This is a genomic window from Peribacillus sp. FSL H8-0477 (genome assembly GCF_038002765.1).
Lineage (GTDB): Bacteria > Bacillota > Bacilli > Bacillales > DSM-1321 > Peribacillus.
In genome coordinates, this window is sequence record NZ_JBBODE010000002.1 from 1727813 (window position 1) to 1843155 (window position 115343).

The 115343-nt window shown below is 38.1% G+C and carries 101 protein-coding genes and 3 riboswitches (2 of these 104 running past the window's edge); of the genes, 71 read left to right on the top strand and 30 right to left on the bottom strand.

The window, feature by feature from the left end; all coding sequences use genetic code 11:
- The 4 genes from MHI18_RS20170 to MHI18_RS20185 form a co-directional block, all read left to right on the top strand.
- Nucleotides 1-409, top strand: the 3' portion of a protein-coding gene (locus MHI18_RS20170; RefSeq protein WP_340850081.1) for a 3-oxoacyl-ACP reductase. 356 nt of this gene lie to the left of the window's left edge; 409 of the gene's 765 nt are visible here — the last part of the coding sequence; the start codon falls outside the window, past its left edge; the stop codon is at nucleotides 407-409.
- Nucleotides 410-605: 196 nt separating this feature from the next.
- Nucleotides 606-1058, top strand: coding sequence for a MarR family winged helix-turn-helix transcriptional regulator (locus tag MHI18_RS20175; protein ID WP_340850082.1), 453 nt, complete (start codon nucleotides 606-608; stop codon nucleotides 1056-1058).
- Nucleotides 1059-1083: 25 nt separating this feature from the next.
- Entirely contained in the window at nucleotides 1084-1602 is a 519-nt protein-coding gene (locus MHI18_RS20180) for a GNAT family N-acetyltransferase (protein WP_340850083.1), read from the top strand.
- Nucleotides 1603-1918: 316 nt separating this feature from the next.
- Nucleotides 1919-2128: a hypothetical protein gene (locus tag MHI18_RS20185; protein WP_340850085.1), complete on the top strand. Its 210-nt coding sequence runs from the start codon at nucleotides 1919-1921 to the stop codon at nucleotides 2126-2128.
- Nucleotides 2129-2237: 109 nt separating this feature from the next.
- On the opposite strand, the gene MHI18_RS20190 is transcribed toward MHI18_RS20185, so the two are convergent.
- Nucleotides 2238-3032 (bottom strand): histidinol-phosphatase HisJ family protein, encoded by a 795-nt coding sequence (locus tag MHI18_RS20190; RefSeq protein ID WP_340850087.1) that lies wholly within the window; start codon nucleotides 3030-3032, stop codon nucleotides 2238-2240.
- A gap of 262 nt (nucleotides 3033-3294) precedes the next feature.
- Between MHI18_RS20190 and MHI18_RS20195 the strand changes: the two genes are divergently transcribed.
- From MHI18_RS20195 to MHI18_RS20205, 3 genes are all read left to right on the top strand, one after another.
- Entirely contained in the window at nucleotides 3295-4113 is an 819-nt protein-coding gene (locus MHI18_RS20195; protein ID WP_340850089.1) for a Cof-type HAD-IIB family hydrolase, read from the top strand.
- Between the two features lie 143 nt (nucleotides 4114-4256).
- Entirely contained in the window at nucleotides 4257-4787 is a 531-nt protein-coding gene (locus MHI18_RS20200; RefSeq protein ID WP_340850090.1) for a thioredoxin domain-containing protein, read from the top strand.
- 46 nt (nucleotides 4788-4833) lie between these two features.
- Nucleotides 4834-5904 carry a DmpA family aminopeptidase gene (locus tag MHI18_RS20205; RefSeq protein ID WP_340850092.1) on the top strand — a complete coding sequence of 357 codons (1071 nt, stop codon included), beginning with the start codon at nucleotides 4834-4836 and terminating at the stop codon, nucleotides 5902-5904.
- Between the two features lie 51 nt (nucleotides 5905-5955).
- Here MHI18_RS20205 and MHI18_RS20210 read toward each other — a convergent pair whose 3' ends face one another.
- The 3 genes from MHI18_RS20210 to MHI18_RS20220 form a co-directional block, all read right to left on the bottom strand.
- On the bottom strand, nucleotides 5956-6909 hold the full coding sequence (locus MHI18_RS20210; RefSeq protein ID WP_340850093.1) for a bile acid:sodium symporter family protein: 954 nt from the start codon (nucleotides 6907-6909) through the stop codon (nucleotides 5956-5958).
- 321 nt (nucleotides 6910-7230) lie between these two features.
- A complete protein-coding gene (locus tag MHI18_RS20215; protein WP_340850094.1) occupies nucleotides 7231-8046 on the bottom strand; it encodes an endonuclease/exonuclease/phosphatase family protein in 816 nt (271 codons plus the stop codon).
- 4 nt (nucleotides 8047-8050) lie between these two features.
- Nucleotides 8051-9709, bottom strand: a complete 1659-nt coding sequence (locus tag MHI18_RS20220) for a PTS transporter subunit IIBC (RefSeq protein ID WP_340850096.1) — start codon at nucleotides 9707-9709, stop codon at nucleotides 8051-8053.
- A gap of 283 nt (nucleotides 9710-9992) precedes the next feature.
- On the opposite strand from MHI18_RS20220, the gene MHI18_RS20225 reads away from it, so the two are divergent.
- From MHI18_RS20225 to MHI18_RS20250, 6 genes are all read left to right on the top strand, one after another.
- Nucleotides 9993-12275, top strand: a complete 2283-nt coding sequence (locus MHI18_RS20225) for a glycoside hydrolase family 65 protein (protein WP_340850097.1) — start codon at nucleotides 9993-9995, stop codon at nucleotides 12273-12275.
- A gap of 20 nt (nucleotides 12276-12295) precedes the next feature.
- Nucleotides 12296-12976, top strand: a complete 681-nt coding sequence (pgmB, locus tag MHI18_RS20230; protein WP_340850098.1) for a beta-phosphoglucomutase — start codon at nucleotides 12296-12298, stop codon at nucleotides 12974-12976.
- A complete protein-coding gene (locus tag MHI18_RS20235) occupies nucleotides 12963-13979 on the top strand; it encodes an aldose epimerase family protein (RefSeq protein ID WP_340850099.1) in 1017 nt (338 codons plus the stop codon). The genes pgmB and MHI18_RS20235 overlap by 14 nt, the downstream gene beginning before the upstream one ends.
- Before the next feature lie 56 nt (nucleotides 13980-14035).
- A complete protein-coding gene (locus MHI18_RS20240; protein WP_340850100.1) occupies nucleotides 14036-15055 on the top strand; it encodes a LacI family DNA-binding transcriptional regulator in 1020 nt (339 codons plus the stop codon).
- Between the two features lie 374 nt (nucleotides 15056-15429).
- Nucleotides 15430-16518: an FAD-dependent oxidoreductase gene (locus MHI18_RS20245; RefSeq protein WP_340850102.1), complete on the top strand. Its 1089-nt coding sequence runs from the start codon at nucleotides 15430-15432 to the stop codon at nucleotides 16516-16518.
- A 54-nt stretch (nucleotides 16519-16572) separates the two neighbouring features.
- Entirely contained in the window at nucleotides 16573-17502 is a 930-nt protein-coding gene (locus MHI18_RS20250; RefSeq protein WP_340850103.1) for an alpha/beta hydrolase, read from the top strand.
- 73 nt (nucleotides 17503-17575) lie between these two features.
- Here the strand turns inward: MHI18_RS20250 and hpaB are convergent, their stop codons facing one another.
- Nucleotides 17576-19012 (bottom strand): 4-hydroxyphenylacetate 3-monooxygenase, oxygenase component, encoded by a 1437-nt coding sequence (gene hpaB, locus MHI18_RS20255; RefSeq protein ID WP_340850105.1) that lies wholly within the window; start codon nucleotides 19010-19012, stop codon nucleotides 17576-17578.
- A gap of 191 nt (nucleotides 19013-19203) precedes the next feature.
- Nucleotides 19204-20217, bottom strand: a complete 1014-nt coding sequence (locus MHI18_RS20260; RefSeq protein WP_340850107.1) for a fatty acid desaturase — start codon at nucleotides 20215-20217, stop codon at nucleotides 19204-19206.
- A 303-nt stretch (nucleotides 20218-20520) separates the two neighbouring features.
- Here MHI18_RS20260 and MHI18_RS20265 point away from each other — a divergent pair, with 303 nt between their 5' ends.
- The 5 genes from MHI18_RS20265 (at nucleotide 20521) to MHI18_RS20285 (ending at nucleotide 23996) form a co-directional block, all read left to right on the top strand.
- Complete coding sequence (locus MHI18_RS20265; RefSeq protein ID WP_340850108.1) at nucleotides 20521-21024, top strand: flavin reductase family protein; 504 nt, start codon at nucleotides 20521-20523, stop codon at nucleotides 21022-21024.
- 161 nt (nucleotides 21025-21185) lie between these two features.
- The gene (locus MHI18_RS20270) at nucleotides 21186-21500 is read left to right on the top strand and encodes a thioredoxin family protein (protein ID WP_340850109.1); all 315 of its coding nucleotides are present in this window, start codon (nucleotides 21186-21188) and stop codon (nucleotides 21498-21500) included.
- Between the two features lie 151 nt (nucleotides 21501-21651).
- On the top strand, nucleotides 21652-22479 hold the full coding sequence (locus MHI18_RS20275) for an MBL fold metallo-hydrolase (RefSeq protein ID WP_340850342.1): 828 nt from the start codon (nucleotides 21652-21654) through the stop codon (nucleotides 22477-22479).
- 151 nt (nucleotides 22480-22630) lie between these two features.
- Nucleotides 22631-23470, top strand: coding sequence for an STAS domain-containing protein (locus MHI18_RS20280; RefSeq protein WP_340850111.1), 840 nt, complete (start codon nucleotides 22631-22633; stop codon nucleotides 23468-23470).
- Nucleotides 23471-23567: 97 nt separating this feature from the next.
- The gene (locus MHI18_RS20285) at nucleotides 23568-23996 is read left to right on the top strand and encodes a cell wall hydrolase (protein ID WP_340850113.1); all 429 of its coding nucleotides are present in this window, start codon (nucleotides 23568-23570) and stop codon (nucleotides 23994-23996) included.
- Between the two features lie 52 nt (nucleotides 23997-24048).
- Here the strand turns inward: MHI18_RS20285 and MHI18_RS20290 are convergent, their stop codons facing one another.
- Nucleotides 24049-24309 (bottom strand): hypothetical protein, encoded by a 261-nt coding sequence (locus MHI18_RS20290; protein WP_340850114.1) that lies wholly within the window; start codon nucleotides 24307-24309, stop codon nucleotides 24049-24051.
- Between the two features lie 185 nt (nucleotides 24310-24494).
- Here MHI18_RS20290 and MHI18_RS20295 point away from each other — a divergent pair, with 185 nt between their 5' ends.
- From MHI18_RS20295 to MHI18_RS20330, 8 genes are all read left to right on the top strand, one after another.
- On the top strand, nucleotides 24495-25274 hold the full coding sequence (locus MHI18_RS20295) for an ABC transporter substrate-binding protein (RefSeq protein ID WP_445670028.1): 780 nt from the start codon (nucleotides 24495-24497) through the stop codon (nucleotides 25272-25274).
- A 29-nt stretch (nucleotides 25275-25303) separates the two neighbouring features.
- Nucleotides 25304-25984, top strand: a complete 681-nt coding sequence (locus MHI18_RS20300; protein ID WP_340850115.1) for an amino acid ABC transporter permease — start codon at nucleotides 25304-25306, stop codon at nucleotides 25982-25984.
- Between the two features lie 213 nt (nucleotides 25985-26197).
- Nucleotides 26198-26686, top strand: a complete 489-nt coding sequence (locus MHI18_RS20305) for an S-Ena type endospore appendage (protein WP_340850116.1) — start codon at nucleotides 26198-26200, stop codon at nucleotides 26684-26686.
- A gap of 95 nt (nucleotides 26687-26781) precedes the next feature.
- Nucleotides 26782-27132 carry a DUF3992 domain-containing protein gene (locus tag MHI18_RS20310; RefSeq protein WP_340850117.1) on the top strand — a complete coding sequence of 117 codons (351 nt, stop codon included), beginning with the start codon at nucleotides 26782-26784 and terminating at the stop codon, nucleotides 27130-27132.
- 112 nt (nucleotides 27133-27244) lie between these two features.
- Nucleotides 27245-29098 (top strand): BclA C-terminal domain-containing protein, encoded by a 1854-nt coding sequence (locus MHI18_RS20315; protein ID WP_445670030.1) that lies wholly within the window; start codon nucleotides 27245-27247, stop codon nucleotides 29096-29098.
- A gap of 179 nt (nucleotides 29099-29277) precedes the next feature.
- Complete coding sequence (locus MHI18_RS20320) at nucleotides 29278-29730, top strand: GNAT family N-acetyltransferase (RefSeq protein ID WP_340850343.1); 453 nt, start codon at nucleotides 29278-29280, stop codon at nucleotides 29728-29730.
- 43 nt (nucleotides 29731-29773) lie between these two features.
- Complete coding sequence (locus MHI18_RS20325) at nucleotides 29774-30220, top strand: hypothetical protein (RefSeq protein ID WP_340850118.1); 447 nt, start codon at nucleotides 29774-29776, stop codon at nucleotides 30218-30220.
- Nucleotides 30221-31126, top strand: a complete 906-nt coding sequence (locus MHI18_RS20330) for a phosphotransferase family protein (RefSeq protein ID WP_340850120.1) — start codon at nucleotides 30221-30223, stop codon at nucleotides 31124-31126. It abuts the gene before it with no gap.
- Between the two features lie 72 nt (nucleotides 31127-31198).
- Here MHI18_RS20330 and MHI18_RS20335 read toward each other — a convergent pair whose 3' ends face one another.
- Nucleotides 31199-32218: a tyrosinase family protein gene (locus MHI18_RS20335; protein WP_340850121.1), complete on the bottom strand. Its 1020-nt coding sequence runs from the start codon at nucleotides 32216-32218 to the stop codon at nucleotides 31199-31201.
- Between the two features lie 183 nt (nucleotides 32219-32401).
- Nucleotides 32402-32557 (bottom strand): hypothetical protein, encoded by a 156-nt coding sequence (locus MHI18_RS20340; protein ID WP_161629103.1) that lies wholly within the window; start codon nucleotides 32555-32557, stop codon nucleotides 32402-32404.
- Nucleotides 32558-32896: 339 nt separating this feature from the next.
- Between MHI18_RS20340 and mgrA the strand changes: the two genes are divergently transcribed.
- Nucleotides 32897-33889 (top strand): L-glyceraldehyde 3-phosphate reductase, encoded by a 993-nt coding sequence (gene mgrA / locus MHI18_RS20345; RefSeq protein ID WP_340850123.1) that lies wholly within the window; start codon nucleotides 32897-32899, stop codon nucleotides 33887-33889.
- Between the two features lie 105 nt (nucleotides 33890-33994).
- Here mgrA and MHI18_RS20350 read toward each other — a convergent pair whose 3' ends face one another.
- Both MHI18_RS20350 and MHI18_RS20355 read right to left on the bottom strand, forming a co-directional pair.
- Entirely contained in the window at nucleotides 33995-34147 is a 153-nt protein-coding gene (locus MHI18_RS20350) for a DUF3934 family protein (protein WP_340850125.1), read from the bottom strand.
- A gap of 190 nt (nucleotides 34148-34337) precedes the next feature.
- Nucleotides 34338-35666, bottom strand: coding sequence for a polysaccharide biosynthesis protein (locus MHI18_RS20355; protein ID WP_340850127.1), 1329 nt, complete (start codon nucleotides 35664-35666; stop codon nucleotides 34338-34340).
- 474 nt (nucleotides 35667-36140) lie between these two features.
- Between MHI18_RS20355 and MHI18_RS20360 the strand changes: the two genes are divergently transcribed.
- The 3 genes from MHI18_RS20360 (at nucleotide 36141) to asnA (ending at nucleotide 39038) form a co-directional block, all read left to right on the top strand.
- The gene (locus tag MHI18_RS20360; protein ID WP_340850128.1) at nucleotides 36141-37364 is read left to right on the top strand and encodes a cation:proton antiporter; all 1224 of its coding nucleotides are present in this window, start codon (nucleotides 36141-36143) and stop codon (nucleotides 37362-37364) included.
- A 154-nt stretch (nucleotides 37365-37518) separates the two neighbouring features.
- On the top strand, nucleotides 37519-37800 hold the full coding sequence (locus tag MHI18_RS20365) for a hypothetical protein (protein ID WP_340850129.1): 282 nt from the start codon (nucleotides 37519-37521) through the stop codon (nucleotides 37798-37800).
- Between the two features lie 224 nt (nucleotides 37801-38024).
- Entirely contained in the window at nucleotides 38025-39038 is a 1014-nt protein-coding gene (gene asnA, locus MHI18_RS20370; RefSeq protein WP_340850130.1) for an aspartate--ammonia ligase, read from the top strand.
- Between the two features lie 90 nt (nucleotides 39039-39128).
- Here asnA and MHI18_RS20375 read toward each other — a convergent pair whose 3' ends face one another.
- Nucleotides 39129-39866, bottom strand: coding sequence for a MurR/RpiR family transcriptional regulator (locus MHI18_RS20375; protein ID WP_340850131.1), 738 nt, complete (start codon nucleotides 39864-39866; stop codon nucleotides 39129-39131).
- Nucleotides 39867-40165: 299 nt separating this feature from the next.
- Between MHI18_RS20375 and MHI18_RS20380 the strand changes: the two genes are divergently transcribed.
- Nucleotides 40166-41494: a 6-phospho-beta-glucosidase gene (locus MHI18_RS20380; RefSeq protein ID WP_340850132.1), complete on the top strand. Its 1329-nt coding sequence runs from the start codon at nucleotides 40166-40168 to the stop codon at nucleotides 41492-41494.
- Nucleotides 41495-41727: 233 nt separating this feature from the next.
- Here MHI18_RS20380 and MHI18_RS20385 read toward each other — a convergent pair whose 3' ends face one another.
- Nucleotides 41728-43524 carry a M3 family oligoendopeptidase gene (locus tag MHI18_RS20385; RefSeq protein ID WP_340850133.1) on the bottom strand — a complete coding sequence of 599 codons (1797 nt, stop codon included), beginning with the start codon at nucleotides 43522-43524 and terminating at the stop codon, nucleotides 41728-41730.
- A gap of 142 nt (nucleotides 43525-43666) precedes the next feature.
- Between MHI18_RS20385 and MHI18_RS20390 the strand changes: the two genes are divergently transcribed.
- Together MHI18_RS20390 and MHI18_RS20395 are read left to right on the top strand one after the other, a co-directional pair.
- On the top strand, nucleotides 43667-44509 hold the full coding sequence (locus MHI18_RS20390; protein ID WP_340850134.1) for an aldo/keto reductase: 843 nt from the start codon (nucleotides 43667-43669) through the stop codon (nucleotides 44507-44509).
- Between the two features lie 55 nt (nucleotides 44510-44564).
- Entirely contained in the window at nucleotides 44565-45032 is a 468-nt protein-coding gene (locus tag MHI18_RS20395; protein ID WP_340850135.1) for an NUDIX hydrolase, read from the top strand.
- A 279-nt stretch (nucleotides 45033-45311) separates the two neighbouring features.
- Here MHI18_RS20395 and MHI18_RS20400 read toward each other — a convergent pair whose 3' ends face one another.
- A complete protein-coding gene (locus MHI18_RS20400) occupies nucleotides 45312-46559 on the bottom strand; it encodes an MFS transporter (protein ID WP_340850136.1) in 1248 nt (415 codons plus the stop codon).
- A gap of 88 nt (nucleotides 46560-46647) precedes the next feature.
- Nucleotides 46648-47385 (bottom strand): SDR family NAD(P)-dependent oxidoreductase, encoded by a 738-nt coding sequence (locus MHI18_RS20405; protein ID WP_340850137.1) that lies wholly within the window; start codon nucleotides 47383-47385, stop codon nucleotides 46648-46650.
- A gap of 145 nt (nucleotides 47386-47530) precedes the next feature.
- Here MHI18_RS20405 and MHI18_RS20410 point away from each other — a divergent pair, with 145 nt between their 5' ends.
- The 4 genes from MHI18_RS20410 (at nucleotide 47531) to MHI18_RS20425 (ending at nucleotide 51605) form a co-directional block, all read left to right on the top strand.
- Nucleotides 47531-48418, top strand: a complete 888-nt coding sequence (locus MHI18_RS20410; protein WP_340850138.1) for a LysR family transcriptional regulator — start codon at nucleotides 47531-47533, stop codon at nucleotides 48416-48418.
- 279 nt (nucleotides 48419-48697) lie between these two features.
- Nucleotides 48698-49141, top strand: a complete 444-nt coding sequence (locus MHI18_RS20415; protein ID WP_340850139.1) for a hypothetical protein — start codon at nucleotides 48698-48700, stop codon at nucleotides 49139-49141.
- A complete protein-coding gene (locus tag MHI18_RS20420; protein ID WP_340850140.1) occupies nucleotides 49129-49419 on the top strand; it encodes a YxcD family protein in 291 nt (96 codons plus the stop codon). The genes MHI18_RS20415 and MHI18_RS20420 overlap by 13 nt, the downstream gene beginning before the upstream one ends.
- Nucleotides 49420-49676: 257 nt before the next feature.
- Nucleotides 49677-51605, top strand: a complete 1929-nt coding sequence (locus tag MHI18_RS20425; RefSeq protein WP_340850141.1) for a fructose-1,6-bisphosphatase — start codon at nucleotides 49677-49679, stop codon at nucleotides 51603-51605.
- A gap of 471 nt (nucleotides 51606-52076) precedes the next feature.
- On the opposite strand, the gene thiW is transcribed toward MHI18_RS20425, so the two are convergent.
- Entirely contained in the window at nucleotides 52077-52610 is a 534-nt protein-coding gene (gene thiW, locus MHI18_RS20430) for an energy coupling factor transporter S component ThiW (protein ID WP_340850344.1), read from the bottom strand.
- On the bottom strand, nucleotides 52607-53299 hold the full coding sequence (gene tenA, locus MHI18_RS20435) for a thiaminase II (RefSeq protein WP_340850142.1): 693 nt from the start codon (nucleotides 53297-53299) through the stop codon (nucleotides 52607-52609). Before tenA ends, thiW begins: the two co-directional genes overlap by 4 nt.
- A 107-nt stretch (nucleotides 53300-53406) precedes the next feature.
- Nucleotides 53407-53496: riboswitch (TPP riboswitch) on the bottom strand.
- 60 nt (nucleotides 53497-53556) lie between these two features.
- A riboswitch (TPP riboswitch) is annotated at nucleotides 53557-53661 on the bottom strand.
- A gap of 165 nt (nucleotides 53662-53826) precedes the next feature.
- On the opposite strand from tenA, the gene MHI18_RS20440 reads away from it, so the two are divergent.
- From MHI18_RS20440 to MHI18_RS20455, 4 genes are all read left to right on the top strand, one after another.
- The gene (locus MHI18_RS20440) at nucleotides 53827-54483 is read left to right on the top strand and encodes a class I SAM-dependent methyltransferase (RefSeq protein ID WP_340850143.1); all 657 of its coding nucleotides are present in this window, start codon (nucleotides 53827-53829) and stop codon (nucleotides 54481-54483) included.
- Between the two features lie 280 nt (nucleotides 54484-54763).
- Nucleotides 54764-55186 carry a GNAT family N-acetyltransferase gene (locus tag MHI18_RS20445; RefSeq protein WP_340850144.1) on the top strand — a complete coding sequence of 141 codons (423 nt, stop codon included), beginning with the start codon at nucleotides 54764-54766 and terminating at the stop codon, nucleotides 55184-55186.
- A 532-nt stretch (nucleotides 55187-55718) separates the two neighbouring features.
- Nucleotides 55719-56993, top strand: a complete 1275-nt coding sequence (gene ltrA, locus MHI18_RS20450; protein WP_340850145.1) for a group II intron reverse transcriptase/maturase — start codon at nucleotides 55719-55721, stop codon at nucleotides 56991-56993.
- 174 nt (nucleotides 56994-57167) lie between these two features.
- A complete protein-coding gene (locus tag MHI18_RS20455) occupies nucleotides 57168-57914 on the top strand; it encodes a hypothetical protein (RefSeq protein ID WP_340850147.1) in 747 nt (248 codons plus the stop codon).
- 156 nt (nucleotides 57915-58070) lie between these two features.
- Here MHI18_RS20455 and MHI18_RS20460 read toward each other — a convergent pair whose 3' ends face one another.
- Nucleotides 58071-59174 (bottom strand): sulfite oxidase, encoded by a 1104-nt coding sequence (locus tag MHI18_RS20460; RefSeq protein WP_340850148.1) that lies wholly within the window; start codon nucleotides 59172-59174, stop codon nucleotides 58071-58073.
- 102 nt (nucleotides 59175-59276) lie between these two features.
- Nucleotides 59277-60140 carry an AraC family transcriptional regulator gene (locus tag MHI18_RS20465; RefSeq protein ID WP_340850149.1) on the bottom strand — a complete coding sequence of 288 codons (864 nt, stop codon included), beginning with the start codon at nucleotides 60138-60140 and terminating at the stop codon, nucleotides 59277-59279.
- 167 nt (nucleotides 60141-60307) lie between these two features.
- On the opposite strand from MHI18_RS20465, the gene MHI18_RS20470 reads away from it, so the two are divergent.
- From MHI18_RS20470 to MHI18_RS20530, 14 genes are all read left to right on the top strand, one after another.
- The gene (locus tag MHI18_RS20470; protein ID WP_340850150.1) at nucleotides 60308-61645 is read left to right on the top strand and encodes a carbohydrate ABC transporter substrate-binding protein; all 1338 of its coding nucleotides are present in this window, start codon (nucleotides 60308-60310) and stop codon (nucleotides 61643-61645) included.
- A gap of 74 nt (nucleotides 61646-61719) precedes the next feature.
- The gene (locus MHI18_RS20475; RefSeq protein WP_340850151.1) at nucleotides 61720-62610 is read left to right on the top strand and encodes a carbohydrate ABC transporter permease; all 891 of its coding nucleotides are present in this window, start codon (nucleotides 61720-61722) and stop codon (nucleotides 62608-62610) included.
- 15 nt (nucleotides 62611-62625) lie between these two features.
- Nucleotides 62626-63507 (top strand): carbohydrate ABC transporter permease, encoded by an 882-nt coding sequence (locus MHI18_RS20480; RefSeq protein ID WP_340850153.1) that lies wholly within the window; start codon nucleotides 62626-62628, stop codon nucleotides 63505-63507.
- Nucleotides 63508-63544: 37 nt separating this feature from the next.
- Complete coding sequence (locus MHI18_RS20485) at nucleotides 63545-63712, top strand: DUF6903 family protein (protein ID WP_340850154.1); 168 nt, start codon at nucleotides 63545-63547, stop codon at nucleotides 63710-63712.
- A gap of 43 nt (nucleotides 63713-63755) precedes the next feature.
- Entirely contained in the window at nucleotides 63756-66323 is a 2568-nt protein-coding gene (locus MHI18_RS20490; RefSeq protein WP_340850156.1) for a beta-galactosidase, read from the top strand.
- 49 nt (nucleotides 66324-66372) lie between these two features.
- Nucleotides 66373-67245, top strand: coding sequence for an ROK family protein (locus tag MHI18_RS20495; protein ID WP_340850158.1), 873 nt, complete (start codon nucleotides 66373-66375; stop codon nucleotides 67243-67245).
- Nucleotides 67246-67261: 16 nt separating this feature from the next.
- On the top strand, nucleotides 67262-68428 hold the full coding sequence (locus MHI18_RS20500; protein ID WP_340850160.1) for an SIS domain-containing protein: 1167 nt from the start codon (nucleotides 67262-67264) through the stop codon (nucleotides 68426-68428).
- Nucleotides 68415-69602 (top strand): N-acetylglucosamine-6-phosphate deacetylase, encoded by a 1188-nt coding sequence (gene nagA, locus MHI18_RS20505; protein WP_340850162.1) that lies wholly within the window; start codon nucleotides 68415-68417, stop codon nucleotides 69600-69602. Before MHI18_RS20500 ends, nagA begins: the two co-directional genes overlap by 14 nt.
- A 179-nt stretch (nucleotides 69603-69781) precedes the next feature.
- Nucleotides 69782-70792: a tagatose-bisphosphate aldolase gene (gene lacD / locus MHI18_RS20510; RefSeq protein ID WP_340850164.1), complete on the top strand. Its 1011-nt coding sequence runs from the start codon at nucleotides 69782-69784 to the stop codon at nucleotides 70790-70792.
- Nucleotides 70793-71171: 379 nt separating this feature from the next.
- A complete protein-coding gene (locus MHI18_RS20515) occupies nucleotides 71172-71969 on the top strand; it encodes a phosphotransferase (RefSeq protein ID WP_340850167.1) in 798 nt (265 codons plus the stop codon).
- Nucleotides 71970-72538: 569 nt separating this feature from the next.
- A complete protein-coding gene (gene ltrA / locus MHI18_RS20520; protein WP_340850145.1) occupies nucleotides 72539-73813 on the top strand; it encodes a group II intron reverse transcriptase/maturase in 1275 nt (424 codons plus the stop codon).
- Nucleotides 73814-73955: 142 nt separating this feature from the next.
- Nucleotides 73956-74078: a hypothetical protein gene (locus MHI18_RS22170; protein WP_445670031.1), complete on the top strand. Its 123-nt coding sequence runs from the start codon at nucleotides 73956-73958 to the stop codon at nucleotides 74076-74078.
- A gap of 81 nt (nucleotides 74079-74159) precedes the next feature.
- Entirely contained in the window at nucleotides 74160-74300 is a 141-nt protein-coding gene (locus MHI18_RS22175) for a hypothetical protein (RefSeq protein WP_445670032.1), read from the top strand.
- A 277-nt stretch (nucleotides 74301-74577) separates the two neighbouring features.
- Nucleotides 74578-83481: a hypothetical protein gene (locus tag MHI18_RS20530; RefSeq protein ID WP_340850168.1), complete on the top strand. Its 8904-nt coding sequence runs from the start codon at nucleotides 74578-74580 to the stop codon at nucleotides 83479-83481.
- A 498-nt stretch (nucleotides 83482-83979) separates the two neighbouring features.
- Here the strand turns inward: MHI18_RS20530 and MHI18_RS20535 are convergent, their stop codons facing one another.
- From MHI18_RS20535 to MHI18_RS20555, 5 genes are all read right to left on the bottom strand, one after another.
- Nucleotides 83980-84276, bottom strand: a complete 297-nt coding sequence (locus MHI18_RS20535; RefSeq protein ID WP_340850169.1) for a hypothetical protein — start codon at nucleotides 84274-84276, stop codon at nucleotides 83980-83982.
- A gap of 167 nt (nucleotides 84277-84443) precedes the next feature.
- Nucleotides 84444-84674, bottom strand: a complete 231-nt coding sequence (locus MHI18_RS20540) for a hypothetical protein (protein WP_340850170.1) — start codon at nucleotides 84672-84674, stop codon at nucleotides 84444-84446.
- Entirely contained in the window at nucleotides 84671-85828 is a 1158-nt protein-coding gene (locus tag MHI18_RS20545; protein WP_340850171.1) for a GerAB/ArcD/ProY family transporter, read from the bottom strand. Before MHI18_RS20545 ends, MHI18_RS20540 begins: the two co-directional genes overlap by 4 nt.
- Before the next feature lie 26 nt (nucleotides 85829-85854).
- Nucleotides 85855-87069 (bottom strand): Ger(x)C family spore germination protein, encoded by a 1215-nt coding sequence (locus MHI18_RS20550; RefSeq protein WP_340850172.1) that lies wholly within the window; start codon nucleotides 87067-87069, stop codon nucleotides 85855-85857.
- Nucleotides 87059-88696, bottom strand: coding sequence for a spore germination protein (locus MHI18_RS20555; protein WP_340850173.1), 1638 nt, complete (start codon nucleotides 88694-88696; stop codon nucleotides 87059-87061). The genes MHI18_RS20550 and MHI18_RS20555 overlap by 11 nt, the downstream gene beginning before the upstream one ends.
- 421 nt (nucleotides 88697-89117) lie before the next feature.
- Between MHI18_RS20555 and MHI18_RS20560 the strand changes: the two genes are divergently transcribed.
- The 4 genes from MHI18_RS20560 (at nucleotide 89118) to MHI18_RS20575 (ending at nucleotide 91469) form a co-directional block, all read left to right on the top strand.
- Nucleotides 89118-90215 (top strand): L-dopachrome tautomerase-related protein, encoded by a 1098-nt coding sequence (locus MHI18_RS20560; protein WP_340850174.1) that lies wholly within the window; start codon nucleotides 89118-89120, stop codon nucleotides 90213-90215.
- Nucleotides 90216-90703: 488 nt separating this feature from the next.
- Nucleotides 90704-90832: a hypothetical protein gene (locus MHI18_RS20565; RefSeq protein WP_340850175.1), complete on the top strand. Its 129-nt coding sequence runs from the start codon at nucleotides 90704-90706 to the stop codon at nucleotides 90830-90832.
- Nucleotides 90829-91014 (top strand): lytic murein transglycosylase, encoded by a 186-nt coding sequence (locus MHI18_RS20570; RefSeq protein ID WP_340850176.1) that lies wholly within the window; start codon nucleotides 90829-90831, stop codon nucleotides 91012-91014. The genes MHI18_RS20565 and MHI18_RS20570 overlap by 4 nt, the downstream gene beginning before the upstream one ends.
- 17 nt (nucleotides 91015-91031) lie before the next feature.
- Nucleotides 91032-91469: a C40 family peptidase gene (locus MHI18_RS20575; RefSeq protein ID WP_340850177.1), complete on the top strand. Its 438-nt coding sequence runs from the start codon at nucleotides 91032-91034 to the stop codon at nucleotides 91467-91469.
- Nucleotides 91470-92013: 544 nt separating this feature from the next.
- Here the strand turns inward: MHI18_RS20575 and MHI18_RS20580 are convergent.
- Nucleotides 92014-93177, bottom strand: coding sequence for a pyridoxal phosphate-dependent aminotransferase (locus MHI18_RS20580; RefSeq protein ID WP_340850178.1), 1164 nt, complete (start codon nucleotides 93175-93177; stop codon nucleotides 92014-92016).
- Nucleotides 93178-93263: 86 nt separating this feature from the next.
- Here MHI18_RS20580 and MHI18_RS20585 point away from each other — a divergent pair, with 86 nt between their 5' ends.
- From MHI18_RS20585 to MHI18_RS20615, 7 genes are all read left to right on the top strand, one after another.
- The gene (locus tag MHI18_RS20585; RefSeq protein WP_340850179.1) at nucleotides 93264-94058 is read left to right on the top strand and encodes a carbon-nitrogen family hydrolase; all 795 of its coding nucleotides are present in this window, start codon (nucleotides 93264-93266) and stop codon (nucleotides 94056-94058) included.
- 76 nt (nucleotides 94059-94134) lie between these two features.
- Nucleotides 94135-94244, top strand: a riboswitch (SAM riboswitch).
- 142 nt (nucleotides 94245-94386) lie between these two features.
- Nucleotides 94387-95400, top strand: coding sequence for a methionine ABC transporter ATP-binding protein (locus tag MHI18_RS20590; RefSeq protein ID WP_340850180.1), 1014 nt, complete (start codon nucleotides 94387-94389; stop codon nucleotides 95398-95400).
- Nucleotides 95390-96061 carry a methionine ABC transporter permease gene (locus tag MHI18_RS20595; protein WP_340850181.1) on the top strand — a complete coding sequence of 224 codons (672 nt, stop codon included), beginning with the start codon at nucleotides 95390-95392 and terminating at the stop codon, nucleotides 96059-96061. Before MHI18_RS20590 ends, MHI18_RS20595 begins: the two co-directional genes overlap by 11 nt.
- 17 nt (nucleotides 96062-96078) lie before the next feature.
- A complete protein-coding gene (locus MHI18_RS20600; RefSeq protein ID WP_340850182.1) occupies nucleotides 96079-96912 on the top strand; it encodes a MetQ/NlpA family ABC transporter substrate-binding protein in 834 nt (277 codons plus the stop codon).
- A gap of 15 nt (nucleotides 96913-96927) precedes the next feature.
- A complete protein-coding gene (locus tag MHI18_RS20605; protein ID WP_340850183.1) occupies nucleotides 96928-98016 on the top strand; it encodes an iron-containing alcohol dehydrogenase family protein in 1089 nt (362 codons plus the stop codon).
- Between the two features lie 682 nt (nucleotides 98017-98698).
- Entirely contained in the window at nucleotides 98699-100213 is a 1515-nt protein-coding gene (locus MHI18_RS20610) for a PIN-like domain-containing protein (protein WP_340850184.1), read from the top strand.
- Nucleotides 100214-100354: 141 nt separating this feature from the next.
- Nucleotides 100355-104104 carry an SIR2 family NAD-dependent protein deacylase gene (locus MHI18_RS20615; RefSeq protein WP_340850185.1) on the top strand — a complete coding sequence of 1250 codons (3750 nt, stop codon included), beginning with the start codon at nucleotides 100355-100357 and terminating at the stop codon, nucleotides 104102-104104.
- 441 nt (nucleotides 104105-104545) lie between these two features.
- On the opposite strand, the gene MHI18_RS20620 is transcribed toward MHI18_RS20615, so the two are convergent.
- Nucleotides 104546-106462, bottom strand: coding sequence for an AAA family ATPase (locus tag MHI18_RS20620; RefSeq protein ID WP_340850186.1), 1917 nt, complete (start codon nucleotides 106460-106462; stop codon nucleotides 104546-104548).
- 764 nt (nucleotides 106463-107226) lie between these two features.
- Here MHI18_RS20620 and MHI18_RS20625 point away from each other — a divergent pair.
- Together MHI18_RS20625 and MHI18_RS20630 are read left to right on the top strand one after the other, a co-directional pair.
- Nucleotides 107227-108687 (top strand): PGAP1-like alpha/beta domain-containing protein, encoded by a 1461-nt coding sequence (locus MHI18_RS20625; protein WP_340850187.1) that lies wholly within the window; start codon nucleotides 107227-107229, stop codon nucleotides 108685-108687.
- Nucleotides 108688-109299: 612 nt separating this feature from the next.
- A complete protein-coding gene (locus MHI18_RS20630; RefSeq protein ID WP_340850188.1) occupies nucleotides 109300-109572 on the top strand; it encodes an HU family DNA-binding protein in 273 nt (90 codons plus the stop codon).
- Nucleotides 109573-109863: 291 nt separating this feature from the next.
- Here MHI18_RS20630 and MHI18_RS20635 read toward each other — a convergent pair whose 3' ends face one another.
- The gene (locus MHI18_RS20635; RefSeq protein WP_340850189.1) at nucleotides 109864-110694 is read right to left on the bottom strand and encodes an SDR family oxidoreductase; all 831 of its coding nucleotides are present in this window, start codon (nucleotides 110692-110694) and stop codon (nucleotides 109864-109866) included.
- Nucleotides 110695-110740: 46 nt separating this feature from the next.
- Complete coding sequence (locus MHI18_RS20640) at nucleotides 110741-111472, bottom strand: SDR family NAD(P)-dependent oxidoreductase (protein ID WP_340850190.1); 732 nt, start codon at nucleotides 111470-111472, stop codon at nucleotides 110741-110743.
- A 161-nt stretch (nucleotides 111473-111633) separates the two neighbouring features.
- On the opposite strand from MHI18_RS20640, the gene MHI18_RS20645 reads away from it, so the two are divergent.
- From MHI18_RS20645 to MHI18_RS20655, 3 genes are all read left to right on the top strand, one after another.
- Complete coding sequence (locus MHI18_RS20645) at nucleotides 111634-112302, top strand: TetR/AcrR family transcriptional regulator (protein ID WP_340850191.1); 669 nt, start codon at nucleotides 111634-111636, stop codon at nucleotides 112300-112302.
- Nucleotides 112303-112749: 447 nt separating this feature from the next.
- Complete coding sequence (locus MHI18_RS20650; RefSeq protein WP_340850192.1) at nucleotides 112750-112917, top strand: hypothetical protein; 168 nt, start codon at nucleotides 112750-112752, stop codon at nucleotides 112915-112917.
- A gap of 309 nt (nucleotides 112918-113226) precedes the next feature.
- Nucleotides 113227-114075, top strand: a complete 849-nt coding sequence (locus MHI18_RS20655) for a CPBP family intramembrane glutamic endopeptidase (RefSeq protein ID WP_340850345.1) — start codon at nucleotides 113227-113229, stop codon at nucleotides 114073-114075.
- Nucleotides 114076-114476: 401 nt separating this feature from the next.
- Here the strand turns inward: MHI18_RS20655 and MHI18_RS20660 are convergent, their stop codons facing one another.
- Together MHI18_RS20660 and MHI18_RS20665 are read right to left on the bottom strand one after the other, a co-directional pair.
- Entirely contained in the window at nucleotides 114477-115013 is a 537-nt protein-coding gene (locus tag MHI18_RS20660; protein ID WP_340850193.1) for a TetR/AcrR family transcriptional regulator, read from the bottom strand.
- A 152-nt stretch (nucleotides 115014-115165) separates the two neighbouring features.
- Nucleotides 115166-115343: the final stretch of an FMN-dependent NADH-azoreductase gene (locus MHI18_RS20665; protein WP_340850194.1), read on the bottom strand. 458 nt of this gene lie beyond the right edge of the window; only the last 178 of its 636 coding nucleotides appear in the window; the start codon falls outside the window, past its right edge — the gene reads right to left on this strand; its stop codon occupies nucleotides 115166-115168.

Here is a 115343-nt window from a genome sequence, read left to right on the forward strand (position 1 = left end):
TGTAAAAGCTTCACTACATACTGTACAAGCTGCGATCAATGATATGGAGCAAAGAAAATTTGGCCGTGTTATCAATATTGGCACAAATCTTTTTCAAAATCCTGTGGTGGCTTATCATGACTACAATACAAGCAAGGCGGCTTTACTCGGTTTTACACGCAGCATGGCCAAAGAATTAGGAGAAAAAGGTATTACTGTAAACATGGTCTCTGGAGGACTTTTAAAAGAAACCGATGCTAGTTCAAAAACATCTGCGGAAGTCTTTACCATAATCCGAGATAGTACACCATTACAAAAGGTCACAAGTCCAGAAGATGTGGCAGATGCAGTCTTGTTTTTTGCATCCCCTTGGAGCCGTGCCGTTACTGGTCAAAATTTAGTAGTGGATGGCGGATTAGTGATGGATTGAATGGATTTAAAACCATATAGGTTTCATAGGGGAGTTATAAGGGCAGTCAAGGAAATACCAAAGGTTACTAGTCAAATTATAAAAATTTGACTTAACTCAACTTCTATTTTTGTTGCAAATGCAATAAATTCTAGTTAAACAAAATGCATACTACTCATGTTGTATTTGCAACAAAAAAATATTCAAAGGAGTAAATATGAAGGAAATTTTACGTGAGATTGGAATGATAGCGAGGTCATTAGATTCTATAAGTAATATAGAGTTTAAAGAATTTGACCTTACAAAAGGGCAGTATTTGTACCTAGTTCGAATATGTGAAAACCGCGGAATCATTCAAGAAAAGTTAGCTGAAATGATAAAAGTAGATCGAACAACGGCAGCTCGTGCAGTACAAAAACTCGAAATTAATGGCTTTATTGAAAAGAAGGGAGATGCACATAACAAAAAAATTAAAAAACTCTTTCCTACAGAAAAGGGAGAAAGTGTTTATCCTTTCATAAAAAGAGAAAATGATTATTCTAATATCAGGGCATTAGAGGGGTTTTCCGAGAAAGAAGCAGAAACCACTTTCAATCTTCTCCAAAGAATAAGAGAAAATGTAGAAAAAGAATGGGTATTTGTAAAAAAAGGAAATAAGAGAAATTACTGATTATATAGAGGAGCGACTTATCCAAATGACTATTAATATAAAAAAGTGTACCCTTGAAGATTCCTATGAACTTCAAGAAATTAGTCATGAAACGTTTAATGATACATTTAAGCATCAAAATTCACCCGAAAACATGGATGCCTATTTGGAAAAGGCGTTTAACTTAAAACAATTAGAAATAGAATTATCCAATCCTTCTTCGCAATTCTATTTTGTTTATGTTAATGATGATGTCGCAGGATATTTGAAGGTCAACATCGATGATGCTCAGTCTGAAGAAATAGGTGAGGAATCACTTGAAATTGAAAGGATTTATATTCGAAACAAGTTTCAAAAACATGGCCTTGGGAAGTGCCTCCTAAATAAAGCAATGGAAATTGCAGCGGAGTCTAAAAAAAATAAAATCTGGCTAGGTGTATGGGAAAAAAACGAAAATGCTATTGCTTTTTATAAGAAAAAGGGGTTTGTTCAGACGGGTGCCCACTCTTTTTATATGGGTGATGAAGTACAAGTCGACTATATAATGATTAAAACACTCATTTAATTTTTTCGGATGAAAAGTCAAAGATGTTTTTTTCGTGGTGCCCTATGGGGTATTTTGAAGCTAAAAATCATGACCAGACGGAAATATGGTGCCACTAGACGGGAATAAGCAAGATCCAGACGGGATTATGGCCATCTCAGAAGGGAATACGTGGAGCCCAGACGGGATTAATGGCGGGAAGAGCTGAAAAACAGATAAAATACCCCCATGGAAACTTAGTCAGCAGGTCTTCCTATAAAGTGTATCTATTGAAATAGACTAAAGATTAGCGACCCATTTTCAATAACCCAAGCCTGGCGAAAACATAGCTATCTTCATGGACTACAAACCAAAACCGAATGAATACACACTTACACTACTTAATGGAGACCTTGAAAAGGAAATCTCGCTCAAGGAAAATGGGTTTTCCGCCCCGACACAAAAAGGAGTATTTGTTTATTATTATAGTGTATGGTGGATGGATGAAAAGGAAGAACATGTATCAAACGGAGATGCTTACTATGCATTCGCTTTGGAAGTAAAGTAGGGATTCTGTATGCCACGTTTCTCTTTACAGTTCCTTCTAATCTCTAAATTACACCACAATTTAAAAAGCGTGCTCAAAGCCATCTCAGACTTTTAAACACACTTTTATGTTATGTCAGCTCTATTTTCATTGGAATTCTATTTTCAAATTTATATACGTGTGTAAACCCGCATTGTTTCGCCATAGCAGCAGCGTCCTCTAAATTCGCACCGACATCTTTTACAAAATGAGAATCGGAACCGAGCGTCAGAATTTCGCCGCCTAGTTGATGATAAAGTGAGAGAACATCCATAGATGGAAGGGACTGCTGCAAATGCCCTCTAAGACCTGAGGTGTTAATTTCGATACCGATATTCCGATCGATTGCTTTTTTTAGTATAGCTTCTATTACGTCTTTGTGCTCCTCAAACGTATACATCCCAATAGTTTTGACCGCATAGCGTTTTAATAAGTCTAGGTGTGCAATGACATCTATATCAGCCGTACATACCATTTTATATACTTCTTCAAAATACCCTTGATAAGCAATGCCTGCCGGTACCTGTTTTAGATAGGCACTTAATTTTAGATTATCTATATTATGAACGGATCCTAAAATGAAATCTAAGTTTAATGGTGTCAGTATGCTTTCGTATTTTTCTTTAAGTAAGTGCGGTTCGCACAGTTCAATGCCAGCTTTTATGATTAATTGACTACCAAACTGTTCTTGGCACTCATTAATTTCGGTGAAATAACGATTGAAATCCATATGGCCAAAAGTGGGGGCGAGTGGATTCACTGAAAAGTGTTCTGTGAAGCAAATCTCTTTAATCCCTTTTTCTATGGCAGCCATACAGACATCTTTCATTGAAGCTTTAGAATCGAATGAATGGTTTGTATGATGATGATAATCCATTATGTGCATAAGCTTTGATATCCTCTCGGTGATGACGTTTAACAAATCTTTATATAAATAAGTCTAGCAAATGATATGGAATGTGGCAATGAAGGGGTATTTGCTAGTGGGCACACATAATGAGTCATGAGATAAAAACTTGAAAAAAACACATTATTAAACGTCTTCTAAACCAATCAGTGGTAAAATTGAAGAAGTATTGAGTTATATGTACAACCATAGTATGATGGGTCCTATCAATTATCTTAACAAAAGTGGAGGCACGCATATAATGAAATGTTTTTCGATAGATTTAGACGGAACATTATTAAACTCAAAACATCAAGTATCTAAAGAAAACGTAGAAGCTATATATGAGTTGAAAGCAAGAGGACATGAAGTCATTTTAAACACTGGCCGCGCCTATTCGGATGTCGTTAAAATTGAAGATTTACAAAAACTTGAACTGCCGATTTTCTGTATAAATGGTGCAGTTTTATATACCAAAGACAGAGAACTTTTATACGAAACCACATTGCCTGCCTCAACGTATCAAGAGGTGTTCACAGCATTAAATACACTAGACGTCGGCATACTGGTTTATACCAATTATGGTGGTTTTCCATCCACGCTTCCACCGCTGCACCAAAAAACTGAAGAAGAGTTGAACCAGCTTTTCTTAGAAACAGATTACACGGAGCTCCTTGCAAAAGACGATTTAAAAGTATATAAACTTATTGCCTTGGTACATCCTAGTCAGGTTCATAAAATAGAAAGTGTCAAAATGGCATTAAAAGATGTTATGGGTCTATCAACGGCTTCGTCTTTTCCTAATAATGTTGAAATCACTTCAGATGAAGCACATAAAGGGAAGGCCTTGTTACGCTATCAGCAATTAATGAATGTTTCCTTTGAAGAAATTATTGCATTTGGTGACGGAGGAAACGATCTTGGGCAGTTCGAGGTAGCGACTACTTCAGTCGCAATGGCTAATGCACCTATAGCTATTCAAGCAGCAGCGGACATGGTAACCAAATCAAATGACGAAAACGGATTTGCTTATGCAGTGAATCAGCTTTTAAAGAATGATCCAAAACCAATTTTAATTTGAGATCTAAGAAAATGTCCTCGTGACATTTTCTTTTTTATTTAAATATCTGAACAATCAAACAGTTAAAGTTGACACTTTTAGTAGGGATTACTATAATTTATGGAAATACAAAATAGTGTTTTAGAAGAAAGTGAGTGGGATAAATGGGAAACCAAATTGAAAATAGTGAACTAAGTTATGGTTATAGAGAAGCACCTGTGAAGGTTGAAGTGTTTTTAAATTTAGCATGTCCGTATTGTGCAACATTTTTTAGTTTGGCGGAAGAGTCTTTAAAAGACTACATAGATAATGATCAAGTCACTTACATTGTTAAACACTATGATAAGCCAAGGGAAATGCTGTTAAATGGGACATTAGTTAATTTATTTCTAGATTACGAGGATTCGTCCCGTGTAAGAGAAACTATGAAGGAATTATTTGAAACACAAGAACAATGGGACCAATTGAATAATCAAGAAATAAAAAAGCTATTGACAGATAACTATCAATTAAAGGAAGAACCAAAGAACACGGATATCAGTCTGAAGGTAACGGCTGAGGCAATTCAAAGAAAAGTAAAAATGGTGCCTACGGTTTTTATTAATAATAAGGAATACCAATATCCAACTGAAATCTCAGCAGCTGAATTAACCGCTGAGATTGAGTCGGCATTAACTAGTAAAATTACGTACTAGAACAGAAGGAGTATAGTCTCCTGTCTGTTTTGTCTTGGAGGACTTCATGGAAAAAGTAAAAGCCCTTAAAATAGGTAAGCTGCCAACAGGAAAGAAGAATTGTATTACGGATGTTGCAGATGTAAGAGTAGGGCATGTTACACTGGATTTTCCGTTAGATGCAGATGGAGAGGAAGCGGCTTGCACGGGTGTGACCGCCATTCTGCCGCATGGAGGAAATCTATTTAAGGAAAAACTAACAGCAGCTAGTTATGTACTTAATGGTTTTGGCAAGTCGACTGGACTTGTCCAAGTTAATGAACTTGGTGTTCTTGAGTCACCCATTATGCTGACTAATACATTTGGAGTGCCTGCGGTTACTCAGGGGACGCTGGAATATATGCTGAAACAAAATCCTGAAATCGGGGAGACAACCGGGACAATAAATATTGTTGTAGGGGAATGTAATGATAGTTATCTCAATTCTATTCGGCATTTCCCAGTTCATTCTAAGCATGCAGTGGAAGCGATTCAAAAGGCCGCTGCAGATAAGGCTGAAGAAGGAGCGGTTGGAGCAGGGAAAGGAATGATTTGTTTCGGATTTAAAGGAGGGATAGGGACCTCTTCTAGAGTGGTTAAACTAGAAGAATTGGAGATACAGTATACAATTGGCTGTTTAGTTTTAAGTAACTTTGGCAAGGAAGAGGAATTTCTAACAGATACATATACGGGGCTGACAGAGACTCTTCAACAGGGGCTAGCCGAGACATCTGACGGATCCATTATTATTATTCTGGCAACGGATGCCCCATTAAGTGACAGACAGTTGTTAAGAGTAATAAAGCGTTGTGGAATCGGGCTTGGCAGAACGGGGAGTAATGTGAGTCATGGAAGCGGTGATATTGTTATCGGTTTTTCAACAGCTCAAAGTATCCCGCATGACTCTGAAAGTCCCTATGAAACATATAAACTGTTACGAGAGGACCACTTCATATTTAACCAATTATTTGTTGCTGCCGCTGAAGCTACAGAAGAAGCAATCTTACATTCACTTTTACAAGCTGAAACAACCAAAGGCAGAAAAGGGCGTATTGTTCATCAATATTCTAACCGAAAAGAAGGAAGCTTAAAGGCGTAATCACTTACGCCAGAGTATATGAATCTTCTATATGTTTTTCCTGCATTCTAATTAAACTAGTTCTAATTTCTTTTTATAATAACGATCAACGAAATGCCCGAAATTGGAAGCGAGAATTTGTTGGAAAAGCATCCCCACTACCACAGGAACAGCGACCTGAGCTGGGAAGTAGGACACAGCAAGAACTGCGCCAGCACTAATGTTGCGCATCCCGCCTAAGAATGTCAACGCGACGACATTTTCTCGGTCCATCTTCATGCGAATTCCCATAAGAAAAGAAAATAAATACCCAGTGAATGCAATGATAAACACAACAATAATAATGGAGAATAGTTTCCAATCAATCGTACGTAAATAGGGTGCAATAATAGAGCTATTTAACAAAACGACGATTCCAAGGAATAGTTTTGAAAAAGGTGAAAGATAGGGGGCAAGCGTTACTTTTGCCTTTCCTTTGGTTACCTGGTTACATACCATTCCAGCAATGGAAGGGATAACAACCATCCATAACAAACCACTCATCATGCCAAAAACATCCATTTCAATTTTTTCACCAACTAAAATGGCCATGGAATATGGAACAATAAAAGGAGATAAAAACGTATCAATTAAAATAAGTGTAAGAGTAAGCGCAATATTTCCCCGATAAATGGTCACCCAGATAACACTTGTAATACCTGTTGGGATAATCATACCAAGAATTAGGCCGGTAATCGTATGAATATCACCACTGAACACTACATGTCCAACCCCCCACGCCCAAAGCGGCATAATCACATGGAGAATACACAAGGTAAGTAGAATAGGCTTAGGATGAGCAACTACATGTTTAAATGATTTGAAAGTCGATCCCAAACTGCCTGTAAAGGTTATATATGCAAATAACCCAGGTACCAAGAACTTATAACTCTCTACATACGAAGCTAAAATCACGCCAAGGATAACACTAATTGGTGTGATATAGGCCATTTTCCCTTCTAAAAAAATATTCATTTTTTGCAGCATTACCTGTACACTCCTTCAAGATGAAACTCCGTTCATTATATCGTGAATATTCCGGCAAAGGAAAATAAATAGTGAAAGAAGATAGGAAGCGAATGATTCCAAAAAGGAGAATATGAAGCAGCTATTTTAGCAGCTATCTAAAAAGAGGTACGGAAAGTTTCATCCCGAACCTCTATTGCCTTTTGAACACGTTGATTGGAACGGAAATCAACAGCCCCATTTTAAAACTAAAAAAAGAAGCCTGTAGACAAACTTGAGTAAAACCCGAGTTTGTCTACAGGCTGAGATCCACACACAATGTACGGATCTGTTTACTTTCTCTTAGCTTCCCCATTCTACACTAATACCAAAATGATCAGAAATAATCGGATAGTTTTTCCCATTAAAGATGACCTCAGAGTAGTGAACTTGAATCGGTGTATTCGTAAAAATAAAATCAATTCGTAGTGGTTCGTGATTGTCAGACCAACCATCTATTTGCTTCTGGATGGTGTATCCATTATCACGTTTAGAAGCTAGGTGATAGGTGTCTAACCAGTTTTTCGTTACTAAGGAATATCCTTCGTCTAACGATTGGGCTGGATTGTTTAAATCACCTAGTAGAAAAATAGGACCAGCTAGTACTGAAAAATGAGCTTCACAGGTTGTCCATTGATCTGCGAAGGCTTCGCGTTCGTCATTCCACCATCCGAGATGAAGGTTAAAGTACCAAGTATCTTGAACTTGAATTCCAAGAACTTTACGAGATTTATAATCCGTATAATCGGTTGATTGTGAGGCATAAAAGGTCAGGATGTTTTGAATAGGGAAGCGGCTTAAGAAGGCCAAGCCCTCATCATACATACCGTACCCAATATGTGACGGCTCCCAGGTCCAGTTGTAATGAAACCCTTTTGCAGCAAGTTTCTGCTGCAAAAGCCATGCGAAATTATCTTTTTTGATTTGATTATCTAACGTTGAAGCTTGATAGTTTTGGAGATGACTAGCATCAATTGATTCTTCCTTAATGGTTTGGTTGACTTCCTGCAGGGAAATGAGATCATAGCCTTCAGTAATAATAGCATCACACAGGATATCTAGTTTTTCTACCTGTTTTTCTTCCAGCCAACTATGTGTATTTAAGGTTAGTAGTTTCACCTTGTTACGCTCCTAGACGATCATTAATGTCGGATTTTAAAACATCTGCTTTGGGACCGTAGACAGCTTGTATGCCATTATCTTTTTTAATCAATCCTAATGCGCCTAGTTTTTTCCAGTCTTGTTCGTTCCCAACTAAAGCGGGATCTTTAACGGTTACACGAAGTCTTGTCATACATGCATCTACATCCATAATGTTAGCTGGACCACCTAGGATCGAAATGATTCCATCAACTTGTTTGTCAGCAGGAGCTGATTCTGCAGTTTCCGATGATGGTGCATTTTCTTCATCTGTACTGCTCTCATCAATGTAATTACCTAAACGGCCAGGGGTAGCAATCTTGAAACGGCCAATCATGTAATAGGATACAAAGTAGGCGATGCAGAAGAAGACGATACTACTAATGACAAAGTTAATGATATCCCCAGTTAATCCTGCATTGACTGACATGGGAATACGTGTGAGAAATTCTAGGTTACCAAATGAATGTACACGTAAGTTAATCAAATCTGCCAGTGCAAAGGAAGCTCCTTGTATCACTGCATAGACTACATAGAGTACGGGTGCTGCAAACATGAACATGAATTCAAGTGGTTCAGTTACACCTGTTAAGAAGACGGCAAGTGCTGCTGATAAGAAAATCGTTTTATATTTTTTGCGTTTGTCTGCATCCGTTCTGCGATACATAGCGAAAGCTACACCAAGTAATGTACCGGTTGCACCAATCATTTGTCCAACTTTGAAACGAGCGGGAGTAACTTCATTTAATAATGCAGTATAAGCTGCTGTATCTCCTGCGTTTTTCATGTTCACTAAATCACTAACCCATGCCAGCCACAGTGGGTCTTGTCCAAAAACTTGTGTGCCAATGTTTGCACCTGTCATAATTTCGTATGTACCACCAAGGGCTGTATAATTTACTGGGATGGTTAACATATGATGTAATCCGAATGGCAAGAGAAGACGTTCTAACGTTCCATAAACGAATGGTGCTAAAATAGGTGCGGTATCACCTGAAGTGGCAATCCACTGGCCAAAATTATTAATCCCAGTTTGAACAAATGGCCATACGACAGCCAATATAATAGATACAATTACTGACCAAAGGATAACGACAAAAGGTACGAATCGTTTACCATTAAAGAATGCAAGTGCATTCGGCAATTTACGGTAGTTATAATATTTATTGTAGACAATGGCTCCGACAAATCCGGAAATTATGCCAACGAAAACGCCCATGTTCAATGCTGCTGAACCTAGAATGGATGTGAAGTACCCGTTAACAAGGATTTCTGATCCAAAAAGTGTTTCTGTTGTTGCGCCTTCAGTTGTCAGCATAGTAGCATTGACACCGAAAATGGCACCGGTTGTAACATTGATCAGTATAAAGGCTAAAAGGGCTGCAAATGCTCCACCGGCACGCTCTTTAGCCCACGAACCACCAATTGCAACAGCGAAGAGCAAATGTAGATTTCCAATTACTCCCCAGCCGAGACTCTCCATTACACCGCCTATGGTAGCGACGAAATGAATTTCTCCTCCAAACATGACAATCATTTTACCGATACTTATCATTAATCCAGCTGCCGGCATGACAGCGATTACAACCATTAGTGCTTTACCGAGTTTTTGCCAGAAATCAAATGAAAATAACTTTTTCATCTTTTGTACATCTCCCTTGATGATTTATCTATGCAAACGATTGCTTTGATTTGATTATACTCTCGACTGTTTAAAATATGCAAGCGCTTTTTTAAACTAATATTTTGAAAGTACAGTTGTTCATTCATTTAAGCAATAGCAAGGTAATATGCGTATTTTTCTTTTTAAAAATGAAAGTTTTGTTAATGAGATTGACAACGCAATCGTTTGCGTTTAAACTTGCACTATAAAAGAAAAGTCAGTAATTATAACCAGGTATTTACAGTATGAGGAGGAAATAAAAATGGCTATAAACCGCTTATTTGAGGTAGATGAATGGAAGATTCGGACAAATCATTTAGATAAACAAAATAGAAGATTACAAGAAAGCTTAACGAGTATTGGAAACGGATACATGGGAATGCGAGGGAACTTCGAGGAGCAGTATTCTGGAGATCATCATCAGGGCAGTTATTTAGCAGGTGTATGGTATCCGGACAAAACAAGAGTAGGATGGTGGAAAAATGGCTATCCTGAATATTTTGGTAAAGTCATTAATGCCATGAATTTTATTAAAGTAGATTTATTCATAGATGGGGAAGTTGTTGACTTATTTACGGATACCATCACGGAATTTAATCTTGAACTCGATATGAAGCACGGAATATTGACCAAGAGCTATTTAGTAGAAAAGAATAAAAAGCAAGTACGTGTTGAAGTGGAGCGTTTTGTTAGTTTGGATCAAAAAGAACTGTGTGTTATCAATATGAAGGTTACTAGTTTGACAGATTCAGTACAATTACGTTTTGTGCCCACATTAGATAGTCAAGTGAAAAATGAAGATGCAAACTACGAAGAAATGTTTTGGCTTCCAGTTGCGGCATACTCGAATCAGTTAGTCGTGGAGACCAAACCAAATGATTTTGATATAGAGCAATTCAGAGTTGCTGCAACGATGACTAACCGTGTGACTAATTTAGAAAACACTGGAAGTTTGGTCACTCCAATGCAAGTGAATGAAGTTTTTGAAGGGACTATACTTGCTGGTGAAACAGCGACAATTGAAAAATTGATTGTTTTAACTACATCGCGTGACAGTGAAGTAGATACAGTCAGTGAACGAAGCAAAGAGATCAGTGAAAAAGTCAGTGAACGAAGTGCTGACAAACTGCGTGAACAGCATGAATCATTGTGGATTGAACGTTGGGAAAAAGCTGATGTAGTAATTGGCGGAGATGCTGCTGCACAACAGGGAATTCGTTTCAACTTATTCCAATTGTTTTCTACTTATTACGGGGAAGATGAACGTTTGAATATTGGACCAAAAGGATTTACCGGGGAAAAATATGGGGGAGCAACTTATTGGGATACTGAGGCCTATGCAGTGCCGTTGTATTTAGCTTTAACTGACCAATCGGTAACGAAAAATTTATTAAGTTATCGGCATAATCAGCTGCCGGGAGCAGAACATAATGCTCGTCAGCAAGGATTAGCTGGTGCGCTGTTTCCAATGGTGACCTTTACTGGGGTGGAATGCCACAATGAGTGGGAAATCACCTTTGAAGAAATCCATCGTAATGGAGCCATTGCTTACGCAATCTATAACTATACGAATTATACGGGAGACAAAGAGTATCTTATCGATAAAGGATTGGATGTATTGACGGGGATTAGTCGTTTTTGGGCGAGCCGTGTACATTATAATCGTCAAAAAGATCAATACATGATGCACGGTGTAACCGGGCCTAATGAATATGAAAATAACGTTAACAACAATTGGTACACGAATAAAATGGCTATCTGGACATTGAAATACACACTTGCTTCATTAGAGTTAGCTCCTGAGAAGAAACTTATGTTAAATCTAACCGATGAAGAATTACGAAAATGGGAAGAAATTATTGAAAAAATGTATTTCCCATATGATGAAGAACGGGGTATTTTCATTCAACATGATACGTTCCTCGATAAGGAGCTGCGTCCTGTTACAGATTTGGATCCATCAGATTTACCGCTCAACCAAAAATGGTCATGGGACAAGATTTTACGGTCACCGTTTATCAAGCAAGCAGATGTACTCCAGGGGATTTATTTCTTCCAAGATGAATTTACAATAGAAGAAAAAGAACGGAATTTCGATTTCTATGAACCAATGACTGTCCATGAATCTAGTCTATCTCCAAGTATTCATGCCATATTAGCTGCAGAGTTAAATAAGATGGATAAAGCGGTGGAATTGTATGAACGGACTGCACGATTAGATCTGGATAATTACAATAACGATACAGAGGATGGTCTTCATATCACCTCTATGACCGGGAGCTGGTTAACGATTATTGAAGGGTTTGCAGGAATGCGGACAACGAATGATACATTGGCATTTTCACCTAAATTACCGCGAAATTGGAGCCATTATGGTTTCCATATCAATTACCGCGGCCGTTTACTGAAGGTAATGGTTGAGCAGGAAGCAACGATTGAATTAGTTTCAGGAGAACCATTGGAAATGAAGGTATACAATCAATCAATCCTGCTCTCAAGCTCGTATACTTGCCAAATTACTCATACTGAATCAGCGGGTGCATAACAAAATAGGGGGAAAGTGACATGAAAGCAGTATTATTTGATTTGGATGGTGTGATTACGGATACAGCCATTTACCACTACCAAGCGTGGAAAGAAATGGCCGGTAAACTTGGAATTGAAATAGATGAAGTGTTTAATGAACAACTAAAGGGTGTAAGCAGAATGGATTCACTGCAGCTTATTTTAGAAAAAGGCGGCCTTGGGAACCGTTATTCGGAAAGTGAAAAAGTGAAAATGGCTGACGATAAAAATATCGTCTATAAACAAATGATTGAAAAAGTATCTCCAAAGGATCTTCTGCCAGGAATTAAAGAGTTATTGAAAGATCTAAAGGCTAAGGGGATTTTAATTGGATTAGCATCTGCAAGCCAAAATGGTCCTGTTATTTTGGATCGGCTAGAAGTTACCCAGTATTTTAATACGATCGTCAATCCGGCCGAATTACGTGCAGGAAAACCAGACCCTGAAATTTTTGTGAAAGGTGCACAGCAGTTGGGCGTAAATCCGAAAGATTGTGTTGGAGTAGAAGATGCTGCAGCGGGTGTTCAAGCGATCAATGGTGCAGGAATGGTTTCAGTCGCTATTGGCAATCAAACAACATTAGCAGCAGCAAACATTGTGGTTCCTGCTACCGAAGATGTAAGTGCTGATTTGCTAGAAAAAGTCTGGTCTGTATCCGTAAACTGTAATGAAGTATTCTAATACAGTTTACGGATACAAAGATGGAAAAGAAGTTATTGAATATCGATTAGTGAATAACCAGGGAAATGTATTTCGCTGCCTGAACTATGGGGCAGTGGTCACAGCTATAGAAATCCCGGATAGATCAGGACAGGTAGAAAATGTTGTTTTAGGATTTGATCATCTAAAAGACTACATCAAGGACTCCCCCTATTTTGGGGCAATTGTTGGCCGTGTTGCAGGTCGAATAAAAGACGGACGGTGGGGGGAACTCCAACTGACCAAGAATGAAGGACAGAACCATATACACGGTGGGAACCAGAACTTTAGTCAAGTAGTCTGGGATAGCGAAATGATTACAGGGGCGGATTATACCGGAGTCCTATTTACACATACAAGCCCCGCTGACGACAATGGGTACCCAGGTAATCTTAAGGTTCAAGTGACGTATTATTGGACAAATGATAATTGCTGGAAGATGAAGATTAAAGCCGTTACAGATGAAACAACTTTGTTCAATCCCACCAATCATACGTATTTTAACTTGAGTGGAAATGTGAAGCGGACAATATTAGATCACACACTACAGGTTTCAAGCGATACATTTGCAGAAACGGATAGGGAAAAATGCCCGACTGGAAGACTGCTTTCTGTTGAAGGAACACCGTTTGATTTTAGAAAACCAGTCCGAATAGGTCATGCCATTCATAAGCAACCTTCAGGGTATGATACCCCATTTAAGTTAACGTCAGGTTTCATTCAGTTGTTCGATGACAGCAGTGGAAGAAAACTAACCATTCAAACCGACCGAGAAGCGGTAGTCGTGTTTTCAACCACGGGCATGAATGAAGACTATTTGGTGGCAGGTGAAAAGATGAGCAGTCACCGTGGGATTGCATTAGAAACACAGGAATTACCTGATGCAGTTCATCACCCACAATTTCAATCGATCGTTATTCATCCTGGTCATACGTATACCTGCCAGACGGAATACCAGTTTTCTGTTGAGGATACCTTGTCATAACGTTGAATTTAACCTATGATGAATAAATGAAAAAAACAAGTGGAGGAGAGGTTTGAATGGCTGTGACGATTAAGGATGTAGCCAAGAAGGCTGGAGTAGCCACATCAACTGTATCGCGGACCATTCAGGACCACGCTAGTATTAGTGAGAAAACGAAGAAAAAAGTGCGATTGGTTATGGAGGAATTAGGCTATCGGCCCAATTTAACAGCCCGGGGGTTAGTCAAGCAAAACAGTCGAACAATCGGGGTAATCTTACCTGTATCAAATGGTGAGGTTTTTCAAAATCCGTTTTTTCTTGAAATGATCCGTGGGATCAGTAAAGCCTGTAATGAGAAAAAATATATGGTAGCATTAGCTTCCGGAACAACTGAAGATGAGTTGCTTTCCAGCATCGAAACAATGGCAAAAGGCGGACGAGCAGATGGGTTTATTGTGCTTTATTCCAAAAAAGATGATGCAATTATAGAGTATCTTCATGCGGAAAAACTGCATTATGCCATGATTGGGAAACCGTATAAGTATGAAAATGATATGCTTTTTGTGGATAACGATAATCAGCTGGCGGGAAAAGATGCAGCCAATTATCTTATTCACTTAAATCATACAAAAATCGCTTATATTGGCGGCGATTATAACCAAATGGTGACCACGGAGCGTTTAATTGGTTATCGTCAGGCATTAACCGAGGCGCAGCTGGAAGTCAACACAGACTATATATTAAGTGATAGTATTGATGAAAAAGAGTATCGTCAAATGGTCACTGCCTTATTTTTGGCGGAGAAGCGGCCGACTGCTATCGTAGCGAGTGATGATCTCGTTGCGATGAGCGTTAGTTATTTGTTAAAAACGATTGGGTTAACTGTTCCAGATGATGTCTCCATTATCAGTTTCAATAATTCGATTTTTGCTGAGAAAACGCAGCCTGCATTAACATCGATTGATGTTCATATCGATTATTTAAGCAGTCAAGTTGTACTCAAGCTGATTGAGTTGATTGAGGAAACCCTAGCATTGGCTATGAAGTTAATCTTACCGCATAAAATAGTTGAACGTGATTCTTGTAGACCCTTATAAAGAAAACCTGTCGAGTATCCGCTTGACAGGTTTTTTTTGCTGTTTTCAGCTAAGAGTCAGTCCATAGTAGTGTTTTCTTAGAAAAAAGAACTGGGTTTTCCTGCCTGTTTTACTGTATATAGAGAGTAGCTTTGTGCCTATAAATAGTTTCGAGACGGTAAATGAAACATCAAGATATCGGTTAATTAGCCTTATCTTCTAATTTGGTTCTTTAGAATGAACTTTGCTTTTATTAAAAAAATCGTTAGAAATCTTAACTTTTATATTAGTAAGATGTAATGGAGGTTTTCAAGTGTACGAGTTGTATACATAACCTAAACTTTAACAAATGGGTGAAGGGATGTTGGTTATTCATGGGTTTTAAAAACAAAAAAATGACTGATAGTAAAGTGGTTATTATCGGAGGAGGGATCGGTGGGGCCGCTGCTGCAGTTGCATTGAAGGCAAAGGGAATTCGAGCTGATGTGTATGAGCAAGCACCCGTATTAAAAGAGGTTGGGGCCGGTATCGGTGTCCGTCCGCCTACTGTAAACTTCTTTAAAAAATGGGGCATGTATGAAGATATTGAAAAAGTGAGTGCAAGAAGTGACCATATGGAAATTATAGCAGGAGATAATCAAGTACTGGTTAAAGAAGCATGGCCTGTCCTAACAGAAGACAAATCAGACGCATATGCTCGTTTAATACACCGTGCTGATTTATTAGATACGTTAATCGCTCATATTCCGGAGGATCAACTACACTTAAATCACCGGTTAACAGAAGTAATCGATCACGGCGTTTATGCTGAAGTAAAATTTGCCAATGGAAAGACGATTGAAGCTGATCTTGTCATTGCAGCTGACGGAATCCGTTCACCGATACGTGACCAAACATTGAATCAACATGAACCGGTCTATTCTGGATATCTTGCCCATCGTGCATTAATTTCTACAAAATCTGCTTTGGGGATGGCTTCACAGGATAATGTCCTGCGTATTTACGTAGACGGCGATAATTCAGTCTATTTCATGCCACTAGAAGGCAGAGATCAAGTATCTGTAGATGTTACCGTTCCTGGGAAGTTTGCACGCCGTCCCGAAGTTACAAAAGAAGAACTTTTGGAGAGTATAACAGGTTTCGGTCCTACTATCCAAAAAGTGGTCGAAAGTATTGATATGAAAGAGGTTGTTACACGTCCATTGTGTGACCTTGAACATGTGAAAACATGGAGTACTAAATGTCTAACATTGATTGGTGATGCTGCTCACGCTATGCTGCACAACCAAGGTCAAGGTGCGAATATGGCTATACAAGATAGTGGGGAATTAGCAGAAGCAATTGCTGAGTCCATCACCATAGAAGAAGCCTTGCAAAAATATGAAGAAAAACGTAAACCAATTACGAGACTTTACCAAGACTTATCTCGTCTATTCCCCACTGATAAAGCTAAGACTGCTTTCCCTGAAAAAGCACACTTCTAAAAGGTTGTTGGTCGAGAGCAAAAGTTATTGCAATAGAAATAAGGAGGTTTTAAGATGCCTGTCCATCCTGAAATAAAAAAGATATTGGATACGATACCGGAATCTGATCCATACAAAAGAATCATACCGGAAGAACATAGAAAAATGTTTGATAAACCCATTTTACCTATTGAAAAACGTGTACACGTTTATTCGGTGGAAGAAAAAACCATACTTACTTCAACTACTGAGATAAAAATCAGAATTTACACTCCAGAGGAGGGGGAAGAGTTTCCACTGCTCATGTATTTCCATGGCGGTGCCTTTTTCTCAGGGAATTTAGAAAGTCATGATGAAATTGTTCGGCCGATTTGCAAGGAATCAGGCTATAAAGTAATTGCTGTTGAGTATCGCCTTGCGCCTGAACACCCTTTTCCAATACCCTTAGATGATTGTTATCAGGTGACAAAATGGGCTGTGGAGCACGGGAAAGAATTAAAATGGGACGGGAAGAATCTTGCCCTTGCAGGTGATAGTTCTGGCGGGAATTTAGCAGCCGCTGTTTCTCTGATGGCTCGTGAAAAACAAGAATTCACGGTCACTAAGCAAGTGTTATATTATCCTTCTCTAGATCTTGATTTCAGTGAGTTTCGGTATCCTTCATTAATAGAAAATAGAAAAGGGTATTTCGTGGAGAGTGATACATTAGCTGAACATAATTCCTTCTATTTAAAAGGAAAGGTAGATACAGATCATCCACTTGTTTCACCAATTAGAGAAGAAAATCTAGAGAATCTTCCAGCTGCACTTGTCATTACTGCAGAATATGATCCGATGCGGGATGAAGGGGAACTATTTGCGGAGAAGTTAAAAAATGCAGGTGTACGAACTGAAACAATCCGTTATGAAGGAGTTACACACGGCTTCTTAGGTAAATTTACTCATTTGGCTGAATATAGGGATGTGTACCAACGTACAGGTTCTTTTTTAAAAAAAGAAATGTAACCATCTAATTTAGTACTGAATTGTAGAGAAAAGTAAGATTTTCTCTACAATTTTTATGTGACGAGGCTGTATTTCACTCTTGTTTCTCCAAAAAATGTTGAACACGCTTAACATAAGGGGTTTTATCGTATGATAAATAGACCTGACTTGATAGTTTGATTGGGTCACCGAAGAAAAACCTTTCATACAGGGTTTCACGCGTACCAAATGAACTCATCGTTAAATCCCAGGCTAATCGAAAAACTTTAATGCGGTCTTCCGCATTTTTTGACTTGGCTTGTAAATAATGATCCAAATCCGTTCTTAAAATCTGAAAAGTATTTTCTGTAGGAATCGCCATTAGTCCACTTGCACCTAATAAATGAATGATTTCAGTAAACCTTGGATAAATTTTTGGAAATAAACTGATCGCAATTTGAAGAGATGTTTGATCTGGCCGCATAAATCCTAATTCATCCATTTCTGCTTCCATTTCAGATTTAAGAAGCAACGCTTTCATTGTTTCTAAGGCAACAATAATTTCAGAAGCTTTCTCTTGCACGTGTTGATATTCAATAATATTGATTGTTTCAATAATGGATTGTACAACACCTAACACAAATTCTAGTTTTATAATTCGTCTACAAACAACTTGATGAATGGTAAATGCTGAAAAGGAGTTTATATTCATAAAAATATTAGATACTTCTCTGTTATTATAATAAAAAACTCGGTCCCAAGGGACTAGTACATTGTCGAAAATTACGATAGAATCCATTTCCTCATATCTAGAGCTTAGTGGATAGTCAAAAGTAGACTCCCCTCCAACAAATGAATCTCGGCATACAAACTTCAGGTTTTTCGTATTACTAGGAATGGTAAAGGCAAATCCGTTTTCATCTGCTTCAAGTCCTGCCGTTGATACCACTAATAACTCATCCGTTATTCCTCCTTGTGTTGCTAGTAACTTAGCACCCTTTATGACAATTCCTTCTTCCGTTTCAGCTATTACTTTGGCTGAGATCGGTTCATCCGCAGTTTCAAAGTAAAATTGTGATCGATTTACCTGAGGATTAATAAAGGTATGGGTGAGAGATAAGTCTTGTTCTCGTGCATACTCGTAAAACTTTGTAACATTTTCCGGAAAACAATTTCGTTGTCCTCTTAATAAATCTGCAGAACAAGCTAAGGCCATTAATACTGTATTCATATAGTCTGGGCTTCTCCCCATCATACCGTTACTGGATTTCGCCCAATTTTGAATCATTTTTCTTCTTTTAATTAAATCATCTCGTGTCTTTGGTTGTAAGTAAGACATACCTACAGGTTCGCTGGTTAACGGAGAGGTGTAAGTCATTGGTATTGATTCTTCCGAGAATTGTAAATCATATAACGCTGCCTGGCTTTTCATTACTCCTTTGAAAGCTGGGTGTTCAGAGATTTTTCCTTCCACAGGTTTTCCATCAATCCATACATTGGGTCTCAGTTGGTTAATCCGATGAATATAGTCGGTACCGTTTATAGCCGGCATAAGTACACCCCTAATAGTTAGTCACTTTTTGTAGAAGGGGATATCACATTAAAATATCTCCTTTGAACTCATTTTTAATTTATGTAAAGTACCCAGATTGGTGAAAACAATATTCTATAGGGTAGAGTGAACAAAGAAAAAAGCTTTCACCCTGATTGTTCAGAGTAAAAGCTTTTATAGTCTTTTATTAATTATGCGACAGCATTTTTAAGTAATAAATGCTTGACCTCACCGAAAGTAACGAATCGTTTATTTTTTTCATCATATAATTTGTAGCGTAATGACTTAAGACTTAATTTGATATCAACCGTTGTCGCCATTTGAATGGGTGGAGTTGAATCATGTGCTTTTTCCAAGTTGTAATTAGGGACTCTAGGGCTTAAATGATGTACATGGTGGAATCCGATATTACCGGTTACCCATTGCAGTACTTTAGGAAGCTTATAGTAAGAACTGCCTTCGATAGCTGCCTTCACGTAATCCCATTCACTTTCATCTTCAAAATAAGAATCTTCGAAGGTATGTTGAATATAAAATAACCAAATACCAAGTGCTCCAGCAATAAACATGGTAGTTCCTTGTACAATCACAAATGACTGCCATCCGATCGCCCAAATTAAGAGAGAGTAAAGAACTACAATACAAACATTCGTTAAATACGTATTGTTACGTTCTTTCTTACGTGCGTCTTTTCTATTGAAACGGCTTGATATTAGAATTAAGAAGATAGGACCTAAACCAAACATGACTAAAGGATTGCGGTACATCCGATATTTAAAACGTTCCCATTTCGTTGCTTCTACATATTCTTCAATAGTCATTACCCAAATATCGCCCACACCGCGTTTATCTAGATTTCCACTAGAAGCATGGTGAATGGAGTGCTCGCGTTTCCATTTTTCAAAGGCGAAGAGAGTCATGATGCCTGTAAAGGTTCCGACTATCGCGTTTGCTTTTTTATTTTTGAAGAATGAACCGTGTGTACAGTCATGGAAGATTATGAACATACGTATAATGAAACCACTAGTTACTGCTGATAACGCGATCGTAAGCAAAATTGATATGTCTAAAGCTTGATAGGCTAAGAACCAAAACAAAATTGCTGGCGGAATCGTATTCACCAATTGTCTAACGCTCGCTTTTACATCTGCTTTTTCAAAGGGTGCAACAAATTTTCGTAGTTGTGCTGTTTTTTCTTTGCTCATGTTTTCCTCCTTTAACAGGCTCTTTAGCCTGGAAACCTTATTAAATTTAGTATAAAGCAAAATGGACTTAACTATTAGTCATACTTGTCAGTTGTTACACATGACATATGTCATGTTTTTAAATGGAAATACGGGTTGACAGTTTGTTTTCGATTTAATAGGTACCGCTGGAGGTAGAAGAATTGAACTGGATAGGGAGAACCGATTAGGATTTTAAAAAATGAATTCTAAACGTTTTATTAGGTAATCGATCGTCATACTTGGTATGATTATATTATCTTAATTTAAAGGGGAATGTTAGGAATGAATTCTACTACTGAACAAGTCGCACGTTTTAAAGAAGTGTTGGGAAACTATCCGACAGGAGTCACCGTAGTAACAGCTGCTGATGAGAATGGAACTCCTGTTGGGTTAACGGTCAATTCATTTGCTTCTGTTTCGATTGATCCATTGCTTGTCTTGTGGTCAATCGATCGTAAGGTTTCGTCTTTTGATATATTCCAAAATACCGATAAATTTGCTATTCATACATTAGCTGACGATCAAGCTGAAATTTGTACCTTGTTTGCCAGCAGGGATATCGATCGTTTTGCAAATTGCGAATGGAATCTTTCAGAGCATGCTCTGCCAATAATCTCAGGATCTTACGGTGTTTTACAATGTAAAACATTCAAAAAAGTGGATGCTGGAGATCATTTGATTTTAATTGGTGAAGTAATCGATATAGAAGTTGAAAAGAAAGAGCCATTACTTTATCATAAAAGAAAATTCGGGAAAATTCCTGAAGAATTTTATGCAACAAAATAATATACCTGGTTGAACCTTCATTTAAAGGTTCAACTTTTTTAGTTGTCCATTTGGAAAATCATTATTTCAGTGTAGATGGATTAAGAAGAAACAGATACAATGATAAGGGTATAATTAGAATAAGATGTTATAGTAAGAATGCAAAATTGGAGGAGTAGAATATGAAAAAAATTAATACAGTTCAGGAATTTAACGAACAAATTGGACAAGATGAGCTGACAGTTGGGATTTTTACTACGACTTGGTGCCCGGACTGCAAACGGTTAGATTTGTTTATTGATGAAGTAACAGAAGAACATCAAGATAAACAATGGTTCACAATTGATAAAGATGAATTCCCAGAAATATCTGATCAACAAACTGTTATGGGTATTCCATCTTTGTTGGTTTATAAAAATGGTGAAAAAATCGCTCATCTGCATAGTGCAAATGCTAAATCGCCTGAACAGATTAAAGAATTTCTAAGCAATATATAAAATGATTTAGGGATACCAAGGACTGCCAAGATTAATCCGGCAGTCCTTTTTTTGAGTCGTTTAAAAATGGTCTTGAGGAAGTTACTGAATAGCCATTCATTTTATGGTAGACTAGTTGTATATAAATGAATCGTTAAAGGAGTGAAAGGCCATTATTTTTCAAAAAAAATTTGAAGAATCAGTGAAAAATGGTGTTCACATTGGCAATGGAATCGCGTCCTTTCAAAACATCCGCTTAAATGTTCACTGTTTTGTGGTAGATGGGATATTAATTGATACAGGCGCCCAATCACTTGCCAAAGAATTCAGACCCTATATCGAAAGACAAGATTTTGATCAAGTGATGATTACTCATTATCATGAGGACCATACAGGGTGTGCAGCGTATGTTCAGAGCAAAGGAAAACCAATATTTATGAATGAATTATCCATTCCATATTGTCGAACCAAGGCGGATTATCCACTGTATCGTAAGATGTTTTGGGGCAAGCGCCGGCCTTTTGCGGCTGAATCGATTGGTGAAACAATCACATCCCGAACGGCTGTATGGGATGTAATTGATACACCAGGACATGCAAAAGATCATAAAGCCTTTTTGAACCGGGAAACTGGACAGCTGTTCACTGGTGACCTGTATTGCCAAGAGCGTACGAAGGTTATACTGCGAGAAGAAAGCATTCCAACACTGATTGATTCGTTGAACCGCGTTCTTACTTTTGACTTTGATGACGTGTTTTGCTGTCATGCAGGGCTGCTGGCGGATGGAAAAGGTGCGTTGAGACGGAAGCTCGATTACTTACTTCATATACAAGATAAGATTCTAAATTTGCACGATGAAGGAAATACTGTGAAACAAATCAATGATGTGCTGTTCCCTAAAAAATATCCAATTACTCGATTTTCGTCAGGTGAATGGGACTCTCAGCATATTGTAAACTCGGTCATAAATGAGCATGCGGGAAATAAATCAAATGCATAAGCTGGAAAACGTTAAAGGAGGACATTCCTTTGACGTTTTTTTGATGAGAATTGCTTTTGTTCTGAACTAGATAAAGATAAACTTGTGGTATATTATAAAACAACGACTCAATACTAAACATTGTTTTCAAAGTTAGGAAGAGGTTATGAACTTGTCCATTAATCATCAACTTTATGAATACATTATTAGTCATTCAAGAACGATTACAGAAGAGTGGTTTCGGGAGAAAAGGAATTTTTCTGGACCTTTTTATTCAAATAGCCAAAATCCTGAAATCAATCAGGTTTTACGGGAACAACACGCTTTGACGATTAAGACGATTGCCCATACCTTTTTAGAAGAGAGGAGTCTTTTCAATGGACAGCTAATCATTTGGGCCGAATCGGTTGCACAAAGCAGAATTGATCATAAAGCACCCATTCATCATGTTTTAGAGGCTTTGAGTAAAACTAGAGAGGTTATTTGGAAATATGTAGAGCAGTTTAGCAATCTGCATACCGAGTCTGTAACTCTTAGGGATATTCTTAACTGGAGTTCATTATATAATGCTAGTTTTGATCAGTTAATCCATCATTTTACTAAAAGGTATTATGTACTGTCTACCCATCAATTAGCCGCTCAGCAATTATTGATTACTGAATTGAGTACACCTGTTATTCCACTTGTCGATGGGATAGCTGTCTTACCAATTGTAGGAGATATAGATGCATACCGCGCCAAATCCTTTTTGGAAGTTGTACCGCAAAAATGTTCCGATATGGAAATAAATAAACTGTTCATTGACGTATCTGGTGTTTCCATCATGGATACAAGGGTAGCCAATGAAATGTTTAAATTAATTCAAATACTTAGTCTGCTTGGAATAGAAACCTACATATCAGGTATTTCCCCTGAAGTTGCACAAACGTCGATTCAATTAGGATATGATTGGAGTCATGTTCCGACATACAGTACATTAAAACAAGCATTAGCGAAAATTAGACATAGTTAATTGAATTCCTAGTTTAGTGAGTTTTTTCTCCCTTATGATTTGTCATCTCCCAGGCATCGTGGAATAGGATAAAGGAAGATTCATCGGGGGTGAGCTGATGGCTGTAGTAAAAGCAAGAGATTCTGATATTGATTTAATGGCGAGGTTACTGAGGGCTGAAGCTGAGGGTGAAGGCGACCAAGGAATGCTGATGGTTGGAAATGTGGGAATTAATCGAATCCGAGGAGATTGTTCTGATTTTAAAAACATCAGGACAATTCCTCAAATGGTTTATCAAGAACATGCCTTTGAAGCTGTTCAAAAAGGCTATTTTTATCAACGACCAAGAGAAAGAGAAAAACGGCTTGCTCGTCGTGTAATCAATGGAGAAAGGTTATGGCCCTCTAAATATAGTATGTGGTATTTCAGACCACAGGGTGACTGTCCACCAACATGGTATGGTCAGCCGCTGGTCGGACGATACAAACTGCATTGCTTCTACGAACCGACAGGGGAAGAATGTGAGGCTATTTACAATACATTTTAAAAAGAACGATCAAAAGCTTGTAAATCAGCTTTTGATCGTTCTTTTTTTTTGTTTATTTAACTAGTTTTAATCTTGGCAGAATGGGTTCTAGTATCTCGACCGCAATATATTCCATCTCCAGGCCAAAACAGTGTTGTGCTTCGAACTCTATGGATCTTGCTTTTTCTGGGTCATTGCAAAAAAGGAAAGAAATAATCCCGTTTTCTTCACGTAAATCGATATGTTTAAACATAATATCATGTTCGATTAAAAATGCTTCAAAGATATCGCATAATTCGTAAAGACTCTCTTTATTGACTGTTGTAAAAATCATTAAGAACAACTCCTAAAAATTTAGAATAGTAGTTATAAATAGTTTTTCAAATTGTTCAGCTTCGGTATATTCTAACATTTATTTTAATAGAATTAGGTATGTATCTACTAATAAATTTCAATCTAGTTGATTCGGGGTGGATCTGAACATTAAGATCAGTGAAAAAATCTGAGAGGAGAGAAAATATGAAAAAGAATTGGATATCTACCTTGTTCGTTATCATGTCGTGCATATTCTTACTAGCTGGATGTGGGGATTCCGAAGAAACGGCTACGAAAAACCCAAAGAAAGAATTTCACTATGCGATGAGCGGTGTCTATAAACCATTTAATTATAAAGAAAATGGAAAGCTTTCAGGTTTTGATGTAGAGATTGGACAAGCATTAGCAAAAAAAATGGGAATGAAAGCTGTTCCAGTAACAAATCCATGGGAAACCATTATTCAAGGCCTGCAAGCCAAAAAATATGATGCCATTATTGGTAGTATGACGATTACAGAAGAACGTGCTAAAGCAGTGAATTTTACAGATACGTACTACCGTTCTGGAGCTCAAATCTTTGTTACTAATGACAATACGGAGATAAAATCTGCAGAAAAATTAAAGGGTAAAAAAATTGGTGTTGTTAAGTCCAGTATTTACAGTGAACATGCTCAAACCTTAACAGATAAAGATAAAATAGTTGAATATGATAGTGATATTACCGCTCTTATGGATTTACCCACAGGACGACTGGATGCAGTGATCACAGATCAAATGGTCGGATTCCGAGTTATTAAGGAAGATGCGATTAAGATAAAAGATATAGGCGAACCACTTTCTCAAGATGACCAAGCCGTTGCTGTCCGGAAAGAGGATAAAGAGCTGCTCGAAAAAATTAATGGGGCTCTCGCTGAAATAATTGAAGATGGTACGTATGAAAAAATCAGTGCCAAATGGTTCGGTCGCAATATTCTTGAAGAATAAAACAGCACATAAGCAGGGAGGTAATCGCTATGATACAAATTTTTCTTAACACATACGAAGTATTTCTCCAAGCTGCTTTTCTAACATTTAAATTAACGCTTACCTCCTTGTTATTAGGGTCGATTATTGGTTTAGTATTTGCTTTTTTTCGAATTTCGTCGAGTAAATGGTTGAACGCTCTAGCATCCATCTATATAGGAGTTATCCGGGGTACACCCTTAATTGTTCAAATCGCCATTTTATATTTTGGCATTGCTTCTATTATTACACTTTCTCAATTCTGGGCAGGAGCTTTAGCATTAGCGGTTCATAATGGTGCGTATATCGCAGAAGTTTTCCGAGGATCGATTCAATCTGTTGATCGGGGACAGATGGAGGCAGGACGTTCGCTGGGCATGAGTTATGCTCAGACTATGAAAGAAATCATTTTACCGCAAGCATTTAAACGGTCAATTCCGCCGCTTGGCAACCAATTTATCATTGGGTTAAAAGATTCATCCTTGGTTGCCTATGTAGGAATGGCTGAATTATGGGGATCTGGATTAAGTGAAGCAGCAGCTAATTATCGACAATTAGAGACGTATATTGTAATTGGATTATATTACTTAGTGATGGTACTGTTCATTTCTTTTATCTTACGTAAAGTAGAATCCAGGCTGGATGTTGATTCAGTACCTAAGGAACGGTTTATAAAGGAGAAAAATGTCTAAGCATAATGATCTCATAGTGTAAAAAACGTGTAATGTGTTGGGATTTCTCAACAGGTTTACACGTTTTTTTGTTCTTTTTAAAAAAGCCACTTAATATAGGTTTTCAAAAATGAAGGTTTAAAAAAAGATTGATATATGGGGGAATGGCCAATCATTCCTAAGAGTTTTTCATACTATAAAACAACTGAGGCTCAGGCGCGGGAGGTGGATGAGATGCCAGATAAGGATGAAATAGATTTAATAATTAATCTAGATCACCTGCCTTTTCCTGAAAGAGAAATATATAGTTCAAGTTCATGTGTTCTGAATGAAAAGCAAAATTCGAGAACAAGAGGGAAGAAAAAAAGGAGAAAAAAACAGAAAAAAACACAGGAAATCAAGGATGATATTTGTGGACACATAAGGCAAAAATGTGATGGGAATGCAGAAGAATACTGGCGTTCTATTGATATAGATCCTCTTCCGTCTGGGTCTGTCACTGTTTTAAATTCTAGTGGATATAAGATGACAGTGAAGGCAGATTTAACTGGAGATGGGAATGCAGATATAGTCTTATTTAGTTTAACAGAAAGGGACCAGTCTAAATCTGTCTCGTTAGGTTCGATTGCTAAAATTGAGGTCATTTGTGAAGGAGACAGTAGTCAAATTTGCAACGGGATGTATAGCGTTCTTATTGCCTACCCAAAAGATGTTTGTAAATGAGGGCTGTCCGGAACTAAAAATCCGCAACTGTCCAAACAAATTTAATAAGAAAGACATAGCATTATAGAGAAACCACAATCCAGGAGGGAAAACACATGGCTCAAATAGGAAGCTGTAATGGTGAACAATTAGTCGGAGTAAATGATTCGGTATGTCTCACACTTGAATTAGATGATGCAGTCGCCCCGACAGTAGTATGGACAGATATAACGCCTTATATAATTAACGGAACAATTATGGTCGAGAATAATGGGATCGTAGGAGTCGGTCAAAGCGCAGCATTATCAGTAAATGGAGCCGCGGTACCAGATTTTGTAGTTGTACCAGGGGAAGCTCGTTCTGTAACATTAAATGATATAAATACTATTTCACTTTTAGGCTCAGGTGGAACTGCAGGCGCATTTTCAAGTGTAAATGTTGCTTTTTCTCTAAATTACAAATTCTAAATTTAAAGAGGATGAATAAATCATCCTCTTTAAATTTACCCATTATAAGTAACTCTTGAGTGGGAATTTTCGAAAATAATATAAAGGAAAAATACTAAAGGTAGTGATTTATATGTGCGCGCGTATTAAATCATCTTGCTGCGATCCGTTGGGACCAACAGGGCCAACCGGAGAAACGGGGGCCACGGGAGTAACTGGAACAACTGGAGCAACTGGGGTAACAGGAGTAACTGGAGCGACTGGGGTAACGGGAATAACTGGGGCAACCGGAGCGACGGGAATAACTGGGGTAACCGGAGCAACCGGATTAACAGGAGTAACTGGGGCAACGGGAATAACTGGAGCAACCGGAGCGACGGGAATAACTGGGGTAACCGGAGCAACCGGAATAACCGGAGCAACCGGAGTAACTGGGGTAACAGGAATAACTGGAGCAACAGGAATAACCGGAGTAACTGGGGTAACAGGAATAACTGGAGCAACAGGAATAACCGGAGTTACTGGGGTAACTGGAATTACTGGAGCAACCGGAATAACCGGGGCAACTGGAGTAACGGGAGTAACCGGGGCAACCGGAGTAACGGGAGTAACCGGAGCGACTGGTGTAACGGGAATAACAGGGGCAACCGGAGCAACAGGAGTGACCGGAGTAACAGGAGTTACTGGAGCAACCGGAGTTACTGGAGCAACCGGAGCGACGGGAATAACTGGGGTAACGGGAGCAACCGGAATAACGGGAGTAACTGGGGCAACCGGAGTAACCGGAGCAACCGGAGTAACAGGAGCAACCGGGGTAACCGGGGCAACCGGAGTAACGGGAGTTACTGGGGTAACAGGAATAACTGGAGCAACCGGAATAACCGGAGTTACTGGAGCAACCGGAGTAACGGGAGTAACCGGAGCGACTGGGGTAACGGGAATAACAGGGGCAACCGGAGTAACAGGAGCAACCGGAGTAACAGGAGTAACGGGAATAACCGGAGCAACCGGAGTAACAGGGGCAACCGGAATAACGGGAGTAACAGGGGTAACCGGAGTAATGGGAATAACCGGAATAACAGGAGCAACGGGAATAACCGGAGTAACAGGAGCAACCGGAGCAACCGGAGTAACAGGAGCAACAGGGGTAACCGGAGTAACGGGAATAACAGGAGCAACCGGAGTAACCGGAGCAACGGGAATAACCGGAGTAACCGGAGTAACAGGAGCAACAGGAATAACGGGAGCAACCGGAGTAACGGGTGTCACCGGAGTTACCGGAGTAACAGGAATAACTGGGGCAACCGGAGTAACAGGAGTTACTGGGGTAACAGGAGTAACGGGTGCAACCGGAGTAACCGGGGCAACCGGAGTAACAGGATCAACCGGAATAACCGGAGTAACCGGAGTAACAGGGGTAACGGGAATAACCGGAGTAACAGGAGCAACCGGAATAACCGGAGTAACAGGAGCAACCGGAATAACCGGAGTAACAGGGGCAACCGGAGTAACAGGAGAAACCGGAGCAACGGGAGCAACAGGAGTAACCGGTGCAACCGGAACAACAGGTCCAATTGTTACAGCGGATTCTATGTATGCATCTAATACGATAGGTTCAACCATTTTAGTTTTACTCGGAGGCACACCAATTCCTCTTCCTAGTAATCAAAGTTTAGGTACTTTTACAGTTAATGGTGGTAACAATATGTTTACTGTTCCTGCGACAGGTCGTTATTACTTGACCTATCAAATAAATCCAACAGCTTCGCTTCTTGGAGGGGCTAGATTGATATTAAATGGTTCTACTCCAATACCTAGTTCCATTATAAACCCGGGAGTCTCTGTACCAAGTTTTAATAATGATGTGTTTGCTAATTTAATAGCTGGTGATAGGATTACACTTCAACTTTTTGGACTAGTAGCAACGGTAATCTTGGCAGGTGGAGGATCCTTAGGTGCTGCTTTATCAATCATTCGCCTAAATTAACTGAGGTACTAACGATTAGGCCTCAGTTTAAAAGAATTAGTTCCCTATATGTGCCACCTGCATTTTGCAGGTGTTATTCTTATAAAGAGTAATGTCCGAAGGGTAGTAGGTAACGTTTAGTAAAAAATCTTGTTTAATTGTATGAATTTGGTAAAATTTAAATAAGAAAGGGGATTATAATTTTGATTAGAAAGTTAAGAGTTGGTGAGATGCCTCCAATACATTTATTATTATTAGCGGATCCATCCCCAAAAATAGTGAGGGACTATATCTCTAGGGGAGAGTGTTTTATTGCTGAAGATGGAAATCACATCATTGGTATATATGTACTTCTGCCTACAAGACCTGAAACGGTAGAGTTAGTAAATGTAGCTGTTGAGGAAGTTCATCAGGGCAAAGGGGTAGGAAAACGATTAGTACTAGATGCAATTAAAACTGCCAAGAATAATGGCTATAAAACAATTGAAATAGGGACGGGAAATTCTAGTATAGGTCAACTAGCTCTCTACCAAAAATGCGGTTTCAGAATAACGGGTGTTGATTTTGATTTTTTTACAAAACACTACGCAGAAGAAATCATAGAAAACGGTATTTTATGCAGAGATATGATTCGACTCTCACAAACGATATAAAGGAAACCAATACATATTTCGAATAACATAGGAGGGGAGTAAATTGACCTTCAGTGCAAAAACCCATAGAGGAAAATTGATTTTTTTGCTGTTTATTAACGTCTTGTCTATGGTTTTGTATTTTCCCTCTGGAATACTAGCGTATCTTCAACTTTCACTAGTCTTTCTTATGCTTCTATTAGTGTTTATTCATTTCACATTAAGAATAGAGGATGGTCTGATTACCTATCAGGTACTGTTTCTTTCACTAGTTATTTGGAAAAAAGAACTTAATCCTCATCAGATGATACATCTAACGTTTAAACGGGTTGGGTGGTCCACTCAATGTGCGGTTATAGAAAATAAACAAATGCTCAATCTTCGAATTATTCATTTTACTCCTGAAAACGTGTTTCAAGAATTGGCTTTGTTTGCGCAACGAAATGGTATACCAATAATTAAAAGCAAAGATTATTCACTTTTAGAGAAAGTAGGAAAAGGGAGTGGGTAAATGAAATTTCCGGATCAATTACTGCAATGGATTACCTCCTCTGTAGATTCTCGAGTAAATATAGAAGAGATCCATCGCTTACCTGGAAGTACTTCTTCGGATGTCTATAGTCTTTCACTAAGTAATCAAGGAAATATACAAGAATATGTACTGCGTCAATTTACGAATCGTAGTTGGCTTGAAGAGGAGCCTGACCTTGCAAAACACGAAGCAGAAAGTCTTCGAATGGCTTCGAAAACTAGGACGAATTCTCCTGCGATCATTGCCTATGATGAAACAGGGAGTGAGTGTGGAATCCCTTCTGTCTTAATGACAAAGGTTGAAGGGGAGGTTGATTTAATGCCTGGAATTAAGGTGGGTGGATGGATAGATGACTTGGCAAAAACCTTAGCGGCTATTCATACTGTGGAAGCAGCCGAGTTTGCTTGGAACTATTTCTCTTATAATGATATAAAGACCATAAGTATCCCAAAGTGGACGAGTCAACCGGAACGATGGAAAAAGCTGTTGGAAATTTTGAGAGGACAGCAGCCAGAAACTAAGATTTGTTTTATCCATCGGGATTATCATCCAACGAATGTTTTATGGGAAAATGGGAAAATCAGCGGTGTCGTAGATTGGGTTAATGCTTGCAGGGGGCCAGCGGGTATTGATGTTGGACACTGCCGCCTTAATCTTGCCAGGCTGTATGGTATTGCTTTTGCGGATGCGTTCTTAACTGCTTACCAGACTTATGGTGGTTCGGAGTTTACATATGATCCATATTGGGATTTGGTTTCCCTAGTAGATGGCGGCCCGCCAGAAGTATATCCAGGATGGCCGGTATTTGGTGTTAATGATTTAACTAATGACGTAATCGTTGAACGAACTGACCAGTACGTAATAAGCCTTATGAATCGACTTTAGGATAAGTAACGAGAACAGCTGATAAAAAACACAAGCTGTTCGTTTACAGCTTGTGTTTTTATCAAAATCAAATCAACGTTTTTTTCTTCGCGCTCTTTCAATTTCTACATCATAGACGTAGCCTAACCTTCGGTGATTAATTACGTGTTTCGGCGTAGTATCCCAGGGAAACATTCGGTCCGTATAGTTTTGTCCATAGGGACCGCCTTTTCTTGGTACGTAGCTTTTCTCGGGGTGTATAATCTGCCACATAGCCCATAATCGATCCACATTAGCATGATGTAAAAAGAATACAGGGTCATTTGGTGCGGTTGGAACATAGCCCATGTGCCCGCCAACCCAAACGTGGACTAGATTATGAAGCTGAGGGCCGTTTATAAACCCTTCTAGTTGATTTCGAAAACTGGGATTACTGGTCATATCCCAGGATGGAGCATCATAAGGAGTGACGCGTAACACCTTACGAACATCTTCACGAGTTGGCAACGTTATGGTGTGATCAGTACCACCAAAATTGCGTTTTAAGCCTCCTGCAAGACTTCCTTCTTCATCTAATACTTCCCATTTTCCTGCTGCAAAAGGACCGTCTTCAACAATGAAGTCGTTTGCAGGATTTCCGTTTCCTCCCATAAAATCGTTTCTCCATATCGGTGACTTAGTAGGATCTTTTAACGCTGCATCTGTAGCCCAATCCCAGTACGGAAGAACAATATTTGGATAAATTTTCTGAAGATCTGATTCAAAACGTAATAGAAATTCTCTATGCCATGGTAAAAAGGCTGGACCCATATGAGCAGCATTGCGGTGACTACTATCGCGAATAGGTGAATCCTCTTGATTCGATTGAGTTCTACTCGAGCTGCCGTGCCCCATCGAATGTGGGTTAGTAGTGGTGGGCGAAATTTGTCCTTCTGTCATTACGTTTTCATTTTTTCTTGGGGGAGTCTGGAATTTCCCACCTGCTGTATGCCATGCTACATAACGATCATAGACACCTATTTCTTTCAGTTTCAAAACGGCAGATACATACTCTTTTTTCTCCTTATCGGTAAGGTTAATAATATTTTTTCTAACTTTATATTTAGCTGACATGTAAGGTATCTCCTTTAAAGTCTGTCTAGTTCCTAAACGGCGTTAAGATATACTAAGCAACAAGACGTTAAATGAACTAGTACATCAGCGGAAATAAGGAAAAATAGGCATTAAGCATACCGGAGAAAATATATAGAAAATAACCACCTCATTAAGGAAATGAGGTGGTTGTTGATTTATGGATTATACGGATAAGATCCTGATATCTGTGAAAGATTGGTTAAATAATTCACTGCTGAGAAGAAGTGTACCTAAAACATCTCGTTCATCTTCCGCTTTAATTACCTCTACCAAAATAGTGGAGGAGCCATTCTTTACCGTTACTTTGTATTCGTTCATTGAATCACCGCCTAAAAGGATTATTGTTGTATTATAAACGATATTCAGTATTCGTTACATCCATTTAGGAAGAATTTCTGAGTAATTACCTCTTATAAAGAAAAAATCACTCATTTTTTCTCGCTGCCAGTATTCCGAGGCACGATTGGCCTAGTCTTCGGCAAACGCGATACCTACGTTTATTGATTCGTCTCTAAAGTGAACCGTGCCTAATTCCTTTATCTCGTAAAGTTTATCGAGGTTTAACCCTCAGAAACGAAATAGTAGATTTACAGATCAAAAAACAGTACACTAGTGTAAGGGTTTACAATAAAACATACATAGAGAAGAGGAAAGAACATGGTCTATCAAGCGGCGGAGAATCGTTATGAAACGATGAAATATAATCGGTGTGGACAATCAGGTCTAAAATTGCCAGCGATATCATTAGGATTATGGCATAATTTTGGTGGGGTCGATACGTTTGAAAATGGTCGAGATATGTTGAGAAAAGCATTCGATTTAGGAATCACTCATTTTGATTTAGCCAATAATTACGGACCGCCTGCTGGTTCAGCCGAAGAAATGTTCGGAAAAATCTTACAGACCGATTTTGCTCCTTATCGAGACGAGATGATTATATCATCCAAAGCTGGCTATTATATGTGGCCAGGCCCTTATGGAGAATGGGGATCTAAAAAATATTTAACAGCGAGTATTGATCAAAGCTTAAAGCGTATGGGCCTTGATTATGTTGATATTTTTTACTCTCACCGCCCAGATCCAAATACCCCGATGGAAGAGACCATGGGTGCGTTGGATTCAATTGTTCGCCAAGGTAAGGCATTGTATGTAGGAATTTCGAGTTATGATGCGGACCAAACAAAAGAAGCCGTAGAGATTTTGACTAACTTAGGCACACCGTTAGTCATTCATCAGCCAAACTACTCTATGTTAAACAGATGGATAGAGGATGGCCTGCAAGATGTCTTGCATGAAAGCGGAACAGGCTCGATAGCATTTTGTCCATTGGCACAGGGTTTATTAACGAACAAATATTTATCAGGAGTTCCTGCCGATTCAAGAGCATCAAAACCGTCTGGTGCATTAGCTGAAGAAGCGATCACAGATGATGTGATTATGAAAATTTCTGAATTAAATACTATAGCACGAGAACGAAATCAAAGCTTGGCACAAATGGCCCTTGCTTGGGTCCTGCGTGAAGGACGTGTAACCTCCGCTTTAATTGGAGCAAGTAAAGTTAGTCAGATTGAAGAAAATGTAGCCGCACTAAATCATTTGAGTTTTACCTCAGACGAACTTGAGGGAATTGAAAGAATCCTATCAAGGTAACAAAAATAACCCGTATGTATGGCCTTGTGTCTGTTGTTTAACAGACACAAAACCTGCTACGGGTTTTTTATGAGTTGCAGGATGTCACTGACGAATCAACTTATATTACTCAGTTTTGTCAGTATCCTTATTCGCTTTACTCGTATAAGGTTTAGCACTTTTTGCTTTGTTAGCTCCAGCTTTCCATCTATTCCAACCTTTACTCCCTGTTCCACGACCAGTTCCGCCAGTTGGTTTCTTTGCTTTAGCTTTTCCCATAAAATCACTCCATTTGTGTTGTTACTCTGTATATTGTTGGTTAGCTTTATCTCTTTATGGCGTGCTTACATGTTCTAAGCATGTTGAAATATACGGCAGCTTATTCAATATGTACAGAATTTTATTCTTAAGGTTTCATTATATCACTGTTTACGCACAGTCCCAATAAAACGATAAAAAGGAATGTTGATTAATAAACATTTTGCTTCGATTTTGTCAGCCAAAGGTTGATGCCGATTTTATGGCATATTGTTACGTAATGCATAAGGGTTATTAAAACAGCACCAGTATTCATGCCGATTATAATTCCTTCCATGTTGAATGCAGGCTGTGAACCTAGAATGTACATAATAATAAATGCAACAATATGTGACCATACAGTGTGTACAAATGCATCTTTTACTAAACCTAATCCGATTAAATAGGCTTGCATCGGAATGATAAAAAAATGGAAGAGAAAATAGGGACATAACAATTTTAAGTAAAGAGAAGCGGAGGTCGATGAAAAAAAGAGTGACGTTAAAGGTTCCGCAAAAAAATAAATAATAAAAACGGCTGGTACGCCATAAAGGATGGTAACCGATATGGATTTCTGTAAAAGGTCGCGAAGTTTCTCTTTATCTCTCTTATTATAGGCCTCAGAGACGTTAGGAATTAGCATGATCATTAAGGAATGTGCAATAAAAGCAGGGAAAAAACCAATCGTCATCGCCACACCCGTCAACATTCCGAAATGCTCAGTGGCTAAAACGGCTCCAAAACCGGCGGAGAGTAAGGCCGCATGAATCAGAAAAGGCTGGATGGCATTAGTAATGGCATGGAAAATTCTCAAACCCATTGTGGGTAACGATACCTCAAGTAGTTTTTTTCGTGCTTCTTTTCCTGACGAAAGGGTGTGTGAGCTTCTTTTCATGATTCGTAAATGAACCATAAATAGGCTGAATAAGTAGATAAATACTAAGAATTCACTTCCAATTAATACATAGAAAGCCATGAGTAAAGAGTCTTTTTGGTTATACTGAAATAATGTAAAAATCAGAAGCAACAAACCAAATTGAAATATTTTTTTAAAAAAGTTTGAAAGTGCAATCTTACTCATTTGCTGAACACCCATAAAATACCCTCTCGCGATAGATGAGAAAGCCACGATAGGAATTAAACCAACAAACAGCCATTTTATATGTGGGTGATACCGGTCCATTAATGGCAAAAAGGTTAGGATAATCGGCATTATTGCACAGATAACCAAGCCCACTACGGCAGCCATTTTTAATGCATGAATAAGTAAATTGAAATGCAGGGCAGGTTTGTTTTCTGCAACAAATTTAGAAACGGAAATATGTAATTCCAGGCTTGCGAGCACATAGATTAAGAAGAATATTGGCAAAAGTGACATGTATTGCCCCATTCCTTCTTCATGTAATTCTCGGGCAAGAATCATATTTATTAAAAATTCGACACATTCTCCGAAAAAAGCGGCAATAACCAAAATAATCGTTCCTTTGTAGAACCCCCGCATTGGCAACTCTCCTCCTCGGTGTTTATATAAGGTATGAGACAGGCCGTGGAATATTCATTGTTATCTCAAACCTTTTTATGTATATAAAAAGATTACTAAAAAAAATAATACCCCATTTCGCGTTCCTAAAAAGTAACTATATAACAATAAAGTGAAATATTTGTACGTTACATAAATATACTATATACTAGGAATAAGTAACATAACGCAATACCCTCAATTTACTTTACTCTTCGATATTCTAATCTCTCCAAATCTACTTTTACACGACTGCAACTCAAGTATTTGAAAGGAAAAGGTCTATTTTAAATGAATAGTAGAGAAGCTGAACCACCTTGAGTAAGTTTATCTAAACGTCTTACTGGTAGATCTATGATTTGACGAGCTTCTTAGAACGAACAAATTCCTCACATGCAAGATTTGATACAAAACCTAATCCAAAGAAGGTGACATAAAAGAGAGGCAGGGATATACATGGATACAATTATATTAGATGTCGGTACAGCACTCGTTCTTATTGCCATTGGTTCAATCATTGCAAATAAGTTTAGGTTTTCCATCATTCCATTTCTGATTATTCTAGGTATGTTGGTCGGACCACATGCACCTAAAATAGGGATTATTGATCTAACCTTTATTGAAAGTTATGATATCATTCAATTTTTAGGGAGGATCGGGGTACTATTTTTACTATTCTATTTAGGACTTGAATTTTCAGTTGGTAAGTTAATAAAATCAGGACGTAACATTGTAGTGGGCGGAAGTGTCTACGTTGCAATTAATTTTGTATTAGGTCTTGTCTATGGATGGATTGTAGGAATGCCTTTGATGGAAATGTTGATTATAGCAGGTTTACTGAGCGTATCCTCTAGTGCTATTGTGGCTAAGGTGCTTGTTGATTTAAAGAGAACGGCAAACCCGGAAACAGAGTTAATTCTAGGCATCATTTTATTTGACGACATCTTTCTAGCCATATTTTTAACAACCATGTCGGGTATATTACTCGGAGGTTCAACCTCCGCCTTTGGTATTATCACATCGGTTCTCATATCCATAGGGTATATGTTGTTGTTTTTTGTCATTGCGCGGAAAGGTGCGCCTATACTAAATAAACTGTTTAAGATCAAATCTAATCTAAACTTTATTATTGTAATCTTTGCCCTATTATTCTTTGTTGCTGGCTTTTCGGAAAAACTTCATGTTGCAGAAGCCATCGGCGCTTTATTATTGGGGTTAGTTTTTTCAGAAACGATTCATCGTGATCGAATCGAAAAGTTGGTTGTTCCATTTAGAGACTTTTTCGGAGCTATTTTCTTCTTCAGCTTCGGATTAAGTATTGATCCGTCAACTTTATCCGATGCAATCTGGTTGGCTTTAGGGGCTGCAATTATTACGATTTTTGCTAATATCTCAGCAGGTATAATTGCTGGAAGAAAAGCAGGGCTGTCACATAAAATGTCTAGCAATATCGGCTTAACCATTATGGCAAGAGGAGAATTTTCAATTATTGTAGCTAACTTAGGCATAACAGCAGGGTTAAGCCCAATATTAACACCATTTACGGCTCTTTATGTTCTTATTTTGGCTATATTAGGGCCGCTTTTGACAAAAGAAAGTAAAAACGTGTATAAGGTTCTTAATAAGGTGTTTAGATGGAGCGATAAAGAAGAGAAGAAAAAAATAGAAATTTCAAGTTGATAAAGCATCCTAAAATTCGTTGGGAACTAACCGAATTTTGGGATGCTTATCTTTTGTTTAAGTTTGGGTAAACTAGTTATTGTATATAAGACACATCTAACAAGAAAATCAGCATAATTTATCTTGTAGATGGGGATAAATAGGAGGCTTTGAAATGGATTTAACAAAAAAACTACTTTGTGATAATTGTAATGAGTATTTTATGAAAATAGATGAGTTTTGGAAATGTCCTAATTGTTTTAATAAATTATCTGAGGAGCGGCTAGAAAGGTTTATTAATATGAGTGCACAAATGGATAATGAATCCTTTGAGAACTCTGGCTATGAAAGTGGTTCACCAATCGACAATAAGTTTGCAGTGATTCATAATGAAAGCGGAAAATATAATAGTATTTGGTTTGTTGAAGAAGATGGAACAGGTGACGGTTTGAGTTGAAACCACCGCAGTATAAATCATAACGTTCTGCCATCGCTCGACCTGCCTCGTATTCCCTATCTTTCTCTTGCGAAAAATTCTGAAATGAATCCTTCATACCAAATCCACCTCTTTTGTCACAAATAACAGAATATTTCATAAAGTAATTTTAGTTATTTACCCAGGTAAAAAATGAAAAGGTCTTTTTTATTTGGAGAAAAGAAAAAGGTATGGAGGATTTTTACATGACTAAAACGTTGACACTACCGAATGCATATCAGCCTTTATTAGATGTAAAGCATACAGAAATTTGCATAAAGGTGATTAAAGAACTTTTTGAAGAAGAATTTTCAGAAGCGCTTAATTTAATGGAAGTTTCGGCTCCGTTGTTGTTATTGGAAGGGACGGGATTAAATGATAATTTAAATGGAGTTGAACGTTTTATTACATTTGATGCTTTAGATATTGAGCCTTCACACATTCAATTGGTTCAATCTTTAGCAAAGTGGAAAAGAATGGCGCTGCATACCTATAATTTTATGATAGGTGAGGGGCTTTACACGAATATGAAGGCGATCAGAAGAGATGAGGTATTAGATAATCTTCATTCCATCTACGTCGATCAGTGGGATTGGGAAAAAGTCATTACAAAAGAACAACGTAATTTAACTACACTCCGAACTGAAGTCCTAAAAATTTATGAAGCAATGAAAGCAGTCGAAAACTATTTATATAAATTCAATCCGTTACTTATACCGATATTACCAGAACACATTCATTTTGTAACAACGTTTGAACTCGAGGAAATGTATCCGGCTCTTTCCCCTAAGCAAAGGGAAGATGCCATTACAAAAAAACATGGAGCCGTGTTTGTCATGCAAATTGGGGGTGAATTGAAATCAGGAGAAAAGCATGATGGACGTTCACCGGATTACGATGACTGGAACTTAAATGGAGACATCGTTTTTTGGAATCCCCTCTTACAAAGCTCGTTTGAAGTATCATCAATGGGGATTAGAGTAGACGAAAAAACCATGTTGGAACAATTAAAGGTTGCAAACAATGAGGATCGTAAAGAGCTGCACTATCATAAGTCCTTACTGAATGGAGAACTGCCCTATACCATCGGAGGAGGAATCGGTCAGTCAAGATTATGCATGTTTCTCTTAAAGAAAGCTCATATTGGTGAAGTTCAAGCGTCGGTATGGAACGAGAAAGTGTTAAAAGAATGTAAAGATAATAACATACAACTATTATAGAGTTCTTTAACAGGCCTAGAAGTAAATCTACTTCTAGGTCTGTTTTTCCATATTTTACGATACAGAAAGATCCGAGCGGGACCATAAGTCCTAAAAAGTCTTTTGTTGGCTGTTTTTACGGATGACGTGTGCAGTTTCTTCTATTATATAGATGACGGGGATTTGTGTAGTGATATTGGTTTCATTTAATTGTACTTCTGTTACATAATAAGCAATATTTATATCTGACATGTTTGCTATTGTACAATTTTTGGAGTTTGTAATACTTACAATATGGCTGCCTCTATCTTTAAATAACTTAGCCAATTTTATCGTGTTTTCAGTTTCACCCGACACAGATAAAATTATTACGGTGGTGTCGTTCAGTTCAGTACTGTTTATTGGGTAGTAAGGATCTTTAATAAATGAAGAAAATTTCCCTAAACCAGAGAAGTATCGAGCCCCAAATTCAGCTAATATTCCAGAACTTCCTGTACCGATAAAGACGACTTTATTAGACTTTCCAATTAATTCAGCTGTTTCTTCTATGTAAGACTCAAAATTTCCTTTCATTGTTCGTTCCATAAACTCTGAGAGGTAATGTTTAGTTGATTTTAAGGTGGTATTTTCTAAACGATTTAGATGGAGTTTTAACATTACTTTAAATTCCGAAAACCCTTCACAATTTAATTTTCGACAAAAACGTAAAATAGAGGAGGTTGAAACATGCGTGTTATCTGCAAGTTCCCGAATCCGCATGTAGATTACCTTTTCACTATTCTTCGTAACGTAGTTATATAAGGAAAATTCTAAATCATTAAATGAAGCAATCTCTTCGTTAGAAAACATCTTAGGTTCCTCCTTACACAAGTTTAGTAATAATGGATATAAATAAATCTTATCATAACTACTAAATAAAAACAGGGTGTTCCAAAAATGTAACAAATTCCTTTACATGATAAAACGTCCTAAACCCTCACTTTTGCGTACACGTTTACTGAAAGCGCGTACAATTGGTATTAAGACGAGAGAAAGGTGTTGTATATTTCTTTCTATGGATGCAGCTTATCAAGTAACAGGGTAGATGCATTACCTAAAAAGAGCCTTTCAATCAGTAACTAAGCATGATAAAACTTGGAGGTGCAAACATGTCAAAAGGAATTAAAATTGTAACCATTGGTGGAGGATCGAGCTATACCCCCGAATTAATTGAAGGATTTATAAAAAGATATGATGAGCTTCCAATATCGGAACTTTGGTTAGTAGATATTGAGGCTGGTAAGGAGAAATTAGAGATTATTGGAAACCTTGCAAAGAGGATGATCCAAAAAGCAGGTGTTCCCATCGCTGTACATCTAACACTAGATAGAAGAGAAGCGCTAAAGGATGCGGATTTTGTTACCACGCAATTCCGTGTTGGTTTATTGGACGCACGTGCAAAAGATGAGAGAATACCCATTAAATATGGAGTAATCGGACAGGAAACGAATGGTCCAGGTGGATTATTTAAAGGATTACGGACAATCCCGGTTATCTTAGAAATATGTAAAGATATTGAAGAATTATGTCCTAATGCATGGCTTGTAAACTTTACGAATCCAGCTGGTATGGTAACGGAGGCTGTATTACGATATAGCAACATCAAGAAGGTCGTCGGTTTATGTAATGTCCCAATCGGAATGAAAATGGGGATTGCGAGTGCCATGGATGTTGAGCCAAGTCGAATACATGTTGATTTTGCTGGCCTTAATCATATGGTGTTCGGTTTAAATGTATACTTAGATGGAGTCAGTATTCTTGATTCTGTTATCGAAAGAATGACGGACCCTAGTAATGAAATGACGATGAAAAATATTTCTGGTTTAGCATGGGAACCAGATTTCATAAAAGCATTAGGTGTCATTCCTTGTGGTTACCATCGCTATTATTATAAGACTAGTGAGATGCTTACCGAGGAAATGGAAGCAGCCGAAACTGTCGGCACAAGAGCCGAAGTAGTACAAAAATTAGAACATGAACTTTTCGAGATTTATAAGAATCCAGAACTAGATATCAAACCGCCGCAACTAGAAAAACGTGGAGGCGCCTTTTACAGTGATGCAGCTTGTAGTCTGATAAACTCAATATATAATGATAAACGTGATATCCAACCAGTTAATACAAGAAATAACGGGGCCATTGCTAGTATTTCAAACGATTCTGCAGTTGAAGTGAATTGTGTGATTACTAAAGAAGGACCGGTACCTATTGCAGTAGGTGACATACCAGTTGCGGCTAGAGGACTGGTCCAGCAAATTAAGAGTTTCGAACGAGTCGCATCAGAAGCAGCGGTGACAGGTGATTATCAAACAGCCTTACTTGCCATGACTATCAACCCGCTTGTCCATTCTGATAAAGTTGCTAAACAGATATTAGATGAAATGTTAGCAGCTCATAAAGAATATCTTCCCCAATTCGCACAGACAGTGAAAGTATAACTAGTATATATTAACATGAGTAGAGTCTTCATTGACTCTACTTTTTTGTCGCACTTAGCGGTTTACCTATTCTAAAGGAGATGTCTAGCTTTACCTTGTCCTACGACTCAAAGAATAACTTAGGCTTCTCAAAAACATTAAAATAGTAAAACCCACAAATTGCATTTGTGGGCTGATGATTATAGTAGTTTGATAGGTAGGAATTCAGAGTCTATACGCTAACATTTGATTGTTCATTTATTTATTTTAATATCTTCCGTTAAGTATAAATACTCTTCAATCGCGTCCTTTAAAGGCTGCAGGGATGAATCCCAGAACGTAGCTTTTGTTGCATCTTCTCCTAAATATCTTTCAGCGAGCTGTTCTACTGTCATTCTGCCTGAGCTTCGCAATAATTCGTCTAATTGCTCGAGGCCATTGTCACTTTTTTTCAATTTTTCATATATGCCGTTACTAAACAGATAGCCTATGGTGTAAGGAATATTATAAAAAGCCTTTTCTGCGTTATAAAAGTGAGAAATGTACATCCATTTATGAACTGCCAAATCTTCAATTAAACCATCATATAGTTCATTTTCTACTTTAGAGATTAAAGTGTTGATTTCTTCAGTTGTCACTATATTCGTTTTTCGCTTTTCATAGAATTCTTGCTCGAACTTAAACATATTCGGAATCGTACCAACATATTTAAGACCATTGGAGATTTTCATCTCAAGTAAAGCCAATTTTTCTTCCTTTGAAGTGGATTGTTTAATCACCGCATCCACTACCAAGTTTTCCATAAAGGTTGATGCAGTTTCTGCCAAACTTGTCCCTTTTTGCTGCGCAAAAGCTGGTTCATTATGCAAGATATAATTATGGTAAGCATGTCCCAATTCATGAGCTATCGTTATAACATCTTGGTAATTCTGTCGATAGGTTAAAAAAATCCTGCTTTGTTTGGACAGTGGTAACGATGCACAGAAGCCACCCTCCGCTTTGCCTGGACGGTTTTCCGTTTCAATCCAGTTCGCTTCAAAAGCTTCTTCTGCAAATTTCCCTAATGAATCACTAAACGTTTGAAATTGCTCAATAATAAGGGATACTGCATCAGAATAGGGAACCTTTACTGCAACGGTAAAATACGGCGATTCTAAATCATACCAGCTGGGATTTTTTATTTCACTGAGTTCGATTTTTCGTTGTATGTAAGATTGTATAAGTTCCTTATGTTGTTTGATGGAAGTAATCATAGTGTGAAGTGTTTCGTCCATAATCCGATTTTGAAGACATAATTCTTTTAAAAGGTTATCCCAGCCGCGTTGTTCATAAATAGTAAGACGGAAACCAGCTATTCTGTTTAATACAGAAGCGAATAAATCGGCATTTTTTTCACAGATTTGTTTAATTGCCAGTGCAGCGTCGTGGTTTTTGGAATAAATGGCTTCATTTAATGCTTGTCCAATCGAAACATCTTTTGTCTCTCCATCCATCTTTAGTGGGATTCTCAATTGTGTCAGCATTTGTTCGTGTTGTTGTTCCCATCCTTTGATACCATTAATAGAAAGAGAGTTAATTAATCTTTCCATTTTCAAAGGCAGCTGATTTTTTCCTTTATTCCTACATTCTAGTAGAAAAAATGATATTGGTTCAATTTCTGTTAAACATAAAAGTTCAGCCCATAGGTCATCTGAGAGATTGCCCAATGTGAGATTTAACTCGAGTTGGAAGGATTGAAGCTTTGTTTTAATAACCGTACTATGATCTAATAATCCGATAACCTCGGTATTGTTGGTATTTTGAGCATATATACATATTAGTAAATCATCAAATTCTTCCGAACCATTCTGAACATATTGTGTACGTTGAATAATTTCCACTAACTTTGACAGGGTTATTATTCCAGATGAACGATTCAAGTGTTTAAGATCTTCAGACAAGGTTTCAACTTTCATATCCAGTTCGTTTCTAAATTCTATTAGTTTGTTTGACATGGTTTCATCAGGATAAAGCGATGCTAAATCCCAATTTTGATTCATTATTTGTTCCATTTAGGTCTCCTTATCTTTCATTCTTTTCTTATCTATTAATTCGTCTAGTATATGGGAAATTCCTTTATACTCGAAAGTCGCAATTATGAAATTATTTAAAATTTATGATACTCTTATCTATTATGGAAGGGAGTGGTTAGTTATGAATAAATCAATTCCAGAGGTTACATTAAATGATGGAATGACATTACCAGTCATAGGTTTTGGTACATATCCACTTAAGGGAATTAGTGGTGTGAACGCTATCCAAAGTGCAATTGAAACAGGTTATCGCTTAATTGATTCTGCTTATAATTATGAAAATGAAGGAACTGTAGGGGAAGCGGTTAAACGTAGTTCTGTTCCAAGACATGAATTAAAAATAACTACTAAGCTGCCAGGCCGTTTTCAAACCTATGATAAAGCGGTAGCTACTATCCAAGAATCTTTATTTAGGGCTGATTTAGATTACTATGATTTATATCTCATTCACTGGCCTAATCCAAAACAGGATCACTATGTAGAAGCTTGGCAGGCATTGATTGATGCGAAAAAATGGGGACTTATTCGTTCTATTGGTGTTTGTAATTTCTTACCTGAACATCTTGACCGTTTAGAAAAAGAAACAGGTGTAAAGCCAAGTATTAACCAAATTGAATTGCATCCATTCTTCAATCAGGCAGAGCAAAGAAACTACCATGAAGAACATAATATCGCTACAGAATCATGGAGCCCATTTACACGAGGATATAAAGATTTAGAGATTGATACGCTTCAAACGATTGCCGAACATCATCATAAAACCATCCCGCAAATTGTATTGCGCTGGCATTATCAGCTAGGAGCCATATCCATACCAAAATCAGCTTCACCCGTACATCAGCTTGAAAATATTTCAATTTTCGACTTTAATTTAGATGAAACAGAAATGAATATGATATCAAAATTAACACGTCCTGATGGCAGAATTGCTAATCAAGATCCAGCCGTTTATGAAGAATTTTAATAAATATATGAGAGAAAGGAAGGTATTTTGTACCTTCTTTTTTTAGAGGTGTTATATGGGTTATATAAAGGAATTAAGAAAAATAGTGGGAAGCCGTCCTCTTATCATGGCTGGGGCTGCTGTTCTTTTAATTAATGAGAAGAACGAATTATTATTGCAGCTTCGTAAGGATAATAACTGTTGGGGGTTAGCTGGCGGCGCACTTGAGCTGGGGGAAACATTAGAACAAACGGCCATGAGAGAATTATTTGAGGAAACCGGATTGATTGCAAATAAGCTAAAGTTATTCAATGTTTACTCAGGAGAAAACTTTCGCTATACATATCCTCATGGTGATGTGGTATATAATGTGATATCTGCCTACATATGCAGTCATTACGAGGGCGTAATGAAAAGGGATGTTAAGGAAGTTGAAGACTTAAAGTTTTTTAAGTTTGCAGAACTTCCTAACAACATTAATCCACCAGATTTCCCAATAATAAATGAATACAGTAAAGGCATTTCTATTTTAGCAACACTTTAAAATAAAATAGCATAGGAGATTACGGTGTATACATCGATCAATGCGATATCTGAGAATAGTGAATTAGCAGCTATCATCATCTACTAAAAATATAACAATTAGGTTCTTTTCTTCTTTAGGATTTTTTTTACATAGTTACTCTGGATGGTGTTTTCGAATTTTTGTTATTTAAAATGAGAATGTAAACGAGTCTATAGTCTTGTTCTCGGAAGAAACGTAAAGAAAAGCACCTCTTAGAATGTTTACATTCCAATAAGTGCTTTTCTTTATTGATATGGATTAAACATTTAATTTTTTCTTCCAATTTAAAGAGATAAGACTTGAAGAAATAACAATAATAAATAAGATGATTACGGTAATAAATACTGTGTAGTATGAACCTGTTGAATCGAAAATGTAACTGAATAAAGTGGTACCAACAGCTACACCTAATGTAGAAGCAGACATAATGGTTGTATAAATGGATGCATAATCTCGTCCACCGAATACTTCACGGATAACTACTGGAGGTAGTAGAGTTGAACCAGAGAAACCAATACCAAACAGTAAGGCACCAGCATAAAGAATACCAATACCGAATGAGTCAGAAATTAATAAGGCAACTACTCCGAGCATACCACCGCCTATACCTACGAATAAAGCCGATTTAATACCGAATTTATCGTTGATTGCGCCAAGCATGAATTTACCGCCAGTTTGACCAATCGTTACACATGTTACGCCTGTAGCTGCCATCGCTGCCGTGAAACCGACAGACTGTACGAAGTTTGGTACATGAAAGCTTACTGTTGAAGCAAGACCGAATAATCCTGTAAATACTAGAACTAAGTAAAATGCTGGAGATTTCAACGCAGCACTTTTTAAAACACCTGTTTCAAGCAGTTTTGATGAAGCAGGTGCATTTGCGGCCACTTCATCTTCCCCGTAAGCTGTCATGTTTAATTCTTCAGGTTTAGAACGGATAACGAAAATAGAGAATGGCAAAATTAAGATTGCAACCGCAATACCTAAGACCATATATGTGGATCGCCAGCCGATTGATTCAATTAACCCACCTGTGATTTGTGCGAAGATTGCGCCGCCAATCCCCATGAACGCCATCGCAATACCTAGAGAGGTACCAGCTTTTACTTTGAACCAGTTGTTCATGATTAATGGAATGGAACCGTAAATTAAAAATGTACTACCGATCCCTAGAGCAATTCCAGAAATGTAGAATGGGATAACCGAGTTGTACGTACCCATTAAACCGAATGCAAGTGCGTTAATAATACCTGCAATGGTTAAAATATACCGGATATCGAATTTATTTAATACTTTCCCAGCGAAGGGGAGTAAAATTGTAACTGTCAAATACATGAGTGATGTATATAAACTAATTTCAGAAACACCAACATTCAAATCTTCAGCTACTGCACGATATAGTAAACCTGCGCAGCTAACGATAATACCAACACTTGCGGCATATATGGCAGCACTTGCAACCATGATCCACCAAGCGTAGTGGATTTTACCTTGCTTTTTCATCTTTCCCACCTCGTAAGAATGGAGAAGATAGCTAGTCGCTTCTCCTCCATAAAATTTATGCTACAAAACACCCCTTAGGGTTTCACCATTATTGAATGGTAAATCCACCGTCTATCGTTACTGCGGTACCACTCATGAATTTAGCTTCTTCAGATGCGAGGAACACTGCTAAATCAGCTACTTCTTCTACTTGTCCAAAGCGGCGAGCTGGGACTGGCTCTTTTGAGATACCAGCCAGAACATCCTTAACTAGAGGGGTTTCGATAGTACCTGGACAAATTGCGTTTATTTTAATGCCATATTGAGCGTATTCCGAAGATAAATGTTTAGTGTAGCCAATTACACCGTGTTTTGTTGCAGTGTAAGCGGCGCCGCCTTTACCTGCAACAAGACCTGCAACAGAAGCGATGTTTACAATTGCACCTGTTCTGCGTTCAATCATGCTTGGTAATACAGTATTTGAAAATTCAAATACACTTGTTAAATTGATATTCACTAGGAAGTTCCATTGATCTAATGTAGTATCTAGTGACTTTTGATATTTGTCGAAGACACCAGCATTGTTTACCAATATATCAACTGGACCAAACGCTTCTTCTGTTTCTTTTACACAATTCAAAATATCTTCAGTTTTCATGACATTTACTGAAACAGCAATTGCTTGTCCGCCAAATGCATTAATTTCTGCAGCTACAGATTGTGCACCTTCTAAATTTAAGTCAGCTACAACAACTTTTGCGCCTTCTTTAGCGAAGCGGATTGCTTCACCTTGACCCATACCAGATGCTGCACCGGTAATAATGGCAACTTTGTTTTTTAATCTCATGTTTGACATCTCCCATATGTTGTTATTTTCGTTCACAATTTGTTCAAATTCTCAGTGCCTATTCACATAATATAAAGATTTGTATATAATTAAAAATACCTATTTGTAATGTGTTTATAACTTTTAGTTATAAAGGGAGGATGAAATGAATTTACTTAAGCTTCGCTATTTTTATACAATAGCGAAATTGGAAAACATGTCACTTGCCGCAAAAGAGCTTTTTATTTCACAACCAGCACTTAGTAAAGCATTAACCAATTTTGAAGCAGAACTTGAAATGGACTTGTTTTTTAGAAGAGGGAAACGCATTTCTTTGAATGAAAATGGGGAGTTTTTATATAAGCGCGCAGAGCGGATCTTTGCGGAAATACATGACTTAGAACGTGGTTTAGAAGAGAGGCGTGGTGAAGGAAGTGGAAAACTTTCCATCGTCACAACGCTGCCTTATACGTTTACTAATATTATTGATTTGTTCTTTAACGACTATCCCCAAATTAAATATACACAAGTGCCCTTATCGAAAGAAAACTTAATTCAGTTCATTGAATATGGCAAATATGATGTGTGTATTACTACAGAGAAAATTGATCATCCAAATGTCGAATGGGTACCTTTATTTGAGGAAGAAATATTTTTAACAGTACCTAAATCGTATCCAGAAGCGAATCTAGAAGTAATTGATATGAAGAATTTGAGAGAGTTACCATTTATCGGTTTAACCAATCAATATAGTTTTCGACAATTTACTGATGAATTTTGTTCATCTGTTGGTTATTCCCCTGTTTATCAAGTAGAAGTAGAAGAAGCAACAATTATATTACAACTTGTAAAGAATGGACGTGGTGCTGCTTTTACACCGGAGACATCTGTTAATTTATATGAGGATAAAATCAAACATATCAAAATTATTAATGGCCAATTCACACGAACAATTGGGTTACTAAAGCATCGCTATTTTTATCCTACACAGATTTCAAAGGCATTTATTGAACACTGTCATAATTATTTTGAGAAGATAAAGGGAAATATATAATATAGGGGGATATAGAGAAGGTCTTTGTTGTCGTATATTAACCGTTGGCTATTGTTAGTTACTAAAATGTTTTCTGAAGTAAAAACGTTTAACTACTAAGACCAAACTCAAATTATTTGTACTCATTTATATGATTCAAATTAAAGTTTTTTAGGATATTAAAAATGTCATAGAAAAAATGTAACTTTTTGAAACTTCTTTATCCTTGATTCGTAAATATAAATATGGGAAACTTAGTTTAACAAAAAACTATACTAGAATATCACAGGAGGAATTATTTTGTTAAAGAAATTGTTAACTGCTTTTATGTTGGTTACCTTTGTGTTTGCACCTATTGCGGAGCATACCTTTGTAGAGCCTACACATGAAGTGAGTGCAAAATCATATCGTTCAGGGAAAAAATCTTTTAATTCCAATAACAATCGTTCGAATTTCAACCAAAATAAATCAACGGTCAATAAACAAAAATCATCAACAAACAGCAATGCTAAAACGACAAAAACAAATTCGTTTAACAAGGGCTCATTTATGAAAAGCATGATGCTGGGCGGTATCGCCGGATTATTATTCGGGAGTATGCTGGCTAATATGGGCGCTATGGGATCCGTTCTTGGATTATTATTGAATGTACTTGTGATTGTGCTTATTATCGGGTTACTTAAAAAGATTTTCACGCGTAATAACCGCCCGAGAAACGAGGGAGACGGAACGTGGAGAAGATAAAGATATCAGAACAAGAAATCATTAACTCACTCTGTGTGTATATAGCAGATAAAAGACGAGTAAGCCCAGAACAAGTGGAAATGGAATTAATGTATGATGATGACTACGGGTTCTCAGCGGAAGCACACGTTAATGGAAGATCTCAAATATTAATTACTGCTAATATAATTGAAGCATTGCGTTTTTATATTGAACATGAGCTGAACAGGGATCCATTTGCTGCCAAGCTTGAACTTAAATTGGATGATGACGAAGGGATTATTGCATACGTTCAATAAAAGGATAAAAAGAGGCTATGCCTCTTTTTTTTGTACTTCACTCTTTACCATACCTTTCTTTGGGAATTAGGAGTCACGGTTTATATTAAAAAAAATATTATTTCTATCGTTTCCCTATATGGTATAAAATAGAATGTAAGTAAGGTTACTATACTCTCAAAAATAGGGAGTTCTCGTTTGCATTTGATGCTTAGTCTTTTTATTAATTTGACCTAGTCTATTAGATTAAATATATATTGTAAAGGAGATACATATAGTTGAATTCAAAATACCTAGACTTACTTGTCCAAAAATATGATTGTGAAGAAAAAGTAGCAACAGAAATTATTAATCTGGAATCAATCCTTAACCTACCAAAGGGTACTGAACATTTTGTTAGTGATTTACATGGGGAGTTTCAGGCGTTTCAACATGTGTTGAGAAATGGCTCTGGAAATGTAAAAGAAAAAATTAAAGACTTGTTTCAAGATGTCCTATTAGAAAAAGAAATCAATGAATTTGCGACGTTAGTTTATTATCCTGAAGAAAAAATAAAGTTAATTAAGAATCAATTTGATAAGAAACAAGAATTAAACCAATGGTATACCGTTACCATTGAGCGAATGATCAGGCTTATTTCTCATGCTTCTTCAAAATATACACGGTCAAAATTGCGTAAAGCGCTGCCGGGTCAATTTGTTTTTATTATTGAAGAACTGCTATACAAAACGAATCAAGTAAATAAGGAAAAATATTATAAAGAAATTGTTGAGCAAATTATCTCCTTAGGTCAAGCTGATAAACTCTTAACGGGGCTCGCGTATACCACTCAAAGATTAGTTGTCGATCATCTACATGTAGTTGGCGATATTTATGATCGTGGACCTGAACCTGATAAGATTATGGATACACTCATTAATTATCATTCGGTTGATATTCAGTGGGGAAACCATGATGTGCTTTGGCTGGGTGCTTATTCTGGTTCAATGGTCTGTCTAGCTAATATTATTCGTATCTGTGCAAGATATGACAATCTGGATATTATCGAAGATGTATATGGTATCAACCTGAGACCTTTGTTAACGCTTGCCGAGAAGTACTATGAAGACAATCCAGCTTTTCGAACTAAGGTAGACTCAGAACAGAAACGATCGAAACATGAAAAATTACAGATAACAAAAATTCATCAAGCAATCGCAATCATCCAGTTTAAACTCGAAATGCCTATTATAAAGAGGCGTCCATATTTTAATATGTCAGAAAGACTGTTGCTTGAAAAAATTGATTATGATAAGAAAGAAATAACGATTTATGGGAGCACTTACAAACTTGAAAATACTTGCTTTGCTACCGTGAATCCAGAGCAGCCTGAACAGCTGATTGAGGAAGAAAAGCAAGTTATGGAAAGATTATTGTTCTCTGTACAACATTCTGAAAAGCTGGCCAGACATATGAACTTCCTTATGAAAAAAGGGAGCCTCTATCTAAAATATAATGGAAACCTTTTAATACATGGTTGTATTCCTTTAGACGAAGAAGGTAATATGGAGAAAATGTCCATTGACAGCAACACGTATTCAGGCCGAGAATTACTTGATGTTTTCGAACGTTATTTACGACATTCTTTTGCCCATCCTGAAGAGACAGATGATTTAGCGACAGATATGGTCTGGTATTTATGGTCAGGAGAATATTCATCCCTTTTTGGTAAAAGAGAAATGACAACTTTTGAGAGATACTTTATTAAAGACAAAGTAACTCATAAAGAGAGAAAGAATCCATACTATCATTTACGTGAAAAGGAAGAAATTTGCCGCAAAATTTTAGCTGAATTTGATTTGGATCCTGATACAGGTCATATTATAAATGGCCATACACCAGTGAAAGAAATAGAGGGAGAAAATCCCATTAAGGCAAACGGAAAAATGATGGTGATTGATGGAGGTTTCTCAAAGGCCTATCAGTCAACCACAGGCATAGCAGGATATACATTATTGTATAATTCCTTCGGTATGCAGCTAGTAGCCCATAAGCACTTTAATTCAAAAGAAGATGTTTTATTGAACTGGACAGATGTTTTATCCATAAAAAGAGTTGTAGATAAAGAATTAAAAAGAAAAAAGGTTAGAGAAACCAATATTGGAGAGAAAATAATACAGGAAATTTCTATTTTAAATAGTTTAAGAGAATACCGCTATATGGATTGACGTAAGGAAATCTAAAAGGGTGTCGGGCCGAATGATTGAGAGTTAGGGCCGAATAAACTCCAGAAAGGGCCGAATGATTTGAAGTTTGGGCCGAATCATGCTGAGTTCAGGCCGAATGAACGAGGATTTAGCGGATCCGATGCCAATAGGGCTGCTTCAAATAAAGGGTTCATGAGAAAGCCTGGTTATCTAGATAGAAAAAGAGAAAGATACACTTTTTGAAGGCGTTTTTGCGCGAAAGGGCCATTAGGATGAATCATTCCTACTTACCGCCGAATAATTTCTGCTCAAGCAAATCTGTGCTGATCTTTTAAAAAAAGCCAAAGAAGGGGCTGTCCCAAAAGTCAGGAATATGACTTTTAGGGGTAACCCCTTCTTTGTTTTTGCCAAAACGTCGACCTTTTAGGGGACAGTGCTGATTCATGAGGAAATAACATCTAAACCAATGCAAATGTCCGTACTTGCTGCCAGTTAGATTCGTTGATCCTTTGTGGTGTTTTTATGAAGAACTTCATTGAAATAATGATTCTTCAAAAGTATTTTTAATATAAGAAAAGCAAAAAGGGAACCCATTAAAGAACTAAGGAAAAAAGCTGGTAAAAAACCAAAAAGTGCAGCTTTTTCTCCCAATATTACAAGCGCTATCGGATAACAAGTTATGGATCCAAGAATGCCAGTCCCAACTACTTCTCCGAAGCATGCGTACTGAATCTTTTTCATTTTCTTGTATAGGAGTGCTGCAAATAATGCACCAATCATGCTTCCAGGAAACGCAAAAATAGAACCAGTACCTGCCATATTTCTGATAAGGGATACCAAAAAGGCTTGTATAACAGCAAAAAAAGGTCCTAATATAACGGCAGTCATGACATTGGTTACATGCTGAATAGGAAAAATCTTTGCAAATCCAACGGGAATGAAAAAGAACGAACTAGTTAGGGTAGTGATGGCCGTGAACATGCAAGTCAGCGTCATTTTCCTCAATAAGTTCCCTTTTTCTATCATTCCATAGGCCAATCATGCTCATTGTAAACCATGTCCCAAAATAAATATTCATATCGTGAGGTCGCTATAAAGTGCTTCTCTAATCTGTTTAGGTCTCTTTCAGGCAGCCCTTCCGTCAATTCATCTAACAGTTTAGACAACCATTTGTGCACTTCAGCGAATTCGACGGATGAATAGGATTGAATCCAGCTGGCATAACGATTTGTCTCCAAGGCTGCACCATTTTGTTTCTTTAATAACAAACCAATCTCATAATAGTCCCAAGCACATGGAAGCAAACAGGCAATGATATCAGCTAATGTTCCATGATGTGCGGCATTTAGCATGTAACCGGTATAGGCAAGGGTAGTTGGTGTAGGCTCAGTATGTTCTAATTCCTTCGAGCTGACTCCAAACTCTTTGCAGTAGTTCCGATGTAAATCCATTTCTACTTGAAGAGTTTTATGAAATATACCAGCAAATTTGGTCATGGTTTCAAGATTATTAGCCTTGATGGCCCCTAAAGCAAAAAGTTTAGAGTACTCAATAAGATAGATATAGTCCTGTTTAAGGTAATAAGCAAATTTATTTTCTAAAAGCGTCCCATCACCTATTGCTTGAACAAAGGGATGTGTGTGGTTCTTCGTCCAAATTTCTTTCGAACGTTCGTGAAGTTTATCACTGAAAGATTTCAATGTGGTACTCGTCATGATAGTTCCTCCTTTTCATTTATTCACATACTTTGGAAGGAGAGTACTTCTCAATGAAAAAACAGCCGCTTTCAATTAGAAAGCGGCTGTTTTTGGAATGGACGAATCCCTTTTACAACCTGCTTTCCTCCGCTGGTATTCCCAGATCAGGTACAAAGGGTTTAATTCTCAGCCCATCGGCTCCCCTAGCAGTTTATTATTTAGTTAAACAAAAAAACCGTTCTGAAAACGGAACGGGTAGATGGATACAGTAAAAATGACCATATCATCCACTTTCCTCCGCCGGTATCATCCGGATCAGGTTCAAAGGGTCCAGAATACTATTCCATCTCAGTCTGAAGAAGACTCCCCTAGTGGTACTTCGTATGTGATTAGTGTCATCATATCAGATAAAATGGAAAATGCAACCTTTACACATTTAATATGTACAGGTGACTGGATTAATCGAAGCTGTTCTTTTTTGTAGATAAGCTCATTTAAATATTTTGCACATAGCATAAGAAAAACTGTATGAAAGGAAGGGAATAGTGGGTAAATTACAAGACTATTTTGAATCCAATAACGGACGGTTAATTCATAAGTGGATGCATTATTTTGATATATATGAACGTCATTTTGAGAAGTTTATCGGCAAAGAAATTAATATTTTAGAAATTGGAGTTTCTCATGGCGGGTCACTTCAAATGTGGAAAGACTATTTTGGGGACAAAGCTACGATATTTGGACTAGATATTGACCCTGTCTGTAAATCATTTGAGGAGGAACAAATTAATATAATCATCGGTGATCAAGGGGATAGGGAGTTTTGGAAAACAATCAAACCTACTTTACCGAAATTCGACATAATTATCGACGACGGCGGTCATCACATGACTCAGTTAAAGACTACGTTCCAGGAGATGTTTCCTGAACTTTCTTCCCACGGGGTTTATTTTATAGAGGATTTGCACACGTGCTATTGGGAGGAATACGGAGGTGGACTTGGTAACCCTGATAACTTTATTGAATACTCAAAAAAAATGATTGATAATCTAAATGCTTGGCATTCGAGGGATCCTCATTTGTCAATAAATCAGTTCACCACATCCGTTTTTTCAATGAGTTATTATGATAGTGTTTTAGTAATCGAAAAGAAACCAATAGAATATCCATCTACTCAAATAACAGGGACTCTATCTTGGTAAGTTAGATGAGGCGTTAGGTTTTAGCAAATATTGAAGGAGTAGAACGTATTACAAAAGCAAAAGATATAAAAGATACATGATGAGAAGGTCGCCAATTGGCGGCCTTCTTCACGTTCTTCACAAATTCTAGATGGTTGTTATAAACACTAGTTAGGAACTTTAAAATGATAGGATGGAATTTACACCTTAAAAAGATAAGATATATGTTAGCAGATTAAGAGGATTAAATAAAAAAATGTCGAATATACTATCATGAAATTGAAGTAATGGAGGCGTCATTTTGAATACATACGAAATTAAAAATATTAATCCGACAGTGGAAGAATTCAAATATTTGTGTGAGTCTGTCGGTTGGAGTGACTTTATAAATTTTGAAGTGGTGGAAACATCACTAAAAAATTCGATTTACTGTGTCACGGTCAAAGAGGATGATCAAATAGTGGGCATGGGGAGAATTGTTGGAGATGGGGCTATCTATTTCTATATACAAGATATAGTGGTCCATCCAACCTATCAAAAAAATGGTATTGGAAAAGAAATAATGAATAAGTTGGTTGAGTATTTACATACTAATGCACCCGATAAAGCGTTTATCGGATTATTTGCCTCCCAAGGGAATGAGTCTTTTTATGAGAAATTTGACTTTAAAGATTATTCTCCTAATATGACGGGGATGTTTACAGTAATTTCAAAAAACAGCTAGATTTTAAGGGTTGCTGCGGCAGCCTTTTTCTTAGTGTGCCAGGCATGGCAACTATCTAGGTGGTGAAAGTCCACTGTGGGGGTAAACATCGACCAACCACTAAGGAAGCGCAAGGTACTTACCGTGAGGTAAGGGCTGGAGGAAGCGTGGAATAAAATCTTGGCTCGACGAACAGAAATCTGATACTAAGGCTCTACAAAGGGATAAGGCTCCTAAGCAAGTCAAAGTCCAAAAGATGTGCGTAACTTTGTAGAGTAAATCAGACGAGTGAAAGAGGAAAGATAGTTGTCTTACCCTGGGAGATCTTGCGGGTGTACAACTAGTACAGTCGAAAAAGGTTAGCCGCAAGAAGTCAGCAGAAGCCATAGTAATGAAGTCATTCATGAAGGGCTGAACAATTTATAGTGTTTCAACGCCACGAATGCATAAGTGACCTACTCCGAATGTGTTAATGGGGAAAGTATGAGCGTATCTCAAAGGATAACCAAAATGGAGCTATCACTTATTACGTGAGAGGAAAGGAGAAACGAGTGTGGAACTTTTAGAACAGATTCTAAGTAATCAAAATATGAATGAAGCCTACTTGCGTGTCTATAAAAATAAAGGTGCTAGTGGGGTCGATGGAATAACGGTCGATGAACTGAAGCAATATCTGAAAGAGAACAAAGATGAGCTACGTCAGCGCATCAGAACAAGAAAATACCAACCACAAGCTGCCTTAAGAGTGGAAATCCCAAAAGAAAATGGCAAGATGCGCAAGTTGGGAATACCAACAGTAGTGGATAGGGTAGTTCAACAAGCCATTCATCAAGTTCTCAGTCCGATATTTGAAAAGCAATTTAGTGAATACAGTTACGGCTTTAGACCGAAAAGAAGTTGTGAGATGGCAATTATTAAAAGCTTGGAATTTCTAAATGATGGACACGATTGGGTAGTTGACATTGACCTTGAAAGATTCTTCGATACCGTTCATCACGATAAACTGATGCGATTTATATCCAACACAATAAAAGACGGAGATGTCATCTCGTTAATCAGGAAATACTTAATCAGTGGAGTCATGATAAATGGAAAATATGAAGACACACCTGTCGGTACTCCGCAAGGAGGAAACCTCAGCCCATTATTGAGTAACATTATGTTAAACGAACTCGATAAGGAACTAGATAAAAGAGGACTAAGGTTCGTGAGGTACGCAGATGATGCCCTCATCTTTGTGAAAAGTGAAAAAGCAGCGACTCGAGTAATGAGTTCAATCGTGAGATTTATAGAAGAGAAATTAGGTCTTATAGTCAACGCAGAGAAGAGTAGAATTTCACGTCCAAAAGAACTAAAATTCTTAGGATTTGGGTATTATTACGACTCTAAAAACGAGATATACCGAGTGAAACCTCATTCAACCTCCATACAGAAATTCCAAAGGAAGCTTCGACAATTAACAAAGCGGAACTGGAGTATTTCGCTAGACTATCGAATATTGAAACTTAAACAAGTCATATTCGGGTGGGTAAACTACTTCAGAATCTCAAGTATGAAAGAAGCTATAAAGCGAATTGATATGAAGCTTCGCTCCAGAATTAGAGTCATCATCTGGAAGCAATGGAAAATCACAAGGAAACAAATCAAATCGTTAATTCAACTAGGGATACCCGAAGAAGAAGCGAAAGGACTAACGTTCTGTCGGAAAGGTTTCCGGTATATCGGATTATCGAAAGTTGTTCAAAGAGCAATTTCAAACAAAAGACTAAAGCAGAGGGGACTACCCTCTGCTTTAGAACATTATCTAAAAGTACACACTGTAATATAAATTGAACCGCCGTATACGGAACCGTATGTACGGTGGTGTGAGAGGGGCGAAAATAATTAAAATATTTTCCCTCTACTCGATTTTACCTAATAGAATATTAGCTCAATAGGGTTATGGTAAAATTAAGGTATTTAAATAAATAAAAATGAAGGAGGAAATACGCTGAAGAAGCTAATGATCCTAACATGTATTATTGTGGGGATGACTGCTTGTGGAAATGAAGATACAAAAGAGCAAAATCCAGAAAATAATGTTGAAACGAAAGAGTCAGATACAGTGAAAAATGAACCTGTTAATCCGAGTTCAAATGCGGCAAGTGGCAGTAAGACTGAAAAAGTGGATTTTCAAAGTATCATTCCAACAGATTGGGATATTAAGTTACCAGAGGGGGTTCCCGTAACCGAAGGAAAATATTTAACTGCAATCGCGGATTCTAAAAAAAATCTAGTAACCTTCAAATTTTATACAACAGACAAACAATTAGAGATAAACGATTCAAACATAAAAAAAATTGGCGATTTTGTCGGCCAATTAGTCATTACGAATTATCCAACGGTAAAATCAGCTAGTGAAGAAATAGATCAAACTGTATTTAGTGAGGGGAAAGCTGTAGATTTAGGGTTTGGTATAACTGGGTATCAAGATGCAGGAGCAGGCTCATTATTTACAAGTTGGAATGAAGGACGCTGGGCCATTATAGCACGTTCCGCAACAGAAAAGTCAGAAGAAAGTGCAGCGATAGCGAAAGAAACTGTGGAGTTTTTGGAATCCTATATGCTCCCGATTCCAAAACAATATGGATTTTTGCATATTGATGCAACACATAAAGGCAGCCTGGCAAAATGGCAAAAAGAAAACTATGTTTATACGCTTACGGATTTTGGTGACAACACCCTTAATTGGCTTGTAACTTTTGAATGAAATAACCTAAGACCGTCCAATCGACGGTCTTTATTATATGACGTCTCTAAATAGGGAGAAACAGAGTTTCGCTAGTGAAATAGTTTACAGGATTGGTCGAACTTGATTTTCTTCATATTCGACAGATACAAAGTGTAATAGCAGCTGGAATTTTAGTTATTCGACTTTAACGGTAATCTTATCTATAGCATTGTAACCATAGCCTTTTCTATTCCATAGGGGTTTCCCTGGTTGACGATTGCCTTCGGTATCGGTAGCTCTTGTTTTTATGGTGTACTCTCCTTTTTTCAAAGCGTTCCATGTATAAGTCCAACGAACCCAAGCATGTTTTTTAGGTGTGTTAGAAAGCTTGCATGGATCCCAAGTTTGACCACCATCCATACTTATTTCTACCGTGGCAATTTTTCCTTCGCCTGTCCAGGCTATTCCGTTTATTTTATAAATTCCAGTGTTCAATAATTGTCTATCTAGGGGGAATTGGATGGTTGAGTTAACGTTTATAGTCGTGACAGGAAATTTCCCACTATCGTTTTCTTGGTTTGGATAGTAAATGTAATCGACTGTTTGGAATGGGCCTTTAAATTCCTTTTCTATGACAACGATTTTCTTTATCCATTTTACAGACGCCATTCCATACCATCCGGGTACTATTAATCTAAGTGGGAACCCGTGTTTGAAGGATAAAGGGTGGTTATTATATTCATAGGCGATAATGGTATCTTCATCGAGAGCTTTTTCTATCGGCAGGCTTCGTGTGAAATTATATACGTTGTTAGAGTCAGTTCTTGGACCATTATCATACCCTTCAAAAACAATTTCTTTTGTATGATCGAGCATTCCTGCGTATTGTAATAATGTTCTCAGGGGTACGCCTTTCCAAATTCCTTGACTGATTGCACCTTTTCCCATTTGCTCCCCAAACACCTTTGGTTTGAAAAGTTCCCGCTTATCACCAGAACATTCTAAAACGACTTTAATGGTTTTTGATGGCATAGCGTAAATCTGTTCTAATGAAAAAACGGAAGGATTCTGTACATGCCCGTCGATTGGAAGAAAATAAAAGGATGATGAAAAAGCAGGGTAAGGAAAATGATTTCTTCTATAAAATAATTTATCAGATACCAGATCTTCAGCAACAAAATGAATAGGTGTTTCTTGATTTTCTGGTACCAACGTTTTAGTAATAAGATAAGGTTTAACTTTCTTTGAATCTGAATTTGTCAGATGAATACCTCCTTTAAAACGAAGTTGTTTTGTCATTTATATGTAAACGATGCGAAACAAATGCTTTCTTCAAGCATTGAACAAGGGTTTCATTACTTAAAGAGACGATTCAGATACTGAATCGTCTCTTTCGTATAATCACTGTTTTGTTTGCGCTTTTCTTGGTTTGCTTTTTTTGCTATTTTTGGTATTTCGGTATTGTGAAGGAGACATATTTGTTACGCGTTTAAATGACTGTGCAAAAAATGATTGAGAAGAAAATCCAGTAATGGCTGAGATATTAGATATTGGGTAGTTAGTAGTTTCCAATAATATCTTACTTTCTCGAATACGCATTTGGATGAGGTATTCAATCGGTGAAACACCAAAGGCCTTCTTGAATGAATGAGAAAGGTAATATTTGTTGATATGTCCAACTTCAGCTAAAGTATCTAAATTGATTTCTTCACGAAAATGCTGCTTAATATAATTTTTGATATAGGCCATGTCTTTACTGATTTTTTCAGAAGAAGTTTTCTCTAGGGAAAAGTTTTTTGTCCTCATCATTTTGAGTAGTACAATCTCTAAAATATTTTCAATAATTAACTCGTAATCTTCTTTTTGGTTTAGTACTTCTTTCATCAACTGCTGTAAAAAGAGTGTGATGTCATGTTCTTGTTTATAATTGAAAAATGAGACTTGTGATCCCGGGTCATCAGCTGCTGAAAAGGCAAGTCCTTGGATACCAAGAACAATATATTCGAGGGGATAATCCGAGCTGGACTTCTCTGTGTGCTCAATATTCGGGTTGATAACGATTAAATCATATTCTTTGATGGATACTTCTTTATTGGAGTAGATAAAGGTACCTTTTCCCTTGGTAATATACAAGAGTTCCGTAAAGTGATGCGTATGGTTGATGCTGTACCAGTCTTTTCCATATTTTGATTTGGTTACATAGAGAAGTTTTACTGGCAGATGGCCTCGTTTAGATGGTGGAATCTCATAGATCTCATTAGACAAATGAAGCCCTCCTTTATCAAGTAAGCTCTTTTCATTAAGTATAATTTTTTTAGTGAATTATTACAACGAAAGCAAGATATATAAAAAACAGAACAAGATGTATATTGTGGAAACGTTTTCTGATTACTATAATTTAGCTAGAAAGAGAAAAGAGGGGGACCAATAAGATGAAAAAGAAATTTTTGTTAACTGGTATAGTAGCCTTATTATCTGTTAGTTTACTGGCTTGTCAAAGTAGTAAAGTTGATGATTCTAGCAGTGGAAAAGCCTCCGGTGGAAAGGAAACTCTTCACGTAGCTGCATTGGAATCAGCATATGGTAAAGAAATGTGGACCAAAGTGATTGATGCTTATGAAGCAGCAAATCCGAAGATTGAAGTGGAATTGACGGTAGATAAGAATCTAGAAGAAGTGATAAGTCCGAATATGAAAGCAGGAAATTATCCGGATGTGGTTTTATTAGCTACTGGAAGAAAATTAGCACTAACAGAAACATTAATTAAAGACCAAGCTTTAGAGGATATTACCGATGTTCTAGAGATGAACGTTTTTAATGAGGAGGTCAAAGTTAAGGATAAATTAGTTCCTGGTTTTACTGATACCCTGGCAACAAATCCTTATGAAGATGGTAAAACGTATATGGCGCCGGCGTTCTATAGTCCAACTGGGCTGTTTTATAATGAAGGGTTGTTAAAAGAAAAAGGGTGGGAAGTACCGAAGACCTGGAATGAGATGTGGGACTTAGGGGAGAAAGCGAAGGCAGAAGGAATTTCCTTATTTACGTACCCTACAACCGGTTACTTCGATGCCTTTTTCTATTCCTTACTTTTCGAAGTAGGAGGACCCGAATTCTACAATAAAGCGATGAAATATGAAGATGGTATTTGGGAATCTGCAGAAGCAACGAAAGTATTTGAAATTATCGGAAAATTGGCGAAATATACAGAACCTACAACGGTTGCCAATGCCAATGACAAGGACTTTACAAAAAATCAACAATTGATTCTCGATAATAAGGCACTTTTCATGCCAAATGGGACATGGGTTGTTGGCGAAATGGGTGAAGCACCAAAAGCTGATGGTTTTGAATGGGGAATGACTGCTTTACCAGCAATTGAAGATGGTGGAGACCGTTACGCATTTACGTTCTTCGAACAAATATGGATTCCAGCAGCAGCTAAAAATAAACAAGCGGCTAAGGAGTTCATGACATATATGTATTCAGATGAAGCAGCTGCTATTTTTGCAGAAGCCGGTGCGATTCAGCCAATTGAAGGAATCTCTGAAAAACTAACGGGTGACAATAAACTTTTCTATAGTATATATGATTCAGGAGCAATAGCTGGTATGGGCGGCTTTGCAGCAACGGATTCTGTAGAGGGTGTCAGCATGGCAGATACGTTATTTGGTTCTATTAATAGCATTGTAACGGGTGATAAAAATGTAGATGACTGGAAAAAGGCAGTCGAAAATGTCAGTGATCAATTGCGCTCTGCATTAAAATAAACTAGTTTTATCGTTTTAAGTAGGATAACGGTGGGATCCCCCCACCGTTACATTCATTAGTTGAGGTGATTGTAATGAATAAAAAGAAAGAGAAAAGGATATTTATTTTTGTTTGTACAGCACCAGCAGTGATTTTATTATCCATCTTTATGATTGTACCTACAATTGAGGTATTTAGGATGTCTCTTTATAAGTGGGGAGGATTTTCTAATAATAAGGTGTTTGTTGGGTTAGATAATTTCAAAATTTTATGGAATGATATGAATTTTATTCGGGCACTGCAAAACAGTATTGTTTTAATTGTAATTGTTACACTCATCACCATGGTTGCAGCGATTTTATTTGCTACGTTGTTAACGAGAGAAAATATGAAGGGAAATAATTTTTTTCGAGTTATTTTCTATATCCCTAATATTTTGTCCATTGTGGTTATTGCTGGAATTTTCTCAGCCATTTACGATCCAACTACTGGATTGTTGAATAATCTTCTTGCGTTATTTAATCTAGAAAGTCTTCAGAAAATGTGGCTCGGCAATCAAAAGATAGCTATCTACAGCATAGGAGCAGCGTTGGTTTGGCAAGCGATTGGTTATTATATGGTGATGTACATGTCAAGTATAGCAAGTATTCCGGAAAGTTACTATGAGGCTTCTGCTTTGGAAGGAGCGGGACGATTCCAGCAATTTTTCAGCATTACGTTACCGTTGATTTGGAATAACATTCGAACCACATTAACCTTCTTCATAATCAGTACGATTAATTTAAGCTTTCTACTTGTCCAATCGATGACCGGCGGTGGGCCTGACGGATCGACAGAAGTTTTTTTAAGCTACATGTATAAGCAGGCATACACCAATTCTTCATACGGGTATGGTATGGCCATTGGAGTAGTGATTTTCCTATTTTCATTTGCGTTATCTGCGATTGTAAGCCGGATCACCAAACGAGAAGTGCTAGAGTTTTAAGGGGGTTTATGAACAATGAAAACAAAAAAAGGAATGAGTGCAGAAACAGCTTATCGGTTGTTTATCTATGTCGCACTAATTACATTAGCTATCTCGATAATTATCCCTGTAGCATGGGTTTTCTTAGCTTCAATAAAGCAAAACTCGGAATTTTACGGAAGTCCATGGGAGATGCCAAATGGGTTCTATTTTCAGAATTTTATAGATGCATTCCAAAAGGCAAACATGGGTACCTACATGTTAAACTCCGTCATGGTGACGGCTTTAGCCCTGATTATTTTATTGGTTGTTGCTCTTCCAGCTGCCTATGTATTGGCCAGATATACCTTTAGAGGAAGTAACTTCATGAATGGTTTGTTCAAAGCGGGATTATTTATCAATGTGAACTATATTGTCGTACCGATCTTCTTAATGTTATTAAACGGGGATACCTTCTTCCGAGAGCAATTTGGGGATGGTTTCTTATTAGACAATTTATTTGTGTTAGCAGTGGCATATGCTGCAACAGCATTACCTTTCACAATATATTTGTTATCCAGCTATTTTCAATCACTTCCTTCGAGTTATGAAGAAGCAGCGTTGGTTGATGGAGCCGGATATTTCAAAACCATGATTTTGATAATGATTCCGATGGCGAGACCAAGTATTATAGCCGTTATATTATTTAATTTTCTTTCCTTTTGGAATGAATACATAATTGCTTTAACCTTAATTCCAGGTCCCAATAAAACATTAACTGTTGGACTCATGAACTTAATGGCAGCACAAAAATCTGCTGCTAATTATGGTCAGATGTATGCAGGAATGGTACTGGTCATGCTGCCAACCTTGATTTTATACATACTAGTACAAAAGAAATTAACACAAGGAATGACCCTTGGTGGATTAAAGGACTAAGAATCGCCTGATAAAATCCGAAGGGAGGACGTATTCAATGAAGAGTAGTCTTATAGTTATTTTAAAGATTGTTATTTTTATTAGTTGTCTATCTTTAATTATTATTGGACAAAAAACAGTCGGTAAACTTGAATTAGGCATGATGTTATTGGGGTTAGCCGGACTCTTAGGGCTCCTTTACAATTACAATCGGAAATATGTATAAAAAGAATCAGAATCAATAGATTCCAGAATGGAGAGGCGTTTAGATGATTACTTATGATAAAAACAGTTGGAAGATTCGTAATGAAAAAATCTTCATCCTGTCAGCAGCCATTCACTATTTCCGTTTGCCTAAAGCTGAATGGAACGAAGTCTTAGACAAGGCAAAAGAAGGGGGATGCAATACCATTGAAACCTACATTCCATGGAATTTTCATGAAATGAATGAAGGTGAATGGGATTTCTCCGGCGATAAGGATGTAGCACACTTTTTTCAATTATGCGCTGACAAAGGATTGTACGTGATTGCAAGACCGGGCCCATACATTTGTGCGGAATGGGATTTTGGAGGACTACCATGGTGGCTCTCAACGAAAGAGGGAATTCAATATCGTTCCGCAGATTCTTTATTTTTAAACTATGTTGATAAATATTTTGATCAGGTCATACCCATTATTAGTGAATTTCAATTGACGAAAAAGGGAACCGTTATTATGGTCCAAATTGAAAATGAGTTCCAGGCATATGGAAAACCAGATAAAGTCTATATGGAATATTTGCGTGACGGTATGGCGGAAAGAGGTATTGAAGTACCTTTTGTTACCTGTTATGGAGCTGTTGATGGTGCTGTTGAGTTCCGTAATTTTTGGTCGGGTGCCGATCAAGCTGCGGATATATTAAACGAACGGTTTATTGATCAGCCAAAAGGGGTCATGGAATTTTGGATTGGTTGGTTTGAGCAGTGGGGAGGAAATAAAGCAGATCAAAAAACACCTGAGCAGCTTGAATTTGAGTGTTATCAGTTGTTGAGTAATGGATTCACTGCGATTAATTATTACATGTATTTTGGAGGGACTAATTTTGATCATTGGGGTGGGAGAACCGTTGGAGAACAGACTTTTTCTACGACCTCATACGATTATGATGCAGCCATTGATGAATACTTACAGCCGACAAGGAAGTATGAAATATTAAAACGATTTCATGCATTTGTAAACTGGCTGACCCCAGTTTTTACAAACACATATTTAACCGAAACAGAATTAAAGCTTCCTAGTATGTTAAAATCCCGAAGTGTTTTTAGTCCTCATGGTGAAGTACTATTTATTGAAAATAATCGTCATGAACGAGTTCAATCCCAGATGGTATTAGATGGCGTAATCGTTCCATTTACAATTGAAGCTAATGCCATATTACCAATTGTTCGTGATGTGAAAGTAGGGGAAAATTTCACAATAAAAACACTCACTGGGCAGACGACAGGCTTCGACGCCAAAATGGCCAATGTTTATCACGAAAATGGGCAATGTTCTTCTATGGTTTTGATTTTTCATAAAGAGGTGAATATTCACTGTCCACTGCCAAATCGTTTTGATATCGATGAAGATGGTCTCGTTACGTTTCATCTCTTTCATGGTAAGGTGCCGCAAACTGTTCAATTTACCTTTTTAGATGGTACCAGCTATTCTATTGAAGTTTCTTCAAGAGAATATTTGGAAAAGGCGGCTCCTCTTTTGGAAGAGAGCACAGCAAGCTATGTTTTACATTGGGAATCCGCTAACGAAAAACTGTGTTTTTTAAACGGAAACGTTAAGCTCACTGAAAAACCACTCGATTTCAGTCAGTTTGGTCAATTTAGTGGATATTTAGGTTATGAAAGTGAATTTCACTCAGAAGAAACGATTAATAAGACGGTGATTTTTACGAGAATTGAGGACCCAGTCATGGTCTTCTGCAATCAAAAATATATAGGTAAACTCAATAAAATTGGAGCGGCATCGATCGAGATCCCTCTTGAAAAAGGAAAAAACACGTTAACCTGCCTTGTCCAAAATATGGGGCGATTCAATTTTACTCAGGCTATTGGAGAACCAAAAGGGATGAGTGATTCTCCTGCTCTTAACGGACAATATCTCCCTTTACTTAAAGGATGGCAAGTGGATGGGTGTGGTATTGAGCATACCTTATTACAAATACCTGAAATTGAAGGGCGGATTGGTTTTCTTAAATCCTTCTTCAATGATGGCTATAACCGGGCTATTCTAGTTGGCGAAGGAGTTTCACGGGTCCAAGTAAATGGAAAAACAGTAAACATGCTTATGGAAAGCCAATCGGCCTGGTCAAGAAACAGTGCTGTCCATGGAGTGGCTGATATCAGTCATAGCTTAAAACATGGAGAAAATATAATAGACTTAGATGTTCAGAATATTTCTAGTATCAGTCGTTTTGATCTTTATTTATATAAAGAAGAGAACCAACTTAAACAGTGGAAAACAAAGTCATTTGCCCAACTGCAAGAGGAAAAGCAGTGGACAGCAGGAAATTCACAAACGATTTCTCCACGTTGGTATAAAAGTTATTTTGACTGGAAACCAGAAAACGGTCTCATTGTTAAAATTCAATTTGATCAGATGAGTAAAGGGTGTTTTTGGGTTAATGGACACTGCTTAGGTCGGTACTGGAACATTGGACCACAGGAGGAATATAAGATTCCAGCTTCATTGTTAGAAGAAAAAAATGAAATCGTTATTTTTGATGAAGATGGTGTAAGTCCAAATCAAGTCATTATTAGTTCGTATAAAACAAATGGCAATAGTATTTCTATAGGGGAGTAAAGAAAAGAAGTACTTGTTCATAAATGGACTCGACTAGGGGCGACGATACATGAAAAAGGCAATCGGCATTGATATTGGAGGAACGAAGATTGCAGCGGGAATTATTTCAGAATCAGGAGAATTGCTTACCCGCGCAGAAGTGAAAAGTGATCTCACCGGTCGTGAAAGAATGTTTGAGCAAGTTGTCAAAGCGGTTGAACAAGCTCTTGAAGGTTCGCAATTTTCTGATCTTGAAGGCATTGGTGTGGGAGTCCCAGGTAAAGTGGATCGCGATAAAGGAATCGCTGTTTTTCAAAACAATTTGCCGTGGAAGCAGTTTCCAATCTCATCCCGATTACTGGAGCAATTTGGTGTCGTCAAGTCAATAAAGATTGATAACGATGTGTATATGGCGGGTTTTGCCGAGTGGAAAGCAGCACAAGGAGGAACAAATGAGACCTTTGTCTATGTGACAATCAGTACAGGAATCGCATGTTCAATCATCCATCATGGCTCCTTTTTTAGAGGAGCAGGTTTTGCGGGGGAACTGGGCCTGATTCCTGTTCTTTCAAAGAAAGGGAATCAACGGCTAGAAACTATCTCTGCTGGTCCAGGGATCCAGAATATAGCAGGTATACCAACCAAAGAAGTCTTTAGTGGATACTTAAATGGTTCACAGGACTATCAGTTCATCATCGATGAGGTTACAGGTCATTTAGCACAAGGACTCTATTCTATTTCTTGTTTAATCGATCCGCATAGAATGGTTTTCGGCGGCAGTGTCATTCAAAACAATCCATTTTTACTGGAGTTAATTAAAGAGAAACTTAAAAACTATCAGCTTCCAGAACAGCAGCATTTCTTAGAACAGATGAGCATTAGTACATTAGCTCAGAATAATGGTGTTATTGGTGCCGGATTACGAGTATTCGAAAGAATCTAAAGAGGAGTGGTCAGAGGTGTTTACGTTAAGTCAAGAAAAACTAGTACTCTTAGGTGCATCTATTACAACGGAAGAAATTAAGCAGCAGCCAGATTTATGGGCTGAAACGTTTGATTTATACACCGAGAAAAGCAAAGAAATAGAAGAGTTCTTTCTAAAACTATCAACTAAACACAATCGAGTTCGAGTCATTTTCACAGGTGCCGGAACGTCTGCCTATGTTGGTGAGACGATTCTGCCTTACCTAAAAGAAACATGTGATGAAAAACAATGGGAATTGCACAGTATTCCAACTACGACCTTGGTATCCAATCCTAATCAATTTCTTAAAGCAGATATTCCTACCTTACTCGTTTCGTTTGCCAGAAGCGGGAACAGTCCGGAAAGTGTTGGAGCTGTAAAACTAGCTGAGCAAATCATAACCGATTTGTATAAGCTGACGATTACCTGTGCTAAGGATGGTCAATTAGCCAAACAAAGTGTAAGTGATCAAAAGAGTTTTTTACTATTGATGCCTGAATTATCGAATGATCAGGGATTTGCAATGACTGGAAGCTATACGTGTATGACCTTAACGGCTTTACTTACCTTTGATACCTTAGCGATTGAGGGGAAATCAACAATCGTAAAAATGATTCGGAAAATGGGTGAAAGTGTCATTCAAAGGGAAACTGTCATTCAAGAGATCATTGACCGGGATTTTAATCGAATTATATACCTGGGTTCAGGTTGTTTTGAAGGATTAGCTCGAGAGGCCCAATTGAAAATATTAGAGCTGACAGCTGGGAAAATTGTCACCGCGTTTGATTCGCCGATGGGATTCCGACATGGACCTAAATCATTTATGGACGAAAACTCAGTGGTCTTTGTATTCGTTTCTAACCATCCTTATACACGTCAATATGATTTAGATTTATTAAAAGAAATAAAGCAGGATAATATTGCTGTCAATGTTTGTGCTATCGAGGTAGAAGGAGAAACCAATTACGATGGGAACAAGTTTGTTTTTGACAGCGAATTTCAAACCGTTCCGGATGCATACTTAGCCTTACCTTTTCTCATGATTGGGCAAATCGTTTCACTACTTGCATCGGTCAAAGTCGGTAATACACCTGATACGCCTTCGCCAACAGGAACGGTGAATCGTGTGGTTAAAGGCGTAAACATCTATGAATACGAATAAAGGCTGTAAGTCTTCATATATTTTTGCTGATAAGTTTTTCCTAGAAGGGAAGGTTGAAGGTTCAGGATTTCTGGAAATTAATGAGGGAAGATTTGTTGGCTTTTCTGAAAACCTGTCCGAGAAAGAGGCTGAAATCATTAATTATGCGGGCCATTGGATCGCTCCAGGATTAGTAGATACTCATATTCATGGATTTCAAAATCACGACATTATGGACAACGATGTTACAGGATTGAATAAGATATCGGAAGGACTTCTTTCCTGCGGAGTTACTTCGTTTTTACCAACGACTTTAACATCCTCAACAGAAGTGTTGAATCGCGTTGTTGAAATGATTGGTGCTAATTATAAGGAAGTCCGTGGAGCTAAAATTATTGGAATCTTTTTGGAAGGGCCATTTTTTACGGAAAAACATAAAGGGGCGCAAAATCCGAACTACTTTTGTGATCCATCCATTGATTTATTGAAGAACTGGCAGAAGTTATCCAATTATTCTATTGAAAAAATAGCCATTGCGCCCGAGAGAAAAGGGACAGCTGAATTTATTGAATATGCGGTAAGAGACAAGATTGCAGTGGCTCTAGCCCATAGTGATGCTACATATGAAGAAGCAAAGCAGGCGGTTGAAAAAGGGGCATCTATTTTTGTTCATACCTTTAATGGAATGAGTCCATTGCACCATCGGGAGCCGGGAATGGTTGGTGCTGCGATGAATTTAAAAAATGTTTTTACAGAAATCATTTGTGATGGATATCATGTACACCCTGTTGCCGCAAATATTTTAATGGATACCCGCGGCAGAGACCAAACTGTTTTGGTGACCGATTGCATGATGGCTGGGGGAATGCCGGAAGGAAGCTATCGCCTAGGTGAAATCCCAGTAGAGGTGAAAGAAGGGGCTGCCCGCATTGAAGGCGGCAGTTTATCAGGAAGTATTTTACAATTAAAGAATGCCGTCCAAAATACCGTTAAATGGGGAATTGCCACGCCAGAGGAAGCAATCTATATGGCGAGTACTGCACCAGCGAAAAGTATTGGGAAGGATGACGAATGCGGGAAGATTGCCAAAGGGTACGCGGCTGACTTTATTGTTTTGAATCCTGATATGGATTTAATTGCAACTTATCTTAATGGTACTTGTCGTTATCATATAAAGGAAGAGGAGGTACGATGACTTCTGAATGTCATCATACATTCTTCGAGTAACAAAAACAGATTTTTAGATAAATTATCTTTTGCCAAAATCTCATCAGTAGCAACGTCATACATAAAGAACCATCCAATGGTTACGGAAGGATATAAGAAGGTTAGATTGGTTCTGAAAATAAAAGTAGATTGATTGGGGGATTTATCATGCTGGATTTGACCAAAGGTAAGTTTGCCGCTTTAAAACGCTTGTCTGATGACAATCATATTATCGGAGCTCTAGCGATTGACCAACGTGGATCACTAAAAAAAATGATTGCGTCGGGTAGTACGAATGAAGTTGGAGATGAGGGGATTATCCGTTTCAAAGAATTGGTTTCTGAAGAATTAACTCCTTATTCAACTGCTATTCTATTAGATCCAGAATACGGACTGCCAGCTGCAAAAGTCCGCAGTAAGGATGCTGGTTTATTAATTGCTTATGAAAAGACCGGTTATGATTCCACGACTGTGGGGCGTCTGCCTGATTTATTACCAGAGTGGTCCGTAAAACGAATTAAAGAAGCTGGTGCCGATGCTGTGAAATTTCTACTGTATTATGATGTCGATGAAGATGTGAAAATTAATGAGTATAAACATGTTTTTATGGAACGGGTAGGTTCTGAATGTGCTGCTGAGGATATTCCCTTTTTCTTAGAAATTGTCTCTTATGATGCCAACATTGAGGATGTTAACAGTAAAGAGTATGCCAGAGTGAAGCCACATAAGGTGATTGAGGCAATAAAAGTATTTTCCAGATTAGAGTTTAAGGTAGATGTTTTAAAAGTTGAAGTGCCGGTGAATATGAATTATGTTGATGGGTATACGGATAGTGAAACGGTCTATAGTCAAGAAGAAGCGGCTGGCTATTTCAAGGAGCAAAGTGAGGCTACCGAGCTGCCATTTATTTTTTTAAGTGCGGGGGTAAGTGCTGAATTATTTCAAGAGACCTTGAAATTTGCTAAACAATCAGGTTCCAGCTTTAATGGTGTGTTATGCGGGCGTGCAACTTGGAAAGATGGTGTTGCTCCATTTGCTTTCAGCGGCGAACAGGCGGGACGAGAATGGTTACAAGCTGTTGGCCAAAAGAATATTGAAGAACTAAATGTCGTTTTGAAAGAATCAGCCAGTTCTTGGTTCGAAAAGGTTAAAAACAGAAATCCTTTCGTTTCATCTTAAGGAGCTAGTGGGGACAATAGGCAAGGGTAAAAGGGAACCCTTGCCTTTTTTCTGTTCAATACGTATTAAGTATGTTATTCACTTTATTTATATGGATAACTTTGGTAATATTTAATTTGAGATGTAAAGAGAGGGGAATTTAAATTACGCATGTGGATTACTTTGAAATGATTAGTAGTAATTGGATAGAGTGACAAGGCGATTCTTTATAATGAAGGATTCGTTAATTTGTCTATCTTAAATCATTCGAGGGATTCATGGTGTGGAAAATTTAGTTCCCATTACCAAGCAGATACCTTTGTCTATCTGTTTGGATTTATGGGTAAAAATACATCACTTTTGACACAATCATAGAGTCCCTATATTGGGGGAGTTATTAATGAAAAATCAGAACGAAAACGAAGAGGTATTAACTGGAGGAAATGTCTCAAACGTAATTCGTTTAGGAGAGACAGTTCGACGTGAAGTAAAGCCTGAAAGTGTTAAAATCCATAAACTATTGAAACATATAGAAGCTAAAGAGTTTACTAACGCACCGAAGTTTTTGGGGTTTGATGACAAAAACAGAGAGATTTTATCATTTATTAAAGGAGAAGCTGGGAATTATCCTTTAAAGAAGTATATGTGGTCTAATGAAGCTTTAAAAGAAATAGCGAAAATGCTTCGTCTTTATCATCGTGCTGTGAGTGATTTTCCAATTGAAGATAGTTGGACGCCAATCGACAACACCCCTCAGCCCTTTGAGGTAGTATGTCATAATGATTTTGCCATCTATAACATTATATTTAATCAAGAAAAGCCAGTGGGGATCATTGATTTTGATCTTGCTGCTCCTGGTCCAAGACTTTGGGATATTGTCTATACTCTTTATACGTGCGTTCCTTTAAGTAGACTTTATCATACTGATTCGGGTGAGACTGTTTATTATGAACCAGTAAAGGATGCTGACCGTATAAAACAAAGGGTTACATTATTTTTTGAATCTTATGGAGTTGAGGGATTAGAAAAAGGTTTTTTAGACATGGTGTTGCTACGAGTAGATGCATTATGTAAAACGATGCAAAGGAAAGCTGAAGAAGGCGATTTAGCCTTTCGAAAAATGATCGATGAAGGGCATGTTGAACATTATCAAAAGGACCTTCAATTCATTCGGGAACACGGAAAAGAATGGGTTTAAAATGGTTTTGAACTAACTAATAGTCATCACAAACCGAGAATCCTAGCTGCCTTTTTGGCAGCTTTTCTTAGTGTGCCAGGCATGGCAACTATCTAGGTGGTGAAAGTCCACTGTGGGGGTAAACATCGACCAACCACTAAGGAAGCGCAAGGTACTTACCGTGAGGTAAGGGCTGGAGGAAGCGTGGAATAAAATCTTGGCTCGACGAACAGAAATCTGATACTAAGGCTCTACAAAGGGATAAGGCTCCTAAGCAAGTCAAAGTCCAAAAGATGTGCGTAACTTTGTAGAGTAAATCAGACGAGTGAAAGAGGAAAGATAGTTGTCTTACCCTGGGAGATCTTGCGGGTGTACAACTAGTACAGTCGAAAAAGGTTAGCCGCAAGAAGTCAGCAGAAGCCATAGTAATGAAGTCATTCATGAAGGGCTGAACAATTTATAGTGTTTCAACGCCACGAATGCATAAGTGACCTACTCCGAATGTGTTAATGGGGAAAGTATGAGCGTATCTCAAAGGATAACCAAAATGGAGCTATCACTTATTACGTGAGAGGAAAGGAGAAACGAGTGTGGAACTTTTAGAACAGATTCTAAGTAATCAAAATATGAATGAAGCCTACTTGCGTGTCTATAAAAATAAAGGTGCTAGTGGGGTCGATGGAATAACGGTCGATGAACTGAAGCAATATCTGAAAGAGAACAAAGATGAGCTACGTCAGCGCATCAGAACAAGAAAATACCAACCACAAGCTGCCTTAAGAGTGGAAATCCCAAAAGAAAATGGCAAGATGCGCAAGTTGGGAATACCAACAGTAGTGGATAGGGTAGTTCAACAAGCCATTCATCAAGTTCTCAGTCCGATATTTGAAAAGCAATTTAGTGAATACAGTTACGGCTTTAGACCGAAAAGAAGTTGTGAGATGGCAATTATTAAAAGCTTGGAATTTCTAAATGATGGACACGATTGGGTAGTTGACATTGACCTTGAAAGATTCTTCGATACCGTTCATCACGATAAACTGATGCGATTTATATCCAACACAATAAAAGACGGAGATGTCATCTCGTTAATCAGGAAATACTTAATCAGTGGAGTCATGATAAATGGAAAATATGAAGACACACCTGTCGGTACTCCGCAAGGAGGAAACCTCAGCCCATTATTGAGTAACATTATGTTAAACGAACTCGATAAGGAACTAGATAAAAGAGGACTAAGGTTCGTGAGGTACGCAGATGATGCCCTCATCTTTGTGAAAAGTGAAAAAGCAGCGACTCGAGTAATGAGTTCAATCGTGAGATTTATAGAAGAGAAATTAGGTCTTATAGTCAACGCAGAGAAGAGTAGAATTTCACGTCCAAAAGAACTAAAATTCTTAGGATTTGGGTATTATTACGACTCTAAAAACGAGATATACCGAGTGAAACCTCATTCAACCTCCATACAGAAATTCCAAAGGAAGCTTCGACAATTAACAAAGCGGAACTGGAGTATTTCGCTAGACTATCGAATATTGAAACTTAAACAAGTCATATTCGGGTGGGTAAACTACTTCAGAATCTCAAGTATGAAAGAAGCTATAAAGCGAATTGATATGAAGCTTCGCTCCAGAATTAGAGTCATCATCTGGAAGCAATGGAAAATCACAAGGAAACAAATCAAATCGTTAATTCAACTAGGGATACCCGAAGAAGAAGCGAAAGGACTAACGTTCTGTCGGAAAGGTTTCCGGTATATCGGATTATCGAAAGTTGTTCAAAGAGCAATTTCAAACAAAAGACTAAAGCAGAGGGGACTACCCTCTGCTTTAGAACATTATCTAAAAGTACACACTGTAATATAAATTGAACCGCCGTATACGGAACCGTATGTACGGTGGTGTGAGAGGGGCGAAAATAATTAAAATATTTTCCCTCTACTCGATTTTTTTTAAACGCTTAGGAGAGAATGTGAAATCTACACTTATTATCATATGAGGAAATTCTATGAGTGGGAAAATAACGATTGCGGAAGGTCTTCAAAAACATTTACCTGGAATACTATTGGTTTCTCAGGATGTTGTTTGTCGTGAAATATTGAAGGTTCACGATAGAGAAGGTAACCTTTAATTGATTGATTCGTCAAATCGCAGAATATGTGAATTTGTCTTTGAGGAAACAGTGAATAGGTCACAACTTCAGTTCTAAAAGATGGAATGCGGAGAAGATTTTTTACGTGCCTGGTGGAATCCAAACGATTACCTTGGCTTGGATGGTGAAACTAAACTGACTAATGATTCTGTCACAGAATCATGTTGTGAAACTGGTTTTAAATCAATTGAAAACAGATGAATCTCATGGTTTGAAGGTAAAGTCAACAGATTAAAAGTGAAGTGTACGGAAAATATAGAAACGAAATTAAATAATACTTTTAAAATTATTTGGATTTATAAATATAAGAAATGAAAGGGAATATCAAAACGGACATGATTTCATCTGAAATTATGTCCGTTTTTATTTTATATATGAAGTTATGCATTGAAGATAACGAATTTGTTGATAATCGTCCACTCTTAACATCAGCCAGATTCATAGTATAGATACAAAGTTTATAAAAGGGGAGGAAGAATTGGAAAAACATAATAGATGTAAGAAATGCGGACATAAAAAATGTCAATGTGATTCTAAAGGAAAACATAAGAAAAAGAAAAAAATAAATCATGAGTTGAAAGTGAAAATTATTTTACCAGGAGGAACTTCTCCAATAAAGGGAGCCACTGGCGCGACCGGGCCCACTGGTGCAACGGGGCCAGGATTAGATAATACTGTAACCTTTAATTTGGTGAATGCTCCAAGATATCCAGCGGGACAAATTGTACTTTACCAAGGTAGCATTTATAGAGCGAATGTAGCATCACCGAGAGGAATACCAGGTCAATCTCCAGATTATACATTACTTTTAGCAAGTGGACCGACAGGACTAACCGGAGCTACTGGGGTAACGGGAATAACCGGCGCTACAGGAACAACTGGAACAACTGGAGTAACTGGATCCACAGGAGCAACGGGCACAGGTCTAAATGATGCAGTAACATTTAATGCAGCAGATGCCCCGAATTATCCAGAAGGTGAGATTGTATTTTACGAAGGAAGTTTCTATAGAGCTAATGTTGCAGCGCCAACAGGAATACCAGGTCAATCAGCAGATTATACATTACTGGCAGTAAGCGGTTCAACAGGAGTGACTGGAGCAACAGGAGTTACCGGAGTTACCGGAATTACAGGAGCTACTGGAGTAACGGGAATAACCGGCGCAACAGGAGTAACAGGAGTAACAGGAGTAACAGGGATAACCGGAGCAACGGGAGTAACTGGAGCAACCGGGGTAACGGGAATAACCGGAGCTACTGGAGCAACCGGAGTAACCGGAGTTACTGGGGTAACAGGAGTAACTGGAGTAACTGGAGCAACCGGAGTTACTGGGGTAACAGGAATAACTGGAGCAACTGGAATAACTGGAGCCAGAGGAGTAACTGGAGCAACCGGAGTCACTGGAGCTGCTGGAGTAACAGGAGTAACGGGAGCAACTGGTGTAACTGGAGTAACAGGAGTAACTGGAGTAACCGGCGTCACAGGAGTAACTGGAGTAACAGGAGTAACTGGAGTAACCGGCGTCACAGGAGTAACTGGAGTAACGGGAATAACAGGATTTACTGGGGAAACAGGAATAACTGGAATAACCGGCGCAACGGGAGTAACAGGAGCAACAGGAGCAACGGGATACACGGGAGTTACTGGTGTTACTGGGGTAACTGGATTAACCGGAATAACCGGCGCCACAGGAGTTACTGGAGCAACGGGAATAACAGGAGCAACAGGAGCAACAGGAGCAACCGGAGTAACTGGAATAACCGGATCTACTGGAGCTACAGGAATAACCGGCGTAACGGGAGTAACAGGAGCAACCGGTGTTACTGGAGTAACCGGAGCCACAGGAATAACCGGAATAACCGGATCTACTGGAGCTACAGGAATAACCGGCGCAACAGGAGTAACTGGATTAACCGGATCCACGGGAATAACGGGAATAACGGGAATAACCGGAATAACTGGAGTAACTGGAGTAACGGGAATAACCGGAGTTACTGGGGTAACTGGAATAACGGGATCTACTGGAGTAACCGGAGCGACAGGATTTACTGGGGTAACGGGAGTAACCGGAGCCACAGGAGTTACTGGAATAACCGGAGTAACCGGAGTAACAGGCGTTACTGGAGTAACGGGAATAACCGGATCTACTGGAGTAACAGGAGTAACTGGAATAACTGGAGCAACTGGGGTAACCGGAGCAACCGGAGCCACAGGAACAACAGGATTGACGGGCGCTGCTGGGTCAACCGGAATAAGGGGAGTAACCGGAGTTACTGGAGTTACTGGAGCTACAGGAATAACCGGCGCCACAGGAGTAACCGGAATAACGGGAATAACTGGAGCTACAGGAATAACCGGAGCAACCGGAGTTACTGGAGTAACCGGAGCCACAGGAACAACAGGATTGACGGGCGCTGCTGGGTCAACCGGAGCAACTGGAGTAACAGGAGTTACTGGAGTAACTGGAGTAACTGGAATAACGGGATCTACTGGGGTAACGGGAATTACTGGAGCAACCGGAGTTACTGGAGAAACTGGGGTAACTGGAATAACGGGAGTAATTGGAGCAACCGGGGTAACTGGAATAACGGGAGTAACTGGAGCAACCGGGGTAACTGGAATAACCGGATCTACTGGGGTAACGGGAATTACTGGAATAACTGGAGCAACCGGAGTTACTGGAGTTACTGGAGCTACAGGAATAACCGGCGCCACAGGAGTAACAGGAGTAACAGGAGCAACAGGATTTACTGGGGTAACGGGAATAACTGGAGCAACTGGAGTAACCGGAGCCACGGGAGTAACTGGGGTAACGGGAATTACTGGAGCAACTGGAATAACCGGAGCAACTGGAGTAACCGGAGCCACCGGAGTTACTGGGGTAACCGGAGTAACTGGGTCAACCGGAGCTACAGGAATAACAGGATTTACTGGGGCTACTGGAGTAACTGGGGTAACTGGAGTAACTGGAGTAACGGGAGCAACCGGGGTAACGGGAGTTACTGGAGTAACCGGAGCCACAGGAACAACTGGATTGACTGGCGCTGCTGGGTCAACCGGATCGACTGGAGTAACGGGAGCAACCGGAGTAACGGGAATAACCGGAGCAACAGGAGTAACCGGAGCAACTGGAGTTACTGGGGTAACTGGAGTTACTGGGGTAACTGGAATTACTGGAGTAACTGGAGTAACTGGAGCCACGGGAGTAACTGGGGTAACGGGAATTACTGGAGCAACTGGAATAACCGGAGCAACTGGAGTAACCGGAGCCACCGGAGTTACTGGGGTAACGGGAATTACTGGAGCAACTGGAATAACCGGAGCAACTGGAGTAACCGGAGCCACCGGAGTTACTGGGGTAACCGGAGTAACTGGGTCAACCGGAGCTACAGGAATAACAGGATTTACTGGGGCTACTGGAGTAACTGGGGTAACGGGAGTAACTGGAGTAACGGGAGCAACCGGGGTAACGGGAGTTACTGGAGTAACCGGAGCCACAGGAACAACTGGATTGACTGGCGCTGCTGGGTCAACCGGATCGACTGGAGTAACGGGAGCAACCGGAGTAACGGGAATAACCGGAGCAACAGGAGTAACCGGAGCAACTGGAGTTACTGGGGTAACTGGAGTTACTGGGGTAACTGGAATTACTGGAGTAACTGGAGTAACTGGAGCAACGGGAGTTACTGGAGTTACTGGGGTAACTGGAACAACTGGAATTACTGGAGCAACCGGAGTAACCGGAGCAACAGGAATTACTGGGGTAACGGGAGTAACCGGAGTAACTGGAGTAACTGGAGTTACTGGAATAACGGGAGTAACCGGAGCCACAGGAGTTACTGGAGCAACCGGAATAACGGGAGTAACCGGAGTTACTGGAGTAACTGGATCTACTGGAGTAACGGGAGCAACCGGAGTAACGGGAATAACCGGAGCAACCGGAGTAACCGGAGCAACAGGAGTAACAGGAGCAACCGGAGCAACTGGAGTTACTGGGGTAACTGGAATTACTGGAGTAACTGGAGTAACTGGAGCAACGGGAGTTACTGGAGTTACTGGGGTAACTGGAACAACTGGAATTACTGGAGCAACCGGAGTAACCGGAGCAACAGGAATTACTGGGGTAACGGGAGTAACCGGAGTAACTGGAGTTACTGGAATAACGGGAGCAACTGGGGTAACAGGAGTAACAGGAGTAACTGGAGTAACTGGAGTAACTGGAGTAACTGGAATAACTGGAATAACCGGAGCCACAGGAGTAACCGGCGCAACGGGAGTAACCGGAGCTACAGGAGTAACAGGAATAACGGGAGTAACCGGAGCCACGGGAGTAACAGGAGTAACCGGAGTAACAGGAGTTACTGGAATAACGGGAGTAACTGGAGCAACTGGGGTAACTGGAGTTACTGGAGTAACTGGAATAACTGGAATAACCGGAGCAACGGGAGCAACGGGAGTAACCGGAGCAACCGGAATAACTGGAGCAACGGGAGTAACCGGAGTAACCGGAGCAACGGGAGTTACTGGGGTAACTGGGGTAACTGGAGTAACAGGAATTACTGGGGTAACGGGAGTAACCGGAGCCACGGGAGTTACTGGGGTAACTGGAATTACTGGAATTACTGGAATAACTGGAGCAACCGGAGTAACCGGGGTTACTGGAGTAACAGGAGTAACCGGAGCCACAGGATTTACTGGAGCAACGGGAGTAACCGGAGTTACTGGGGTAACTGGAATAACAGGAGTTACTGGAATAACCGGAGCAACCGGAGTTACTGGAGCAACGGGAGTAACCGGAGTAACCGGAGTAACAGGAGCAACAGGAGTTACTGGAGTTACTGGAGTTACTGGAGCAACCGGAGTAACTGGAGTAACAGGAGTTACTGGAGTAACAGGAGTAACCGGAGCAACAGGAACAACTGGATTGACTGGCGCTGCTGGGTCAACCGGATCTACGGGAGTAACCGGAGTTACTGGAGCAACAGGAGTTACTGGAGTTACTGGAGTTACTGGAGTTACTGGAGTTACTGGAGTTACTGGAGTTACTGGAGTTACTGGAGTTACTGGAGTTACTGGAGTAACCGGAGCCACGGGAGTTACTGGGGTAACTGGAATTACTGGAATAACTGGAGCAACCGGAGTAACCGGGGTTACTGGAGTTACAGGAGTAACCGGAGCCACAGGAGTTACTGGAGCAACGGGAGTAACCGGAGCCACGGGGGTAACTGGAATTACTGGAGCAACTGGAGTTACTGGAGTTACTGGAGCAACCGGAGTAACGGGAGTAACCGGCGCCACAGGAGTAACCGGAGTAACCGGAGCCACAGGAACAACAGGATTGACTGGCGCTGCTGGGTCAACCGGATCTACGGGAGTAACCGGAGTAACCGGAGCCACAGGAACAACAGGATTGACTGGCGCTGCTGGGTCAACCGGAGTAACTGGAGCAACCGGAATAACCGGAGCAACGGGAGTTACTGGAGTAACTGGAGTTACTGGAGTAACAGGAGTAACCGGAGTAACCGGAGTTACTGGAATAACGGGAGTAACCGGAGTAACCGGAGTTACTGGAATAACGGGAGTAACGGGAGTAACGGGAGTTACTGGAATAACCGGAGCAACGGGAGTTACTGGGGTAACTGGAATTACTGGGGTAACTGGAGCCACTGGAATTACTGGAGCAACGGGAGTAACCGGAGTAACAGGAGTAACGGGATCTACTGGAGTTACTGGAATTACTGGGGTAACTGGAACAACTGGAATTACTGGAGCAACCGGAGTAACCGGAGCAACAGGAATTACTGGGGTAACGGGAGTAACCGGAGTAACTGGAGTTACTGGAATAACGGGAGCAACTGGGGTAACAGGAGTAACAGGAGTAACTGGAGTAACTGGAGTAACTGGAGTAACTGGAATAACTGGAATAACCGGAGCCACAGGAGTAACCGGCGCAACGGGAGTAACCGGAGCTACAGGAGTAACAGGAATAACGGGAGTAACCGGAGCCACGGGAGTAACAGGAGTAACCGGAGTAACAGGAGTTACTGGAATAACGGGAGTAACTGGAGCAACTGGGGTAACTGGAGTTACTGGAGTAACTGGAATAACTGGAATAACCGGAGCAACGGGAGCAACGGGAGTAACCGGAGCAACCGGAATAACTGGAGCAACGGGAGTAACCGGAGTAACCGGAGCAACGGGAGTTACTGGGGTAACTGGGGTAACTGGAGTAACAGGAATTACTGGGGTAACGGGAGTAACCGGAGCCACGGGAGTTACTGGGGTAACTGGAATTACTGGGGTAACTGGAATAACTGGAATAACCGGAGCCACGGGAGTAACAGGAGTAACCGGAGCTACAGGAGTAACCGGAGTAACTGGAATAACGGGAGTAACCGGAGCAACTGGAGTAACTGGAATAACTGGAGCAACGGGAGTAACCGGAGCAACCGGAATTACTGGGGTAACGGGAATAACAGGAGTAACTGGAGCAACGGGAGTAACCGGAGTAACCGGAGCAACGGGATCTACTGGAGTTACTGGGGTAACAGGAGCTACAGGAGTAACAGGAGTAACTGGAATAACTGGAATAACCGGCGCAACGGGAGTAACCGGAGCTACAGGAGTAACTGGAATTACTGGAGCAACAGGAATTACTGGGGTAACGGGAGTAACCGGGGTAACGGGAGTAACGGGATCTACTGGAGTTACTGGAGTTACTGGGGTAACAGGAGTTACTGGAGAAACCGGAATAACCGGAGCAACGGGAGTTACTGGGGTAACTGGAATAACTGGAGTTACTGGAGCAACGGGAGTAACGGGAGCAACAGGAGTTACTGGGGTAACTGGAATAACTGGAGTTACTGGAGCAACGGGAGTAACGGGAGCAACAGGAGTTACTGGGGTAACTGGAATAACTGGAGTTACTGGAGCAACGGGAGTAACGGGAGCAACAGGAGTTACTGGGGTAACTGGAATAGCTGGAGTTACTGGAGCAACGGGAGTAACCGGAGTAACTGGAGCAACCGGAGTAACCGGCGCCACAGGAGTAACAGGAGTAACCGGAATAACGGGAGTAACAGGCGTAACAGGAGTTACAGGAGTAACCGGAGCCACGGGAGTTACTGGGGTAACTGGAATTACAGGAGTAACAGGAGTAACAGGAGTAACCGGGGTTACTGGAGTTACAGGAGTAACCGGAGCAACCGGAGTTACTGGAGCAACGGGAGTAACCGGAGTAACTGGAGCTACAGGAGTAACCGGAGTTACCGGAGTTACCGGAGCCACGGGAGTTACTGGGGTAACGGGAGTAACCGGAATTACTGGAGTAACCGGAGCAACGGGAGTTACTGGGGTAACGGGAATAACCGGAGCCACGGGAGTAACCGGAGTAACTGGAATAACAGGAGTAACCGGAGTAACGGGAGTAACCGGAGCTACAGGAGTAACTGGAGTAACTGGAATTACTGGAGCAACAGGAATTACTGGGGTAACGGGAGTAACCGGGGTAACGGGAGTAACCGGAGCAACGGGAGTTACTGGAGCAACGGGAGTAACCGGAGCAACGGGAGTTACTGGAGCAACGGGAGTAACCGGAGCAACAGGAATTACTGGGATAACGGGAGTAACCGGAGCCACGGGAGTAACAGGAGTAACCGGAGCAACAGGAGTAACCGGAGTAACAGGAGCAACAGGAGTAACCGGAGTAACAGGAGCAACAGGAATTACTGGGGTAACGGGAGTAACAGGAGCAACAGGAATTACTGGGGTAACGGGAGTAACCGGAGCAACAGGAGTTACTGGGGTAACGGGAGTAACGGGAGTAACCGGAGCAACGGGAGTTACTGGAGTAACTGGAGTTACTGGAGTAACCGGAGTAACAGGAGTAACCGGAGTTACTGGAATAACGGGAGTAACCGGAGTAACCGGAGTAACAGGAGTAACCGGAGTTACTGGAATAACCGGAGCCACGGGGGTAACAGGAGTAACCGGAGTAACCGGAGTAACAGGAGTTACTGGAATAACGGGAGTAACCGGAGCAACAGGAGTAACAGGAGTTACTGGGGTAACTGGAATTACTGGGGTAACTGGAGCAACTGGAATTACTGGAGCAACGGGAGTAACCGGAGTAACAGGAGTAACGGGATCTACTGGAGTTACTGGAATTACTGGAATTACTGGGGTAACGGGAGTAACCGGAGCAACTGGAGCAACCGGAGTTACTGGGGTAACTGGAGCAACCGGAGTAACTGGAATAACAGGAGTAACCGGAGTTACTGGAGTTACTGGAGTAACCGGAGTAACCGGAGCAACGGGAGTAACCGGAGCCACTGGAGTAACTGGAATTACTGGAGCAACGGGAGTTACTGGAGTTACTGGAGTAACCGGAGCCACGGGAATAACCGGAGCAACAGGAGTAACCGGAGTAACAGGGGTTACTGGGGTAACGGGAATAACCGGAGCAACAGGAGTAACCGGAGTAACCGGAGCCACGGGAGTAACCGGAACAACGGGAGTTACTGGGGTAACTGGAATTACTGGAGCAACAGGAGTAACCGGAGTAACCGGAGCAACGGGAGTTACTGGGGTAACTGGAATTACTGGAGCAACTGGAGTTACTGGGGTAACTGGAATTACTGGAGCAACCGGAGTAACTGGAATAACAGGAGTAACCGGAGTAACCGGAGTAACCGGAGCCACAGGAGTAACAGGAGTAACCGGAGCCACAGGAGTTACTGGAGCAACGGGAGTAACCGGAGCCACGGGAGTTACTGGAGTTACTGGAGCAACCGGAGTTACTGGAGTAACAGGAGTAACGGGAATAACCGGAGCCACAGGAGTTACTGGGGTAACTGGAGTTACTGGAGCAACCGGAGTAACGGGAATAACCGGAATAACTGGAGTAACCGGTGTAACTGGGGTAACGGGCATAACAGGATCTACTGGTGCTACCGGAATAACCGGAGCTACAGGAGCGTCCGGGGGCATACCAGAAATATTCTTTACAGAAGTTTTAGGTCCAGTCGTTCTTACAACTACAGGTACTGAAACAACAACGGCTACCTTGAATGTACCAACTACTATTGGACAGAACGTCAAGGTGGATTATGCGGTGTCTGTGGATCTGGTCACAACTGCAAACTCAAGTTTTACTTTTCAAACTAGGCTATATCGTAATGGAATATTAATTGATACACGTTCCGTTCAAAGAAGTGTCACTACTGCGGGTATATCCAGATTTCCTGTATCATCTACTAATGTGAATACTGCTGTTATCACTGGAACTTCAACCTATGAAGTTAGAATCATATTTACAGCAGCAGCAAATGTAACCTCAGCAAGTGCAATTAATACTGATTTGAACGCAATACGGTTTCCCTAACGATCTTAATCTAAGCCAAATTCCTTAAATACAGGAATTTGGCTTTTTTATTGGTCTTTTAGACCAAGTACTTATGAATTATGTCTTAGATGGATTTCAATAATATGCGGGAGAAATAAAAGTATTAATCAGAAAAGATTATCCTGATCATTTCTAACGTAGTTATTCTGATGGTGGAAGGTCTGTGAATAGAAACCTTTTAATAGTTAAAGCACAATCAATTGGAAGGTGAACGTATTATTTTGCGTCTGATTTCACTTGATGAGGCTTAAAATATGTATGAATATACGTCTGATGAAGAAATGATAGATTTTTACAGGATAAAGATTTGAACCGTAGGGGGTAAATTATTGGACTGCTAAATCTACTACCATTTCCAAATAAAAGATTGGGAATATATGAAAAAGCCGCAAAGTGTTGTTAAATCTACATTTGTTTATTTTTATACGTACTGACTAGTAATACCACTTAAATAAGGATTTAATAAATGAATCCGATTTAAATAATCATTGCTAAAGCCATTAATACAAATACGGCAGCTAGACCGAAAACTAATAATAAATTAAATACTAATAGAAATACTAATAATCTTTTGTTATTCTTACCCTCTTTAAGCTGGATGATAAGTATGATTGCTGAAATAATTGAAATAATTGGTATCAAATATAAAGGATAGCTACCACCATAATTAGGTTCTGATGCGTCATTCAGTTCTTCTAAGATGGGAATAGTAAGAAGTAAATTTATAATAAACAATATAAAAGGTACTTTAACATTTCTAATAAAGTCCCCCATAAGTCCAACTTTCCCCCTAACTCTTTCAGTGTTTTGTTGAAAACTTACATCCTATTTAATAATAGATAATTATTCCATATATGTCCAAATGTTTATTCTTACATAACAAGCTTGTCGCTCTAGGAGATACACCATTTTTAAGGGCTATTTTGCACCTTATATATTTTTTATTTATGCTGTTTCTTTTTACTATTCTTATAAAAGGTAAAAACTGGTCCGACAATCATGAGAAAAATTAAGAGGATTAAAATAACTTTTTCTGTTACTTCCATCACTAAGAAAGGTCTTATTGATTTATTAATGGAAGTATTTAGGCTGAATCCTAATAGAATGTCCATGCAAAGAGAAAAAACAGTTAAAAAGACGAACATCAGAATAGTAATACCAATTATCTTCAATTTTTATCACGCTCCACTAAACGATACTTCCTTTTTGGCAATAACTTTTTGTTAGGTTTGCTTTTCTTTTTTTTGTTCTTAATAAATGCAATCAAAAGTAACAGAATGGGAATAATTACTTGAAACGGGAGATGCAAATAGAGGGTGATAAGATGAAGCCCTTCTTTAACATGTTCGGAAAAATTACTGGCGATTGTTATCGATAAAATCAGGATAGCTAGTCCTAATGGGAAAGCTAATCGCGCGGAATCTTTGACTTTAAATAAACTGGCTGTTCCTACTACCGATGCATAGAAAAATACACACATTTTAAAAAATACACCGATAACTGATAATAGTATAAAATATACATCTAACCGTTCTAAAAATCCGGCTACCTCAATTGTTTGTATAGTGGACAGAAGGGGGAAGGGTGAACGGGTTATGTTATTTACACCAAGTACACTAACATTTATGGCCATGACTGAAGCTAAAATGAGTCCGCTGAATCCTATTGCAAATAAACCAATCCGTTTCGCCTTTTCGGGTCGATTTAAATAGGGGAGGATCATAGAAAATATAACCACTTCACCAAATGGAAAATAAAGAGTTTGTGTAAATGTGGTTTTTATCACAGGTTTTATACCTTCTTCAAGCACAGGTTCAAGGTTAGAAATTTGTATAATTCCAGAAACAACAATTAAAAAAAGAGCACTAATCCCAAGTAAAATGATGAGAACAAATAATAATTCACTTGTTCGCGCTAATACCTCAATACCCTTACGAATTGTGTATATAACTAAAAGTACCATCAATGTATTCAAAATAAACAAAGGAGTTTCCCAATAAAAGGAAGTGATTAGCATTTCTCCGAAATCCCTTAACACTCTTGCAGAAAGATATATAAAATAAAGTATGTAAATAAAAGATAATATTTTCCCTAAAAAGCTTCCCAAAATTTTTTGTATATATTCAGTTGGAGGTAAGTCTGGATAATATGAGTAAAGACCATGATAGACCAAGTATAAGCAAAAACCACCAACCATACCAATCAAAATAGCAAGCCACGCATCCTGATTTGCTGCTATTGCAAGAGGTACCAACAGGGCACTACCAAGTTCAAATAAGACAATTAGAATGAATAGCTGATATGCGCTGATTTTTGCCTTTTCCAATGATTTTTCACTCCTTTTTTACCTTATTATTCCATATCCGAAAGATATGAATTGGTTCTAAGACCCGAACGTCGTATAAATGCTTCAACTTTCACATTTACCTTTAAGTTTGGAAAATAGTTGTCATTCCAATCGCTCTTCATCTTTTTCCATTTTTTTGGATCAGAACGACGAACGACTTCCCCAAATCCAAAAATATCTGATTTATTTTGCTGTGTTTTTTTAACAGTGCTTTCCAATTGTTTCTTAATTTCTTTTTCTAATTTCTTTTCTATATCCAAAATCTCATAAGGATCCTCTAGATCAACTTTTGACCTTACTTCGCGAATATCACCTTCTGATCGTACATTAACTGTAATGACAGGAAGACCGTTTTTAGTATCGCTTGAGACTTTTGTATTTTGACGGACTACGTTATAAGTCAAGGCGTTTTTCTGTCCTTCCGAGTCCACTTTCACATCTGTCTGCTGGATTTTATCCAAGATCCATACTACTCCTCTAGACATCTCACCTTGATACCAGTCAATCAACTTTCCTTCTTTAAAAATGGCCAGTCCGTCAGATTCAAGAGTGGTATCCAGTTCAGACTGTTGTATATTTTCGATCTTTTTTCCTTGTTGGATTTTTCCTTTTAATCTAAAACCGCTAATAACTGTTTCTTTCCCTGCAGAGGTTAGAGTAGTAATAACATCCTGCAAAGTTACTTCCATACTTTCTCCTCTAGCTCTTTCTGTAGCCTGTAAAGTTCCGTTCACTTTCTCGGCTGGAATATTATCAATGGCAGTCAAAGATTTAAGAAGATCACCTGCTTTTGAATGATGGGCTATGACAACCCTCGAGGTCATTCGAATTTCTGGATCACGTTCAAAGGCGTCTAAAATATCTGTAATGCCTTCTTCTTTTGCTAACTCCTCACTAATAACGATTAGATTTGCATGTGCGTGATATAGCCTTCTTGAGATTTTAGATGTTGCATGGAAATGGGCGTCCAGAACACTGTCTCCCGTAGCTGAGTAAACGGTAACTGTGGGGCTTTGACCGCTTCCCCCACCTTGAAGTCCTCCTGCTACGTTTCCAGGATTGATAAGTTGAATGGTCTTGACATATTTACCTTCTTCATTTTTATCAATCGCCATTGCAGATATGATCGCTAGTTCATTTAACTCTTTTTGACTCCAACAACCCGAGATGAAAATTGAACTTGTCATAATCAAGAAAAGAAGAATCCATTTATGATTCATTCTTGTCACCTTTTTCCATATTAGTATTTTTCATGACACGAGTACCAGGAGGCTGTGGTTTCTGATTTTCCCCTTGACTAACCCTATTTTGGCCACTTATCAATCGTGGTCTTTTTTTGTAAGCCCAAATTGGTCTTCGAAAAATAGTATCACCTGCTTCCTCGCGGATAAAGGGTGCAAGAGGTGACATATAGGGTACACCGAATGAACGTAGGCTGCATAAGTGAACGATAAGCAAAATAAACACTAGAATAATTCCATAAAAACCGAATGTGGCTGCACTAATCATAAAAATAAATCTAATCAAACGGGCTGATATAGCAACTGCATAGGAGGGGGTCGCAAAACTGGCGATTGCTGTCAAAGAAACTACGATTACCATTCCAGGTGACACAATCCCAGTCTGTATTGCAGCCTGTCCAATGACAAGTGCTCCTACTATAGATATAGTGGAACCCATAGCTTTGGGCATGCGGATACTGGCTTCTCTTAAAATTTCAAAAGTTATTTCCATGATGAGTGCTTCTATAAATGCAGGAAATGGGACGGATTCCCTTTGTGCAGCAATAATAATAGCCAATTCTGTTGGAATCATCTCCTGATGAAAAGTGGTAGCTGAGATGTATATAGCAGGACCTACAAGAGATATTAAGAAAATCACAGTGCGTAAAAAGCGAATAGCAGTTGAGATATCAAAACGTTCATAATAATCTTCAACTGATTGAAAAAAATCTATGAATAGGGCGGGTACCAACAATACAAAAGGTGTCCCATTTACAAAAATGGCAATCTTTCCTTCTAACAAGTTTCCCGCCACACTATCCGGTCTCTCCGTATGATGAATTGTAGGAAAAGTAGTGTTTGTTTGATCCTCTATTAGCTGTTCGATATATCCGGATTCTAAGATGCCATCAACGTTTATTTTTTTTAAACGTTTACGTACTTCTTCTATAATTTCATTCTTTGCGATGCCATTTATATACATAATTGAAACTTCTGTATTTGTCATTTTGCCAATATTGATGGACTCAACCCATAAATCTGTATTGTTAATTATTCGACGAACCAGGGCAGTATTTGTTTCTATTGACTCGTTAAACGCTTCTTTAGAGCCTCGAATAGAAACATTTGTAGTAGATTCCTGAACAGACCGTCTCTGTCCACCTTGTGTACTCGCACAAATCCCTTTGCTTATTCCATCGATGAGCATAATAGTTTCGCCCGACATTAATGCCGTAAATAGTTTTTCCCAGTCATTAACTACTTTGATTCCACCTACAGCAACAACATCTTCGGTGAGAACTTCTAACACTTCTTGTGGCTTGAGCTTTTCACTTAAATTTTGGTTATTTATTATTGATTCGATTACAAAATCGTTAACTGATTGATTGTCAACCATTCCTTTTACATATAAAATAGCTATTTTTATCTTGGAATTATGACGAATTTTTAATTGGCGGATTAAGATATCTGAACTGTTTCCTGTTTCTTGTTTAATGACTTCAAGATTCTTGGACAAGGATTTTTCGATGAGGTTCGATCCTCTCTTATTCGTTTGATTTTGATTGTTTAACTCTTGAATCTTTCTATCATTTGTTTGTTTCTTTCGTTTTATAAATGAAAACATAGTTTAAATACCTTTCTTTTCCAACCTATTCTGTTCAAGTTAAACCCTTTTTAAACAGTATGAAAAAAGATTAGTCATGAATATAATCAAACGATAGATTTCTAACATTAAAAACCGAAATTATACTGAATATAAACCTTGTTTTGTAGGGGTCTACTTAGGGTAGTCTACAATAAAAAATTTGGAGATAGAGGAATATGTTTGGGGAAAATTTGCACCTCATGAAACTTTGGAATTTCATAAGTTTGAGATCCTTTTTTTGTGAACGATTGTAGTAAGTGGTTAAGAAACAGATACCTGTGCAAGAAACAATTAACCCCACAGCATCCATCATAATGGAAAATTTATCAAGAACTAGGCACTGAAAAAAAGTTTCAACATATATAGGGGATATCCGTTCGGATTTGATGAGGAGGATATCATGCAACCTATATTACCTATGGAAAAATATTTTGGACAGTTTGAACTGGTGCATGCTTTTTATGGCGCTATGCCAACAGGTGTCAGCGTTTCCGAAACCGGTCGTATTTTTGTTTGCTTTCCAAAATGGGGAGACGACGTTCAGTTTACTGTGGCGGAAATTGTTGAGGGTGAATTGCAGCCTTATCCCAGTTTAAAAACGAATTTGGTTAATACCGAGAATATTACGATGTCTTTTGTCAGTGTCCAAAGTATCGTTGCTGATGGAAGAGGAACCCTTTGGGTGCTGGATACAGGGGCACCCAATTTTTCTGAACCTACTAAAGGGGGAGCAAAATTAGTTGCTGTTGATTTAAGCACGAATACAATAAGGAGGGTATATACCTTTACAGATGATGTTGTCTTGCCAACAACTTATTTGAATGATGTCCGTTTGGATTTTAGGGTTGGAAGAGCGGGTTATGCATATATAACGGATTCTTCTTCCAGAGGGCCAGGGGGGATTATCGTCGTAGATTTAGAAAATGGGAACGCGTTTAGACGGTTAAATGGGGCAATATCAACTTCACCTGATCCCTACTTTTTACCGAAAGTAGAAGGTGAAATTTTGATGAATCGAAACCCGAATGGCTCGACTTTCCCATTTAAATTGGCTTCCGATAGTTTAGCGATTTCTCCTGATGGAAAGGTATTATTTTATGCTCCACTAACCAGCCGTCAGCTGTTCTCAATCTCAACAGAAGCCCTAAGAGACACAAGGATACAGGACATGAATTTATCCCAATATGTGCAGTATTTTGGGGAAAAAGGTGCGTCTGATGGCATGATCACCGGCACAAAAGGAACCATTTATGCGGGAGATTATGAAAACAATAGTATCCGGAAGATATTTCCCAATGGCACAATGGAAACCATCGCACATGACCCGAGAATTTTATGGCCGGATACTTTTTCAATTGGCCCCGATCAATACTTATATGTCATTGTTAATCAATTACATCGGCAGGCGAGATTTCATTATGGAAGAGACCTGCGGGAAAAACCATACAGTTTACTTCGTATGAAAATTGATGAATTCCCTGCTCCTTCCTTTTCATAATAAACTTAAACGAAAGTAGCTATCCCTCCACAGGGAGCAACCTTTTTTGTCAGTTAAAGCAAATCTCATAAGTTTCGCAGAGGACCATTGTGCACCTCATAACGGCAAAACAAAACCAAAAATTTTCACTGATTTTAGCGGCGTACTCTCAAGTTAGTAAAAAACCATATGTTCAAATCTATGTTTCCAAGAACCGTAAAAAAATTTCTCCCATATCACAAAGTGATTGTAAATGTTGATAGTTTAATAAGAATGTAATATTTATATATATATAAAATCGGCTAAAAGGTGGTGTGAAATGAAGAAACTATCAAGAAGGAGCATTAGGTGAGGGTTATTATGACGGTGAGATTTCACAATGGGGAGCAGATGTAATTCCTGCTCAATTTATCCCCATCTATCAAGCTACTCAAGAAAAATATGGTTTACCGTGGAATTTACTTGCGGCACATCATCGAGTGGAAACAGTCTTTTCAACTTTGACTACTATGAAATCTCCAGTTGGGGCTGGTCATCTAGAGTATATGCATTTAACTTGGATTGGCTGGAGTTACCCCGGAGGAGACCGGTTAGGAAATGCTGCAATTCCCGCCAAGATATTGACCATCCAGCTATGATTCAACAGTATGGTAGCTATGGCGTGGATACTAATGGAGATGGAAAAGCTGATCCATGGGATAACGAGGATGCCATCTTTTCTTCAGCAAACTATCTAGCTGCCAATGGTGCAGCAGAAGGGCGAGTAAGGGATGCTGATTTTGCCTATAATCATGCGAATTGGGATGTAAAGAAGTGCTAGGCCTTGCCGGCCAATATATGAAAGGATATATCACTGTCAATGCCGGGGGAGGAGACAGTACTGGTAGTGCGGTTGTCGATGTGGGAAAACGGTGGATAGGGAATTCAGTTTGTGTTTTTGGCGGTGGCCGCAATCAATCTGAAATAGCTAGAGGTCGTTTTGAATGTGCTAGTTTCGTTCATTGGGCATTTAAAGAAGCAGCAGTGGATTTAGGTCCTGTGACGTCTACCAGTACAGACACCTTAAAATACCTGGGAAAGCCCGTTTCGCCAAGTGAATTAAAGCCAGGTGACTTAGTCTTCTTTAATACGTACAAAAGAGATGGCTATGTGGGGATTTATATAGGAAATGGCCATTTCCTCGGAGCTCAAACGAGTAGAGGCGTGGGGTTTGCTGACATGACGACAGGATATTGGAGAGGAAAGTTTAATGGTCAAGCTAAAGAATCTAACTAGAGGGCATGTCACAGATTGACATAGCCTCTTACACTGTTAATTTTAAATACTTTATTCCACCTAATAACCAAACATCAATTGCTGGCTTTGAGTAATATGTTTGTTTTTCTATCGTCATAAAAAGCAACTCAAGGTTATCTCTGACTCTGGTCCTATTGAATTAAGCTCTTCAATTGATATACCTAGATAGTCTGCCAACTCAGTTGAAGTCATTAGCAAACTATGTTCAATTTCTTGGTGGTTTGGTAAAGGTTCCTGAGAAATAGCAGCTACCTGTTCTCTCATGGTTAATTGCGAATCATTTGAATTAGCGTTAGATGAAATAACTATTGAATATATTCCGATCAACGTTAGCATCGCTATCCCTATCAGCAGAATTACAATGAGTCTGCTATTTTTTTAGTCTTATCTTCCATGAGTTAATTCCTCCCTAATGACAACGTTACCATGGATAATAACGCTAAACTCCTTATAGGTTCGTTATGGTCCTGCTTCTATGATTATCAATTTTGGAGAAATTGATAATCATAGAAGCAAGTCTTCGTTAAAAAATAGCTAGTTTGCCAATACGTTGAACAGCTTCTTCTAAACGGACTTCATCTACTAACAAGCCTACACGAATATAACCTTCACCAAATTCACCAAAGCCATTTCCAGGGGCTACAGCTACATCTGCTTCATTTAACAGTTTATCAGCGAAGTTCTGGCTCGTGTAGCCTTTAGGAACGGGCAGCCAAGCAAAGAAGGAGCCTCTAGGGGCATCTACTTGCCATCCAATCAGGTTGCATGCGTTTATAAAGGCATTGCGACGCTTTTCGTAGCGATCTACTAATTCGTGCACACATGATTGATTATCATTTAAAGCAGCGACGGCAGCGTGTTGTATGCCTGGAAATAAGCTTACAAACATGTGGTCCTGTATCAAGTTTAGGGCTTCAATCATTTGTGCATTTCCAACAGCAAATCCGACACGCCATCCTGCCATATTGTATGTTTTAGATAGTGTGTACATTTCAATTCCGACGTCTTTTGCGCCGTCTGCTTGTAAGAAACTTACTGGTTTTATTCCTTCAAATCCTATAGCTCCATAGGCAAAATCATGTGATACCGCAATCCGATTTTCTTTAGCAAATGCTACGGTTTCATTGAAAAATCCAATGTCTGCCGTCGCTCCAGTTGGATTGTTTGGGTAGTTAAGATACATGAGTCTTGCACGTTCTTTACTTTCTTCAGAAAGTAAATTGTAATCAGGTAGAAAATTATTTTCTGCTATAAGTGGTAGCGTTTCGTAGTGTACGTCGGCCATCATCACTCCTGACAAATAGTCGGGGTATCCAGGGTCTGGTAGCAGCATCCAATCTCCCGGATTTAATACGGCCATAGGCAATTCAACAAGCCCGGTTTTTGTTCCAAACAATACAGCGACTTCCGTCAAGGGGTCAATATCAACGTTGTATTCTCGTTTGTAAAATTCAGCTGCCGCTTCTTTCAATTCGCTTATTCCACGAAATGGCGAATATTTATGGTTCACAGGGTTTTCAACAGCTTGTTGTAATGCTTTTACGATGTGTGGGGGTGTTGGTTGGTCCGGGTTACCTTGACCTAAATTGATTACATCGCGTCCTTGTGCCACAGCAGCTCCTACTTTTTGTACAAGAGAAGCAAAAAACTGTGGAGGTAATTGTTGTAGTTTTTTTGAGAGTTCCATGGATTTTCCTCATTTTTTAAAATAGTTGTAATCATCTGCTAAATATTATAACCTTTTGAGTATCTTGTCTATAGGTGGGTGTATCCATGAAAATCGCTTGCATTCAGCTCGACGTAGCATTTGCTGATCCTGAAAAAAATTTTCACAACGTCCAAACGTTTATCGGAAAAGTGGTAAGTGAAGGTGCAGAGCTCGTTGTTTTACCTGAAATGTGGAATACTGCCTATGCATTAACAGAGTTAGAACAACTTGCCGATATCGAAGGAAAGCGCACAAAAAAATTCCTTTCCGATTTAGCACGCAAACATCACATTCATATCGTAGGTGGTTCGGTTTCAACAAAAAAAGGAGATAATTTCTACAACACGATGTATGTGTATACGAATGAGGGAGAGCTAGTAGGGGAATACGATAAAGCACATTTGTTCCGTCTGATGAATGAACATCTCTACCTACAAGCAGGAAATAAGGAAAATGTGTTTTCTCTAGGTTCTATTCAAGCTGGTGGAGTCATATGTTATGACCTAAGATTCCCAGAATGGCTACGGGCGCATGCATTAGCTGGAGCAAAGGTATTATTCGTTCCAGCTCAGTGGCCGTCGACACGCATTGACCATTGGAAGATATTACTTCAAGCCCGTGCAATTGAAAATCAATGTTTCGTTATTGCGGTGAATAGAACGGGTACTGACCCGAACAATCAGTTTAATGGCCAATCCATGATTATTGCACCGTGGGGGAAAGTATTGTGGACTGGCACTGAACATGAAGAATACGCGGTGATTGACGTGGATTTTTCAGTAGTAGATGAAGTGCGCACACGTATACCAGTGTATGAAGATCGTAGACCGTCACTCTACCAACCATTGATTGAAAATTAAAAAAAAGGTTTGACACTCGTTGTGAAACGTCGTAAGATTTAGTTCGAGCAACAAAAACAAAACAACTACATATGGAAACTTATCAAGAGTGACCGAGGGATAGGCCCTATGACGTCCGGCAACCCCCAGCAATAGGCTGGGAAGGTGCCAATTCCTACAGAATGATTTCATTCTGAAAGATAACCCAAAATCCATTTTTCGGTGCCTCTTTCATTATGAAAGGGGCATTTTTTATTTTGTTAAAGAAATTTTTTCTAAAAACTCGACATGTCCTGCTACGTACTGAAGGGGACTTTACGCTTTTCTAATTTGTAAAAAGGAGCTTGTGATGATACGAATAAGCGATTTATCTAAAGGATACAAAACGAAAAATGGTCTGGTAATGGGTGTTGACCGAGTAGATCTCACCATCCCTGAAGGGGAAGTGTTCGGAATTGTGGGGTATTCAGGAGCTGGTAAGAGTTCGCTACTACGTTGTATCAACTTACTTGAAAGACCAACAAGTGGAAAGATAGAAGTGAATGGACGCGATTTAACAAAATTAAAGCGAGAAGAATTACGGAAAGCACGCTTGAAAATCGGTATGATTTTCCAACACTTTCACTTGATTAGTCAAAAGACAGTAGCTGAAAATATTGCATTCGCATTAAGAGCGGCAAACACACCAAAAGAAAAAATGGCATCTCGTGTAGTGGAGCTTCTTGAGATGGTTGGTTTAACTGACAAAAAAGATGTGTTTCCAGCACAACTGAGTGGTGGGCAAAAGCAACGTGTTGGAATAGCACGTGCACTAGCCAATAACCCTTCTTTGTTACTGTGTGACGAAGCAACCTCTGCGCTTGATCCAAACACTACGTTATCCATTCTACGATTGCTAAAAAAGATAAACCGCGAATTAAACATCACGATTGTGTTAATCACGCATGAAATGAATGTAGTAAAAGAGATTTGCGATCGCATGGCAGTTATGCAAGATGGGCGAGTAGTGGAGGAAGGGTCGGTATACGAGATTTTCTCAAATCCAAAAGCTGAGCTGACTAAAGAATTTATTAGTAGCGTGCTGTCATTTGAAGTTCCACAAGCTATTTTGGCTAAAGTTACTGGTAGCATTGTGAAAGTAATGTTTAAAGGTGATGTGGCGGGTGAAGGTGTTATTTCAGATATGGTTCAGCATTTTGATGTACGTGGGAATTTCTTGCACGGCTCGATTGAATACATACAAGAAGTGCCGCTCGGTTTGTTTTTAATGGAAATTCAAGGACATCCGGACAATATAAAAAGAGCTATTACGTATGTGGAAGGACGCGGAGCGCAAGTGGAGGTGATTCAAAATGGGCATTGATTTCCAGCACGTGATTGAATTATGGCCAGACATTCTTAAAGCATTCGGGCAAACAATGTACATGATTGGGATTTCGCTGACTGTTGCGATTGTTATTGGATTACCACTTGGTATTGTTCTATTCATTACTGATCGTGGTTTATTCTTAGAAAATCGATTTGTAAAAGGCACGCTTGGTTTTATTGTTAATATGGTACGCTCCATTCCATTCATTATTTTATTAGTCGCACTTATTCCATTAACCAAATTACTAGTCGATTCAACGATCGGTCCAGCAGCAGCTAGTGTTTCTTTATCGGTTGCGGCAACTCCATTTTTCGCGCGAATTGTTGAAACATCACTCCGAGAAATTGATAAAGGCGTTATCGAAGCTGCAGTTGCAGTAGGAGCGACCCCTTGGATGATTATCAAAGATGTGTTATTGCCAGAAGCAAAGTCGAGCATTGTGCAAGGAGTGACGATGACCATCATTAGTCTAGTTGCTTACTCCGCAATGGCTGGAGTAGTTGGCGGCGGCGGAATTGGCGACTTGGCAATACGCTTCGGATATTACCGTTATGACAATACCATTATGGTTGTCACGGTTGTGATTTTAATTGTTCTCGTTCAAATCATTCAACAGTTGGGTGACTGGACGTCTAAAGCAATAGATAAACGATAAGAGGGAGAGAGACAGAGATGAAAAAAATTATATTTTCGATTATGTTCCTGTTACTAGTAGTGGCTCTTGCAGCATGTGGAGGAAGTGACGATGAAACAAAAGGCAATGTGGATAACAATAAGTCAGTAAAATTAGGCGGATCAGCAGGTCCTTACAGCGACATGTTGAAAACAGCCATTAAACCAGCTCTTGAAGAAAAAGGCTACAAAGTAGAAATCGTTGAATTCAGCGATTACATTCAACCTAACATTGCGCTAAACAATGGAGATATTGACGCGAACCTTTTCCAACACTCCATTTATATTAAGAACTTCTCGAAAGAAAATGATATGGAATTAACAGGACTTATCACAGTGCCAACAGCACCAATGGGTATTTACTCTAATAAATATAAATCCATAGAAGATGTCAAAGATAGTGCAACAATAGCGATTCCAAATGACCCAGTTAATGCGGCCCGTACTTTCTTAATCTTACAAGATCACGGATTAATAGAATTAGATCCTAATGCAGAACCGTTAACTGTGTCAGAAAAAGACATTAAAACAAATGCGAAAAATTTAGTGTTCCAACCAATTGAAGCAGGTCAACTTCCTCGTTCAGTAGATGGTGCAGATTTAGCAGCAGTTCCAGGAAACTTCGCTTTAGCAGCAGATATGAATTTACTGGATGCGTTAATTTTAGAGAACATGCCAGATCTCTACCGTAACTTGGTTGCTGTAACAACTGCAAACAAAGACACACAACTAGCGAAAGACTTAGTTGAAATCGTAGAAGCACCAGAATTCGAAGCAATTATCGATGCGGAATTTGAAGGCTTTGGTAAACCTGAGTGGATGGAAAACCGTTAAGAGAGAAGGGATCTAATGGAAGAGATTATTATTCGAGGAGCACCTGCCGAATATGTTTGTAAAAGTGGAGTGCTAGACGAACTTGAAGACAAGTTAAAGTCTAGAAGTATCACACGTGTACTCATCGTTTCGGGTGTGAAGTCGTGGTATGCGGCACGCTACTATTTTCCAAATCTTAAAAGTATTCACGTATCACACGCCTTTTATAAAGGACAGTGTACAGTTACAGAAATCTCTAGAGTGACTGCTCTAGCCAAGAACCATGCTGTAGACGCAATTATCGGAGTGGGGGGCGGAAAAGTGTTGGATGTCGTAAAAGCGGCAGCTTACACGAGTGGAACGAAGTCGATTTTAATTCCAACGCTCGCTTCAAACTGTGCACCGTGGACACCACTTAGCGTTATTTATTCAAATGAAGGTGTGATGACACATTACGATGTGTACCCAATGAGTGTAGACATCCTTCTCGTCGAGCCACGTATTTTAGTAGAAGCCCCCGTTCCACTTCTCATTGCGGGTATTGGCGACACGTTAGCCAAGTGGTATGAAGCAGACGTTCAAATTAGCAAATTAAACGATCCCCCGGTCGCGCTAAAAGTCGCTCATCATACTGCGCGGTTATGTGTTGAAGAAATGTTTGATCATGCAGAACAAGCGATTGGTGACGCAAAAGAAGTAAGCGTGTCGAATGCATTCGTCAAAGTAGTTGAATCGATTATTATGCTCGGGGGCATGGTAGGTGGATTTGGAGATAGCTATGGCCGGATTGCAGGTGCACACTCTATACACAATGGCATGACCATTGCACCTGAGTCTCACGAAGCACTTCATGGAAATAAAGTGGCTTATGGTATTTTGGTGCAACTGCTTCTAGAACAGAACGAAAGTGAAGTTGAGCGTTTGCTGCCCTTTTATCAAAAACTGGGTTTGCCTACCTCGCTGTATGAATTAAATATTCCAAGTAAATGGATTGACCAGATTGCCCAACAATCCACAAGAAATGAAGAGTCCATTCATCACTTGCGTAGTGAAAAAATAACAGCTATTGAAGTGGCACAAGCCATGCGATATTTAGAGTCAAGGGGAGTTCAACAAGACAGATGAACATTATATATAGGATTCAAAAAATAAAAAAGTCAACAGAGTCTGCTGTTGACTTTTTTGCTCGCATTTTTTTATTACTACATATGTTTTGCAATTGCAGTTAGATTATAAGTACATGCAGCCACCAGTGCTGACACCATGTGTAATTTCTCCAAACACATTCGCAAGTGAATTCAACTCTATGTCAATGTGAATAATTCCGGTCTTGATTTGTCCCATAGACTAATAGCTTTAATCGATTCCTTCCACTCCATTGGACACAACGTAATAGCTTCAGCTACCGATAGGTTGACTCCATTGATTTCTTTGTTGGTTTTTCGTTTACAATCTATTTGCTTTTTACTCCTTTATCCTTACTCCTAACTTAAAAGTATTGATCATGATTTGCTACTACTTAAAATAGAGGTGTTTGATAGTGTCAAAATTTATGTCCAAAAATACTATTAAAAAATAATAAATCGAGATGAAAAAATAAGTTATTGTGTGTTGGAACAATCCATCGGTTTTCCAGTTGAAGTTGCAATTGTAACCAAGTCATTATATAGGAGGAATATTTGTATTATGTTAAACCTATATTCATAGGACCTATTAAAGCAATATTAGAAAGAACAGGAGACTAGTGTTTTCTGTTTAATATATATCACACGTTTTTATTGAAATGGTATAATTGAAATTACTAAAATTGGAATGGGAGATTTGTATGCTTTCTACTGAGGAATTTCAAACCATATGGGAAGAGGAACCTATTGTTGTAATAGACACTAATGTACTCTTAAATCTATATAGATGGTCAGCAGGAACTTCTGAACAAATATTAGAGAATCTTAATGAGATTATAGATTCATTATGGATTCCAAATCAGGTTATTAAAGAGTTTCGAAGACATAAGGATAAAGTTAGGAACCAATCTTTCAATAAATATAAAAACGTTACATTAGAAGTTAATAGGACATTGAAAAATACCCATACTGAACTATCAAAGAAGTTTCTTCAATACGGTAAATATAAATTTCCTAAAATTAAAGAATTGGCTACAGTATTAGAAGAAGAAATAGAAAAGATAAAGAAGGTATCAGAGGATTTCAAAGATAGCATAGCAGATGAAATTCAGAGTAATGTAACGTTACTATCTAATGACGAAGTCACTAACCTAGTAGATACATTAACTACCAATGGAAGAGTAGGAAGAGAATTTTCTTTTCAAAAATTGTTAGATATATATGAAGAAGGTGATAGGAGATATAAATATAAAATCCCTCCCGGTTATAAGGATGAAGAAGAAAAAGGTGAATTAGATCTAAGAAAATTCGGAGATCTAATACTTTGGAAAGAGACATTGGAAAAGTCAGTTAATGAGGGAAATAAACCAGTAATATTTATCACCGAGGATGTAAAACCAGATTGGTGGGAAATAAATGCAGAAGGTGAGTTGGTGGGTCCACGGAAAGAATTGATAAAGGAATTTAGTGACTGTGCTGGGAATAATGTGAGTTTTAATATGTTTACACTATCTGGATTCAATACATATATATCAGTAATAACTGGAACTAATCCATCAAGAGCTTGGGTTGAAATGAACATAGAAGAAGTTAGTATGGATTTTATTGATGATGATCGTTCAAGAGAATTCTTACAAAATCAAATAATGGATTTCTTAATAAATTCAGGAGAACTTAATAGATTTTTAAGTGGCGGTTTGACGGGTGAGGTAGAAGTTAATAGTTTGGATGTAGATCTTAATTTAGAATCAATTTCTATGGACGTAGAAGGTGATAAAATCACGGTTGAAGGAATAATACATACAAAGTCTGATATAGCAGTAGAAAATATGTATTCTCAGCATTATTCAGTAAATAATGATGGTCTCGTTGAAATTGATATGAATTTTGAGTTGAATTTCCGCTTTAACTACGATGAGAATTCTATAGAAAAAAATGAATTTGTAAACTATGAAGAATTCGAAATTGAAGTTGCAAATTTGGAATTAACATCTGCTAGTATTGAAGATGATGAAGACTATGAGGTGGAATTCTGTGTGCTTTGTGAAGAACGACCCGGCCAATATAATTATGTAAGTGGCGGGCATGTCTGTGAAAACTGTATGTCCAGTAATGACACTTGCCCAGATTGTGGTGTGGTTTTTCAAAGAGGAACTATGCATGGTGCGTACTGTAAAGATTGTGAGGCTAACCATTAAGATTAGAAGTGAAATAATATTATAAGGCTATTTCTAAAATAGTGCTAGAGTACGAAAATTACCATTATCGCAATCTTTTTTCTATAAATGTTAAAATAAAGTACAAGTCGTTTAAGTTAAAGGTGAATGGGGGGAACTTAATTGTATTCTGATCAACATCATATTGAAAAGATTAGAGAGAGTCTAAATAAAGGAAATGCCTCAGTAATGGTAGGAGCAGGCTTTAGTTTAAATGCAACACAGCTTTCTAAATCAAAGGGATCTTTCTTAACTTGGTCCCAACTGATAGATGAAATGAAAAGTAAACTTTATTTTGATGAAGAAACTAGAAAATATGCCACTACAGATCCATTGAAATTGGCAGCTGAGTTTGAATTTGAATTTGGTAGAGAAGCGTTGGATAAATTCCTAAAAGAATCTTTACCAGATAATAATTATACTCCTGCACAATTACATAAAATGTTATTATCTTTGCCTTGGGTTGATATATTTACAACAAATTATGATAGCTTAATTGAAAAAACTAGAGAATTTATTTATGACAGAAACTATAGCCTTGTACAGACTGTAAGTGATATACCCAATTCGATTAGGCCAAGAATTGTTAAACTACACGGAAGTTTTCCATCACATAGACCATTTATTTTTACTGAAGAAGATTATAGGACCTATCCTAATAAATTTTCACCTTTTATAAACCTTGTTCAGCAAAGTATAATGGAAAATACATTATGCCTTATTGGTTTTTCTGGTGATGACCCGAATTTTAAAAATTGGATCGGATGGGTTAGAGATAATCTAGGTGATTATGCATCCTCAATATATTTTTGTGGATTCTTAACAGAGTCTCAGAAAAGAAGTCTAGAAAGTATCAAAATTAGAGTTATTGATTTTAGTAAATTATTTACAGATGAAAAACAAACAAATAATCATAAAAATGCTCTACAATGGTTCTTTCTAGAATTAATGAAACCAGAATTAAGAACACCATACTATTGGCCCGAACCAAACAAAAATAATCCTCTTTCAATTTGGTCAATTACGCCAGAAGTTCAAGAGAAACTTAGTTTCAATGAAGCTAATCCAACAAAAAAATATAATTCATTTGATTTCTATGACTTGCAGAAGGGTCTTTTCTCTACGGAAAGTATTATTAATATAGCTAAAATTTGGGAGAAGGATAGAAGTTATTATCCCCAATGGGTAGTTGCTCCACGGAAAGCAAGAAACTTTATTTGGAACGATACTCAATTTCAGCTCATTCAGTCTATTGTTAATTCTAAAGGGACTTTTTCTTTCAAACAATTTCTATTTATTTTATATGAACTATTATGGAGATTAGATGTTGCTCTTTTATCCCTTTCAAATCCAAGATTTAATTTACTTGTACCAATAATTGAATACATTGTCTATGACTTTGGTAAATGTATAGGAGATTATGAGAAAATAAAAAAACTCTATCAAGTGGAAAATAAAGATATGGATATTATTGAACAACAATGTATAAGACTTTGTTTTAGTTTAGTGAACTACTACAGAGAACAATTTAATGATGAAAGAGTATATGATTTATTAGAATTATATGAGTCTCTAATAAGCAAAGATGAAGAGCTTCAAGCAGAAAGTTATTATAACCAATGTCTCATTGAACTAAATAATCTTAATTACCCAAAAGTTTTTGAATTCTTAAATGATTGGGCTGTTAATTACAATATCCCATATTGGCAAGTTAGACGAGCGTCCATCTTAATGGAACTTAGAGAAATAAAAGAGGCCGAGAATATATTAATAACCTCATTAAATGAAATTAGAAAAAGGAATGTAGAGGGTAACGATATTGAATTGTTATCTCAAGAAAGCTGGATATTAAGAATTTTAAACGCCTTAAAAAAGCAAAGGACTTATAATAATTTATACAATAACATAGAGAAGGAGAATTATTTAAAAACAATACACTGTGATGCCAATCAGATATATGAAGAGATTGTAACAGCAATAGATGGTTCATTGATTAAGCAACCGAAACAGCCTACTAAATCGTTTGATCCGGGGACTGAAATTCTCTCCATTTCTTTTAATAATCAATATGAAGTGGATAATAAAAATGCATTACAATTAATAAGAATGATGGAAACTACTGGACATAGATTTAGAATTAATAACACAATTTTTGACAAAGAAAGAGTTATTACTGCTTGTGAATTTATAATGCCAACAAATTTTATGCATGCTCTCATAACAGCTATACAATTGGAAGATAAGGATTTTATTAAATCTTTATTATCAAGAGAAATTATAGCTACTTTGGAGGAGGATACAGTTTGTCGATTATTTGTAAATATATATAACTCGCTTATTTATTTAAATAATCAAAGAAAAAATCACCAATTAAACTTGTTCGAAGATAAGAGATTTTCAATATTACTTGAAATTCTTTCGCGTCTAACGATAAAACTTAGCAGAGAAAAATTAGATGATTGTTTGAGCTTGGGCATAGATATATATATGTCAGTCTCTAACCATAATAATGGTAGTCATATATTTGCTACCGAACTTAATAACTTATTTAAGAGAACGATTTACGCTTTCGATGATGAAGATTTCTTAATTAGACTGAATGATTTGTTAAACTTACCTATAGCCTCGAATAGTCATATTATTGATCCATTTTATTATATAGATATGATGGAATTTAAAAAGAACCTGAATTATAAAGAAACTATTAGTTCTCTTGGAAGAATAATAGAAGAAAATGTTTATAGATTGATTGAAGACCTAAAGAAGACCAAAGATATAAACACGGAAACTTTGTTAAGGTTAATGACATTAGATAATCTAGGTGCAATTAGCAATACCCAAAAAGTACTTATAGGAGATTTATTATTAGATAAAAATAATATTTATAATACTGATTTTTATTTAAAAAGCCTAATTTCTCACTTTTTTCATGCGCACTGTAAATTTAATGAAACAATTGCAACTGGGATAAAAAATTTATTTGAAAGAAAATTTGTGGATGTATTTGGTGAAGAAAATGGTACTAAATTCTCATATTCATCTAGTCGTGTAGATCTCATTGAAAGACACTTAATTGAATTATCTCAGTTGTTGCTAGGTCATTCAGAATGTATTAATTTTACGTACTTTAGGAAGCAATTTTTATCATTGATTGAAGGATTAGAGGTATGGTGGATTAGAAATAGGGATAAATTAAAGTCCGATTCAAACAATCAGTTTTTTATTCATTTTAAAAGGTTTTTATTTAAGCTTCTTTATGTGTCCTCTTCTGAAAAGCAAATAATAGAAAAAATTAAAATAATTTTAAATGATCTAGAAACACAAGGTTTTTATACCGTAAGCTTATTGCCCTTAATTTCTAAAAAAGAGGAAATTGCTAAAACTGAGTCAACTATTGTTTATTTTTTACACTCTAATAATAAGAATCAAGTATTTGATGCGTTAGAGGCAATAAAGAATTGGATAGATCTTTATAAAGATGAGTTATTAGATACTATACCTGAAAAAGCACTCGATGAATTAATACAAAAAGTATTTTTACGAAGACGGCCGTATTTAGATCAATCAATTAAACTATTGACTGAGATCATAAATTTACATTTTTATTCACTCTCTCAGACACAGTTTGAGAAAGTGATAGAAGCATTAAAGAATTTATATGATGAAACGGAAATTAAAGCTCCTTCAGATGAACACTTTGTCACTTGGGGCGAAGAAGAGTTCTTATCCTTAAGAGCTGTCGCTACAAAACTAGCTCACGACCTATATGTTAACTTAGGAAGAAATAACCAATCAATTCCTGATATTTTGAGGACATACCAAGAAGAAAGTATGAATAACAAAATTCCTGACTTACGGAAACAATGGAATTAAATAATAAGCAGTATTATTTAAAGCTAATGTTTAAAACCAGAGTGCGAAAATAGCCATTATCGCACTCTGGTTTTTTTATCAGAACAGGATTCAAATAGTGCCCGGTTTTTAAAATGCTAAGTGTGGTGTACATACATAAAATTATATGTAGTTTTTTTGTTTCAACTTTTTTAAATTTAACAAGCTGGAATTTGAACCTCAATAATCGGACCAGATTGTGGAGGGTGTAGTTAGTATTAATAGAGGAGGGGCGTACCATAAGTAAATGAGTTTTGCTTATCTTTAGATTACATTTATATGAATAATTGTAGGAGCCACCTTTTGAATTCAGCAGTCATCCAATGTCTCCAAGTCTGGACTAAGTACATTAATGATTTTAGCTTATGCAATAAGTTCATTATTAAGAAGCTCTCTAATAGAGAGCTTCTTAAATAAATGTCGTTACTCATTGTGTGCTTTTATAAAGTCATAAAGAACTTGACTTAATTTCTGGGCTTCCTCACTTAATTGTTCATACGTAGTTATATGGTCAATAGCTTTTTTGCAGAAATCCAATTTATTTACTATAGTACCTGAAGCTGCAGCATAACTACCTCTTCTTTTTCTTGTCCCATCTGGAAAAAGAGAATTTATATAGGTACCTAAATGCTTGCTTTTGTATTCTTCTTGCGTAAAGTCTTTGTTGATTAGGTGTTTTAAGGTACTCTTTTCGTATTCAGCAATTACCTTTCTTATTGTATCTGCTGAAAGTAAATTCTCAATTTCTTTACATTCCAAACAATAATACCTTTCTCCTAGAATTTCTTTTAACTTATCTTGCCGAGGACGCTTATCATCACCGTCTTTGTCTGAAATCAAAAAAAGAGTGCTACAGATTTTTTCAGCATTCATAGAAGCATGTCCTTCATCCGCTTCTGTTTCATCATCATCTAGGAATGACCAATGAGTTATATTGCCACCACTATATTCAACAAATGAATAGTGTGTATCTTCTTTAAACTGTTTTAAATCATGGTGAGATTTTTGAAATTCTTTTAAAAAGTGTCTTATATAGAACCTGTCTGTAATCCCTTCAACCCATATGGTACAGTTAGATAGAAGAACTGCTGAGTTTCTAACTCCAAGTTCTTGTAACAAGCTCTTGTCCTCATTACTTACATTTTCAATAGAGAAAGTTGCATCTAATTCTTCAATAGGATTTCCGGAATGTTCTCCTAATTCTTTTTTAAATTTATAGACAGATATCTTATCCATATCAAGTGTCATATCTAAAAAGTGATTTGAATGGGTTGTGAAGAAAAATTGGTGATGAGCAAATTGCTCATCCATTATAATCTCAATGAATTTTCTCTGCATACCTGGATGTAAATACAACTCAGGTTCCTCTATAAATAATAGCAAGTTTTCTTCTGAAAACTTAAATAATGGGAATGTTAAGATGATTAATGACTGAATTCCATCCCCTAATTCAAATATGTTTTTTTCCTTTTCTGTTCCTATTTTCACTTTTATTACATCTGAATTTCTAACGGGTGTAAGTGTAACTTGCTGTCCATCAAAGAAGCTTTCCGACATGAATTCTTGAAATTTCAGCATCTTGTGCCTTTGTTGAACACTTCCTAATAACATATCTGTTATTTCATCATAGAGATTAAGACCAGTGTGTATTTCTAATGTATCAGGCGCTTCTTTGAAGTAATCATTTTTCGTTCTTTCTTTATAAACATCTTTCCCATTATCGATTGTATCTACATATCCTCTAAGGCCACGTAAAATCGGTATATAAACACGTTTAAAATTAATTTTATAACTTGTTCCACCAGAAGGAGTTATTTCAGCAATTTTTGATTGATAATCATTAATTAATGCTTTTAAGTTAGTTATTACCAGATCTATTAGGTTAGTTTCTCTTACTATGCTTGAACGTAAAGTGAGAGATGATGAACTATTCAGTACATTTATTTCATGAACTAATCTTTGAAAGTCCTTAAATAACTCTTCATCTTCCTTTAAAAATGGCATATGTCTTGAAGTTTCTATATCACTAATTAATGTGTTTACATTAAGTTCACCGATGCCTACAACAGTACTATTTGTTGTTATAGTGGTAATTATTGAATCTATGAAATCTATTAGTATATTGTAATACTCCTCAACGTCAACCATTTCTTCTGGAGGGATAAAAGAAAGAATTTTATCGAATGCAAATATTCCTCTAAGGAATCTACTTTTACCTGAATTATTTGATCCTACAAAGATATTGACTTTAGACAGGTTTTTAATGACATTTAAATTATAGTCGGATTTTAAATTACTATTAACACGTAGTCTTTTTATGTGATGTACCAAATTAGTCACTCATTTCTTGTAAATCATATTCTTATTATAATTTACTTTAATAGAAGAAACTCATTAAAAATAAAATTATACTTATAATAAGAGGGAGAAATACGGATTAGGAAGAGCCCTTTAAAAGTTTATCTGTATATTTTTGTGTTAAAGATTAGTTCGATATAATAATTACAAAATTGTTTATTTGTGGTAATATATAACTATGTCATTAGGTTAAACGGAAATTACATGATTCGGATTTTATTCGAAAATGGAGAACAAGGCACTCATGCTGAGTTCTAAGTGAGAACTTACTTTTAAGTGTCGTTTTCGTGGAAAGCTCCGTCTTCCTGACGGGGCTTTTTGTTTATGGGGGGATACTATGTTATTAGAAGATCCTATAAACCAAATTGCAATACGCAAAGCCCAGGAATATCAAAATTACCACAACAATCTAGAGCTAATATATCAAAGAGAGTTAAGAAGAATAAAGAATCCTAAAAAAAGGATGTGAAAGTTCCTCGCACTCTCGTTAAAGATATTACACACTCTCAGCTTACGGATTAGATAGATTGAGAGTTTATCGTAATTAGATTCATCATAATGATTTGAATTCATAAAACTTAGAAAAGTATTTGAACTATATAAAAATGCAAAAATAAAACCTTTTTAGAATATCATTCGATATTCAGTACTACAAACATTTATTTTAAAAGAAATTTTTAATGCAATTATTGAAACTTCCAAATCTGCAATCTCCATCCAAATCACTAAAAGGGCAGGTATTGTAATTGAAGAATATAAATTTTATTCATAAGGATAGTAAAAATAAAAATAAAAATATCATATTATTTATACATGGTTTTACAGGTGGAGAAGAAACTTGGAAGGCAACGAACACAATTTCCTTCCCAGAAATGTTATCTAACGATGAAGAAATTACAGCTAATTTTGATGTAGCTTTAATAAATTATCTAACTGAACTTATATATTGGAATTCTCCGACAATTGTAATTAATAGTATATTAAGGTCAATAAAGCGTTCATCTAAAGTTACAAATAAGAATGTAGGGATATTAGATTTAAGTTTATTATTAAAGACAATTATTAATAACCACTGTACTAATTATGAAAATATAATAATCATTGCTCATAGTATGGGAGGAGTAATTGCTAAGTCATATATACTTGATGATTTAACCTCAAATAATCCAAAAGTAAAGTTATTTTTGTCACTAGCTGTACCTCATGGTGGAGTAGAATGGGCTAATCTAGGAAAGTGGCTATTTAAAAATAATAAACAAATTATAGATCTTGCAACTGCTAGTCCAGATTTGAGCAAAATTAATAATAGATGGGTAAAAGAATTTAAGGGGCATCCCCATACAGTTTACTTCTATGGACAAAATGACCGAGTAGTAAGCAAGGAAAGTGCTATAGGTATACAAAGTGAAGAACAAGAGGTTGAGTATAGTTCTGATGATCACTTTTCTATTACAAAGCCTCTCAGTGAAGATAGCCTTATTTACACAGCAGTTAGGAATAATTTGATAGAATATTTGTGCAAAGAAAATGAAAAGAATGAGCTATCAAACAATAATTCCAAGGAGCCGAATCTAACAGAGAGGCCATTTATAATTGTAGACTTTAATGAAGATGTTATACCACTTCATTATCCGGAATTTTACAATGATATTAACACAAAAGAGAACATTAAAAACTATCAATATTTACCTTCCCTTTCAAAAATATTTAATATGGAAATTAAAAATATAGGAAAAAGATATGCGAGGAATGTAAAAATTCACCTAGAAGTTAGAAAAGAGGAAGCTCTCGTAACTGATGACAATTTATTGTGGATGATGATGAATCCTTTAGATAGTTTGAATTATGAAGGAGACAAATATGTTCAAATTGAGAAAATAGCTTATTTAGAAAAAGAAGAAGGGAGGAAATTGTTATCTTTTAACTCTAAGTTAAATGGAGTATTAATATCAAGTATATATAATATTGAAAATTTTCTAGTAATTCAAAGTCATAGCTTTAATCACACCCTTGAGTATTTTAAAATTAAAAGTAAAGAGAGACCATTGTTATCACCTTCAATTTATATCAGATTAATTTATGAGGATGTAGAAAATAATACTTATGAAAATTTATATAAAATTAGTATCAACAATGTATTACATTATTTAGGAAGTCATATTGGGATAAAACTAGAAACTGACTTTAATTATAATAGTAATAATTAAATAGTGCCGGGAAAATAACTATGTATTTAGAAATAAATAGGTTTTTACTATTGAAAATTTTAATAGGATAAAATAAACTCTACTCAATTAGATAATTCATCAGAAATAGTCACCGAAGGTCTTTAGGTTGATGAAGCATGGGGTAGAGTTCTTCTTTGTGTAATTTGACGAATCTCTGCAGTTGCAATAAAAGGGCTGCTACAACACTTTATCTGCAATCACTATTTAAGCCATGTGGTGTTGCGGAGTAATATTAACAAGATGCTAACATTTTGCTAACGCAATCCCATAAAAAACGGTAAATCGCCGTTAACGATGTTACAGTCAAGAACATCCAAAATGTTGATTTACCGCGCTTTTTTCACCTCTTGTTAAAGATATTACACACTATCAGCTTACGGGCGGCATGATGTAATCAGCCCTCACTATCTAATCCGACTTGAGAGTGGGAGCATATTCTATGTATTATACTTGAGTTTACATAATACAGGTTATAGAACTAACATCTCTTTAATTAGTGATTGGATTTTTTAGCTCATAAGTGACTGCCGTAGTAATGATATGATATGGTGGTGTTTCTACATATTTTAGACAAAGAAAAGGAGTGTTATCATGAACAAAACTGATCTAGTAAATACAGTGGCTACACAAGCAGAGTTAACAAAGGAAGATGCTAAAAAGGCGGTAGAGGCATTACTTGAAACGATTTCTACCACGCTGGCGAAAGAGGAGAAAATCCAATTAGTTGGATTCGGTACATTTGAAGTTCGTGACCGAGCAGCTAGAACGGGTAGAAACCCACAAACAGGAGAAGAAATACAGATTGCAGCTTCTAAAGTGCCAGCATTTAAGGCTGGTAAAGAATTAAAAGAAGCTGTTAAATAAATAAATTTTCATTGAAATACCCTTGGGACTAGGTCTCTAGGGTATTTTTTTATTAAAAAAGGGTTTATAGATAATATGAATTCGAATTAGATTCTCTAATTTATATTGAATGGGTAGTTATAGTCCGAAAAAATTTAAAATTCGTTGTAGGGTGTTTTTCAGGCAGTAAAGCAACTAACCCGTTTTTACTCAAAAAACTACTAAATTAGAATTATTGATAATTAGTATTTGAAAGAAAAAGGCGAGAAAAGCTCCCGTAAACCCTAGATAAAGCTACGGGAGCTTTTCTATTCAGTTATTAAAGTAGTGATCCTGTTCGAGGTCAGGGATTAGTCCAAGTTGCATAGGCTTCCATTTTAAGAGTTTCTGAGTTCCAGTGCTTGATTTTGGAATATCGAGAGCAGCAAGTGTGCTGAGGAAGCCAAAGTGATCTTTCGCCTCTTCACTTGAAAGGCTGACTACTGGAACGTTCAGTTGTTGCCCAATAACACTGGCAATGTCACGAAAGGGTACCCCTTCATCTCCAACCCCATTTAGTCGTGAACCGGCAGGGGCTTTTTCTAAGGCGAGACGATATAGTTGTGCGGCGTCAAGCCGGTGAACAGCCGGCCAGCGATTGGTTCCTGCTTCCACATAGGCTGAGAAGCCCTTTGTTTCGGCAATTTGGATCAATCTTGGCACAAATCCTGTGTCACCCTCACCATGTACTGAGGGACAAAGCTCGACTATTGATGTTCGCACACCGTGTTCAGCCAGTGACAATACCACATTTTCTGCTGCCACTCCGTTGTTGTGGGTGGTGATCACGAATGGTTTACCAGACCCTTCCAACGCCGACCCCATCGCTTCGACAGCGTGAAGATCTGCTGTGAGTGCCCCGTCAAAGTTTGCAAAGTCATGATTAAATGCTAGATGAATGACGCCATCCGCAGCAGCTGCACCACTGCGAAGACTGTCAAGATCGTCGATATCGCCGCGGTGACTTTCGACCCCAACCTCTTTTAGCTTCGCGGCGCTATTGTCTGAGCGCGCAAGACCGACGACCTGATGACCGGCGCTTAAGAGTTCGCGAATGACGGCAGAACCGATGTACCCGGTTGCTCCTGTTACGAAAACACGCATTACGCTCTCCCCCTAACCAAATTAACCGTTGATGTATATATATTGTTTACCATGCAATGGCACCATCCTCATCCGAGAATGTCCCCGTTGGACCATCCGAATCAAGCATCGCAAGCCGGACTGCTTCAAGTGCTCCTTGTTCGACACTGCGAGAGCCAGAGAAATTATTGAGTGCAGTCGAGGTATGGCCAGGACATGCAGCATTGACCTTGATATTTGACGATTCAAGTGCGAAGGCAAAGGCAAGTGTCACCGCATGAACAGCCGATTTTGACGCCGAATAGGCTCCGAACATCGAACGATGCGAGTTATCGGGAAGGGAATTCCAACTAAGGGAGCCGCCGGTGCTGCCCATGTTAACAATCCGAGCTGCTGGGGCTTCACGTAAAAGTGGTAACATGGCCTGTGTAACAGCTATGACTCCAAAAACATTCGTTTCATAAACGGCACGAATGTCTTCGAGTGAAGCAATCGTCATAAGACCACTTGCAGCACCACTGCTCGGAAACGGATCGTCAGGTTTGCCTGCATGTGAAATCCCTGCATTATTTACGAGCACGTCGAGACGACCAAATTCGTTCCGAATACGTTCTGCTGCTGAAAAAATGGAGTCCTGTTTTGTAACGTCGAGCTGGAGAGCATGTGCATCAGTTCCAATGTTAATAGAGGCCGATTTTCCGTTCTCTAGGTTACGTGATCCGATAAGCACGGTATAGCCATGTGCTGCCAGATCCTTTGCGATTTGCAATCCTATGCCTTTGTTGGCTCCGGTGATCAATGCTACAGGTTTGGTCTGCATGGTTTTAATCTCCTTTGTATGGAATACTATCTATAAATTTCCCAGTGAATGTGGGATAATGATAGTAAACCACATAATTACGGAACTGTAAAGTTCCGAAACTAATAAGTTTTTAAAAATGTTTAAAAGGAGTTAAATGTATGAAGAAAATAAAGACAGAAACATCCGAGCAAAGCGAAGTAGCTGAGTTAGTGGCAGATAAGCCTGCACAAAAATCAGGACGAAAGCGCGATCATACACGGGACGCGAAAATTCTGGAAGCGGCCATAGACATTCTTGCAGAAGCGGGATTCGATGGTATGACAATGGACATGGTTGCAGCTCAAGCAAAGGCGGGGAAAGCAACAGTATACCGGCGATGGTCTTCCAAGGCAGAGTTAGTCCAGGAAGCGTTGACCTGGATGAATCGAAGTCATCTTGAGTTGGAGCATTTGCCTGATACAGGTACTTTACGTGGTGATCTTCTTGCCCTTTTAAAGCCGCAATCGATTGAAGAAGGAGAGAAAAAGCTTCGAGTGCTCATGGGGCTAGGGTCTTTTTTGCAGCAGATGGAATTGTCTGAGGGTGGGGGGATCGGAATTTTTGATTCTTGGGACACTCTGAACCGTGAACTCATTCACCGATCTGTAGCTCGTGGTGAATTTCCCGCTCAAGCAGATGTTTCCATGGCTTGCCAGGTGATTGTTTCTATGGCTGCTTATCGTGGACTTGTTCAACGCCAGCCGTTCGACAGGCATTTCTACGCGACTCTAATTGACAGTATTCTGCTGCCTGCACTCAAAAACCCTCAAACAGCTTCACATAATTGAGACTAATTGGAGGTGATTTTGTGTTTGGTAATAAACCTTGATTGGCTTCCAGCCTTTCAAGGTTTTTTGCTCTATTCACATAAAAAAGCCATGTCAAATGAGAAGGTATGCATTAATTTTCAAATAATTCATCCATGAGATTTTCAATTTCTTTTTTACGTAGCTTCTTTAGAAATTGTGATGTTGTCGCTATCGATCAGCAACATGTCTCCGACTTTTACCCTTTTGGTTCTGTTGTACTTGATCGTTTGGGTATTTGGTTACTTTCAGTAATCACATTTAATTTCCAGGGAAGTTTGCAGTACATATTATTCTAGAATCGGTTCGAATTTAAGAATAACTAGGTAGTTGAAACTTACTTTTGCTTAAATCGTAATAAATATAGAGTGATGAATATAAAATATGTATAACCATGAACTATGAAAGGTGGGATACAATTGTAACAATATGGAAAACGGAGAGAAAGAGAGTGTGGGAACCATTGAAAAAGCTATTTCAAGATGTGATAAAAGAAGTGTAGCGTCATTTACTGCTTTCAAGGGATCCGAAATTAAGATAGGGATTAAAAAACGAAAGTTTAAAAATTTACTTGTTGCTATTTATATAGAAGAATAGCTTACTCTACTATTGTGTCATAGGAAATATTGATGAACAGACATACGTATTGAAGAAAATTGGAGCGGTGTGATAGAAGTGGAAATTGACCAAATTCATATCCCTACTATCAAAGCAAATGAGATCAGTAAAACCACTATACTCACTGAAGACAATATTTCTGGATCATCTTTTCTTTGTACTGTTACTATATTGATGTATTTTATGTATAAAATTTATAAGAAAGCATCTGAATTCATTGACGGACATATCTAGGTACTCATTTATAATCTTAAAGTCTTAATATAAAGGAGCATCCAATTGGATTCAATGAAGTTAAGGATTAGTCGATTGTTTTTGTATTTTCTACTAGTATCGGGATTTCTATTTGTATCGAGTAATGTCGGACAATATTTAATACAAACTCACGATATTGAACGAAAAGTAGCTATGCTTCTACAAGGGGTGATTTTTACTGGATTGACGCTCGTTGTACTCTATATATTGAAGAGAAAAAGCCCCGAATCGTTTAAAAGTATCTGCCTTAAAGGTGTAAAATCATCATCTAAGATGGCTATTGGAATTGCATTGCCTTTTATCTTACTTGGACTAGGTATTTTAACGGCCTATTTATTCGGCGGGATTGAAAATCTCAGTATGAACTTGACAACAAGTGTTGTAATTTCCGTTTTAATCAATACAATAACAGCATTTATGTACGAAGCATTTCCAGAAGAGGTCTTTATACGTGGTTTAATAGTTGAAGAGTTGCAAAAAAAATTCCGCTTTTTTACATCGTTACTTCTGCAACCGTTAATCTTTATTTGTGTACCGCTAACAGTGATGGTGATGGAATCAATATTCTTTGAAAAATCATTTGCAATAACTATAGATTATTTAATATTACTCTTCGCTTTTGGAATTGCTCTACAGCTTTATAGAGCATATACTGGTTCACTATGGATGAATATAATATTTCATATAGTTTACCTTGAAGTAGCGAGATATATTTCTCTGGGAGGTATATATGAATCAGGTGTTGCGCTTTTAGAGTTCGATGAGACGTTTGAAGGCTTCATGTCGCTATACTTATCATTTTTGTTTATTGTAATACTGAGTGTCGTGGTATTATCCGTTTTAATATTAAATGATAAAAGAAAAATAAGACATATTTCATAAAAAATACTTTAGAATTACAATCTACTACAATCGGGCGCTATGTTGTAAATCAAAATCCTAATTCCTCGATAAAAGAAGAGTTAAAAGAAAGGTAGAGTTTTAAAAGATTCTCCACCTTTCTTTTAAATTGTATGTTTCAACTATTGTCTTTCATGCACCGTTAGTTGAAAAGGTTTTTAATGATAACCATCGTTTAATTGTTCTTATCTGACCACGATGATTTATTTCGTCCTCCATAACGTGAAACCAAAGGTAGTAGTTATTATAACTTTGTCAGAAGCTACATGTTCTCCCCATTTGTAGTCTCCTATATTTATGCTATTGCTGTTAGGAAATCCAACAAATCAATTAAATTGACGGAAAAAAGCATGAAAAAAAGTATATAGAATTGTTTCTATATACTAGCTTAAAATCATAGTTGTCAAACGGTTTACTGCCGTATGCAACGTTTCTTTCCCCTCTACACATGCGATTGCAACCCCATAAATGCCCCAACTCCAAAATGTAGCAAGTAAATAATGTTCTTCCTTCGCACCATGCTCATTATCTAATAAAGTTTGCAACGTTTCCGTCAATCGTTGTTTAATTTCATAGTCCATTTTCGGTTTAAATTCTTTAACGGCTCGTTGACAATGTAGGGCTAAATTTGTTTGAGAATTCATAATAGCTTGTAGGGACATAATAATCGTTTGTTCATCGATGACTTCTTGTAAGGCTACTTCCTTAAAAATTTCTTTCGTAAGAACTTCTCTTTGAATCACATCAATTAAATCGTATTTATCCATAAAATGATAGTAAAATGTTGAACGGTTAATCTCTGCTTCTTGTGTAATATCCGCAATGGAAATATCACTAAAATCTTTTTGTTTAATCAGTCTCATAAAACCATTTATGATATTTTGTCTTGTCCGTTGAATCCGTGGATCTTGTTTTTTCATTCGTACCTACCTTCTCAAAACACTGTTATTTTAAACACTTGTTGGATTAAATGCATGACACGATTATAACAGAAAAATTTTCAGAAAAAAAATAAGCAATTCGTGATCCATTTTGTATGGACCACGAATTGCAATATAAAGGTAAGGAACAATTAGAAGTTTTGTGCTAATTGTTTTGCTCGCTCGATGCCTTTAGCTTTAATTTCCTCAGCTTTTTCTGGCATTTTAGCTTGACCTTCAATAAATAAACCTTCGTATTCAGTAATACCCATGAAGTTCATGATATGTTTTAAATATCTATCGCCTAGCTCTTCATCTGCTAAATGACCT

What these genes read in the sequence shown, in the direction of transcription:
- MHI18_RS20485 (WP_340850154.1), top strand. Translation starts at nt 63,545, where the DNA reads ATGAAGAGTAGTCTTATAGTTATTTTAAAGATTGTTATTTTTATTAGT.
- MHI18_RS20630 (WP_340850188.1), top strand. Translation starts at nt 109,300, where the DNA reads ATGAACAAAACTGATCTAGTAAATACAGTGGCTACACAAGCAGAGTTA.
- MHI18_RS20350 (WP_340850125.1), bottom strand. Translation starts at nt 34,147, where the DNA reads ATGGGAAAAGCTAAAGCAAAGAAACCAACTGGCGGAACTGGTCGTGGA.
- MHI18_RS20375 (WP_340850131.1), bottom strand. Translation starts at nt 39,866, where the DNA reads ATGTTTTCTAACGAAGAGATTGCTTCATTTAATGATTTAGAATTTTCC.
- MHI18_RS20310 (WP_340850117.1), top strand. Translation starts at nt 26,782, where the DNA reads ATGGCTCAAATAGGAAGCTGTAATGGTGAACAATTAGTCGGAGTAAAT.
- MHI18_RS20490 (WP_340850156.1), top strand. Translation starts at nt 63,756, where the DNA reads ATGATTACTTATGATAAAAACAGTTGGAAGATTCGTAATGAAAAAATC.
- thiW (WP_340850344.1), bottom strand. Translation starts at nt 52,610, where the DNA reads ATGATAGAAAAAGGGAACTTATTGAGGAAAATGACGCTGACTTGCATG.
- MHI18_RS20395 (WP_340850135.1), top strand. Translation starts at nt 44,565, where the DNA reads ATGGGTTATATAAAGGAATTAAGAAAAATAGTGGGAAGCCGTCCTCTT.
- MHI18_RS20390 (WP_340850134.1), top strand. Translation starts at nt 43,667, where the DNA reads ATGAATAAATCAATTCCAGAGGTTACATTAAATGATGGAATGACATTA.
- MHI18_RS22170 (WP_445670031.1), top strand. Translation starts at nt 73,956, where the DNA reads ATGAGTGGGAAAATAACGATTGCGGAAGGTCTTCAAAAACATTTACCT.
- MHI18_RS20250 (WP_340850103.1), top strand. Translation starts at nt 16,573, where the DNA reads ATGCCTGTCCATCCTGAAATAAAAAAGATATTGGATACGATACCGGAA.
- MHI18_RS20335 (WP_340850121.1), bottom strand. Translation starts at nt 32,218, where the DNA reads ATGTCAGCTAAATATAAAGTTAGAAAAAATATTATTAACCTTACCGAT.
- mgrA (WP_340850123.1), top strand. Translation starts at nt 32,897, where the DNA reads ATGGTCTATCAAGCGGCGGAGAATCGTTATGAAACGATGAAATATAAT.
- MHI18_RS20355 (WP_340850127.1), bottom strand. Translation starts at nt 35,666, where the DNA reads ATGCGGGGGTTCTACAAAGGAACGATTATTTTGGTTATTGCCGCTTTT.
- MHI18_RS22175 (WP_445670032.1), top strand. Translation starts at nt 74,160, where the DNA reads ATGGAATGCGGAGAAGATTTTTTACGTGCCTGGTGGAATCCAAACGAT.
- MHI18_RS20240 (WP_340850100.1), top strand. Translation starts at nt 14,036, where the DNA reads ATGGCTGTGACGATTAAGGATGTAGCCAAGAAGGCTGGAGTAGCCACA.
- MHI18_RS20180 (WP_340850083.1), top strand. Translation starts at nt 1,084, where the DNA reads ATGACTATTAATATAAAAAAGTGTACCCTTGAAGATTCCTATGAACTT.
- MHI18_RS20285 (WP_340850113.1), top strand. Translation starts at nt 23,568, where the DNA reads ATGGCTGTAGTAAAAGCAAGAGATTCTGATATTGATTTAATGGCGAGG.
- MHI18_RS20295 (WP_445670028.1), top strand. Translation starts at nt 24,495, where the DNA reads ATGAAAAAGAATTGGATATCTACCTTGTTCGTTATCATGTCGTGCATA.
- MHI18_RS20190 (WP_340850087.1), bottom strand. Translation starts at nt 3,032, where the DNA reads ATGCACATAATGGATTATCATCATCATACAAACCATTCATTCGATTCT.
- MHI18_RS20365 (WP_340850129.1), top strand. Translation starts at nt 37,519, where the DNA reads ATGGATTTAACAAAAAAACTACTTTGTGATAATTGTAATGAGTATTTT.
- asnA (WP_340850130.1), top strand. Translation starts at nt 38,025, where the DNA reads ATGACTAAAACGTTGACACTACCGAATGCATATCAGCCTTTATTAGAT.
- MHI18_RS20455 (WP_340850147.1), top strand. Translation starts at nt 57,168, where the DNA reads ATGATCCTAACATGTATTATTGTGGGGATGACTGCTTGTGGAAATGAA.
- MHI18_RS20195 (WP_340850089.1), top strand. Translation starts at nt 3,295, where the DNA reads ATGAAATGTTTTTCGATAGATTTAGACGGAACATTATTAAACTCAAAA.
- MHI18_RS20550 (WP_340850172.1), bottom strand. Translation starts at nt 87,069, where the DNA reads ATGAATCATAAATGGATTCTTCTTTTCTTGATTATGACAAGTTCAATT.
- MHI18_RS20220 (WP_340850096.1), bottom strand. Translation starts at nt 9,709, where the DNA reads ATGAAAAAGTTATTTTCATTTGATTTCTGGCAAAAACTCGGTAAAGCA.
- MHI18_RS20560 (WP_340850174.1), top strand. Translation starts at nt 89,118, where the DNA reads ATGCAACCTATATTACCTATGGAAAAATATTTTGGACAGTTTGAACTG.
- MHI18_RS20300 (WP_340850115.1), top strand. Translation starts at nt 25,304, where the DNA reads ATGATACAAATTTTTCTTAACACATACGAAGTATTTCTCCAAGCTGCT.
- MHI18_RS20655 (WP_340850345.1), top strand. Translation starts at nt 113,227, where the DNA reads ATGAAGTTAAGGATTAGTCGATTGTTTTTGTATTTTCTACTAGTATCG.
- MHI18_RS20495 (WP_340850158.1), top strand. Translation starts at nt 66,373, where the DNA reads ATGAAAAAGGCAATCGGCATTGATATTGGAGGAACGAAGATTGCAGCG.
- MHI18_RS20260 (WP_340850107.1), bottom strand. Translation starts at nt 20,217, where the DNA reads ATGAGCAAAGAAAAAACAGCACAACTACGAAAATTTGTTGCACCCTTT.
- MHI18_RS20385 (WP_340850133.1), bottom strand. Translation starts at nt 43,524, where the DNA reads ATGGAACAAATAATGAATCAAAATTGGGATTTAGCATCGCTTTATCCT.
- lacD (WP_340850164.1), top strand. Translation starts at nt 69,782, where the DNA reads ATGCTGGATTTGACCAAAGGTAAGTTTGCCGCTTTAAAACGCTTGTCT.
- MHI18_RS20480 (WP_340850153.1), top strand. Translation starts at nt 62,626, where the DNA reads ATGAAAACAAAAAAAGGAATGAGTGCAGAAACAGCTTATCGGTTGTTT.
- tenA (WP_340850142.1), bottom strand. Translation starts at nt 53,299, where the DNA reads ATGACGAGTACCACATTGAAATCTTTCAGTGATAAACTTCACGAACGT.
- MHI18_RS20460 (WP_340850148.1), bottom strand. Translation starts at nt 59,174, where the DNA reads ATGACAAAACAACTTCGTTTTAAAGGAGGTATTCATCTGACAAATTCA.
- MHI18_RS20380 (WP_340850132.1), top strand. Translation starts at nt 40,166, where the DNA reads ATGTCAAAAGGAATTAAAATTGTAACCATTGGTGGAGGATCGAGCTAT.
- MHI18_RS20315 (WP_445670030.1), top strand. Translation starts at nt 27,245, where the DNA reads ATGTGCGCGCGTATTAAATCATCTTGCTGCGATCCGTTGGGACCAACA.
- MHI18_RS20585 (WP_340850179.1), top strand. Translation starts at nt 93,264, where the DNA reads ATGAAAATCGCTTGCATTCAGCTCGACGTAGCATTTGCTGATCCTGAA.
- MHI18_RS20515 (WP_340850167.1), top strand. Translation starts at nt 71,172, where the DNA reads ATGAAAAATCAGAACGAAAACGAAGAGGTATTAACTGGAGGAAATGTC.
- MHI18_RS20575 (WP_340850177.1), top strand. Translation starts at nt 91,032, where the DNA reads ATGAAAGGATATATCACTGTCAATGCCGGGGGAGGAGACAGTACTGGT.
- MHI18_RS20400 (WP_340850136.1), bottom strand. Translation starts at nt 46,559, where the DNA reads ATGAAAAAGCAAGGTAAAATCCACTACGCTTGGTGGATCATGGTTGCA.
- MHI18_RS20270 (WP_340850109.1), top strand. Translation starts at nt 21,186, where the DNA reads ATGAAAAAAATTAATACAGTTCAGGAATTTAACGAACAAATTGGACAA.
- MHI18_RS20410 (WP_340850138.1), top strand. Translation starts at nt 47,531, where the DNA reads ATGAATTTACTTAAGCTTCGCTATTTTTATACAATAGCGAAATTGGAA.
- MHI18_RS20595 (WP_340850181.1), top strand. Translation starts at nt 95,390, where the DNA reads ATGGGCATTGATTTCCAGCACGTGATTGAATTATGGCCAGACATTCTT.
- MHI18_RS20565 (WP_340850175.1), top strand. Translation starts at nt 90,704, where the DNA reads ATGAAATCTCCAGTTGGGGCTGGTCATCTAGAGTATATGCATTTAACT.
- MHI18_RS20200 (WP_340850090.1), top strand. Translation starts at nt 4,257, where the DNA reads ATGGGAAACCAAATTGAAAATAGTGAACTAAGTTATGGTTATAGAGAA.
- MHI18_RS20175 (WP_340850082.1), top strand. Translation starts at nt 606, where the DNA reads ATGAAGGAAATTTTACGTGAGATTGGAATGATAGCGAGGTCATTAGAT.
- MHI18_RS20225 (WP_340850097.1), top strand. Translation starts at nt 9,993, where the DNA reads ATGGCTATAAACCGCTTATTTGAGGTAGATGAATGGAAGATTCGGACA.
- MHI18_RS20645 (WP_340850191.1), top strand. Translation starts at nt 111,634, where the DNA reads ATGAAGAAAATAAAGACAGAAACATCCGAGCAAAGCGAAGTAGCTGAG.
- MHI18_RS20635 (WP_340850189.1), bottom strand. Translation starts at nt 110,694, where the DNA reads ATGCGTGTTTTCGTAACAGGAGCAACCGGGTACATCGGTTCTGCCGTC.
- MHI18_RS20555 (WP_340850173.1), bottom strand. Translation starts at nt 88,696, where the DNA reads ATGTTTTCATTTATAAAACGAAAGAAACAAACAAATGATAGAAAGATT.
- MHI18_RS20580 (WP_340850178.1), bottom strand. Translation starts at nt 93,177, where the DNA reads ATGGAACTCTCAAAAAAACTACAACAATTACCTCCACAGTTTTTTGCT.
- MHI18_RS20330 (WP_340850120.1), top strand. Translation starts at nt 30,221, where the DNA reads ATGAAATTTCCGGATCAATTACTGCAATGGATTACCTCCTCTGTAGAT.
- MHI18_RS20600 (WP_340850182.1), top strand. Translation starts at nt 96,079, where the DNA reads ATGAAAAAAATTATATTTTCGATTATGTTCCTGTTACTAGTAGTGGCT.
- MHI18_RS20660 (WP_340850193.1), bottom strand. Translation starts at nt 115,013, where the DNA reads ATGAAAAAACAAGATCCACGGATTCAACGGACAAGACAAAATATCATA.
- hpaB (WP_340850105.1), bottom strand. Translation starts at nt 19,012, where the DNA reads ATGCCGGCTATAAACGGTACCGACTATATTCATCGGATTAACCAACTG.
- MHI18_RS20535 (WP_340850169.1), bottom strand. Translation starts at nt 84,276, where the DNA reads ATGGGGGACTTTATTAGAAATGTTAAAGTACCTTTTATATTGTTTATT.
- MHI18_RS20475 (WP_340850151.1), top strand. Translation starts at nt 61,720, where the DNA reads ATGAATAAAAAGAAAGAGAAAAGGATATTTATTTTTGTTTGTACAGCA.
- MHI18_RS20340 (WP_161629103.1), bottom strand. Translation starts at nt 32,557, where the DNA reads ATGAACGAATACAAAGTAACGGTAAAGAATGGCTCCTCCACTATTTTG.
- MHI18_RS20470 (WP_340850150.1), top strand. Translation starts at nt 60,308, where the DNA reads ATGAAAAAGAAATTTTTGTTAACTGGTATAGTAGCCTTATTATCTGTT.
- MHI18_RS20405 (WP_340850137.1), bottom strand. Translation starts at nt 47,385, where the DNA reads ATGAGATTAAAAAACAAAGTTGCCATTATTACCGGTGCAGCATCTGGT.
- MHI18_RS20235 (WP_340850099.1), top strand. Translation starts at nt 12,963, where the DNA reads ATGAAGTATTCTAATACAGTTTACGGATACAAAGATGGAAAAGAAGTT.
- MHI18_RS20245 (WP_340850102.1), top strand. Translation starts at nt 15,430, where the DNA reads ATGACTGATAGTAAAGTGGTTATTATCGGAGGAGGGATCGGTGGGGCC.
- MHI18_RS20605 (WP_340850183.1), top strand. Translation starts at nt 96,928, where the DNA reads ATGGAAGAGATTATTATTCGAGGAGCACCTGCCGAATATGTTTGTAAA.
- MHI18_RS20650 (WP_340850192.1), top strand. Translation starts at nt 112,750, where the DNA reads ATGGAAAACGGAGAGAAAGAGAGTGTGGGAACCATTGAAAAAGCTATT.
- MHI18_RS20360 (WP_340850128.1), top strand. Translation starts at nt 36,141, where the DNA reads ATGGATACAATTATATTAGATGTCGGTACAGCACTCGTTCTTATTGCC.
- MHI18_RS20570 (WP_340850176.1), top strand. Translation starts at nt 90,829, where the DNA reads ATGATTCAACAGTATGGTAGCTATGGCGTGGATACTAATGGAGATGGA.
- MHI18_RS20205 (WP_340850092.1), top strand. Translation starts at nt 4,834, where the DNA reads ATGGAAAAAGTAAAAGCCCTTAAAATAGGTAAGCTGCCAACAGGAAAG.
- MHI18_RS20305 (WP_340850116.1), top strand. Translation starts at nt 26,198, where the DNA reads ATGCCAGATAAGGATGAAATAGATTTAATAATTAATCTAGATCACCTG.
- nagA (WP_340850162.1), top strand. Translation starts at nt 68,415, where the DNA reads ATGAATACGAATAAAGGCTGTAAGTCTTCATATATTTTTGCTGATAAG.
- pgmB (WP_340850098.1), top strand. Translation starts at nt 12,296, where the DNA reads ATGAAAGCAGTATTATTTGATTTGGATGGTGTGATTACGGATACAGCC.
- MHI18_RS20265 (WP_340850108.1), top strand. Translation starts at nt 20,521, where the DNA reads ATGAATTCTACTACTGAACAAGTCGCACGTTTTAAAGAAGTGTTGGGA.
- MHI18_RS20210 (WP_340850093.1), bottom strand. Translation starts at nt 6,909, where the DNA reads ATGCTGCAAAAAATGAATATTTTTTTAGAAGGGAAAATGGCCTATATC.
- MHI18_RS20185 (WP_340850085.1), top strand. Translation starts at nt 1,919, where the DNA reads ATGGACTACAAACCAAAACCGAATGAATACACACTTACACTACTTAAT.
- MHI18_RS20290 (WP_340850114.1), bottom strand. Translation starts at nt 24,309, where the DNA reads ATGATTTTTACAACAGTCAATAAAGAGAGTCTTTACGAATTATGCGAT.
- MHI18_RS20590 (WP_340850180.1), top strand. Translation starts at nt 94,387, where the DNA reads ATGATACGAATAAGCGATTTATCTAAAGGATACAAAACGAAAAATGGT.